The organism is Rickettsia sp. MEAM1 (Bemisia tabaci) (assembly GCF_002285905.1).
Lineage (GTDB): Bacteria > Pseudomonadota > Alphaproteobacteria > Rickettsiales > Rickettsiaceae > Rickettsia.
The window spans coordinates 1,207,953-1,323,295 of the sequence record NZ_CP016305.1 but is presented as its reverse complement, the minus strand read 5'-3'; the positions used below and the strand labels follow the sequence as shown (position 1 = coordinate 1,323,295).

The window sequence follows — 115,343 nt, the reverse complement described above, 5'->3', positions numbered from 1 at the left end:
TAATAACATGAATAAAATCTAAGAATGACAACTAAAGCAAGTTTAGGCAGTTTATGATGATTTTTAATGTCCCCCTTCGGGGATCAAAAATCCCTCGCCTTTAGGCGAAGGGAAGATATAATGAAATTGCTTTAGCAATGAATTTATATCAAGAAATATGAGAAGTTATAGAAAGAATAGTCATAGTCAGTATGATTTAAAAGTGCATCTTATATGGATACCAAAATATAGGACGAGAATATTGATAGGCAAAGTATCGGAAAGGACTAGAGATTTACTGAGGCAGATTTGTATGGAACATGAAGTACATATAATTTCAAGGAAAATATCATGTGATCACGTACATATGTTTATCTCATATAAGCCGCAAATATCTCTTAGCAAGTTAGTACAGTATTTAAAAGGGCACCGTCAAGTTAAGGGAGGTATAAATTAAGTATTGAGCAATTACAGGGAATGATTTATAGAATAGCAGTAACAATTTATCCTAGATTTTACCGCTATGCATATTACTCAAGCCCCGAATAGACATCGTTTTCCAGCAAGCATTATTAGCCATACAGTATGGTTATATCATCGCTTTAATAATAGTTACCGAGATGTTCAAGAGCAGATGGCTTATCGAGGTATTATATTAAGTCATGAGACTGTAAGGTTTTGGTGTTATAAGTTTGTAGTTTATTTTCAAGATGTTATTAGTAAGAGAGAGCGAAAGCCAACTGATAAATGGCATTTGGATGAGATGAATATCAAGATCAAAGGTGAAGTATTCATATTATGGAGAGCTGTTGACTCTGAGGGACATGAATTAGAAGTATTACTGCAGAAGCGTCGTAACAAGAAATCAGCTATTCGCTTTTTATCAAGATTATTGGGTCATTATCCATGTCCAAGGGTTATTGTGACTGATAAGCTAAAAAGCTACATTAAACCAGTTAGGTATATGTGTCCTAGGACTAAGCATCGTACCGATAAAAGACTAAATAATCGGATTGAGAATGCCCATCAGCCAACTAGGAGAAAAGAGAAGATACTGATTAAATTTAAGCATCCTAATTCAGCACAATGTACATTATCACTGATGGGAAAAGTCAGAAATATATTTGCTGTAAATGTTGGAAGATATACTAAAACAGCATCTGAGCAAAGAATTGCATTTGCGTCCGCTAAATCCATTTGGGATGAAGCTACTCAAAGACTTCTTGCTGTCTGAAATCTAAAAATATAGTACTTTGTGACACTAATTTACTTAACTTGACGGTGCCAGTAAATACTGTAAATTATTAGGAGAAGACTTTTATGCTTAAAAAAATATACAAATGAAAAAATAACTCTGGAAATTCTTTTAATTAGCTGATATAAAATAGTTCTGCATAAATGGAGAGATGGCCGAGTGGCCGAAGGCGGCGGTTTGCTAAACCGTTATACGGGTCATACCGTATCGAGGGTTCGAATCCCTCTCTCTCCGCCAACTTAGCTATTTATTATAATGCTCAGTATATTTGTCTAGCAAAGCTCTAATCATTTTTTGATAAGGAACATGCAAATGAGCTGCCTCTGATTTAAAAAATTCTATACTTTCTTTACTTAATGAGATAGTTATTTTTACTGAATCATCTTTTAAGGCACCGTCAAGTTAAGTAAATTAGTGTCACAAAGTACTATATTTTTAGATTTCAGACAGCAAGAAGTCTTTGAGTAGCTTCATCCCAAATGGATTTAGCGGACGCAAATGCAATTCTTTGCTCAGATGCTGTTTTAGTATATCTTCCAACATTTACAGCAAATATATTTCTGACTTTTCCCATCAGTGATAATGTACATTGTGCTGAATTAGGATGCTTAAATTTAATCAGTATCTTCTCTTTTCTCCTAGTTGGCTGATGGGCATTCTCAATCCGATTATTTAGTCTTTTATCGGTACGATGCTTAGTCCTAGGACACATATACCTAACTGGTTTAATGTAGCTTTTTAGCTTATCAGTCACAATAACCCTTGGACATGGATAATGACCCAATAATCTTGATAAAAAGCGAATAGCTGATTTCTTGTTACGACGCTTCTGCAGTAATACTTCTAATTCATGTCCCTCAGAGTCAACAGCTCTCCATAATATGAATACTTCACCTTTGATCTTGATATTCATCTCATCCAAATGCCATTTATCAGTTGGCTTTCGCTCTCTCTTACTAATAACATCTTGAAAATAAACTACAAACTTATAACACCAAAACCTTACAGTCTCATGACTTAATATAATACCTCGATAAGCCATCTGCTCTTGAACATCTCGGTAACTATTATTAAAGCGATGATATAACCATACTGTATGGCTAATAATGCTTGCTGGAAAACGATGTCTATTCGGGGCTTGAGTAATATGCATAGCGGTAAAATCTAGGATAAATTGTTACTGCTATTCTATAAATCATTCCCTGTAATTGCTCAATACTTAATTTATACCTCCCTTAACTTGACGGTGCCTACAAACATATAGAGAAAATAGAAAAACTAAAAGCAAAAATAAAGGCTTAAGTTACTCTAATTATATGATTACTTTTCATCAATTCTTTTCTTAACTATGTTATAATTCTTCATTAGATAATTAAATTCTGCACCATAAATAAATATCATATTGATAATATAGAAAAATATTAGTGTAACTATTATACTACCAAGAGATCCATACATTAAATTTAGCTGGTTATAATAAACTATATAAGTTGAAAGTAAGTAACCGCTTATTACCCATAATATTACTGTTAATAAAGCTCCTGGAAATACATCTATGAAGTTTAGTTTTACATTAGGTAGTATATAATATAAAGAGGAGGCTCCTAGAAATAGTAAAACTAAGATTAAAACATATCTTATAAAATTTAAAATATTTTTATATTGTTCTATAGTTTCTAATAATACTGGAATTTTTGTGAAAACTATTGGAATAAATACTAAAAGAAACATAGTGAAAGTAATTAAAATACTAATTACAAGGAATTGTAAAATACTAAGTAATCGTCTTCTTATATAAGGGGGAGGGGACTTAATTTCATATACACGGTTTAAAATAGTTCTTAGGCATTCTACAAAGGAAGAAGCGGTCCAAACACTACCTACAACAGCAAGATTCATTAAACTCTGTGGCGGTACACTTAATAATTCTTTTATTCTTTTTTCGATTGATTCCGTTGCTCGCTCTGGCATACTTTCTAAAAAAATTTGTATAAAATTTTGCCCAAGTTCCGAAGCTCCTAAAAAGCTTGTTAGAGCTAGTAAAAATACTAAAAAAGGAAAAATAGATAAAAGTACCATAAATGACATATATCCGGAATGTTCGACTCCATCATGCTCTATTGTTTTAAATAATGCAACATAAAGACAATTAAATATTTTTTTCATTAAAATCAATTTCCAAAATTAGTTAAAATGTTACTTGTATAAAAAAAGATTAGAAACATTGCAATAGAAATTAAATTTATCATTGCATTTATTTTATATTTTTCTATAATATCCCAGAACTTATAACTATAGTATAGTAGTTATTGAAATAATTATATATAAAATAACCAAGGAGAATAGAATGGCTAGAAAAAATGATATAATACAAAAAATCGATAGTTTTATAGGAAAGAAAATATATTCCTTAAGGCTAGCAAAAGGATTATCTCGTCAACAACTTGCAGAAGTAATTGACGTTACCCATCAGCAATTACAAAAATACGAAAGAGCGATTAATAGAATTTCTGTAGGAAGACTTGTATTAATTGCTGAAGCATTAGATAGAAATATTGATTATTTCTTTGAAGGATTAGAAGAGGCAAATAAGCCACAACCTGTGCATACTCAACATCAACGTATGTGTATTGAAGTTTCAAGAAATTTCATGAAAATTCAAAGTACAGATGAGCAACAAGCTGTTAATAATCTAGTAAAATGTTTAGCTGGAAAAGATAAATTAAAAACTAGTACCAATAACGCATAAAAATAGGGTCTGTCAGATTTTTTGTGTTGTTATCTTAGTATTTCTCATTTTTAGAATGTTTCTCATAACCTATATGAGATTCCATTTCTTTCTCTAAAATCTTATTTACTATCTGCTTTTTAATTCCCTGAAATATCCCTTCTTTACCAAATATTTCAGATGGATCACTTTGTGATAGTATTTCTGATACTAATTTTTCTATAGCTGGATTTGATACTTTGTTATTGTTCTTCATATTAGCTCCATTGATTTACCTTAATTACTACAGTATAAAATAAGCCATAAATATGCATTCGTAGCTCAGCTGGATAGAGTATTGCCCTCCGAAGGCAAAGGTCGTTGGTTCGAATCCAATCGAATGCACCAAATTGTAAAACAGCTAGAATTATACTTTAAATTCAGAAAAAAATTGGAGTAATATGTAGCTAAATACAACGAAGGCAAGTTCTCTTCTGATAAACAAAAAGCTGCGGCTTTTAAAAAACTTTTTGAAGTCATCCATGTAAATAAGTAATTTAGAAATTAGTTGGCTGGGACGGGAGGATTCGAACCTCCGGATGACGATACCAAAAACCGTTGCCTTACCACTTGGCGACGTCCCAATGTATGAATTTGAATTAAAAAATACTAATGCTAGTATAATTTTACTGGATCCCGTGGACAAGCCACGGGATGACAAAGAAATAAGTTATAGACTTTATACCAATAAATAGTAGTAACGTCAATTACAATAATAGCTATAAAAATAAATTTATTTCATTATTAAGCCACTTCTGAGCAGCTGGGGATAATAAATGATGAATTTGTGTTTTAATTTTCTGATAATAATGTTTTATATAATTTATTTCATCATTGTTAAGCAATTTAACATCAATCAATTCCTTAGCATAAGGCACTAAGCTTAGAGTTTCGAACTCTAGCCAGCCTTTATTTTCTTTTATATATATTAAATTTTCAATCCTGATACCATATTCCCCAGGAATATAAAACCCTGGTTCATTGGATAAAATCATACCAGCTTGCAAAATCGTTTTATTACGGAGATTTATACTTTGTGGTCCCTCATGAACGCTTAAGAAACTTCCAACACCATGCCCTGTGCCATGAGGATAATCCAGTTCGTCTTGCCATAAATATTGCCGTGCTAAGATATCAAGATTTGCTCCCGTAATGATATTTTTAGGAAATTTGGCTTTAGTTAAAGCAATATGCCCTTTAAGCACCTGCGTATAACGCTTTTTCTGCTCATCGGTAGCGATGCCTATCGTAATTGTTCTTGTTATATCAGTAGTAGCACCCTTATATTGACCGCCTGAATCTATAAGCAATATCCCCTGCCCTTCAATCTTCTTAGCGGTTTTAACATCAGCTCTATAATGAATAATTGCACTATTCTCTCTAAAGCCACAAATAGCCAGAAAACTATCCGAAACATACCCCTCCTGCTTGGCTCTATATTCGGTAAGCTTCAGACCAAGAGTATATTCGTTTATGTCATTCCCGCGGAGGCGGGAATCCATATCCAAATGAGTAAAAAACTCGCATAAAGCCACTGCATCTTTAATATGAAAATCTATTGCATGCTTAATTTCTACTTCATTTTTACAGGCTTTAAGCATTAAGCAAGGATCTTTAATTTTATGTACTTTTTTATCCGCTATCAAATCCATTATATGAATGGATGATATGCTATCATCGATAAAAATATTATCCTGATCTTTTAAAATATTCTCAAATCCTTCTTCAGGTAAAATCGTTATTTCAGGGCGTTCTTCAATAATTTCAAGGCTGATTCTTGCAGGATTAATAAATAGATATAACTTTTCAGGAGTGATTATCACTTTAGCAAACATTAGAGGCGTATAAGCAACATCGCTAGCCCGCATATTTAATAACCAGCATATAGAAGAGCTATCTAGGATGACTAGAGAATACTCGTCTTTATCATTCTTGTTCTTTTTAATGTTATTCCCGCGTAGGCGGGAATCCAGAAAAATTTCACGGCATTTATTAATCTTCTCTATATGCGAGACACCTGCAAACTGAATGTCATGTAAATAAACTTGAGAATTTGGCTCTTGAGGCTGGTTTTGCCAAATTTTATCAATTAGATTACCTTTGATTTTCTGTAGATTGTCATCCCATGGTTTATCCACGGAATCCAGTAGATTAGTTATAGCAGGGTAAGTAAATAACTCTGGATCATACCATACTCTACTTAAATAATCTTTCCAAGCAAATTTAAATATGTCCTTTAAGTCAAAAATCTTAAAAAGCTGCGGGTCAAGTTCTTTACGTGCTTGTTCTAAATACCTACCATCAGTAAAGAATAACACTATATCTTTGCATATAACAGCCATGCCATTTGAGCCGGTAAAACCTGTAATATACTCAAGTCTCTTAGCATATTCAGGTACATACTCGCTCATATATTTATCATTAGACGGAACTATATAACCATCTATGCTATATTCTTCAAATAAATTTCTTAGCGAATTAATACGTTCTTTTACCATAAACTTTTTTTTATTGCCCATTATCATTTAGTTGCTTGTTCGGCTTTGTTGCATGAATCAGTTTTCCAGTTGTCATCCCGCGAGCTTGTAGCGGGACCCAGTTAAAAATACTAATAAAATTAGTATTTTTTATTATTTTTTGAATGCAGTGGTCAAGCCACGGCATGACATCGAAAGTGCTTTTCGATCCGCACAACAATGCCCCCCGTGCTGTGTAAGCATATTGTATTTAATAAAATATTAAAACTAATAAATAAGAAAATAATAAGATAAGTATTAGAGAAATATGGAAGCGGGGCGTGGATCAGTTCCCTCGGCACCGTCAAGTTAAGGGAGGTATAAATTAAGTATTGAGCAATTACAGGGAATGATTTATAGAATAGCAGTAACAATTTATCCTAGATTTTACCGCTATGCATATTACTCAAGCCCCGAATAGACATCGTTTTCCAGCAAGCATTATTAGCCATACAGTATGGTTATATCATCGCTTTAATAATAGTTACCGAGATGTTCAAGAGCAGATGGCTTATCGAGGTATTATATTAAGTCATGAGACTGTAAGGTTTTGGTGTTATAAGTTTGTAGTTTATTTTCAAGATGTTATTAGTAAGAGAGAGCGAAAGCCAACTGATAAATGGCATTTGGATGAGATGAATATCAAGATCAAAGGTGAAGTATTCATATTATGGAGAGCTGTTGACTCTGAGGGACATGAATTAGAAGTATTACTGCAGAAGCGTCGTAACAAGAAATCAGCTATTCGCTTTTTATCAAGATTATTGGGTCATTATCCATGTCCAAGGGTTATTGTGACTGATAAGCTAAAAAGCTACATTAAACCAGTTAGGTATATGTGTCCTAGGACTAAGCATCGTACCGATAAAAGACTAAATAATCGGATTGAGAATGCCCATCAGCCAACTAGGAGAAAAGAGAAGATACTGATTAAATTTAAGCATCCTAATTCAGCACAATGTACATTATCACTGATGGGAAAAGTCAGAAATATATTTGCTGTAAATGTTGGAAGATATACTAAAACAGCATCTGAGCAAAGAATTGCATTTGCGTCCGCTAAATCCATTTGGGATGAAGCTACTCAAAGACTTCTTGCTGTCTGAAATCTAAAAATATAGTACTTTGTGACACTAATTTACTTAACTTGACGGTGCCCTGAAATTATATGTACTTCATGTTCCATACAAATCTGCCTCAGTAAATCTCTAGTCCTTTCCGATACTTTGCGTATCAATATTCTCTTCCTATATTTTGGTATCCATATAAGATGCACTTTTAAATCATACTGACTATGACTATTCTTTCTATAACTTCTCATATTTCTTGATATAAATTCATTGCTAAAGCAATTTCATTATATCTTCCCTTCGCCTAAAGGCGAGGGATTTTTGATCCCCGAAGGGGGACATTAATTAAAAATTACTTGCAATATTAAATCTCAAGTAATTAAGCAAATAAATTTTAGCCTTAAACCAGTAACTAAAAAATTTTTATTTTTATCTCTTGAACTAATGAAAATAAAATATATATAGTATGTACATTTAAAATATTTATATAATTTGGAGGTTAAAATGTCTTTTAAACCATTATACGATAGAATTGCAATAAAGCCTATCGAACATGAAGAAAAAACTAAAGGTGGAATTATTATTCCGGATACTGCTAAAGAAAAACCAATGCAAGGTGAAGTCGTAGCAGTTGGCAAAGGCGTTCGTAATGAAAAAGGCGAAGTGCATCCTTTAGAGTTAAAAGTAGGTGATAAAGTTCTATACGGTAAATGGGCTGGTACTGAAATTAAAGTCAATGGTGAAGATCTTATCGTAATGAAAGAAAGCGATGTATTTGGTATTATTAATTAATTATTTGTTTTAAGGAGAATTTAAATATGGCAACAAAACTTATTAAGCACGGCTCAAAAGCACGTGAGCAAATGCTAGAAGGTATTGATATTTTAGCTGATGCAGTAAAAGTTACTTTAGGTCCAAAAGGCAGAAACGTACTTATCGAGCAATCATTTGGAGCACCAAAAATTACTAAAGATGGTGTTACTGTTGCAAAATCTATTGAATTAAAAGACAAAATTAGAAATGCTGGGGCTCAGCTGTTAAAGTCAGCCGCTACTAAAGCTGCTGAAGTTGCAGGTGATGGAACAACTACCGCAACTGTTCTTGCTAGAGCTTTAGCACGTGAGGGTAACAAGCTTGTTGCTGCTGGTTATAATCCAATGGATTTAAAACGTGGTATGGATTTAGCGGTAAATACAGTATTAGAAGAAGTTAAAAAAGCTAGTAAAAAAATCGATAGCCAAGAAGAAATAGCACAAGTTGGTACTATATCCTCAAATGGTGATAAAGAAATCGGTGAGAAAATTGCTAAAGCGATGGAAGAAGTTGGCAAAGAAGGCGTAATAACTGTTGAAGAAGCAAAGAATTTCAGCTTTGATGTTGAAGTAGTTAAAGGAATGATGTTTGATAGAGGTTATTTATCACCATATTTTGTAACAAATTCTGAAAAAATGGTTGCTGAACTTGAAAATCCTTACATCTTATTATTTGAGAAAAAACTATCAAACTTACAACCAATGCTACCTATCCTTGAGGCGGTAGTGCAATCTTCTCGTCCATTATTAATTATTGCTGAAGATGTTGAGGGTGAAGCTCTTGCAACTTTAGTAGTAAATAGATTACGTGGCGGTTTAAAGGTTGCAGCTGTAAAAGCTCCAGGCTTTGGTGATAGAAGAAAAGCGATGATGGAAGATATTGCTATTCTAACTAATGGTGAGCTTATAACCGAAGATCTAGGCATGAAGCTTGAAAATGTTAGCCTTAAAAGTTTAGGTCATGCAAAAAGAGTTACAATCTCTAAAGAAAATACTGTAATTGTTGACGGTAGCGGCGATAAGAAAAATATCGAAGAGAGAGTATTACAAATTAAATCACATATCGCTGAAACTACTTCTGACTATGATAAAGAAAAATTACAAGAGCGTTTAGCTAAACTTTCTGGCGGTGTTGCTGTACTTAAAGTTGGCGGTGCTACTGAAGTTGAAGTAAAAGAGCGTAAAGATCGTGTTGAGGATGCACTTGCTGCAACACGTGCTGCTGTTGAAGAAGGCGTTGTTGCTGGTGGCGGTGTGACATTACTACATGCTTCACAAGCTTTAAAAAATCTGAAAGTAGACAATAAAGACCAACAAGCAGGTATTGAATTAGTAATCGAAGCTTTAAAAGATCCAATAAAGCAAATCGTTGAAAATGCTGGCGAAAATGGCGGCGTAGTAGTTGGTAAATTATTAGAGCATAAAGATAAGAATTTCGGCTTTAACGCTCAAGATATGCAATATGTTGATATGATTAAAGCAGGAATTATTGATCCAGCTAAAGTAGTGCGTACTGCTCTGCAAGATGCAGCTTCTGTTGCTTCGTTAATTATCACTACGGAAACATTAATCGTTGATGAGCCTGAAGATAAAGAAAACCCGATGCCAATGCGTGGCGGAATGGGTGGCATGGGCGGAATGGGAGGTATGGACTTCTAACACCTCAGTGTCAATGTCTGCGTAAATCGTTTTCCTGTCATTGCGAGGAAAAACTTTAAGTTTTGACGAAGCAATCTCATCATTATTTCCTGAGATTGCCACGCGGTCTTCGACCGCTCGCAATGACGACGTGGCATCCACACAACAATGCCTCCCGTGGCTTATTCACGGGGTCATGTTATTCCTGCGTAGGCGGGAATCCAGTAATAAAAAATATAAATAAAACAAGTTTTTAAAACTAAACAACCCTCAGCTATAAGCTGAGGGTTGTTTAGTTTATACCTCCCTTAACTTGACGGTGCCTTTTAAATACTGTACTAACTTGCTAAGAGATATTTGCGGCTTATATGAGATAAACATATGTACGTGATCACATGATATTTTCCCTGAAATTATATGTACTTCATGTTCCATACAAATCTGCCTCAGTAAATCTCTAGTCCTTTCCGATACTTTGCCTATCAATATTCTCTTCCTATATTTTGGTATCCATATAAGATGCACTTTTAAATCATACTGACTATGACTATTCTTTCTATAACTTCTCATATTTCTTGATATAAATTCATTGCTAAAGCAATTTCATTATATCTTCCCTTCGCCTAAAGGCGAGGGATTTTTGATCCCCGAAGGGGGACATTAAATACTAAGTCAAAAAATCGTAAACAAGAAAGTACTCAAAGATAAGCTATCACATAAATTGGTAATTGACTGATTGGACAAAAAAGTTTATTATCACCTCAAGTTAAATATAGTTAGGACATATATGAAAGTCGTTAGTTCATTAAAATCATTGAAAAAGCGTGATAAAGATTGTCAAATCGTTAAAAGAAGAGGCAAAATTTTTGTAATAAATAAAAAGAATAAAAGATTTAAAGCAAAACAAGGTTAAATATTTTTAAAGTATAGATAAAATGGCGGGACACTCAAAGTTTAAAAATATTCAGCATCGTAAAGGTGCTCAAGATAAGAAAAGAGCAAAAGTTTTTACAAAATTAATCCGTGAGATAGTTACCGCCATCAAAGCTGGCTCTACAAACCCTGATAATAATCCACGTCTTAGAACTGCTTTAGCCACTGCTCGCAGCCAAAATCTTCCTAAAGAAAGAATTGATAAAGCTATTAATAGTGCTAATGATTCCGCTAATAATGAAAATTATACAGAAATTAGATATGAGGGTTATGCACCAGGCGGTATTGCTATAATAGTTGAGGCTTTAACTGATAATAAAAATCGTACTGCTGCTGAGGTACGCTCTAGCTTTACTAAATATGGTGGTAATTTGGGCGAAACTGGTAGCGTTAATTTTTTATTCAAACATTGTGGAGTCATTCAATATCCTTTAGAAATTAGCTCAGCTGAAAATATTTTAGAAACTGCAATAGAAGCAGGAGCAGATGATATAGTTTCAGATGAAGTACTACATACTATATACACTGATATTGAAAATTTTTCTAAGGTCTTAGAATTTTTAACGGATAAATATGGCACCGCTGAAGAAGCTTATATAGGATGGGTTCCTTTAAATACAATAATTATTGATGATAAAGAAAAAGCTGAAAAACTTTTAAAGCTTGTTGATCTTTTAGAAGAAAGCGACGATGTACAGAGAGTTTTCGGTAATTACGAATTATCAGATGAAATTTACGAGATTTTACAAGGCAGTGATGAATAATATGCAAATAATTATTTTAGCAGCCGGCAAAGGCAGCAGAATGGAGTCTGATTTACCAAAAGTAATGCATGAGGTTGGCGGCGTTCCAATGCTTGAAACAGTATTAAAGAACTCGCTTAAAATAACTGATGATGTAGTTATAGTTTATTCAGAAGATTTAAAAAAATATTTGACACCTTATGAAAATATGTGTCGTTTTGCCTTACAAAAAGAGCCTAAAGGTACAGCTCATGCTACTCATGCAGCAATAGATTTGATTGATAAAAATAAAACTATCTTAGTGTTATATGGTGATCACCCACTTATTACTCCAGAATTAATGAATGAATTAGTAGAATACCTAAATTTTAGTAATGCTTCATTAGTAACATTATGTTTTGAAAGAGACGATCCTGCTTTTTATGGTAGAATCTCCATAGATCAAAATGATGAATTTTTGGAAATAATTGAATATAAAAATGCTACTGAAGAACAAAAGAAAATAAAGCTTTGTAATTCTGGAATTATGGCATTTAATCCTGGAATTTTAAACAAATATTTACCTTTATTTGCTAATGATTTTAGAGATAATAAAGAAGTTTATTTAACAGAAATAGTAAAATTGTGCAAAGCTAAAGAAGAAAAAGTTTCTTATTTATTATCTGATAATCATGATTTGATTGTCGGTGTTAATACTAAAAATGAACTTTTGGAAGCTAACAATATTTTTTCAAATAATAAATTATAAATTAAATTTGTATTTTAGATAGAAACCGCTTTCCATTTAAAATACTCATTATTCATGGATAGATGGCCGAGCGGTTTAAGGCGCACGCCTGGAAAGCGTGTTCACGGCAACGTGTCGGGGGTTCGAATCCCCCTCTATCCGCCAACTAAAAATTAAAACTAACTTGATAAGATTGAATATATAATTAGCATTTTTTTTTCTAAAGTCTTTATTTTGTTTTCTCTCTACTGTTATATATTTCTAAAAAAATTGGTAAATAAATATACAGAACTCTTCATTATTTTGAATCTCTATTCGATTATATTATTGATCCAAATAAAAAATTTTAACCTCTGGTAAAAATTCCTATTGACTTTTATATAAAAAGGTATAAGTTCTTTACAGTTTAATTTTTTGTAAAGAATTTTATGTTGGGTTATAAAAAAGAACAAGTCAGTTTAACTCGCAATCAAAAAGAAGCCATAGGTTTATTATCTATAGGCACATTTCTTGAATATTTCGATCTGATGTTATATGTTCATATGGCAGTACTTTTAAACGAATTATTTTTTCCTAAATACGATCCCTTTGTTAATTCGCTTCTTAATGCTTTTGCATTTTGTTCTACATTTGTTTTTAGACCAGTTGGTGCTATAATATTTGGCTGGATTGGTGATAACATAGGAAGAAAAGCAACCGTTATTATTACAACTGCTATTATGACAGCTACTTGTATCATTACAGCAACTTTATCCCCTTACTCAGAAATAGGTAAAGCAGCTACTATAGTTATAACATTATGTCGAGTTGCTCAAGGTATATCATCAATGGGTGAAATTATGGGAGCTCAAATATACCTAACTGAAGTTACGGAACCTCCTACTCAATATTCAGCTGTAGCTATGATAGTTACCGCTTCTACCGTAGGAGGTGTTGCAGCATTAGGCATTGCTTCTATAGCTACTAGTTATAGTTTTAGTTGGCGTATAGCTTTTTGGATGGGGGCAGTTATTGCAGTAATTGGATTAACTGCTAGAACTACTTTACGTGAAACTCCCATATTTGCAGACGCAAAACGTCAGCTTCAAGAAAGCTTGTCTGAAGCTATTGAAAAAGGATATATACATGTTAAAAACTTGAGTCTATCATATATTTTATGTAAGTTGTAAAGCAACAGAGAAAGAAATACTGTTAAAATACAACTAGAACAAAGGTAAAAAATATGGCTAAGAAAATAGAATCTGGTGTTAGAAGTGCAGGTATAAATAATAAGTTAGTAGAGGAAATATTATCCCAATCTAATCCTAAAGAGTTATTTGGAAAGGATGGATTGTTTCAGCAATTAAAGAAGAGGTTAGTAGAGAGAATACTAGAGGACGAGCTAAGTCATGAATTAGGTTATTCGAGGCATAGCAAGGCATCAAAGCAAGATAGCAATCGTCGTAATGGTACGAGCGAAAAGACAGTAATAGATGACAGTGGTCAAAAGATAGTACTTGATATTCCAAGAGATAGAGACAATAGTTTTGAGCCTCAATTAATTCCTAAGGGAGTTAGAAGATTCACTGGATTTGATGATAGCGTTATTTCACTTTATGCAAGAGGTATAACCATGAGTGAGATTCAATCCCATTTAGAGGAAATGTATCATACAGAAGTATCTAAGGAGCTTATCTCGACTATTACAGATGGAGTTATGGAAGAGGTAATAAGATGGCAAGCCCGAGCATTAGATAGAATATACCCAATTGTATATTTAGATTGCATCATGGTAAAAGCAAGAGATAATAATATAGTTATAAATAAGGCTGTTTACCTTGTTATTGGTATAAATATAGAAGGCAAGAAAGAGCTTTTGGGTATTTGGATTAGCAAGAATGAGGGTTCAAAGTTTTGGATACAGGTTGTAAGCGAATTAAAGAACCGAGGTGTAGAACAAATTTATGTAGCATGTGTTGACGGTCTTAAAGGTTTTAGAGATGCAATAAACAGTGTTTTCCCAAATACCATAGTACAACTTTGTATAGTACATATAGTACGTAATTCTTTAAAGTACGTTTCTTACAAAAATCTTAAAGAAGTAGCAGCTGACTTAAAACAAATCTATACAGCAAATAATGAGAATATGGCTAATTTAGCATTAGAAGAGTTTGCTAAAAAATGGGATAGTAAATACCCAGTTATTTCTGATATATGGATACGTAATTGGAGTGGTATAGTACCTTTCTTTGCGTTCCCTAAAGAGATTAGAAAGGTAATCTATACTACCAATACGATAGAATCGGTAAATAGACAAATCCGTAAAATTATCAAAAATAAAGGGGTTTTCCCAGATGATAAATCTATCACAAAAATTGTCTACTTAGCTCTTAAACATGCTGCAAAAAAGTGGACCATGCCTATTAAAGAATGGTCTCTTGCTTTGAATCAATTTGAGATACTATGTGGAAATTTTAAATATGAATTATTGGGTCTGTCAGATTTTTTGTGTAAGTACGATTTCTCCATTTGCCCAATTTTGTAAATTAGTATCACAAAGTATAGCAAATTGATTTAAAGCCATCGCCCAATTCTTAATAGGCATTGTCCATTTTTTAGAGGCATTTGTCAACGCCAAAAAGATTATTTTCTGAATCGATTTGTCATCTGGAAATACTCCTTTATTTTTAATAATTTTACGAATTTGACGGTTAGTGGATTCAATAGCATTAGTAGTGTAAATCGCCTTCCTAATGTCTTCCGGAAAGCTAAAAAATGGAGCTATGCCAGACCAATTTCGTTGCCATATGTCAAAAATAACTGGATATTTTTCATCCCATTTTTTGGCAAAGTTTTGTAATTCTCTTAATCCCTCTGCTTCATTTATTGCAGAATAAACTGCTTTTAAATCAGCTGTTACCGCTTTTAGATCTTTGTATGATACGTATTTTACAGAATTTCTTACCATATGAACAATACACAACTGCACTATCGTCTTTGGAAAAATGCTATTTATCGCCTCTGGAAAACCCTTAAGACCATCAACACATGCAACATATATTTGTGCAACTCCTCGATTCTTCAGTTCTGTTACTACCTGCATCCAAAATTTACACCCTTCATTCTTGCCTATCCAAATTCCTAATAGCTCTTTCTTGCCCTCCATATTCACTCCAATAGCTAGATAAACCGCTTTATTTATTATTACATGATTATCTCTTGCCTTAACATGAATACAATCTAAGTACATTATAGGATATACATTATCAAGTGCTCTATTCTGCCAAGCAGTTACTTCCTCTAAAATACCATCAGTTACCTTTGATATTAACTCAGATGATACCTTGGTGGCATATAGTTCTTCTAAGTGCCCTTGTATTTCCCTAATGGTCATTCCCCGAGCATATAAGGATATTACTTTATCATCAAATCCTTCAAATTTACGCACTCCTTTTGGAATTAGTTGAGGTTCAAATTCTCCATCCCGATCCCTTGGCACTTCTACTGTCAATTTACGACCTTCTGGATCTATTAGAGTCTTTTCATAATTACCATTACGTCTGTTATCTGAGTATTTCTCATTTTTAGAATGTTTCTCATAACCTATATGAGATTCCATTTCTTTCTCTAAAATCTTATTTACTATCTGCTTTTTAATGTCCCCCTTCGGGGATCAAAAATCCCTCGCCTTTAGGCGAAGGGAAGATATAATGAAATTGCTTTAGCAATGAATTTATATCAAGAAATGAGAAGTTATAGAAAGAATAGTCATAGTCAGTATGATTTAAAAGTGCATCTTATATGGATACCAAAATATAGGAAGAGAATATTGATAGGCAAAGTATCGGAAAGGACTAGAGATTTACTGAGGCAGATTTGTATGGAACATGAAGTACATATAATTTCAGGGAAAATATCATGTGATCACGTACATATGTTTATCTCATATAAGCCGCAAATATCTCTTAGCAAGTTAGTGGTGAACCTGTGAATGATGATCGATTTCTAATCGATTCCACTTTATAACCCCTCAGCTTATAGCTGAGGGTTGTTTAGTTCCCTGAAATATCCCTTCTTTACCAAATATTTCAGATGGATCACTTTGTGATAGTATTTCTGATACTAATTTTTCTATAGCTGGATTTGATACTTTGTTATTGTTCTTCATATTAGCTCCATGTAAGTTGTTTATGTTATTTTTATTCTTAACTATTTTTACAACTTACACAAACTTCCTGACACCCTCCGATTCCACTTTATAACCCCTCAGCTTATAGCTGAGGTTTGTTTAGTTTTGGTTGTACATCTAATTTTATATTCATTTTATTAAGTCTTGCGGTTTGAATTCCTTCTTTTCCGCTTCTATTATTCATTAATACTGCTCTTATATCTGAGGTAATATTTTGTACATTTTCAAATTTATTGATTTTGTTTAATGTTTCAGGATCGATTTTTGCTTTAAGGTCATTTGCTATCCCTTTAAAACCAACTTTTTTACAAAACCTTGCTAATTTATAATAGACTTTATCCGTTCTTGATATATCAAATTTGTTTTCATTATTTATAAATTCTGTAGTATTTTTAATTCTCTCTTTAAATCTTTTATCATTTTTAATAGTTGCTATATCTTGATCTGTCAGCAGTTTTTTATCTTTCATTATCTGAAGCGTATCATCATATAATTTTTCCATTGCTTCCGTTGTTATAGTATTTTTTGAATTATTTTTTACAAATTTCTGAGCTAATTTTTCAATTTCACTAGTAATAGTTTTATCTTCTTTATTGAGGTTTTTAACTATACTATCATCTTTAAAGCGTGTATTTTCTTTATAAGATTCATCAAAATTGTTTTTTATACCTAAATTTATAGCTTGATTTAAAAACTCTTTTTCTGATTTTGATATTGCAACTTGATTTCTAGATAAGATATATTTTAGAGGGTCTATGGATCGGTATTCTTTTTGCTCTTTTACTACTTCTATTGGAGTTTCTTTCCATTTTCCATCTGCATTTTTACTCCATTGGCTTTCTGTTACTTTTTCAGTTTTTACTTCTGATGTTGGTATTTCAATTTTATAATTATTTTTATGTGCCCATTGCAAGGCGTTTTTACCTTCAATTTGAATATCATTATGTGCGGCATACGCTACTGGATCTTGCATAGGCGAATTAGCCATATCTTTTAACCATTTACCATTTTCAATATCTGGTGAAGGGTTACTATATTTTGCCACTATATCAACTTATTTTTGCTATTTCTTTCATATTGAAAAGATTTTCTTTAATATTATCTTTATAATATTTTCTTAGCTCTTGTTCGTTATTAAAAATAACACTTGTATCTAATCCCTTTATATCTAATTTACCTGGGCATATTCCTTTAGCATCAAATCCATTTTTTACTAACTCATCTACTTTTTGGTCAATTATATTATCGATTTGATTATTATCTAATTGATTAAGCATTTGATTTAATGATTTACTATATTCCTTAACATTGAATGTTAATTGTCCTTTTTCTATGTTTTCATTGTATCCAAAGCGTTCAAACTTTTCATTTGCATCTTTAAGCATTGAAGTAAAATCTTTATTAAAATTCATAAAAGATCTTCCGTGGTCAATCTTTACTACAGTATTATTATTTTGAACCATTAAATTTTGAGTATGATAATCCGATTCACCTAATATATGAGAGGCGGCAATAGCTTTTTCAAAGCCTCATAGTTTGGGTGTCTTAGTTTGTTCTAATACCTCTCCTAAATGTTCGCTATTCTCTAAAAATTTAGAACGTACGTATAAAATTTTAGAAACAAAATCAGGCAATTTAGAATTTGCATAACCAGTTACTAACTCTTCTTTAGGAGCACGATTATATAATAATTGCTCATACATATTACCGCCGATTAATTCACGCACTGCGTCATTTCGATCCATCCATTGTTGAGTTGTTTCTACATCTGCTCCTTTCTTATAAAACCTTTTAAGCATAAAAGTGTTATGTGTTGCCTGTTCATATGCTATATAGCCTCCTGATACTCCTTCACTTTTATCAGCCTCTTTTTTAAATTCTTGAACATTTGCAACCCTTCTATCACGTATAAGATCAGAAACAGCTTTTGGGACAACTTTTCCTCGTTTTTCAAAATTTTCTTTTTCTTGATTATATTCTTTAGATTGTTTTTTTGCGAAATATTCAATTAATGGTATATCTAAAATTTCTTTTACATCAGGGTTTTGAATAGATGGTAAAGTATCTTTTATAACCGTTAGCATTTGAGCTAGCTTTTTTTCTTTAAAGTCAGGAATTTCTTTGTTGATCTTTTCTATTTCATTTAAATAAGCTGTAGCTGTTTCTGAATTTAATTCCTTATTAATATTTATAATAGAATTAGCTAAATTGTCGCTTGAAGCTTGAATATTTGCATTTTTAGTTTGATCGGTGTCTTTAAGGATATCAAAGAATTTAGAAGATAGTTGCTCAGTTTCATTTTCTGCCATAAATGCCTTAATAAATAAATTACTATTTATTAATAATAATTGAATTTTATAGTTGATTATGAATTTTTGTTAATAATGTAGTTTAAAGTGAGTTATTTTTTTAAAAATGTGGTAAAAATACGAAATAGATTACCATGTTTTATGGTTTTTTCTTGACATATATTAATAAATTAGAATACGATATCTTTACAAAAATTAATAAAACCATATTTTATGGTTTTTGCCGCCGCGTCTTTATAAACATATGGAGTATTTAAATATGCAGCAATATTCAATTCATGACCTTGAAAAAAATTTAGATAAAATTGTTAGAGATGATAAAGAATGGAGTCTTAATGACTTTGGGAGTTTTGAAGCTCTTCAAAAGTTACCTGAGATAGTTAAAAATAGCCCATTGTTTGCTAAAGCAGTAAAAACTTTAACCCTAGAGTTGAGGGAATAGGTTTTTCTATATTTAATTCTGTAAATAGCACGATACCTTATACATTACCTATTAAATTTGCAGAAGCTGGTCTTGAATTGGAAGCAGTAGGTAAAAATGCTAATCATGTGTGGGAAACCTTGTCAGTGATATTAGAAAAAGCTCAAAGGAAAGGAGTAACTTACTTAAGTTTAGGTAGAGGCTAGGATGGTAAGCAAGACGTAGCAGGTGGTAAAAAGATATTAGATCTTATGTCGCAAAATTTACAAACTACTCGAAATGATCCGCTCAAGTCTAAAATATTTAATATGTTATTAGAAGAAGCAGATAAAAAAGAACAAGGTTTATTTGCTATTCCTGATAGCCATAAAAAATATCCAACTGTAATGAAAGCATATGCAGAATATGAAGCACTTGTTAAAGATAGTGAATTTGTAGTATTGGGAATACAATTTAACACCCTTGAAATTCAGATTGAAGCAGAACCACAACAATCAGGATTAGGAAATAACGCTCAAAATCCTCCGCTTGATGTTAAAGAGAAGATTAATAGTATCAACGAATTATTAAAAAATTATAATGAAGAGTTAAAGAATTTAACAGAGATGGGATTAGATGCAGAAGCTATAAAAACTATTTTAGAAACAGGTGACACTAAAAACTATCTTTTAACAGAAGCAAAAGAGCTTACCAAAGAATTGCTTAAATATTATGGAAATCTTTCAATTTTAGAAAAAGGTTTTTTTAAAGATTCAGAGGTTTGTAATAAATATAACAAATTAGCAACAGATATTCGTGCTATTGATATAGGCTTATCTGATGATTTAAGATATCCCTTAACTAAAATTATGTTAAATGTTCCTAAAAATCCTTTTGAGTATTTGGGGGAGTTATTTGGAGGACAATCAGCTGAAGCATCTGAGCAGATATTAAAAGATTTTATAATAGAATATGAAAATACACATACTAGTGAAGAAGTTAATTCTTTAGGTGATTTTTCTTATTTAACTTAAATCAATCTTTTAAAAGTTTAATGTCATAACTTTTTTTGTCTTATAAAGAGAGTTATGGCATTTTACTTTATGTCTTAAAAACTCCTAAATTTTTTTTAACCATCTGTTTTATTGATAAATCTTAATAATATTCATATATTGCATTTCCAAAAATTAATACCATATTTTGTGGTATTAAAACTTAAACTTAATTTAAAAAAGGATATATTCTGTGAGAGAGTCTTTAATTAGTTAAAAAAAGCAACAGCGAATAATAAAAAGCCCAAATTTACAAATTATTTAGATATAATAAATGAGATTATAGATCTTACTAATAATGAAAATAATATTGATAACAGAGAAGAAAAGTTTCAATATATTCAAATATCATTAGAGCAGATTAAAGAAAAATCAAAAGAAGATATTATAAAAGTTAAAGAAAAGTTAAGGGAAATATTAGAATATTTTGTTCAAGATTTATATACAACTAAGAATGATCTAACGAAAGCAGAAATATTTAAAATTATAGTTAATGATTATAGAATTTGTGGCGATGAAGAATATCGATTGGGTTTAGAATTTAAGGTAAGATTTGATATTGTAAAACCTACCGAATCAGGTGAAGAGATATTTTATAGGAAGCCAGAATTAGCCTTAAGCAATAATACAAAAATACTAGAAGTCGAATTAATAAATCCATTTTCTGAATTAGAACAATTAGAGCAAGTATTAAAAACCTTAGGGGAAGTAGAAAGCAACACAGGCGTCAATAATCTAGAATAATTATTTAGTCTTTTGTAATATAACTTTTCTTGCTTAATTAGAAAAGTTATGTTACGTTAATTTATCCAAAAATAATGAAATAATTTAGGGTAAATGTTTGTTAAGTTATTGATCTTCACAATTCCTTATATCTTCTTTTCATCAATAGCTATTGCTGATCCTGAAATAGCTGAGTCTTTAAAATGTTCTAAACTTTTCCCTTATTTTGAAAAAAAATTCAATATCCCGTCTAATACGCTTCATTCAATTGCTTTAAAAGAGTCAGGTAAAAAACATAAAACTCGCAATCTTAGAGTAGTATGGCCTTGGACTGTTAATGTTGAGGGTAAAGGTTATTACTTTAATACTAAAAGAGAGGCAGTAAATTTTGTAAGAAAAGAAATTATAAGAGGGCGTGAAAGCATCGATGTTGGATGTATGCAGATTAATTTAAGGCATCATTTAGGGGCTTTTAACTCTCTTGATCAGGCATTTGAGCCGAATAATAATATTCGTTATGGTGCAGAATTTCTACGTTCAAAATATGATCAACTTAAAAATTGGCATAAAGCTATAGCACATTATCACTCCGCTACTCATTCTTTGGGTTTTAAATATAAACAGGATGTAGTGAAAATAGCAAGTAATATGGCACTTTATAAAGCATCGTTGCATGGTTACTTAAATAATAGTGAGGATATTTTAGTAGATAAGGTTGTAGTCAGTAATAATAAAGTTCAGAAAAAGCCATTTTTTACTAGTAATAAAAGATATAAAAGTAGTATTATGGTCCCGATACCAGTTAAAATTAACTAAATTTATGAATATTAAATCCATAATATGTTTTGTAATATTAATAAGTGCAGTAAAAACTAAACAACCCTCAGCTATAAGCTGAGGGGTTATAAAGTGGAATCGATTAGAAATCGATCATCATTCACAGGTTCACCTTCCTGTTCATCAATATAGTGCTGTATCATTTCATCAGTTATATTACCTGAACTGACTGCCATATAGCCCCTAGCCCACAAATGATTGCCCCAAAATTGTTTTCGTAAATGAGTAAATTCTTGCAATAAAATTCTTGAGCTAATGCCTTTTAAGTACTGTACTAACTTGCTAAGAGATATTTGCGGCTTATATGAGATAAACATATGTACGTGATCACATGATATTTTCCCTGAAATTATATGTACTTCATGTTCCATACAAATCTGCCTCAGTAAATCTCTAGTCCTTTCCGATACTTTGCCTATCAATATTCTCTTCCTATATTTTGGTATCCATATAAGATGCACTTTTAAATCATACTGACTATGACTATTCTTTCTATAACTTCTCATATTTCTTGATATAAATTCATTGCTAAAGCAATTTCATTATATCTTCCCTTCGCCTAAAGGCGAGGGATTTTTGATCCCCGAAGGGGGACATTAATGCTGATTTTAACGATATTCAAGTTACAGAGACTACTCAAGAAATAGTAATAGAGCAAGAAACTATAAAATTGCCATGGAGTGATTGCACCGAAATACATAAATTATTTGAAAGAAAATTTTCTTTTTCAGAAAAACAGGTTAAAAAAGAAAATAGAATTTATGAAGAATATAGAAAATTTTATTTAGATCATAATAATCCTAGCAATTTTTCTATGCAATGTAGTGAAAGAAAAACTGATGCTCAGAGAGTAGAGACATTAATTTCAGGTTTTTTAAAATTTTGTGAAGACAATTTTCAAACTAGTAATATTAAGCCTAATTCCTTAAGCTATCAAATTAAAAAACAACAAGAACAGTTGTTTAATAATATAAGAAGTGAAAATTATAAAATATATTATAAACAAAGATATTATAATAATGCTGTGTTACCCTCACATAATAAATAATTAATTACTCATTAATACTTGCATTTTGTATTTATTAATTTATTTTAATAAACTCAATATAATAGGTAGGTATTATGTTTAGAAAATTTATATTGTTAGCATTATTATGTGTCAATAGTTATGGAACTTTAGCAGAAGATAAGAAATCAGAGAGCGTACCAACTAAAATTTTGATAAATATTTCTGAAAACTATAATTGTAGTGATAGCGATTTAGTAGAAAAACGAAAACAGCACATAAAAGAGAAAAAATTAAAACCTATCTATTCAGAACATTTTAAACAAGGTAGTGGATATTTAATATCAAACAAAGAAATTAGTTTATTTTAATTTGATTCTGAAAGGTCAAAAGAAATTTTGAGCGAAAATCCAAGTATAAAAATACAAAAAAACTTTTAGAAGATATGCAGTTGAGGCTTCCAAAACAAAGCATTAAGAATAAGGAAAAGTTTTTAAAAGATATGCAGTTAAGACACCTGAATCCAAATATCATAAGAAATCAAGGAAATTTTTTACAGAATAATAGAAATGATATAAGTAGTTTTAATGTCCCCCTTCGGGGATCAAAAATCCCTCGCCTTTAGGCGAAGGGAAGATATAATGAAATTGCTTTAGCAATGAATTTATATCAAGAAATATGAGAAGTTATAGAAAGAATAGTCATAGTCAGTATGATTTAAAAGTGCATCTTATATGGATACCAAAATATAGGAAGAGAATATTGATAGGCAAAGTATCGGAAAGGACTAGAGATTTACTGAGGCAGATTTGTATGGAACATGAAGTACATATAATTTCAGGGAAAATATCATGTGATCACGTACATATGTTTATCTCATATAAGCCGCAAATATCTCTTAGCAAGTTAGTACAGTATTTAAAAGGCATTAGCTCAAGAATTTTATTGCAAGAATTTACTCATTTACGAAAACAATTTTGGGGCAATCATTTGTGGGCTAGGGGCTATATGGCAGTCAGTTCAGGTAATATAACTGATGAAATGATACAGCACTATATTGATGAACAGGAAGGTGAACCTGTGAATGATGATCGATTTCTAATCGATTCCACTTTATAACCCCTCAGCTTATAGCTGAGGGTTGTTTAGTTATTTAATAGGCAAACCGAATTATATGAATTGAGATAACTATATCTTTAACAGAATAAAGCTAAAAAATTATCATAATAATATAGTAGTTAGAATTAAAAAGTGAAAATTATAAACTAAAGATATTATAATGATACCGTGTTACTTTCACGTAATAAATAATTAATCAGTCATTAATACTTGCATTCTAAGCTTATTAATTTATTTTAATAGAATCAATATAATCAGGTATGCCCTATGTTTAGAAAATTTATATTAGCATCATTATTATGTTTAAATAGTTATAAAATTTTAGCAGACGATAAGAAGCTAGAGGATTTACCAAATAAAATTTTGGTAAATATTTCTGAAAATTATAATTGCAGTGACTCGTTAGTAAAAAATAAAAAACAAGATACAGAAAAGAAAAAATTACAAATTTCATTACCTGATGATCAGATTCAAATTAAAGGTATTAGGGATAATTTTGAAATAGTAGAAAGAATTAGTGGTGATGATATTCATACTGCAAGAAAAAGAAAGCGTATTCAGGATCTCATAAATGGTGATACACCCGCTGTCATTAATTGGATGGTAGAAGATAAAGCGACTTTAGAAAAGAAAGTAAAAAAAAATATAAGATAAATTGAGAGAGTTATATATTCAATAGAGTAAATATAAAAAATAACCGCAATAATGCAGTAGTTGGAATTAGTAACAGCTTATTTATAAAGCAGGCAGCAGATGATCTAATTGATCGTTTGAAAATGATCGATAAAAATTTTTCTAATATTTTGGAAATATCAGCTAAGTGTGGTTATCTGACTAAATTATTAAAGACTGTTTATAGGGATACTAAAATTACTGCCATCGATATGTCGCCTTTATTGCTTGATTCATTTGAGCATGATAATAAGTTATGTATTGATGAGGAGCATTTAGAGTTTTCAGAAAATTCATTTGATTTAATAGTTTATTCTTTAGGTTTGCACTCTATAAATGACGTACAGCGTTTTTTGTTTAATATAAGAAAGTTCCTAAAAAACGATGGTGTTTTTGTTGGTAATTTTATTGGAGGTAGCAGCCTTCAAAATTTGCGTAAATCTCTAATAGAGCTTGAGATAGAAAGTAGCTCTCAACATTCTCCTCATATCTCGCCTTTTATTCATTTCGATCACGTTCCAATCTTATTATCACAAGCAGGCTTCAATGAAGTAATTGTTGATTACGAAAATATAGAGCTGAAATTTGATAATCCGTTAGAGTTAATGAGGGAGATAAAAAATATAGGCGAGTCAAACTCGTTAATTCTACGTCAAGATTACGCTATTTCTAAAGAAATGTATTCTTTGCTACAAAATTACAAAAATGGCTTTGAAGATAACATTACCTTAATTAGTTTTATTGCTTCACCTAGTAAAAATAGTATAAGATTAAAGTTGTTATAAGAACTAGAATGCTGTATTTTTAGGGTTTAAGATGGGTTTTTCCTATGTCATCCCGCACGCTTGTAGCGGGATCTTAGGACACAGTCCATAACAAAAGACCCCGAAGGTACAAGCCACGGGGTGACATTAATGAGCCATGGGATGACATACAGTTATTGATAATATTTATAAGGTATATATGCAAGAATTTGATTTAGTAGTAATAGGAAGCGGTCCTGCTGGTTATACTGGTAGTATAAGAGCCGCACAACTTGGTATGAAAGTAGCATGCATTGAAAAGAATGATACGCTCGGTGGTACATGTCTAAATATAGGGTGTATACCTTCTAAAGCACTGCTTAATTCTTCTGAAAAATATGAAGAAGCTTTAAAGCATTTTGAGAATATTGGTATTACTGCGGAAGTGAAGCTAGATTTACAAAAAATGCTCGCTAATAAAGATAAAGTGGTTTCAGACCTTACAAAAGGCATAGAGGGTTTATTTGCTAAAAACAAAATTACCAGAATAAAAGGTGAAGCTAAAATTATATCCAATAATATTATTGAAGTAGGTGGTGAACAGATTTCGGCTAAAAATATCCTAATTGCTACCGGTTCTAGTGTAATAGAAATCCCAAATATTAAGATTGATGAAGAATTTATCGTCTCTTCGACCGGTGCTTTAAAGCTTTCAAAAGTGCCTGAAAATTTAATAGTAGTTGGCGGCGGTTATATCGGTTTAGAGCTTGGCTCTGTTTGGAGGCGTTTGGGTTCTAAAGTAACAGTAATTGAATTTGCACCTAGTATTGTACCGATGCTTGATAAGGAAGTGGCTAGCCAGTTTATGAAGCTTCAACAGAAACAAGGTATAGAATTTAAGCTAAACACTAAAGTATTATCTGCAGAAGTAAAATCTGGTAAAGTTAACCTTACAATCGAGGAGGGGGGTAAAAGCTCTGTAATAACTTCGGATGTAGTACTTATGGCAGTCGGCAGAAAAGCTTACACGCAAAATTTAGGTCTTGAAGCTGTCGGCATTGCTACAGATAAACAAGGTAGAATCGAGATTAACGAGCATTTTCAAACTGTTGTACCAAATATTTACGCAGTTGGTGATGCTGTAAAAGGTACTATGCTTGCACACAAGGCTGAAGAAGAGGCGATAGCTGCCGCTGAAATTATGGCAGGGCAGGCGGGTCATGTAAATTACAACCTGATCCCAAGCGTAATATATACTTCCCCTGAAGTAGCAAGTGTTGGTGAAACTGAAGAGCAATTAAAGGAAAGAGGAGTTAGCTATAAAGTAGGTAAGTTTCCGTTTTTAGCTAATAGTAGAGCAAGGGCAGTAGGTAGAACTGAAGGGATGGTGAAGATTCTTGCCGATAGTAAAACTGATAAGGTTTTAGGGGCTCATATTATCGGGGCTGATGCAGGAACTCTAATAGCCGAGCTTACGGCTTATATGGAATTTGGTGCAGCTGCAGAAGACATAGCAAGAACTTGCCACGCCCATCCAACTTTAAGCGAGGCAATCAAAGAAGCAGCTCTTGGTGTGGATAAAAGAACTATAAATATTTAATTGTCATCTAGTTGCTTGTGGCTCCAATGTTATTCCCGCTTAAGGCTTGCCCTGCGTGGATACCAAATCGTCATTGCGAGGAAGCATTATTGCGTGGTTCCGATGTCATTCCTGCTTTCGCAGGAATGACATATAGGACATTTTTCGATCCACGCTGGCAATGCCGAATAAATCACGGGATGATAGAAAAACTGAATATATTTAAAAAATATGAAAATAATAAAAAAATTACCAATTATTATTTTACTCTCATTAGCAGCAAGTTTTAAAGTATTTGCTGAGCCTGACAATAATATTGAGCAAGCTTTTTTATATATAGACCAAAAAAATTGGTCACAGGCAGAGCAGTTATCTAAGGAGTTAAATAACAAAGCTTTAACAAAAATTGTTGTTTCGCAAAGATTTTTAGATAGCGATTATCCAAATAATAGCTTTGAGCAAGTAATTAAGTTTTTATGCGATAATCCAAATTGGCCTCAAAGTAAGCTATTAGAAGAAAAAGCAGAAATATACTTAAATAGCAATACAAATAAAAAAACCATTTTTGAATGGTTTAGTAAGCATCCGCCTCTTACTGGTAAAGGTTATAAATATTATGCGTTGGCTGCAAGTAGCTTAGTTAATGATCAAAAAATATTATTACCCATTATTAAAGATGCTTGGATATATGCAGATTTTAGCCCTGAAGAAGAAAGTGCATATTATAGCAGATGGAAGAAATATTTAACCACAAATGATCATTTAGAACGAATAGAAGAACATCTTTGGAAGTCTGATATTAGATCAGCTGAGCAATCACTAAAATATGTAGATCGTAATTATCAAAACTCCTTTAGAACCCAAATTGCTATTATAAATAAATCACCAAATGCTGAAAAGCTTTTCAGAAAAGTCCCTGAAAAATATTATACTTCTGGTTTGTTATATCGTTATTTAGATTCTAAGAAAAAGCAAAAACCAACTAGCGAAATTATTACTTTATTTAAGAAAGCAAAGAATAATCGTAAACATTTTGCTAAATGGTGTCGCTTGCAGCTCTACTATGCTCGTGAGTTTATCGATTATAAAGATTTTGCTAATAGCTACAAAATAGCATCTTTGCCTTTTGCTACCTGTCCTGAAACGATAAGAGAGCAAGAGTGGATGGCTGGATGGTTGTCTCTAAGCTTTTTAAAGAAGCCTGATCAAGCATTAGCACATTTTAATAAATTTATCAAAATTGTTAAAACTCCAATTAGCTTAGCACGTGGGTATTATTGGTTAGGACGAAGTTATGAAGCAAAAGGCAATAAACAAACTGCTAAACAATTTTATGAACAGGCTGCTAAATACTCTTTTACCTTTTATGGTCAGGTAGCAAATATTGAGTTAAATAAAACTAATTTAGTATTGCCTCCTGTACCTATAGTTAGTAATGAAGAAAGAAAAACTATTGAAAATAAAGATATTATTAAAGCAATAAGATTATTAGTTAAATATAATAAAAATAAATTAGCTGTTATATATTCTAAAGCTGCTATTAAAGAGACTAAAAACCCTGCTGAAATTTTAGTAATCACAAATATTATTAAATCAACTAATAATGCTAACTATATGGTTGATGTCGCAAAAATTGCTGCTCAAAATAATATTTTCATTCCAAATTGTGCTTTCCCAACTCCTTATAATCTAGCAGGGCTTCCTATTGATCCTCATTTAGCTTATGGGATTATTAGGCAAGAATCTGTTTTTGATCATAAAGCGGTAAGTAGTGCAAATGCTATGGGCTTAATGCAACTTATTGAAAAAACTGCTTGTGAAACCGCTAAATCTATAAGCCTAAAATGTAGTGTAGCAGATTTAACTAGAAATCCTGCATATAATATTAAACTTGGTACTCATCATTTTAAACAATTACTGGGTGATCATCGTGGATCTTATATTTTATCGATTGCCTCTTATAATGCTGGTAGTCATAATGTTGCAAAATGGATAGATAGATTTGGTGATCCAAGGAATATCAAAGATATGAGAAAAGTTATCGACTGGATGGAACTTATACCTTACCGAGAAACAAGAGATTATGTTCAAAGAGTTCTTGAGAATATTCAGATTTATCGCACGATTTTAAATAAAAATAATACATTCAAGTTTAAACAGGATTTGCACGCTTGCGATATATCAAAAAGTTAATTTATGTTAATGTTTTGTTTGACATAATCATAAAATATGACTATGGTGTGGGTATGTAATTAGTAAATTAAGGAGAAAGTTATGCCAAAATTCTTAAAAAAATAGAAAGAGAAGTAATAAAGAGTTAGGGATCAAGCAACAGAAGTGGTTAAGGAAGCCCGTAATGAATTAAGCAAGGATATAGCTTTTTATAAAGGGAAACTTTCAGCAATTGGAATAGGGTATGATGATGAACACGCTAACCTTAAAGTTCCATCTAGTGGGGAGAGTACTCAACCTTTTAAATGGAATTGGTTGACAAGCACTACTGGCAGCAATTCAGATCAAGTTGAGGCATTTAAGAAAATAATAGAAGTTTTGGAAGCTAAAAATAATCCAGATTTATATCAAAAGTTAGTATCTGAACTTAATGCTAATACTAAAAATGCACTTGATGATAATATTAAGCAATATAATATTACTGTACCGACACAGCAAACAAATGATCAAAAAGTAACGCTTATTAATGGTAAAGAAGTTGAATTTAAAAAATTCTTAGAGCTACTATATAAAGAAAATACAAAAGAATTCGATCTTCTTTTAAAAATGTTACCATCTGAAACTAGTGAAGTTATGAAAAAAGAAGTAACATTGAAGTTAGCTTATGATTATTTTAAAGGTTCTAAAAACTTTGATGATATAAATACAATATCCGAAAGAATAGGAACAACTGATATATTTGAAGAGTATCTTGGTTTTAATATTGATCAATTTAAAAGTGAAGAAATGAATATTATGGGTGGTGATCAGTATTCTTATTTAGATTTTTCAGCTTAAAATTCTATCATAAGCCTTGCCTTACGTCGTCATTCCAGCGGCGTATCAGTTCTTCCTGTCATCCTGTGATTTATTCACAGGATCCAGTTAAAAATACTAATAAAATTAGTATTTTTATTATTTTCTAGATCTAGTTTCCAAACAACTAGATGATATCGAGTGCCTTTTTAAAGCCATACAAAAGAGCAAGCTCTAGCTAGGTATGACATAATAGTAAAACTCTAATAATAAATATCATGAAACTTAAAAATCTAATTTCATTAATGTTACTATTTTCTTCATTATCAGTTTTTTCACAAGCTACAGTACCCCAACCATTAAAAAATATTCCAATTAATGTTGTTGCACCGGCTTCAGGTGCTGATAGCAAAACTTTATCTGATTTAAAAAATATCAAAACTCTTAACTTAAATATGCCGGCTAAATGTTTTAGCAAAGGTGATTTGCCATTTTTAGCAAGTACTGATGAGATAAGATTTAATTGTTTGAAAGATGCCTTATATAATGAATCTAGCAATATAGTATGGAGTTTAAGAGGTGGTTACGGGTCAGCAAGATTAATTCCTGATTTATTAAAACTTCCAAAACCAAATAAGGAAAAATTTTTTATAGGATATAGTGATATAACGGCTTTGCATCTTTTCCTATCACAAGAATGGGGATGGAAAACAATACATGGTACTAATGTAGCTGGTTTGCTAAAACCTGAACAAGATCAAGGTAACTTGATAAAACTTGCTGAAATATTGCAAGGTAAAGTAAAACAAGCGGTCATAAATGATTTAGCAGCTCTTAACAATGTAGCCAAACCAACCGAACTTGTTAGCGGCAAGCTAACCGGTGGTAACCTAACTATGGTGTTAAGTAGTATAGGGACTAGATGGCAAATAAAAACCGCTGGTAAAATTCTTTTTTTAGAAGATATAAATGTAGCTCCTTATCAGTTAGATCGTGCTTTAATCCAATTAAAACAAGCTGGATTACTTGAAAATATTAAGGCTATAATATTTGGCACGTTTGATAAAGATTCTAAACTCACAATGTTAGTGCTGCGTAATTTTGCAAATAATTTAAAAGTACTGGTATTTAAAACTGATAGATTCGGTCATGAGAAAATTAATGATCCAATTATTTATAACACAGATAGTAAAATTATCGGTAATGGTGAAAAATTTAAGTTGATAATGGATTTGTGATAACTCCTATTGCTTTATACACACAAATATACTAAAATAGGAAAATAGGAATTTTGTAAATAAAATATTATGATAGCAGAAAGTCACATAGAAACAATAAAGCAAGTTGGAGCTAACGGGCAGGTATCACTTGGGAAAAAATATGCTGGTAAGCAAATCCAAGTTTTAACGTTAATAGATGGTACTATAATAATTAAACCTGGTAAATTTATTCCTGATAATGAAATGTGGCTTTATAATAAAAATAACAATGAGATAATTGATAGAGCTATAAAATGGGCAGAAACAAATAAAAGGCATGAAAATTTTGATGAAATAGTAGATTTGGTACAAAATGACTAAAATATTACTAGATATGAATTATCCTGTTTTTCAAGAACAATTATTTAGTATAGAAAAGCAAGAGCAACGTGCTTTACTTACTACTTTAAAGAAAATCAAACAATTAGAATGGGAAGAATTATATAAAGATAAAGGTATAAGGTGGGAATTAATTACCTCAAAAACAACATCAAAAGGTAATAATATATATTCATTTAGATTTTCACAAAAATATCGTGGCACAGTATATAGAGATGGTAATTATCTTGTATTGCTCGCACTATTTCCTGATCATGATGGTGCTTATATCTAGTTAAATAGTGTGAAGTCATTATAAGGATAGGCACGTGTTGTTGCATGGATGCGATGTCATTCCCGCTTAAGGCTTGCTTGCGTGAATCAATTTTTCCTCTGTCATCCCGCGTGCTTGTAGCGGGATCCAGCTTAAAATACTAAAATTATTAGTATTAAAAGTTGCTTTTCTGGATACCGTGGTCAAGCCACGGGGTGACACTAAAGTTACTGGATTCCCGCCGCAGCTAGAATGACATAAAACAAAAACTGTGCGGTGCTATTGATCAAGTCGTGGGATGACAGAGTTTGATTTATATAATAACGCTTTCATCATAATAACAAATACTACCCCCTCAAATGCAAATAATCATTATATTTTGACATATTCAAATCATAAACAAAGGACTTGTTTTTAACATAATATTCAAGCAGTCTTATTAATCCTTGTTTATGTTTTTCTAGTGTTTCCATGCTTAAACTTATTTCTGTTGTTTGTACATAAGGCTCGGTGCTGGTTATTTTTACATAGGCAATTGTTATACTCTTCTGCTTTAAAGAATTGGCTCTGCAAAACTTCGGGGAACTCACATGCTTACCTATTAAGTATAGGCTGTGCGTGTTTGCCCCTTGTTTTACATTCCAATTCTCCAAATCATTTGAGTATATATCATTCATAAATGGATTCCCGCTTTCGTGGGAATGAAATAGTATATTAAAGCCGTTTTCGAGTATCATTAAACTTTCTATAATAAGCTGTGGTGAAAGTCCTAGCTCTATTTCTTTTTTAGTTGGGATAGTACCAGTTTTATAATCTAATATAGTTATGCGGTTTGATTTACTGATTTCAATTCGGTCAGCTATACCAATTATTTTTATAGTCTGTCCTGATATATTTAAGTTCAGCTCTCCCTTAATTTCAAAATAAATTTTTTGACAATTTTTTCTGCGTTCCATATCAAATAGAATAAAAGCTTTACTCAGTAGTGTTAGTTTTGTTTGCCAAGTTTTCTTTGTATATGTAGGGAGAATAGTGCTATGTAAAATATTATTGCCAATATTTAGCAAAGCTTGCTGTTTATCAAGCATATTTTGCTGGTCATAATTTTTAGAATATTCTTCTAAAACTTTATGAATAAAGTTTCCAAAATCTGATATTTTTGGCTCTTCCCATATCTTATCTTGAGTCCGTAGCTTCAGGATGTTCTTAGCATAAAAACCATATGGATTCCTGATTAAGGTTTCTATATCCGTTACAGATAATATATTTGGGAAAAAAGTACTGTGTGCTGCTTTTTTTCTATTGTCATCCCGTGGTGTGTCCACGGGATCCAGAAATATACTTTCAAAGATACCGCGATCAAGTCGCGGTATGACACTTTTATTCTGAGTGACATTTTGCAGCTTTAAAAATAAATTACAAGGAGTGGATAATTTTCTGGCATATTTTTTTGCATTTAATATGATTACTTCTTCATTTTGTAATAATAAATCAAAATAATTTGAGTATATTTGGGGGTTAATTTCATCATAATCTATATTCAATATTTGCTTTGCTTCCTTGCTTAAATAAGGGTGAGTAGTAGCGGCAGCATCCCAATTATCGCTATTGAAATGTGGTAATATAACTAGATCGAAACGAGATAAAGCAAGTTCTTCAGGTGAGCCAATAACTATCTTAGATTCAATATTTTTATAATATTTAATACTAGAAAGTAATAGAGTAAAAATTTTAGGAAAATCTTTTTTACTGGTGTTTATACTACCGCTAAACTCTATTAAATTATTTAAAAATTCTAATAGCTCAGCTCCTCCCTCTTTTCCCCAAATTTCTGGTAAAAGCTTTTCAGCTATTTCTTTAGAAACTACTAATATATCATTGATATTATAAGGTTTTGTAGCAAATAAAATATCTACTAAATTATGACAATAAATTTTTAGTTCCTCACTATCAAATTGTAATTGTAGTAAATATTTTGGTGAAGATATAAAACGATTTTTACCTGACAATAATAACTCAAGTTTTTGAACATTAGTGCAGTTTATTAAAGGGTTTTTAAGTAGTAAAAATAAGAGTTTCAAATCAAAATTATTACATAATATATTAATGATAGATATTAGTAAGCTACTTACATTTGTTAGTTTTAGATCATTACCGATCAAATCTTCAAACACTAACTCATATTTATCTAAATAGTTACAATATATCCTTTTCAATTTATCGTTATTTGTAACAATAGCTATTTTTTTATCCGCATTCAGCTTACATATGTGAGCTATCTGCTCAGCTTCTTCATAAATATCCGTAGGCTCATAATAATATATATTATTGTGAGCTAGTTTTATCTCATTATATTTAATTATTTGCAGTTCTTCTTCATATTTTTTTAAGAAAGAATCAGGCTTAAATATGCCGGCTAATATTACCTTTTTACTGCTGTTTTTGGTTCTTGTTATCTCTTCCAAAAGCAATTTTAATTTATAATTATTACTGCTTTGTTTTTCATTTTTTTGCCATTTTAAAAAGCTATGTTCTAAGAATTTATAAATATTCTGCCAATATTCTGAATTATTGTAAGTCTCAATTAATTTTATATCGACATTATTATTTACTAAATCAGCAAATAGCTTATTTAAAATTCCGGCAGTTTTTAATGCTTCCTCAGGAGTAAAATCTAATTTTTTATATTCGGTAATTATTTTTGACAAAGTAAATAATTCTTCCATTTTAGACATATAATCTTCCGAAGAATCTTTTTTTGAAATAATACCATTGAATGGGATAATAATAGGTAAATCCTGCACATTATAATTATCAGTCAAAAGTCCCTTTAACTCGGTGCAAGAACGACTATTTGGTAATATTATCTTGAGTTCTTTACGCAAATTATCCTTACCAAATTTACTTATAATAAATTCAGCAAAATCCTGTAAAAAAGAAATATTAGAAATCATAAATATCGTTTTTTATATCGAATATAGCATATTTAAAATCCAAGACAAATTTTATTAAAGCTTATATTTTATGGTAATTAGTTCTTGATTATTAATTTTTGTTAGCTATAATTATTTGTTAGCTATAATTAATTTAAGTTAAGGATGATAGTATGACTAAAATACCAGATAATATAAGACAAGATGCTTTTAAATATGTAATGGAAAATAAACCAAGTGAATTATTGGAATTAATAGCTATGAATCCAGGTTTGATTAATGAAAGATCACAAGCAAATCAAGATACATTATTTATGAGAGCTTGCAGATATCTTCATAAAGATATCATAGAAATATTATTAAATGAAGGAGCTAGCACTGCCGATGTAAACACGCATGGAAATAATGTTATAATGTATCTTTTCTATGGAGAAGATCAGCATAAGAAGCCAGAAGATATAAATGAGCATGATAAAAAAGCCATTGCCATATTAGAATTATTTAAAGAAAAAAATATTCCAATTAACTGCTTTACTTGTCAAGATGCGGATAAAGATACGCCATTAATTGAAGCTGCAAGAGCTGCTTTGCCTCAATCTGTAAGTTTTATGCTTGATTATTTAGAAGAAAAAAGTTTGCTGAGAGATCAATTATTACATACAAATAAAGATAAAAAAAATGTGTTACAAATAGCACTAAAAGCAAAATTCTTTAACCATGAATTAATTCAAAAAACTTTAGTATTACTTAAGCCAGAAGAAATTATTAAAATTTTTATAGATGTTATAATTAAAATTGATAGCCCAACATTAGAAGAGAAAAAGGAATTATTATCTGTAGTAGAAGAATATTTACCTAAACTAGACACGAAGCAGGTAAAAAGTTTAGCAAAGAAAATCTTTCAAAAAAATTTATACAATGTATCTTCTGGCATTGATGGTATGTTTCACCAAAAAAGTTTACAAAAAGAATATCCCAGCGGAAATTTTGGAGTAAAAATTTTCAATAGTATCGATGTAGAGCTTATTGAATTACTTTATGTAGCGGGAGGAATTAATTTAAATGAATATAAAGAATTTATTGAATCTTTATATTCTACACAAGATCCTTATAAAAATGGATCTTGTAGTGCAGTAACCTTAGAATCTAATAAACAAAAGATGTTGAAAGTAATTAATGGCAGTCATACTTTATCTATATTAGTACAAAACCCACAAAAATTAGAATATGAAGCAAGAAGTGTGGTAGATACAAAAGATTTAGCTTTAAAAAGATTTTGTTTTTTAATAGCAAATAACGATAAAATTGAAATATCCCAAAAATCCGAAGCAGGAATTTTATTAGACTTTGTTAATATTGCAAATAATTTTAAAGAATATCATTATGATAATTTTGAAAAATATCTATTAGCTGAATGTAAAACCCCTGAAAAATTAAAAAAAGTTTTGAATAATTACGGCAATAAAATAACTAAATTTATCAAGTTTGAACCTTTAGTAAATAAGCTTAATAATATAATAAGTTCTTTTGAAGAAGATACAGATATATTAACTAATGAAATTAAAAAATTATTAAATCCGGATCTTATAAATGTATTATCGCGTAAGGTATTTTTAAATTTTATTGATAATAAAGTAGAAAAAGAAATTGATCAAAAAGTTCAAGAATTTATTCAGGGAAATCTAAAGTTCTTCACTGTTCCGCATAAAATTGAAGTCCCTAACTATGAAAAATTAAACCAAGAGCAATTTAAATCTTCTATTGAGCATTATAAAAATAATCCAGAAAGTGTAATTCCGTATTTACCATTAATACTAATAGCAAATGATGAAAGAAATATTTCTAAACTAAGAAAGTTTTTAGATAATAAATACGTAAAGGTTAAATCAACTGTAGACACTTGTTTAAATGTTATTATAGATGGTCAAAAATATCTTAAAAGCTTAGAAGCAGCAGAATTTGATACAAGTGCAATAGTACAAGATTTACAAAATAATTTACCTATACTAACTGATAAAATACAAAAAGTATTAAATGATCCTGAAGTAGAAAAAGTTAAGTATACTAATACCTTATGTAAGAATGTAAATAAATTTTTAAATATTTCTCCTTTAACTTCATTATTTGAAGAATATAATAATAATTATCAAGCAATAAAGTCAGAAGTTAATGAAGCTGAAAAAGTTTTAGGGGATATTGGAATAGAATGGAGTTTTGATATTTAATTAATATAAAACTAGTACGAAATATAAAATTTATCTCGTACTAGCTTTAACAAATTCTTTAAATAAGGTCAAATCTATATTGCAATAAAATTGTAAATATTAAGTCGCAGGTGCTACATCGCCTCCCATAGTTTCAATATTTTCTTCTTCATGAATAGCAGTTGTAGTATCTTTATGAGTAGGTTGTTGATTGGCTCCTACATATTCTTTCAAATAACTTTTTATTTCTTCATTGCTGAGTAATTTCACAGCATTAGTCATGTTATATTTATCTATAAACTCTTTCGGCATAGTTTCTTTAAGAGCTTCAGAAGCGTTATCTAATAAATAAGATGATAAAAAATCTAATATTTTATTACCTTTTTTAAATGACAAAAAACTTAATATAGATTTATTAACACTTTCAGCTAATAAACAAGTAACAATAATGCCATAATCATTTAATGTCCCCCTTCGGGGATCAAAAATCCTTCGCCTTTAGGCGAAGGGAAGATATAATGAAATTGCTTTATCAATGAATTTATATCAAGAAATATGAGAAGTTATAGAAAGAATAGTCATAGTCAGTATGATTTAAAAGTGCATCTTATATGGATACCAAAATATAGGAAGAGAATATTGATAGGCAAAGTATCGGAAAGGACTAGAGATTTACTGAGGCAGATTTGTATGGAACATGAAGTACATATAATTTCAGGGAAAATATCATGTGATCACGTACATATGTTTATCTCATATAAGCCGCAAATATCTCTTAGCAAGTTAGTACAGTATTTAAAAGGCATTAGCGGCACCGTCAAGTTAAGTAAATTAGTGTCACAAAGTACTATATTTTTAGATTTCAGACAGCAAGAAGTCTTTGAGTAGCTTCATCCCAAATGGATTTAGCGGACGCAAAGAGGGTGTCAGGAAGTTTGTGTAAGTTGTAAAAATAGTTAAGAATAAAAATAACATAAACAACTTACATGGAGCTAATATGAAGAACAATAACAAAGTATCAAATCCAGCTATAGAAAAATTAGTATCAGAAATACTATCACAAAGTGATCCATCTGAAATATTTGGTAAAGAAGGGATATTTCAGGGAATTAAAAAGCAGATAGTAAATAAGATTTTAGAGAAAGAAATGGAATCTCATATAGGTTATGAGAAACATTCTAAAAATGAGAAATACTCAGATAACAGACGTAATGGTAATTATGAAAAGACTCTAATAGATCCAGAAGGTCGTAAATTGACAGTAGAAGTGCCAAGGGATCGGGATGGAGAATTTGAACCTCAACTAATTCCAAAAGGAGTGAGTAAATTTGAAGGATTTGATGATAAAGTAATATCCTTATATGCTCGGGGAATGACCATTAGGGAAATACAAGGGCACTTAGAAGAACTATATGCCACCAAGGTATCATCTGAGTTAATATCAAAGGTAACTGATGGTATTTTAGAGGAAGTAACTGCTTGGCAGAATAGAGCACTTGATAATGTATATCCTATAATGTACTTAGATTGTATTCATGTTAAGGCAAGAGATAATCATGTAATAATAAATAAAGCGGTTTATCTAGCTATTGGAGTGAATATGGAGGGCAAGAAAGAGCTATTAGGAATTTGGATAGGCAAGAATGAAGGGTGTAAATTTTGGATGCAGGTAGTAACAGAACTGAAGAATCGAGGAGTTGCACAAATATATGTTGCATGTGTTGATGGTCTTAAGGGTTTTCCAGAGGCGATAAATAGCATTTTTCCAAAGACGATAGTGCAGTTGTGTATTGTTCATATGGTAAGAAATTCTGTAAAATACGTATCATACAAAGATCTAAAAGCGGTAACAGCTGATTTAAAAGCAGTTTATTCTGCAATAAATGAAGCAGAGGGATTAAGAGAATTACAAAACTTTGCCAAAAAATGGGATGAAAAATATCCAGTTATTTTTGACATATGGCAACGAAATTGGTCTGGCATAGCTCCATTTTTTAGCTTTCCGGAAGACATTAGGAAGGCGATTTACACTACTAATGCTATTGAATCCACTAACCGTCAAATTCGTAAAATTATTAAAAATAAAGGAGTATTTCCAGATGACAAATCGATTCAGAAAATAATCTTTTTGGCGTTGACAAATGCCTCTAAAAAATGGACAATGCCTATTAAGAATTGGGCGATGGCTTTAAATCAATTTGCTATACTTTGTGATACTAATTTACAAAATTGGGCAAATGGAGAAATCGTACTTACACAAAAAATCTGACAGACCCTAAATATAGGAAATCTAGCACAAGCAGGCTTAACTACTTTGGTAACTATTAATACTATTTCATCTATTTACGTTAGTTTTCCTGTACCGGAAGAGCATCTAAATAAAATCAATAAATCTCAAAAGAATTCTGATTTATCATTAATAGTTAAAACTTCGAGTGGTCAAGAAATTACAGACGGAGAGATTGTATTCATTGACAATACAATTGACTCTAATAGCGGTACTATCAAACTTAAAGCAACCCTACCTAATAAAGATGAAACATTATGCCCTGGTCAATTTGTCCGTGTTTCCTTAAGTGTCTATACGGAAAAAGATGCTTTGGTAGTTCCATCTAAAGCAATACAAACCAATGATCAAGGACCGTATGTATTTATTGTTGATAAAAATAATAAAGCAGTAATTAAAAATGTAGAAATAGCTTTTGCTAACGATGATTTTGTTGTTATCAAAAGTGGTGTAGAAGAGGGATAGATAGTAGTCACCAATGGATAGTTAAGATTAAATAACAATACGGAAGTCGTAATTAAAGAAAGCGATTAGGTACTTTATGTCATTCCTGCGAAAGCAGGAATCCAGTAACTAAAAGTACAAATAAACTATACAGTAAAAAGCTCGATTTATCTCGCTTTATACTGGATTCCCGCTTTTGCGGGAATGACACAAAACAGGAGAAAAATAATTGGGTATTTCAGAAATATTTATTAAACGTCCGGGAGTCAATCATAATTTTTGTGTAAATTGTTAAAAATCATTTTCTAATAATTCATATTTAAAATTTCCGGGTCTGTCAGATTTTTTGTGTAAGTACGATTTCTCCATTTGCCCAATTTTGTAAATTAGTATCACAAAGTATAGCAAATTGATTTAAAGCCATCGCCCAATTCTTAATAGGCATTGTCCATTTTTTAGAGGCATTTGTCAACGCCAAAAAGATTATTTTCTGAATCGATTTGTCATCTGGAAATACTCCTTTATTTTTAATAATTTTACGAATTTGACGGTTAGTGGATTCAATAGCATTAGTAGTGTAAATCGCCTTCCTAATGTCTTCCGGAAAGCTAAAAAATGGAGCTATGCCAGACCAATTTCGTTGCCATATGTCAAAAATAACTGGATATTTTTCATCCCATTTTTTGGCAAAGTTTTGTAATTCTCTTAATCCCTCTGCTTCATTTATTGCAGAATAAACTGCTTTTAAATCAGCTGTTACCGCTTTTAGATCTTTGTATGATACGTATTTTACAGAATTTCTTACCATATGAACAATACACAACTGCACTATCGTCTTTGGAAAAATGCTATTTATCGCCTCTGGAAAACCCTTAAGACCATCAACACATGCAACATATATTTGTGCAACTCCTCGATTCTTCAGTTCTGTTACTACCTGCATCCAAAATTTACACCCTTCATTCTTGCCTATCCAAATTCCTAATAGCTCTTTCTTGCCCTCCATATTCACTCCAATAGCTAGATAAACCGCTTTATTTATTATTACATGATTATCTCTTGCCTTAACATGAATACAATCTAAGTACATTATAGGATATACATTATCAAGTGCTCTATTCTGCCAAGCAGTTACTTCCTCTAAAATACCATCAGTTACCTTTGATATTAACTCAGATGATACCTTGGTGGCATATAGTTCTTCTAAGTGCCCTTGTATTTCCCTAATGGTCATTCCCCGAGCATATAAGGATATTACTTTATCATCAAATCCTTCAAATTTACGCACTCCTTTTGGAATTAGTTGAGGTTCAAATTCTCCATCCCGATCCCTTGGCACTTCTACTGTCAATTTACGACCTTCTGGATCTATTAGAGTCTTTTCATAATTACCATTACGTCTGTTATCTGAGTATTTCTCATTTTTAGAATGTTTCTCATAACCTATATGAGATTCCATTTCTTTCTCTAAAATCTTATTTACTATCTGCTTTTTAATTCCCTGAAATATCCCTTCTTTACCAAATATTTCAGATGGATCACTTTGTGATAGTATTTCTGATACTAATTTTTCTATAGCTGGATTTGATACTTTGTTATTGTTCTTCATATTAGCTCCATGTAAGTTGTTTATGTTATTTTTATTCTTAACTATTTTTACAACTTACACAAACTTTCTGACACCCTCTATATTTACATTACTTTCGCTAAGTTTGCCGTCAAAAGGTGCTACTATTTTTGAATATTCAATTTGTAAATTTGCATCAGCAATAACAGCTTTATCACGTTCAACAGCAGCTTTAAGCACGTTCATATTAGTAAGCATCTGTAAATATTGCTCTTCAGAAACAGCATTTTCTTTATATAAATTTCTATATCGTGCTTCTTCTTTAATAGCGTTTTCAAGGTTATATGTATCGCTTAATAAACTTGCTTCTGCTTGTTGTAATTGATTTTGAAATGGACGAGGATCAATTTCATATAATAAATCATCTGCTTTTATTTCCTGCCCATCATCAAAATTTACACTTAATATTTGTCCAGTAACTTGTGACTTAATATCTGCAGTTTGATAAGTTTCAGCATTACCCGCAAGCTCTATAATATATGGTGCATCTTTCCTAATAACTTTTGTTACTTCAACCGGTGCTGCGATATTGCTTAAGTTATTTTTTTTGTTCCGATGTATTACTAACCAAATTAATAATATTCAAGTAGTACTACTAATATCGTTAATACCAAATTCCGCATTATTATTTTAAGCATTGTTTTTATTATTTGTTTGTTTTATTTTTATTGTCATTCCCGCGGAGGCGGGAATCCAGCATAAAGCGAGATAAATCGAGCTTTTAGTTTTAAAAGTTTACTGTATTTATGTTTTTTTTCTGGATTCCCGCCTCCGCGGGAATGACATCAGGTGACAGAGTTTTACCAGTTCCCACCCAACGCATGGAATACATTAACCATACTACTTAACTGTGAAAGCTTGATAGAAACTCCATCTATTTCGTTCTGTAACATATTCTGTTTAGCGGTAAGTACTGTTAAATAATCTATATTACCATGTTTATAACGCTGATTTGCCAATTTAAAAACGGATGTTAAAGCTGTTTCATTTTGTCGCCAGATACGAAAATTATCACTCGCTGTTTGCTGAGCTGATAAAGCATCTATAACCTCTCCAAAGGCTGTACGTACTGTTGCCTTATACATAGCTATATATTGTTGTTTAGTACTTTCCGCAATCTCTACATTAGCCTTAGTTTTACCAAAATCAAAAATAGGACCAGCTATAGTACCATCTACTTGCCAAGTCTCAGCTGAGCTACCAAATAGAGTATTTAACTTATTACTGCTAAAACCTAATAAACCTGTTAAAGAAATTTGTGGAAAATAAGTGGCTTTCACTGCTCTTAAATTACTATCAGCTGCAAATAAATTCTGTTCTGCTGCCTTAATATCCGGTCTTTGCTCTAAAAGTTCTGATGGTAATATTGATGGTAATACAGGCGTAGTAGGGAAATAATCTATAGGTTTATCACGATAAACTAAGCCGTTCACTATATTTTCAGGGGAACAACCTAGTAAAATCTTTAAAGCTGTTTCTTGCCCTTGTCTCTCTTGCACTAAGGGCGGAAGCGAAGAGTTGGTAAGAGCAAGCTCGGAAGCAGCTTCACTAACTGATATTAAATCACCTACACCAAGGTCGTATAATTTTTGAGTCAAATTATAGATTTCGGTTTGAGTTTCTATTAGTCGCTTGGTTAGATATATTTGTTTATCTAGTGCTAGAATATTAAAATAGCTGATAGCAACATTACTTATAACGGTTAGCCGTACTGCTTCCTTGCTATATTCGCTTGCTAGTAAAGTTCTACGGGCTGATTCACTAGCATTGGCAGCTAGCCCCCATAAATCTATTTCGTAATTAAGTACGCTACCAAGCCCAAAATTATTAGAAATTTTTGGCTGGTTTGGTTGTTTTAATTGTTTACTGGTTTTTGTGCGGTTTACGCTACCTTGTAAATTAATCTATGGAAATCTATAAGAATTAACAAGGTTATATTGAGCTGTTGCTATCGCTATATTACTCATTGCAAGTTCAATATCAGAGTTATTAGCTAAAGATTCCTCAACTAAACAACCCTCAGCTATAAGCTGAGGGGTTATAAAGTGGAATCGATTAGAAATCGATCATCATTCACAGGTTCACCTTCCTGTTCATCAATATAGTGCTGTATCATTTCATCAGTTATATTACCTGAACTGACTGCCATATAGCCCCTAGCCCACAAATGATTGCCCCAAAATTGTTTTCGTAAATGAGTAAATTCTTGCAATAAAATTCTTGAGCTAATGCCTTTTAAATACTGTACTAACTTGCTAAGAGATATTTGCGGCTTATATGAGATAAACATATGTACGTGATCACATGATATTTTACCTGAAATTATATGTACTTCATGTTCCATACAAATCTGCCTCAGTAAATCTCTAGTCCTTTCCGATACTTTGCCTATCAATATTCTCTTCCTATATTTTGGTATCCATATAAGATGCACTTTTAAATCATACTGACTATGACTATTCTTTCTATAACTTCTCATATTTCTTGATATAAATTCATTGCTAAAGCAATTTCATTATATCTTCCCTTCGCCTAAAGGCGAGGGATTTTTGATCCCCGAAGGGGGACATTAAGTTATTAAGTACCGGATCGTTAAATTGTAACCACCATTTAGAAGTTTGGTTATTTTGAGGTGTTAATGAATAATTATTCCAACTATTAGGTAATGGTAGGTTAGGGGGGGTATCATGTGTTGCTTTACAGCTGCATAGTAGTAAAAGTGATAGAATTATAATATTCTTGTAAAATGACGTAGCCAATTTTTGAAGTTTAACGAGTATATACATTAAAATAAATTAATATTACTTTAATTTTAATTATGATTCTTTAAACTATTATGTCAATATACTGCAATCTTTTTTCAACTAACTATTTTTAAACCATGTAATAATGTTACTAACTTGTCTGAAATAACTTTAATATTATAGGTTTGAGTTAGTTTTAGATAAGCTTTTTGGGAAAGTTCTTTTGCTTTTTGTGGGTGGTCTATTAGATACGCAATTTTTTCGGCTAAATCTTCTGCTGATCCGGCTTTGCAAATTAGCCCGTCTTGCATATGTTTTAAGATTTCGCTAGGACCTTCGGTACCTGTACTAACTATAGGTAGGCTGTTTTCCATTGCTTCAAGTAATATGATCCCAAACGGTTCATGTAGTGATGGAAGGCAAAAAATATCAATTTGCTCAAAGAATTTATCTTTGTCATTAACCCATCCTGCAAATGATATTTTATTTTGTAAATTAAGTTTATTTACTAAAGCAGTTATGTTATCTTGTTCCTCTCCATTACCACCTATAACTGCTTGAATTTCATAATTTTTATCCTGTAAAATTTTGATAGCATTAATAAAAACATCAACACCTTTTTTAGCTACGAACCTTGCTAATATGCCAATTACCACTGGTTTTTTATATGATTTATTAGGAGTAAATTTTTTGGTGATATTTATCATATTTGGCAGGATAAATATTTTAGATTCAGAAAATTTATTTTTTAATAAATGCTCTTTCATATGATGCGTTAGGGCAATAACAAAATCGCATTTAAGTAGTCCCTTTAGGCTATAGTTATGAGCAATTCCAATTAATCTAATATTAGATGTTTTAGCAAGTTTACTAAAATTTATTGCTCTATTGCCATGAGCTATAATAATATCAGGCTTAGTTTTATAGATTATATATTTCAAAATAAGAATTGAAATAAGATCAAAAGGTAATAAATTAGGAAGCTTAAAGCTTTTAGATATAAACGAATTTATTTTTGCTTTGTAGGAGGTAATATTTATTACCTCAATATTCTGCATTTTAAGAGCTGTGTTATAATCTAAAAAAGCTTGTTGTATACCGCCAAGGTCACGACTTAGCATAATATTTATTATCTTCATTTTTACTTTAATTTCTCAATTTAATTTATATATTTAATGATTGAGATTATTATACAGTAACTTATTTTAACCTTTCAATCTCTTCTTTGGTTAAACCTGTAAACTCCATTATTTGCTCAATAGTTTTACCTTGTTTCATCATCATTTGTATTAATTTAGCCTTACCTCTAGCTTCGGCATCCATAATTTTCTGCTCTTCTACAGCTAAATTATCCATTTCGGTTTTTACCATTTTCTCATAGGTGTTGAGATCTTCTTCCGACCAACTAGCTTGATCTAAAGCGTAAAAAGCTTTTTTCATAATAAGATCATGACCTATTAAATGCTCCATTTCTTCTAATGTACTTTCGTGTGCATGTTTAAAGAAATATGCCCATTTTTCTTGAAGATTCTCTAATTGGTCTAGCTCTTTATTAAACTTTTCTAGCTCTATGAAAATAAAGTAAAAATCTTGTAAGTCATTCTCGTAAGTTTTAGTATCAAGCAGCCTATGGTTTGATCTCCAATCCTTTTTATTTGGGAATAGGATAAAATCAGCAATAGCAAGGAATATGACGCCTTTTAGCTTAGCATATACTGCCATTTTTTTATGATTCTCATCTTCTTTAATTATTTGCCTTGAATAGGCTTTTGCAGCATAAAGTTGAGCTCTTTTTTCAAAGCCTGGATGTTTACTTACCTGCATTTCTACAATAAATTGCGTACCGTTTTCATCTTTGCACAATACATCAAGGATAGATTGTCTATAAGCTGCAATATCTGGATCTTGATTAGTTTTTAAAAAAGTAACTTCTTTAATTTTTTCTTCCCCTGTATAACCTAAAATGTCATTTAAGAAATGGATAAGTATGTCCTTATTCTTTTCAGTGCCGAAAATTTTTAAAAAGGCATAATTATTTTTAGGATCTAAGAAACGTGAAAGTAGCATTTGAAATCTATTTTTATATATAATAACTTCATTATAGCAAATTCCAAGAAATTTGCTATAATACAATCTTAAATATTAGAATTACATTATGAGTAGTAAGATTAACTTTGTAAAAATGCATGGTCTTGGTAATGATTTCGTTGTTATTAACAAGAAAGATTTAACTGGTACATACGATTTATCACAACTGGCAAAGAGTATGGCAGAACGTCATTTAGGTATTGGATGCGATCAATTTATTATCTACGAAGAGCAAAATGATTCTTATGAAATGATTATCTATAATATTGATGGTTCTAGTGCTAAATTATGCGGTAATGCTACAAGATGTTTAGCAAAATTGATCTATCTTGATACAGGTAAAAAAGATATTACTGTAGTAGTGGGTAATAAGAAATTACTGTGTAATATTATCGATGAAAATAATATTAGTGTTAATGTAGGCGGGGTTAGTTTTAATGAATCTTGGATGCCAAGTCGTGATAAGATTTGGGAGTTTGCTGAGCGTTATATGATTGATTTAAAGGAAACTATTTGTGTTGATGTCGGTAATCCGCATTTGGTTATTTTTAGTAAGCTAGAGCTGCAAGATCAAAAAATTGTCGGTGAGAAATTACAGGATAAAGAGTTATTTGTCGATGGTGTTAATGTTAATTTTGCTGAGGTTAAAGATAATAAAATTTACTTGTCGGTTTGGGAGCGTGGAGCAGGGCTAACTCTTGCTTGCGGCAGCGGTGCTTGTGGTAGCTTTGCTGCTGGTTTAAAGCTCGGTTTTATTCACTCACCATGTGAGGTGGTATTTAAACATGGTAGCCTTATTATGAAAGAGGAAAATGGTAATATAATAATGCAAGGACCTGCTAGTTTAGTAGCATTTGGGGAATATTATTGTGAATAATCTTAAGCAAGACATAATAACGTTCGGTTGTCGCCTTAATATATATGAAAGTGAGATAATAAGAAAAAATCTTGCAGCTTCAGGGCTTGATAATGTTGCAGTATTTAATACTTGTGCAGTAACTAAATCTGCTGAAAAACAAGCACGAGGGGCTATTCGTGCAGCTAAAAAAAATAACCCCGATTTAAAAATTATCGTCACTGGTTGTAGCGCTCAAACTAATCCTAAAATGTATGGCGATATGCCAGAAGTTGACAAGGTTATAGGTAATGAGGAAAAGCTGCTGCCAAGTCACTACCAAATTAATGATAATGATGAAAAAATAGTCGTTAACGATATAATGTCAGTGAAAGAGACCGCAAACCATTTAATTAGTAGTTTTGATGGCAAATCTCGTGCTTTTATTCAAGTGCAAAATGGTTGCGATCATAATTGTACTTTTTGCATAATTCCCTATGGTAGAGGTAGAAGCAGGTCAACAGCGATTGGAGCTATAGCTGAGCAGGTGAAACATTTAGTATTAAATGGCTTTAAGGAAGTTGTTTTTACCGGTGTTGATGCTACAGCTTATGGTGGTGATTTGCCTGGAAGCCCAACTTTTGCCCAGATGATTAAGCGTGTTTTGAATCTAGTGCCTGAGTTAAAAAGGCTGCGGCTATCTTCGATAGATGTAGCCGAAATAGATGATGAGCTTTTTGAACTTTTAGCCTATAATGAAAGGATAATGCCGCATTTTCATATTAGTTTGCAAGCAGGCGACGATATGATACTAAAGCGGATGAAAAGACGGCATAATAGAGCTGAAATAATCGAGTTTTGTAACAGGCTGCGAGCAATTAGACCTGAAGTATCTTTTGGAGCTGATATTATAGCAGGCTTCCCGACGGAAACACCTGAAATGTTTGAAAATACTAGAAAGTTAATTCCGGAAGCTAAGCTGCAATATTTACATGTTTTCCCATATTCGGAGCGTGAGGGAACACCGGCGACACGTATGCCCCAAGTACCGAAAGCTATAAGAAAAGAAAGAGCAGAAATTTTAAGACAAGAAGGGCAGAAGCAATTAGCTGAGTTTTTCAAGAAGCATATAGGGCAGAAAGTGAAATTGTTAGTAGAGAATAATAATATAGCTCACACAGAGAATTTTATACCAGTAAAGCTCGATGAACCACTAGAAATAGGGCAGATATTTAAAGCAAAGCTGGTGGGTGTGGAAGATGGGTGTATGAAATGTGTGTTAGTTTAAGATTTGTGTCATACCGTTACCCGTATGTCATTCCCGCGTAGGCGGGAATCCAGCATAAAGCGAGATAAAATCGAGCTTTTAGCTCTAAAAATTTACTGTAATTTATGTTTTTTTCTGGATTCCCGCCTACGCGGGAATGACATAAGAAACTCATGCAAAAAATTAAAAAGCAAGTAAGAAAATCATGGATAATATAGAAACAATATTAAGGCTGGCTGAAGAGAAGATTTTGTTAGTTCAAAGTCTAAAAGTTTTACAAGAATATAAAGTAGAGTTTTTAGGTAAAAATGGCATAGTTACTAATGAGCTTAAAAAATTAGGTTCTTTAAATGAGCAAGATCGCAAAGAATTTGGCTTAAAAATCAATAAGCTAAAAGAAGAAATACAGAGTATAATAAAAGCTAAAGAAGAAATTCTGGAAGAAGAGGAATTAAATCTTAAACTCTCTAGTGATAAAATTGATTTAACTATTCCTGCTCGTAAATATAAGCAAGGTTCAATTCACCCAATAACTCAGTGTATGGAGGAATTAATCCAAGTATTCGCTAAATTTGGTTTTTCGATAGAAAGCGGTCCGAATATTGATAATGATTTTCATAATTTTACTGCTCTTAATTTTGAGGATGACCATCCTGCAAGGCAAATGCATGATACTTTCTATTTAAAAGGTCAAGAAAATGATAAGCCTATGTTACTTCGTACTCATACCTCCACAGTACAAATTAGAGCAATGGAAAACGGCAAGCCGCCTTTTAGATTTATAGCACCAGGTAGGACTTATAGATCGGATTCTGACATGACTCATACGCCGATGTTTCACCAAATAGAGGGGCTTGTTATTAATAAAGATATTAATATGGGACATTTAAAATATGTCATCACGGAATTTATAAGATGCTTTTTTGAAAACTCGAATATTGAACTACGTTTTAGACCAAGCTTTTTCCCATTTACTGAACCTTCAGCCGAAGTTGATATCCGGATGAGTAAAAACGATAGATGGCTTGAGGTCTTAGGATGCGGAATGGTTCACCCAAACGTACTTAAAAATGTCGGCATTGATAGTAGCCAGTACCAAGGCTTTGCTTTTGGTCTTGGGGTAGAGCGTTTTGCGATGTTGAAATATAATATTAAAGATTTAAGACAATTTTTTGAAGGTGATGTGCGTTGGCTAAAACATTATAGCTTCTCAAGCTTTGATATACCAAATTTAGCAGGAGGGCTTACGAAATGAAATTTACCTTATCATGGTTAAAACAGTTTTTAGATACATCAGCTTCAGTTACTGAAATTGCCCAAAGCTTAACTGCTATTGGGCTTGAAGTAGAAGAAATAATTGATAAAGCAGCAGATCTACAAAAGTTTGAAGTAGCATATATAGTGAGCACTAAACCCCACCCGTCAGCTGATAAATTAAAGATTTGTGAAGTGGAAACCAAGAACGGCAATTTGCAAATAGTTTGCGGTGCTAGCAACGCTAGAGCCGGTATTAAAGTAGTGCTAGCTAATATCGGTGTAGAAATCCCAAACGGTAAGTTTAAGATTAAGGAATCTAACATTAGAGGGGAAAAAAGTGGCGGTATGCTTTGTTCTGAAGAGGAATTATTGCTTGCCTCTGAATCCGAAGGCATTATGGAGTTACCTAAAGATGCCGTAATCGGTGAGTCTTTTACCAAATGTTATGGCTTAGATGATCCAGTATTTGTTATTAACGTCACTCCTAATCGTGGGGATGCTTTAGGGATTTACGGCATCGCAAGAGATTTGGCAGCTAAGGGAATAGGAACACTTAAAGAGTTAGAAATTCCAAAAGTGAAAAGTACATTTAGCTCTAAAATAAAGCTTAATATTAAAGATAAAGAAGCTTGCCCGTTATTTACGTTCAGAGAAATACGAAATTTAAAAAATAAACCAAGTCCTGACTGGCTTCAGAAATTGCTTAAAAATATCGGTGTAAAGCCTATATCAAGCATAGTTGATGTGACAAATTATATGTCCTATAGCTTCGGTCAACCAATGCATGCTTACGATGCGGATAAGTTAAGGGGGGATGTTGTGGTAGAATGTGCGATGTCATTCCCGCGTAGGCGAGAATCCATTATTCCTAACAATGAAAAAATTACAGAAGAAAATAATAATAAGGTTATTCTGGATTCCCGTCTACGCGGGAATGACATTGGGGAGTGGAGTGAACTCCACGCCCTGAACGATAAAAAATATCTACTTAATGAAAGCGATCTAGTTGTAAAAGATGAAAATGGTGTGCAAGCTTTAGCTGGTATCATTGGCGGAAATAGTAGTAGCTGCGATAGTAATACGACGAATATCTTACTAGAAGCTGCTTGTTTTAATGCTAAGATGGTTGCAGCAAGTGGTAGGCGACTACAAATTGATACTGACTCTAGATATCGTTTTGAGCGTAATATTGATAGAAACTTTACTGAAAAAGTTTTAAATATAGCAACTGATCTTATTTTATCAATATGTGATGGTGGTGAAGTATCAGAAATAGTAATATCTGGTGAAAAAGAACCAGCAAAGAAAACGTTGGATTTTCCAGTAGATTATCTAGAAAAAATCACCGGAATTAAGTTAACCCTTTTACTACATAACGAAGCTAATAAAGGAGAATTTGTAGGAAACACGGAACACAGCACCGCAGCGTACAAAGAAGTACGTGAGGATGCGAGTACCAGATTGACGCCCAAATTACCTTTAGAAGCAAGTTATGTCAAAGGGTTAAATATCAAAGGGATAGAAGCTATATTAAATAAACTTGGATTTGTTACTGATGTTAAAAATGAGGTGATAAAAGTAACTCCTCCGTCTTGGCGTCATGATATAAATATTTTAGAAGATTTAGTAGAAGAAATAACCCGTATTTATGGTTATGATAAGATAGAAAGCATAAAACTACCGGAATTAGAGCAGGATAATAACCGCTTAAGAGATCATAAAAGGATATCTAGTTTTAAAAGGATACTTGCGAGTAAAGGTTATGATGAGGTAGTTACCAACTCGTTTATGAATAGCAGAGATGCTAAATTATTTACTGAGCTAAAAGATGAGCTATTTTTGCTGAATCCTATAAGCGTTGAGGATGATTATATGCGTCCTACTATCGTGCCGAATTTACTTGATATAGTTCGAAAAAATCTTGCACGTTCTATAAAAGATATGGCTTTTTTTGAAGTCGGTCCAAATTTCTTAGATTTGAATAACGAAGCGACTTATTTAGCAGCAATTTTAACCGGTTCATATAATAATAAAAACCCTCATTCGATGGGGCGTAGCTATGATATTTTTGACCTTAAAAGTGATCTAGAAACTGTTTTTGATTATGCCGGTTTATCTATAGAGAAGTGTATTGTATCAAATCAGGCTACACCTTTATATTATCATCCGACTAGATCGGTAAATTTAGCCTTGGGGAAAAATTTATTAGGTCACTTTGGGCAGATACATCCTAAAATATTAAAGCATTATGATATTAAAGAAGAAGTATTTGCGTTTGAATTAAATATAACGAATTTACCTATATCTAAAGCTAAATTCGGCAAGAGGGATGAATTTATAATATCCGATTATCAAGCTAATTTTAGAGATTATGCATTTATTATAGCTTATGATCAACCAGTTGGTGAAATAATATCATACATAAATAATTTTAACAAAAAGCTTATCAAATCAGTTATATTATTTGATATTTATAGCGGTGATAAATTACCTGAAGGTAAAAAATCTATTGCAATTAGAGTAGGGCTTCAAGCTGATGATCGCACTTTAAATGAAGATGATTTAAATTCATTCAGCAAAGATTTAATTGCTGTAATAGAGCAGAAATTTCAAGGAACATTAAGAGTGTATACTCGATGAACTTCAAAAATTGGCTACGTCGTATTATAAGATCTGCGGTGCTCACGTATTATATATACGCTCCGCTCCTCGCCTTATATACTTCTTGCTCTTTTTGAAGTTGATCTTCGTCTACCAATTCTTTTATTTATTCGGAGTATAATAATATGTTAAAGGTAATAGTTGAGACAAAAACATTAGTTCAAGCACTCGGTTTTGCAAGTGCAGTTGTTGAAAAACGTAATGTAATATCCGAGCTTGCAAATATTAAACTATCGGCAAAGAATGGTCTGTTAGAGCTTAGCTCTACCAATATGGACTTATATTTAAGCCAAAAAATAGGGGTGCAGGTAGTAAGTGAGGGGGAGCTTACTGTCTCCACTAAAACTTTAAATGATATAGTTAGAAAGCTTCCTGATTCAGAGCTTACCTTAACTGATTTAGGTACTACAGGGCTTGAAATAACAGGAAAAAATTGTCGTTTTAATCTATTTACTCTGCCGGTAGAGTCTTTTCCTGTGATGGATAATATTAATCCGGAAGCTAGCTTTAAAATTTCTTGTGCTAATTTTGCTAAAATAATCGAATCAACGAAATTTTCGGTTTCTTTAGATGAGACTCGCTATAATCTAAACGGCATTTATTTGCATGTAAAAGATAGCGAGTTTTATGCTGCAAGTACCGATGCGCATAGACTTTCTGTTTCATCTGTAGCGTTAGCTGAAAAAATAGAGGATTTTGGTGTTATATTACCGCAGAAGAGTGCTGAAGAGATTTTAAAGATAGTAAAAGATTCTAAAAATGCAAATGCAGATATAGAAATACTTTTAAGTAGTAACAAAATTAAGTTCATATGCAATGAAAATGTTATTATGCTATCAAAACTAATTGATGGTACTTTCCCTGATTACAGTAGCTTTATTCCAGAAAATAGCAGCTCAAAACTAGTAATTAACCGCAAAATATTTGCCGATACTATCGAGCGAATAGCAATAATAACAGTTGAAAAATTTAGGGCTGTGAAATTTTCACTATCTGGTGAAGCTTTAGAGATTAGTGCAATAGGGGAAGCACGAGGAAATGCAAAAGAAGTTATTAATTCTTCAAAAGAGATAGAAAATTTTTACGAGTATAGCGGTGAAACTAATTTAGATATAGGCTTCAATCCGCAATATTTAGAAGACGTTCTAAAAGCTATAAAATCAGATTTAGTAGAGCTATATTTCTCAAGCGTTTCAGCACCAGTACTTATTAAATTCCCTGAAAGCCCTAAGGATATATTTGTAGTCATGCCCGTCAAGGTATAGTATACTCGTTTTATTTGAAAAATTGGCTTCAGCTATTTTATAAAGCCCTATACAAGCGAATTTTGCAGGATTCGCCTTTGCTCACGTACTAAGATGTACGTTGTGCAGGCTCACCTTAAAATTCATCTTGTCTAGAACTTTTAAAATACGCTGATCATTTTCTTTTGCTGATAATCGTCACGTACTAGTATATACGCTGCAGTTATCAACTTCAAGACCGATTACTCTTTTCTAAATTAAACTTTATTACATATAATTTAGTAATGAAATTATTATTGTAAAAAATATGCTACTTAAAGAATTATCTAGATACAATATTAAAGGTAAAATTTTAATAAACTATATTGAGATAAAATAGTATTTCCCCCTTCTGATATCGAAATATATGAAAGTCAATTATTTAAATCATTAGGTAAAGAAAAGGTATATCAGATATATAATGAAAGGAAAACTCTTAGCTATTTCCAAAGTAAAGAAGAAGAGATGTGCCTATTAAGTACGGTTATAAATGGAGATAAAAAACACCTAATGCTTGAATTTTTTAAACTTGAGGAACGTGAATTTCTTAAAGTAAATATATACGAAGAAAATATTATAAATATAGAATTTTGGCACAAAATAGATAGTATAAAGCTTAATTTAGATCTAAAAGAAGCTAACATCCCGTCATTAAATAAAAGAAGCTAACATCCCGTCATTAAATTTAAATAAACTACGAGAAAGATGTGCCAATATTACAGCAAAATATGAGATACTTATAGATGAAAATAATCCGTAGATTTTTTAGTAAAAATCAAGCGATGAAAATTGATGAAGCGTTTGGTTTAGCATTAATAAATGGAGAAGATTCAAATTTATATGACCAAAATAATATTAGTTAAAAACCGAGCTTAAAAAGTTTTATATAAGAAAAATCTTATATTACTTAAGCTGCGATAGAAAAGTAATCGCTGGCACTATCCATAAACCTGGTTTATCAAAACAAGAGGAGGGTGTCAGGAAGTTTGTGTAAGTTGTAAAAATAGTTAAGAATAAAAATAACATAAACAACTTACATGGAGCTAATATGAAGAACAATAACAAAGTATCAAATCCAGCTATAGAAAAATTAGTATCAGAAATACTATCACAAAGTGATCCATCTGAAATATTTGGTAAAGAAGGGATATTTCAGGGAATTAAAAAGCAGATAGTAAATAAGATTTTAGAGAAAGAAATGGAATCTCATATAGGTTATGAGAAACATTCTAAAAATGAGAAATACTCAGATAACAGACGTAATGGTAATTATGAAAAGACTCTAATAGATCCAGAAGGTCGTAAATTGACAGTAGAAGTGCCAAGGGATCGGGATGGAGAATTTGAACCTCAACTAATTCCAAAAGGAGTGCGTAAATTTGAAGGATTTGATGATAAAGTAATATCCTTATATGCTCGGGGAATGACCATTAGGGAAATACAAGGGCACTTAGAAGAACTATATGCCACCAAGGTATCATCTGAGTTAATATCAAAGGTAACTGATGGTATTTTAGAGGAAGTAACTGCTTGGCAGAATAGAGCACTTGATAATGTATATCCTATAATGTACTTAGATTGTATTCATGTTAAGGCAAGAGATAATCATGTAATAATAAATAAAGCGGTTTATCTAGCTATTGGAGTGAATATGGAGGGCAAGAAAGAGCTATTAGGAATTTGGATAGGCAAGAATGAAGGGTGTAAATTTTGGATGCAGGTAGTAACAGAACTGAAGAATCGAGGAGTTGCACAAATATATGTTGCATGTGTTGATGGTCTTAAGGGTTTTCCAGAGGCGATAAATAGCATTTTTCCAAAGACGATAGTGCAGTTGTGTATTGTTCATATGGTAAGAAATTCTGTAAAATACGTATCATACAAAGATCTAAAAGCGGTAACAGCTGATTTAAAAGCAGTTTATTCTGCAATAAATGAAGCAGAGGGATTAAGAGAATTACAAAACTTTGCCAAAAAATGGGATGAAAAATATCCAGTTATTTTTGACATATGGCAACGAAATTGGTCTGGCATAGCTCCATTTTTTAGCTTTCCGGAAGACATTAGGAAGGCGATTTACACTACTAATGCTATTGAATCCACTAACCGTCAAATTCGTAAAATTATTAAAAATAAAGGAGTATTTCCAGATGACAAATCGATTCAGAAAATAATCTTTTTGGCGTTGACAAATGCCTCTAAAAAATGGACAATGCCTATTAAGAATTGGGCGATGGCTTTAAATCAATTTGCTATACTTTGTGATACTAATTTACAAAATTGGGCAAATGGAGAAATCGTACTTACACAAAAAATCTGACAGACCCAACAAGAGCTATTAATAGCTTGTTTATTTTTAATTATCTAATTTGGCTAGATCTTTTCAACTGGGTTTTTGTTAAGGATTGTTGTGGTAAAATATTGTTGCCGTCTCTTGAGTTTATACTAATAATTTTTACTGGAATTGCTTTTGCAATAGCTAAAGCTTTTTGTAATACTTCGTTAGGTATAGTTTCTTGGTTTAGTTTTCTAGGTATATTGCTAAATCCTATATTGTCTTTTTGATGATTTTCTAAGGCTTTTTTTAGACTTTCTTCATGGCTAGAACCAACATTAGCAATTACATTATATCCTTTACTACGAACCTCATTAATGACATTCGTCATATATTGTTCTCGGTTTTCATTTTGAAGTTCAGAAGCCTTACCATACTATAGGTTTTTCCCCTCTAGGCTTATAACCTTAACACCATGTTCTTTAGCTGTTTTATATAAAATTGCATCTTGGAGTATTGGGGTATTTTCTAGCTCTTTAGGTAATGTTATAGGATTATTAGGATTCTTTTCATTATGTTCTAATATACTTGCTAATTTTATTACATCTTTCATGCTCAGATTATCACCATACTGCTTACGCTCAATCGCTATAACAGTGTTTTTATCAATTACACCTTTTTGAATTTCATCAATTAATGTTTGAGTATTATCGTTGTGATCCGTTAAATGATTTTTCTCACCTCTTATTTCTACTTTACTGGCTTCTGCTGATTTTTGAGCATCTATTGCTTTAAAATCTATATTAGCTGTAATTACTGCTTCTCTATCAAATTTGTTTAACAGTTCTTGGTTACTATTTTCAGCAGCTAAACGCTCGGTTAAATTGTATTTATTGCCATTATTAAGCTCTGCTTGTAATAAATTAGCAAGGTGTTTTTTCTCAGCTTGAGTAAGATTAGTAGCAGAATTATTAAATCCTGATTGAGTACTAGGGGAGGATAAAGGGGAAAACTCATCAATTTGTGCTGCACTAGGTGAAATTGGACCTTTTGTATGGGGTACTTCACTTTCATAACCTAAATCTTCTTCATCATTTTTAGAAGTAGTAATTTTATTAGCATTTTTATTTAAGCTTTGTAAATATTTGATTGGATTAAAATCCAGTATTTGTTGAGTACTAGCATCAGGACCTGGAATAACCATTTCCTCATTATCTTGTTGAGGTGAATTATATGGACTTAATTCAGGCGAAATTTTTAAATTTTGTGTTTGTGTCTTACTCTGATTATCTAATAATGGTGATCCAACGTCAATATCTGAACCTTGATCTAGTAAATCACTAGTTCTAGGTTTTTTATTTGTTGTGTCGTTGTTATTAACATCTATATCAATATTCTTTCTCTTATTTTCAGAAATTGTAAGTTTACCTTGTAAATCCTCAATTTCTTGGTCTTTAATCTGAAGTTGAGCATTTAGTTCTGCTAATTTTTTCTCGAGTTCTTCATACGCTGCTGTAGTTGGTGCTTTAGGAATAAGCGAGGAAGTAAGATTTTTATTTTTTTTAGTTAAGTTATTTCTTTTTGGATTATCTTCTGCTTCACTTGCAGAATTATATGCGTATTGCAAGGCAAATTTTGGTTTTTCATGAAAAGGTGCGGTTGGATCTTCTTTTTGTATTAATTCTATTTTTGCACCATTCACTTTTAACTTATTCTCAGCTATATGTCTTACTATACCATAAAGTGCTATATTTGCCTCTTCTGGCTTTAGTGATTTATAAATTTCATATGCATCCTTACCAAGAAAAGCTTCTAATTTGATTTCATCATCTTTTATGGTATTTACTATAGACCATTCAAATCCTTCCCCATGTCCTCCTCTAGTAGGATCAATATTAATGCTATGTTCTTTACCATCACTTCCCTTAATTTTAAATTCTAAATTTGATTTATTTATTGCTACATCACAACTCGTACAACAGAGCTTAGATAATCCTATATATATGTTTTCATTTAATTTGTTATTAGGTTCAAGGCTTCTTTTTCTTAAATAATCGACAATTCGCATTTCAGCGTGTCCCTTATTGTCTAATGGACCATCATATACTAATTTGTAAGGCGGTTCTTTTTCAAATGCTTTAGTAATTGCTGAATTAAATTTTCTTTTCTCAGGAGTATCAGGAGTTAAAGCATCTTCTAATTTCATTAAATCTTGTTTAGCTCTAAAAGCTGCTGCAATTGCTGGATTATCCTTTATATTATCTTTTATCTTTTTAAGATCTTCTTCGTTTGCATTATAAATGTATTTAAATGTATCTGTTTGATCACTATTATTTTCATAATAATGCTGTGCAGCTTTAAGAAATAATTTTTCTCTTTTTCCAGCTAAATTATGTGCCTCAGCAAAATCATCTTGTTTTTCTGGGGGTAAATTTGCATATTCAGCATAGGTTTTTAAATAGTTAAAGACTTTTCTTTCGTATGATCTAAAGTCTCATTAATTGCTTGGTTATTTGCCTTTTTACTACTATAATTTAGTTCATTAAAAGCTACTAAAATTTAGCTACTAAAATTTGTTCACCATCATAACATACTGCGGCACATTGGCTATTAAGTAAAATGAACCTACTTAAAGAATCAAAACGACGATTTTGCCAATTTTTATCATCAGCTTTATTTTCCTTTCTAGTTGTTGTATTAACATGATATTCAAAAGCTTTAGTAAATTTTTGTAATTTATCATTGCCATCTATCTTTTGCTGAACTTCTAATCGTTTGATTCCCTCTTCATAAATTGCCACACAAGATTTAAGTTTATCATGAGTATGTAATCCCTTGGTTACAGCAGTCAAAGCAGCTAATTTGTCTAAACTTTCTTCTAAAGCAACCTTATTACCTTTATGCTTATCAGTATAATGAGCTATAAGGTGATTTATAGTATTTTTATCTATTTTATTTGATGTAATATTTTTAATGGAATCTGAATCAGCTATGATTTCTTCAGAAGTTTTTTTATCTAAAAAATCCTCAGCAAATTTTATTGCTTCAATTTTTTTAGGGTCACTTTTTGTAGTTTTTCCTTTCGACATATAAGTAATATTTTTTAATTGCTTGAATTTTTAAGCGAGGAAATTTACTTAACTAGGAGTTTAAACTAGGTGAGTATTTATTAATAAAAATAAATTGAATAGATACTTAAAAATTAAATCAAAAATACAAATTTGTAAATATTAATCTAAATAAAAAGTAATATTATTTAATAAATCGTAACTTTTAAGTTACTGAATATTAAATATGCTAGGAAGTGTGGTATAAGAATTAATAATTTTAGTTTTATAGTAAGTATTGTTGCCTAAATAACAAAAAAATATCCTTATTCATTGCTTTACTGAATTTTATTTATATATAATTGAATTAACTATAAATCATAAACTACAAATATGAAAAATATTTTTTGTAAATTTACATTTACCATCTTGTTATATTTAATAAATTTTCAGGTGATTGCAGCAAGTTTTAATGAGAAAATACCATTATATTTTAAGCCTACTAATGAAGATTTTCTTGCCGGTCAGAATTCTTTAAATATTAGTTTATGCGATACTAGAATTAAAGATTGGTGTGCCAAGCCACAAAGAAATACAGGAGTTGAGGGACAAAAAATAAATGAGTTTTTAACGATTACCCCTGAAATTAAAGGGGAATGGCGATTTGACTCATGGTATAATATAAGCTTTATTCCTGAAAGCAACTTTTTTGCTAATCAAACTTATAAAGTTAATGTTAATACTAAAGATTTCTTCCCAAGTTTTATCGATTTTAAAAGCAATATCATAAACTTCACAACTTTGCCGTTACTTCCTACTATTAAAGAGATGAATTATCTACAAGATAATATCGATATTTCCAAAAGATTTGTTCAAGCTAGAATAGCATTTAATTATCCTATAGATTCTAAAACTCTAGAAGAAAGAATTGAACTTATAAAAACCTCAACGAAAGAAAAACTACCTTTTTCTATTACTTTCAATCAAAATAAAACTGAAGCTACTATTATTGCTAATATACAAGCTCTTACTGATAAGGAAGATATAGTATCTATTGAATTAAAAGATGGCGTTAAGCCATTATATGGTGGTGTAGATTTCGCTCATAAAAATGTTGATTTACAAAATAATAAACCATCAAATAACATAAAATATTCTTACAAAGAGCAGGTATTAATTCCTAGCTTATCATCATATTCAAAAGTGACTAATGTTATTGCTACAATTGTCAAAGATAAAAAATTAAAGCCTCAGCAAATAATTGTAATTACTACAAACACACCTATTTTAGGTGAAGAACTTAAAAAACATTTAGAGCTGTTTTTATTACCAAAAGATAAGCCAGCTTTCTTAGGAGTAACAAATAAAAAAGATTATAGATGGCAAATTCCAAAAGAAGTAACTGAATACATTCTTAAAGCTAGTGAGAAAGTAGATTTTGAGCTGCTGCCATCGGTGCCAGAAGTTAGTACCATGCATAGTTTCAAGGTCAATACTATTTCTGCAAGATCCCTACTTGTTAAGGTAAATAGTGGCATTAAAGCATCAGGAGGTTTAATGCTTGGTAGTGATTATGCTCAAATAGTGCAAATACCTGAAAATCTTAGAGAAGTTAAATTAATGTCTGACGGCTCTATTCTCTCATTATCAGGTGAAAAAATACTGCCTGTTTATTCTCTGGGGATAGATAAATTATATTTAGAGATCGATAAAATTAATCAGCAAGAAATAAATCACTTAATTAGTCAAACAAATAGATATAATAGTTTTGGGAATCCAACTTTTATAAATGAATATTCTTTCAATGAATATAATATTTCAGAGGTGTTTCAAGAAGAGGTAACAATTAACTCTGAAAATTTAAATCTACCTTATTATACTGATTTAGACTTTAGTAAATATTTTAATCTAGAAGCTAAAGGCAGTTATTCTAAAGGTTTATTTTTGACAAAAGTTTTTGCTAAAGATAATCAAGGTAATATAATTTCTCAAGATAAAAGGTTAATTCTAGTAACTGATCTTGGTCTAATAGTGAAAACCGATAAAGATGGAACACATAATATATTCGTTTCATATATTAGTAGCGGTAAACCAGCAAGCGGGGTTAAAGTTGATATTATAGGGCTTAACGGTGAGCTAATAGAAAGTCAAGAGACAGATAGCAATGGGCATGCCATTTTATCTAACGTTAAAGATTCTAGTAAAGAAAAAACACCTGTAGCTTACATATTAACTACAAGCGATGATTTCTCATTTATGCCCTATGGAAGAGTTGATCGCCAAGTTAATTATTCTCGGTTTGACGTATCAGGAGTAGTTAGTTCTGATCAAGGACTAAAGGCTTATCTGTTTTCTGATCGTGGAATTTATAGACCAGGAGAACAGGGACATATAGGTATTATCCTAAAACAAAATGATTGGCAGGGAAAATTTGACGGGCTACCTCTAGCGGTAGAGGTAACTAATCCTCGTGGGCAAATAATAGATAAAGGTAAGATAACATTAAATCCAGACGGATTTACCGAATATTTATTTAATACATATGAGGAATCTTTAAGTGGTACATATAATGTAAGTCTATATTTAGTAAGTGATAAGGGTGATAATAGTTATCTCAATAGCATAAGTTTAAGAGTTGAAGATTTTCAGCCTGATCGCATGAAAATAAACATAAACTTCAATAACTTAAAGGATGAATTATGGACAAATCCTAAGGACCTTAAAGCAAATGTTAATCTTATAAATCTTTATGGTACGCCGGCAGAGAATAGAAAAGTTAGCGGTTATATCGATATTAGACCAACACAATTCTTTGTACCTGCTTTTAAAGATTATAAATTTTACAGCAGTAAAGAAAATAAAGAATTTTTTAGTGAACGCTTAGGCGATATTACTACCGATTCTAAAGGGGATGCTAGTTTTGCACTGAATCTTGAGAAATATTATAATGCTACTTTTAATTTAACACTTTCAGTAGATGGATTTGAGCCTGATTCAGGAAGAAGTGTAAATGCAAATAAATCAATCATAATTTCATCGCTGGATTACATAATAGGCTTCAAAAGTGATAGTGATTTAAAATATATCAAAAGAGGCACTACTCCAAAAATAGAGTTCATTGCTATATCAAACAGAGCAAATAAAGTAGCAGTTCCTGACTTGAGTCTTAATTTAAAGAAAATTAATCATGTAAATAATTTAGTTGCTGATGGTGGGGGTAATTATTCCTATAAATCAGTTCCTATTGAGACGAATATATCTTCTGATAAAATCGATATTACAGCAGAAGACGGCTTTGTTTATAATATACCTACTAAAGAAGCGGGCGACTACGTTATTTATTTAACAGATAAAGAAGGAACTATATTTGCTCAAAGCGAGTTTTCGGTAATAGGTGAGGGCAATGTTACCGCTAACCTAACTGAAAAGGCTAATTTAACAGTTAAGCTTGATCATGATGCCTATGAAGCTGGTGATACGATTCTTTTAAATATTATCACTCCTTATACAGGATATGGGTTAATTACTATTGAAACTGATAAGATGCATAATTTTACTTGGTTTAAAACAGATAAAAATAACACTATTCAGGAAATCAAAATACCTAATGACTTTGAAGGCAAAGGATATGTAAACGTACAATTCGTTAGGGATCTAGACGCTAAAGAAATCTTTATGTCGCCGTTCAGTTATGCGGTAGTACCTTTTACCTCTGATGTACATAAACATAATCAAGAAATTGAACTAGCACTTCCTACAAAGATAAAATCAGGTGAAAAACTAACAATTAATTATAGCACCACAAATCCAGGTAAAATTGTAATATTTGCTATTGATGAGGGAATATTATCATTTGCGGGTTATCAAACACCTGATCCACTTAATTATTTTATAGGGAATAGAGCCCTTGAGGTAACTACATCACAAATTATGGATTTAATATTGCCAGAAAAATCATTTTTAATGAGAGCTATGGCAGCACCTCCAGGTGATTATGCTATGAGTATGAGCAGAAACCTTAACCCATTTAAAAGAAAAGATCAGCCCCCTGTAGTATTCTGGTCAGGAATTTTAGATGCAGATCCTGATAAAAGAGAAATTACATTTAATATTCCAAGCTACTTTAACGGCACTTTAAGAGTTATGGCAGTATCAGCAAGTCTTGAAGCTGCTGGAGCTTTCAAATCTGATGTTTTAGTACAATCAGATATTATTATTACTCCAAACTTACCTTTATTTGTAGCTCCAGATGATGAGTTTACAGTACCGGTAACAATATTTAATAATTTAAAAGATTCAGGAAACGCTCAAGTTTTTGTAAATATTGAGACAAGTAACGGGCTTAAAATCCTAGAATATCCTAATGAAATACAGATTGATGAAAATAAAGAAGCTACTATTAATGTTAAATTAAAAGCAACCGATAAGCTCGGCTCGGCTGACTTCAAGGTTATAGCTTCTATAAATCACCTTAAACCTGATATTATCTCTTTGGCTGTAGTACATAGCTCTGAAATTACCACAACAACTAGCGTACGTCCGCCTATGCCTAATGTTACAACAGTTGATACTGGCTTTGCTGCTGGTAATAACATTACTTTAAAAATCGCAAGAGATTTATATCTGGAATTTGCTAAATTACAAATTTCTGCTTCTAAATCACCGCTTGCTATTATTTCTGGTTTTAGAGATTTCTTAAATAATTATCCTTATGGCTGCACTGAACAATTAATAAGCCAAAATTTTGCTAATGTTTTACTATATGATCAGCAAAATCTAGTTACCATACTCCGAACAGATCGTAAGAAAATGGATGAGTCATTATCTAAAGCTTTCCAAACCTTATCAGAACGTCAAAATTATGATGGCGGGTTTAAATATTGGAATAATGTTAGCGATAGTTCTGATCCATTCATTTCTGTTTATGCTATGCATTTTCTAACCGAAGCAGCTAGTAAATATTTAGCCGTTCCAAGTGATACATTTAATCAAGGTATATATTATTTGGAAAATATGGCAAATAGGTCTATTAGTTCCTTAAATGAAGCTAGAGAAAAAGCCTATGCCGTTTATATTTTGACTAGAAATAATGTGATTACCACAAGCTATATCGCAAATATCTTAAAATATTTAGAAGAATATCAACAAGATAAATGGCATAATGATTTAACCGCCGTTTATTTAGCTGCTAGCTATAAAATGCTACAAATGAATGAAGAAGCAGATAAATTATTAGATAAGTTTACGTTAGATAAATCTACAATATTAAAAACAGATTATCTATATTATAGTCCGCTAATAAAATATAGTGAGTATTTATATCTGATCTCTTTACATTTCCCTGAAAGACTAAAAAGCTTTGATCAGAAAATTGTAGAAGATATAGCAAATTTTGCTAAAGATAATTACAACACTCTATCAGCAAGCTATGCAATTATGGCAAGTATTACCTATGCTGATAAAATAAATAACGCCGATGAAAATACTATTAAAGTAAATTATTCTAACCAAGAAGTTGTTTTAGAAAATAATAAAATAATGCAAGCTAATTTCATTATAAATGAAGCCAAAGAAATTGCTTTAACTTCAACAAATAATGGCTTTTTCTATCAGCTTTTAACATCAGGTTATGATAAAGTTTTAAAAGAAAATAAAGAAATTGTAAAAGGTATAGAGATAACTAAAAAATATCTGGATGAAAATAATAAGGAAATACATCAAGTAAAATTAGGGGATAATGTTATAGTAAAAATTACTATGCGTTCTAATAGTACTAATGCCTTAAATAATATGGTGATCCTTGATTTATTGCCAGCAGGATTTGAGCTTTTACCAAATAATAATATAAATATTTTAGAACTTGATAAACAGGCAATGATTTGGAGACCGATATATATAAATCGTCGTGACGATAGAATAATGATTTTTGGCACTATTCCTAACCATGAAATGATTTATCAATATAAAATTAAAGCTATCAATAAAGGAGTCTTTACACTTCCTGCTATTTATAGTGAATCTATGTATGACCCTAGAACTTACTATAGAGGAGTTATAGGTAGTATTATTGTAGAATAACTAAACAACCCTCAGCTATAAGCTGAGGGGTTATAAAGTGGAATCGATTAGAAATCGATCATCATTCACAGGTTCACCTTCCTGTTCATCAATATAGTGCTGTATCATTTCATCAGTTATATTACCTGAACTGACTGCCATATAGCCCCTAGCCCACAAATGATTGCCCCAAAATTGTTTTCGTAAATGAGTAAATTCTTGCAATAAAATTCTTGAGCTAATGCCTTTTAAATACTGTACTAACTTGCTAAGAGATATTTGCGGCTTATATGAGATAAACATATGTACGTGATCACATGATATTTTCCCTGAAATTATATGTACTTCATGTTCCATACAAATCTGCCTCAGTAAATCTCTAGTCCTTTCCGATACTTTGCCTATCAATATTCTCTTCCTATATTTTGGTATCCATATAAGATGCACTTTTAAATCATACTGACTATGACTATTCTTTCTATAACTTCTCATATTTCTTGATATAAATTCATTGCTAAAGCAATTTTATTATATCTTCCCTTCGCCTAAAGGCGAGGGATTTTTGATCCCCGAATGGGGACATTAAAATAGAGAATTAAAAATGTTGGTTACATTTGAAAATATAGAACAAATTTATAAATTACTAACTACTACCCAGTTAAACACTTTAACAATAAGTACAGAAAACCTTAAAATTTTATTAGCATACAACCAGTTATTAGATGATACAGAATATAATGAAGAAAACCGAAAGCAACTAAAGAAACTACTACAAGATAATTTTAATGAAATAAACTCTGAGGAGAAATAGCTGAAACAGTAAATGACCACAGAGCCAAATTCACAGGTAATATAGATGAACACTTGCACGAAGCAAGGCTGGATTGCATTAATTATTTACTTCCTAAAATATATGAATTGTCTGAAGCCCCTGAAATAAAAGCAGCATTAAAGGATAGATCTCTACCTTTAGATAGTATAGATGAAAAATTATATGAGGAAATACTACCGCACATTAATGAGTTACTTCCTAAAATATGTAATTCGCATGAAATATCTCAAATAAAAAAATTATTTAATAATGAGCCTTTACCTTTAAAGGGCATAGATCAAAGCTTACACGAGGAAATACTGCCATATACTAAGTTACTTTCTAAAATGTACAATATAGATGAGGTAGTATTAGCTAAACGACTAACAACTTATTTTTCAAATATAGAAGAAGTTAAAGGATATTTAGAAACAGTAAATTATACAAATTCTGACACTATATTATGGAGTTTTCAAAACGAGCAAAAACTAGATTCTTCTGATAATACTAAACCTATTATTGCTTTAAGTTATAATGCAGAAGTAGGAGGGAGTACAGCAGAGGAAGCTAAAGAACGTATAATGGAACAAGACGGAAATGTTATATATATATACTATAGAAAGATTGTTCCATTAAACACTAAAACTCAATCCATAGAAAAGATTTTAGAAGCTGGAAAAGCAAAAGAAATGCTCCAGAACGTTGATGGTCTGATAATTCCTGGTAATGAAGTAGCAGTTTATCCTGAATTATTTGACAAACTGATAAAGAACGTTCAATAGCAGAAAGTATATTGATAGATGTTGCTATACAAAAAGGTATACCAATAACAGGAATATGCGGTGGGCATCAACTTATAAATGTATATTTTGGAGGTAAATTAGCTAATGTTGATGAGCTAGATTATTCTAAAGTTAGGATAATGAAATAGAGTTAGAACGAAATAAAAAAATATTTAAAATATTTGTTGAGACTTGTAATAATTACCGAAATAAAAAAATAAATTTAGGAGAAATAAAGCAAGACATAGAAATAATTACTGAACCCCAAAATGATAACCATGAAAATGAAATATCAGTTGAAAACCTTAAGGATTTTAGAAATTCTATCAAGGAAATTTCTTCTAAAATTTCTACTACTAAATATTCTACTTTCGAAGAAATAGAAACAAATAATAAACGATTACAGCAAATTATCATCAGTAAAAAAATTAATCGTGATTTAAATGAAAAGGAAATAGCATTAATTAATTTAGGTGTAACTGCTAAACAATTTATAGAGCAAGATGATGATTTAATCTCAACATTATGTAATAATTTTTATGGGTTAAAAAGCTTAGTAAGATTAGGATTTACCTTAGAAAAAATATTTAATAAGGATATTGAAGAACAAAAGTTCCTGGTTCAAAATGGCTACAATGTAAAAACCTTAGTAGAATTAGGAATTTCTTTAGAAACATTACTTAGTAAGGATACTGAAGAGCAAAAGTTTTTGATTCAGTATACCTCAGGTGTTAAATATTCAATCGAAACAAAATTTCCTACATCTGAGCAAAAGTTAATTATAGAAGCTATATTAATCAAAAAATTAGTTTCGTTAAGTGAGTTTCATAACATGGGTCTCAATCAACAAAAATCCTTTGTTGAAAATATAGATTTCAAAAAATGCGATGCTCCTGTATTAGATCAAGAAATAACTGAGATGCCTGTAATAGGCGTAGCGGCACCGTCAAGTTAAGTAAATTAGTGTCACAAAGTACTATATTTTTAGATTTCAGACAGCAAGAAGTCTTTGAGTAGCTTCATCCCAAATGTATTTAGCGGACGCAAATGCAATTCTTTGCTCAGATGCTGTTTTAGTATATCTTCCAACATTTACAGCAAATATATTTCTGACTTTTCCCATCAGTGATAATGTACATTGTGCTGAATTAGGATGCTTAAATTTAATCAGTATCTTCTCTTTTCTCCTAGTTGGCTGATGGGCATTCTCAATCCGATTATTTAGTCTTTTATCGGTACGATGCTTAGTCCTAGGACACATATACCTAACTGGTTTAATGTAGCTTTTTAGCTTATCAGTCACAATAACCCTTGGACATGGATAATGACCCAATAATCTTGATAAAAAGCGAATAGCTGATTTCTTGTTACGACGCTTCTGCAGTAATACTTCTAATTCATGTCCCTCAGAGTCAACAGCTCTCCATAATATGAATACTTCACCTTTGATCTTGATATTCATCTCATCCAAATGCCATTTATCAGTTGGCTTTCGCTCTCTCTTACTAATAACATCTTGAAAATAAACTACAAACTTATAACACCAAAACCTTACAGTCTCATGACTTAATATAATACCTCGATAAGCCATCTGCTCTTGAACATCTCGGTAACTATTATTAAAGCGATGATATAACCATACTGTATGGCTAATAATGCTTGCTGGAAAACGATGTCTATTCGGGGCTTGAGTAATATGCATAGCGGTAAAATCTAGGATAAATTGTTACTGCTATTCTATAAATCATTCCCTGTAATTGCTCAATACTTAATTTATACCTCCCTTAACTTGACGGTGCCGTTAATAATAATACTTTAAATAAGTTGCATAAAATCGTTTTTTTAAGTATACTTTTCTTCTTTTAATGTCCCCCTTCGGGGATCAAAAATCCCTCGCCTTTAGGCGAAGGGAAGATATAATGAAATTGCTTTAGCAATGAATTTATATCAAGAAATATGAGAAGTTATAGAAAGAATAGTCATAGTCAGTATGATTTAAAAGTGCATCTTATATGGATACCAAAATATAGGAAGAGAATATTGATAGGCAAAGTATCGGAAAGGACTAGAGATTTACTGAGGCAGATTTGTATGGAACATGAAGTACATATTTACGAAAACAATTTTGGGGCAATCATTTGTGGGCTAGGGGCTATATGGCAGTCAGTTCAGGTAATATAACTGATGAAATGATACAGCACTATATTGATGAACAGGAAGGTGAACCTGTGAATGATGATCGATTTCTAATCGATTCCACTTTATAACCCCTCAGCTATAAGCTGAGGGTTGTTTAGTTTAAACTTTTTTTATGTCGCAAAAATTAGGATTTTGGGCAGTTTTTGCATTAGTTACCGGTAGCCAAATCGGTACTAGTGTTTTTATACTTCCTTTGAGTTTAGCACCTTACGGTATATATAGCATATGGGGATGGGTGCTTTCGCTATTCGGTGCTATGAGCATCGCACTCGTATTTTCATATCTATGTGCAAAATTTCCTAAAACAGGTGGTCCGCATGTTTATATTCGTGAAAGCTTTGGCGAAAAAGCCGCCTTTTTTGTTGGCTGGACTTATTGGGTTATATCATTTATTAGCACTAGTATAGTTGTAATCTCTGCTATAGGTTATCTCACTCCTTTTTTCAAATCACAAGCAATATTAGATTTAATATTACAAATAGTATTACTAACCGCCATTATGATCTTGAATTTAAAAGGTCCTGAAGTGGCAGGTAAAGCAGAATTTTATTTAACATTATTAAAATTCGTACCTCTATTGATAGTAGGATTATGTGCGTTATCACATTTTAACATAGATAATATAGCTATTGCTGAGGAAGTAGAGAATTTAAGCGTTCCAACCATTATGGGTAGGGTAGCACTGCTTACTTTCTGGGGATTTATTGGGGTAGAGTGTGCAACAACTACGGCAGGCTCGGTAAAAAATCCTTCTAAGACTATCCCAAGGGCTATAATGCTCGGAACTTTCTGTGTTGCCGTGCTATATCTTATTAATAGTATTGGGATAATGGGTTTAATTCCTGCCTCAGAGCTAATTGTTTCAAAAGCTCCTTATGCTGATGCAGCAGCGAAATTATTCGGCGGTAAATGGTCAAATATAATTGCCGTTATAGCATCTATTATTTGTATCGGCACACTTAATGCCTGGGTACTAACTAGCGGACAAATTGCTTTAGGGCTTGCTGAAGATGGTTTATTGCCAAAATTTTTTGCTAAGAAAAATAGTAATAATGCACCGGTGTGGGGGATTATTGTAAGTTGCATTGGTATTGTGCCGTTATTAGTATTTACAGCGAATGATAATTTTGCTGAGCAGATTACTCAAATAATAGATTTCTCGGTTATTGCTTTCTTATATGTTTATTTAATTTGCAGCTTAGCGTTTTTAAAAGTAATTCTTAGTTCAAAGAAAAATTTCTCTTATTATTATTTATTGATTGCTATAATATCAATCGTTTTTTGTGCATGGGTTATTTATGAAACACCTATTAAAACATTAATCATAGCTAGTGCTTTTACTATAGCCAGCATTCCTTTATATTATTTATGGTATAAAGGGCACCGTCAAGTTAAGTAAATTAGTGTCACAAAGTACTATATTTTTAGATTTCAGACAGCAAGAAGTCTTTGAGTAGCTTCATCCCAAATGGATTTAGCGGACGCAAATGCAATTCTTTGCTCAGATGCTGTTTTAGTATATCTTCCAACATTTACAGCAAATATATTTCTGACTTTTCCCATCAGTGATAATGTACATTGTGCTGAATTAGGATGCTTAAATTTAATCAGTATCTTCTCTTTTCTCCTAGTTGGCTGATGGGCATTCTCAATCCGATTATTTAGTCTTTTATCGGTACGATGCTTAGTCCTAGGACACATATACCTAACTGGTTTAATGTAGCTTTTTAGCTTATCAGTCACAATAACCCTTGGACATGGATAATTACCCAATAATCTTGATAAAAAGCGAATAGCTGATTTCTTGTTACGACGCTTCTGCAGTAATACTTCTAATTCATGTCCCTCAGAGTCAACAGCTCTCCATAATATGAATACTTCACCTTTGATCTTGATATTCATCTCATCCAAATGCCATTTATCAGTTGGCTTTCGCTCTCTCTTACTAATAACATCTTGAAAATAAACTACAAACTTATAACACCAAAACCTTACAGTCTCATGACTTAATATAATACCTCGATAAGCCATCTGCTCTTGAACATCTCGGTAACTATTATTAAAGCGATGATATAACCATACTGTATGGCTAATAATGCTTGCTGGAAAACGATGTCTATTCGGGGCTTGAGTAATATGCATAGCGGTAAAATCTAGGATAAATTGTTACTGCTATTCTATAAATCATTCCCTGTAATTGCTCAATACTTAATTTATACCTCCCTTAACTTGACGGTGCCATATGAATTATTAGAAAATGATTTTTAACAATTTACACAAAAATTATGATTGACTCGATTTCAATGATTGGAAAGGCGTTATTTGTCTTTCATATCCGCTATTTCTTTCTTTAATTTTATTACTAGGGTTTGTAATTTTTCAAATTCTTCCCTAGTAACATAATTACCTTTAAGTATTTTATCTTCAATCACATCGCAACTTTTATCTTTTATATTATTTATTGCTTTATGTAAGACGCTGCTAGCACCTGTCGCTACTTTTAATAAATCATTTGTTTTCATTTTAAAATACCTCAAGTGATAGAGCATGCAAGCCATTTTGGAATTCATCGGCAAGTAGGTTATTAATAGTGCGATGATTGGCAATTAGGCTTTTGCCTTGTAAAATTTCTGCCGAAATTTTTATTTTAATATGACTGTGATTTCCATCATAATGACTAGCATGTTTATGACTTTCGTCTATTATTTCACAAAAATGTGGTTTTAAGACACTTAAGCTTTTAGTTATCCTGTCTATTCTGCTCATATTTTTATTTTATTTATAGAAAAAATACCTTAGTATTTGTTAGAATATATAATTTTATTATCAAAATGGCAATGTCAGAATTAATCGTAGAATATAAAGTTTTACAAGCTGAAATGGATGAAGTAGGGAGGGGAGTATGTTTTGCCTGTAAATTATTGAATTATGATGAAATCGTATTCATAGAACCAAATAAGAATTTCATAATTCAGGATTTAGAAAAAATTATTGAAAATGTAAGCAAGGAGCTTGATATTCCTCTAAAATTTAGAAAAACAAAAAAAGACATAATATTATTTGTACTAGATATTACCGATTCTGATCTAATTAAAAGTTTTGCTAGAAAATTATATTTATCTTCTCAGCTATATATAAATGATGAGCGGCCAGAAATCTATATAAATTGTTGTATTGCGAGTAGTGAGTTCCCAAAAGTAAGTGCTAATGCAGAAGAGATTGAGAAAATACTAAATATGTTACTTTCACAGAATAATAATTATTATTATCGTGAATATAACTCTGATGATCATGATTTAGAGAATATAAAAAAGTCTAATTTACAACTCAATTTGCTTAGACAAGCTTTAGCTAAAAAAACTATGCGATTTGCTTATCAGCCTATAATTGATCGTAAGACTTTGAAAGTATATTATTATGAATGTCTGCTTCGGATACCAGATGAGAATGGTGCTTATATTTCTGTTGGTCCTATAATTCCTATTGCTGAAAATAAAGGATTAACTTTTGTAATTGATCAGATCGTTTTAGAAATGAGTATTCACGAGCTTGTAGCTAATCCTAATTTAATGCTATCTGTTAATATTTCAAATATTGGTACAACCGATGAAGCTTTATGGGAAATAGCAGAAAATTTATTAAGAACTTATGATGTTCGAGATCGTTTAATTATCGAAATTACCGAAACTTCTTTTAATGAAAACTATGATAAGATAAACGTATTTATCAATAAGTTACGTAAGTTTGGTTGTAAATTTGCTTTAGATGATTTCGGCTCAGGCTTTACTTCCTTTAAACAACTTCAAAGCTTGCCTATTGATATTATAAAAATTGATGGCAAATATGTCCGTAGTATTACAAGTGATGTACAAAGTAGATATTTTGTCGAAAGACTAATAAAGATCTCAGAAGATTTAAATATTGAAACAGTAGCTGAATTTGTCGAAAATGGCGAAATAGCTAAGTTTTTAATAGATTTAAAAGTAGGCGGCTTGCAAGGCAATTACTACTCCGAAGCAAAATTTGATAGGGCGGAGTAGTGTCATTACGAGGAGAAACGCAGTTTCGACGCGGCAATCTAGTATTAACATTCTGAAATTGCTTCGGCGATGCTATGCATCTTCTCGCAATGACGTTTTATAGTACTTGACAAAACCCCTAAAACCATATATGCACAACTCAATTTTAAAAATTAACTTAAATGCTGTTACTTGAATTAAAAAAAACTAATCAAACTTTAGAAACTATACATTTTATTGGTATTGGCGGCGTTGGAATGAGCGGTATCGCTGAAATATTACATAATCTTGGTTATAAGGTGCAAGGTTCTGATTTATCAGAAAATTATAATACCAAACGTTTAGAGGCATATGGTATTAAAATATTTATTGGTCATGCACCACAAAATATTACAAATGTCTCGTATGTTGTTGTTTCTTCAGCAATTAATCGAAATAATCCAGAAGTAAAAGAAGCTTTGGAGCGTAAAATCCCAATTATCAGACGTGCAGAAATGCTTGCTGAACTTATGAGGTTAAAATGCTCGGTAGCGGTATCTGGTTCACATGGTAAGACTACTACCACTTCTTTAGTTGCTTGCTTATTTGAGGCAGCTGGTTTACATCCTACAGTCATTAATGGTGGTATTATTAATAATAGGTCAACAAATGCCTATCTTGGTTCAAGTAATTATTTAATTGCTGAAGCAGATGAGTCAGATGCAACTTTTATCAGTATTCCGTCGACCATTGCAATAATAACTAATATTGATCCAGAACATTTAGATTATTACAAAGATTTTGATACGCTAATTAATGCCTTTAGGAGTTTTATCACAAATTTACCTTTTTATGGTTTTGCTGTTTGTTGTATTGATCATAAAATAGTACGTGAGTTAGTAAATAATATTACCGAGCGGAAAGTTATCACTTATGGTATTGATTCTGATGATGCTCATATTACCGCATTTAATATTAGTACAGATATTACTTCATCTACCTTTGATGTAAAAATTAGTTTGCCAAATGTAAGTGGTGTTACAATTATAGAAAAAATTACTATCCCCACTCCAGGAAGGCATAATATTTTAAATAGCCTTGCTGCAATCAGTGTAGGGGTGGAGTTAGATTTCGGTATTAAGGCTATTAAAAACGGCTTTAATAGCTTTAAAGGAGTAAAAAGAAGATTTACTAAAGTAGCTGAATATAATCAAGCTTCGGTTATTGACGACTATGCTCATCACCCTGAAGAAATTAAGGCAACATTATCTACTGCTAAAAACATAGCAAACAAACAGCATGGTAAGGTTATTGCTATTTTCCAGCCACATAGATATTCGAGAATGCAGCATTTATTTGATGATTTTATGCATTGCTTTGATGATGCGGATTTACTTTATATTACAGATGTATATGCGGCAGGTGAAAGCCCCATAGAGGGTATTAGTGGGCAAAGTTTAATTGATAGCATTATTAAGCTCAAATATCATAATCAAGCGAATTTCTTAGCAAAATTAGAGGACACTGTAGAAGTTATAATGAATAAAGCATCCCCTGGTGATATGATTATTATGATGGGAGCAGGTAATATTTCAAACTTTGCTAATGAATTACCACAAAAATTTGGTAATTTGTCATGAATCTCCCTATAGTAAAAGGTGAATATAGGAAAGATTATAACTTAAAACATTTAACATGGTTTAAAGTAGGCGGTAATGCTGAAATATTTTTTAAGCCTATAGATAACGAAGATTTAGCAAGCTTCTTAGTACAAAATAAACAAAAATTACCCATAACTACTTTTGGTGCTGGTTCGAATATTATTATACGAGACGGAGGTATAGAGGGCGTCACCATAAAGCTTGGTCAAAATTTTAGCAATATCGATTTTACGGATGATGGTCATTTAATAGTCGGCAGCAGTTGCCTTAATTTTAGTTTAGCTAAATTTTGTCAGGTAAATGCTATTAGCGGCTTTGAGTTTTTAGTAGGAATTCCTGGCACTATTGGCGGTGGTGTTGCGATGAATGCCGGAGCTTATGGTTGTGAGTTTAAAGATATTTTAGTTAGGATTGAAGCAATCGACTTTGCAGGAAACTTTCTAACATTTACAAATAAAGAAATAGGCTTTAAATATCGTGGTAATAATTTGCCAAAAGATTTAATTATTCTCAAAGCCGTTTTTAAAGTTACTAAAGGTAATAGTGAAGATATATTAGTGCGGATGAATGAAATAAATGCTGCAAGGTCACAGACTCAGCCTATCAAGGAGCGTACTGGCGGCAGTACTTTTGCAAATCCGGAAGGATTTAAATCGTGGCAACTTATTGACAAAGCAGGACTTAGAGGTTATAGAATAGGCGATGCTTCTATCTCAGAACTTCATTGTAACTTTATGATAAACAATGGAAATGCTACCGCTAAAGAATTAGAGGATCTAGGTAACTTCGTCCAACAGAAAGTATTTGAAGATAGTGGGATTAAGTTAAATTGGGAGATAAAACGGGTAGGAAGGTATGTTTTATGTTATTCCCGCGAAGGCGGGAATAACATAAAGAGGTGCAGAGAATGATATAATCAACATATGACTTCTTAACAAAAAATAAAATATGCATAAATACCAAACACATTGGGTTGAAAGCTCAGAAATCAAAATATTAAGCGATAGAGGCAAGAAGCATATAGCGTTAGTAGCGGGCGGTATGTCTGCTGAACGTGAAGTGTCGCTAATATCAGCTAAAGGGGTAGGCAAAGCTTTAATAGAAGCAGGATATAAAGTTACTTTTATAGATATGGGAGCCGATATTGCCGTTAAGTTGCATGAAATAAAACCTGATATTGTTTTTAATTGTCTGCATGGCACATATGGTGAAGATGGTTGCCTGCCTGGACTTCTTAATATTATGCGAATTCCTTATACTCATAGCGGGGTTTTAGCATCAAGCCTTGCTTTTGATAAGGTACATTCCAGAAGTTGGTTTTTAACTAATAACATTAATATGGCAGAAAGTATTGTCATAAATAAAAACGATAATGTTAAAGCTGATCCTATAAAACGCCCATACGTGATTAAGCCACTTACACAAGGCTCAAGTATTGGTGTTGAGGTAATATTTGAGGAAGATGATTTTAGCTTTGCTAATTATGATTTTCCTTATGGTGATGAGGTAATAATAGAGAAATATATAAAAGGGCGTGAATTACAAGTAGCAATATTAAACGGCAAAGCCTTGGGAGCTTTAGAAATTAAGCTATTAAAAAACCGTTTCTATGATTATGAAACTAAATATACTGAAGGATTTGCTGAACATTTATGTCCTGCTCCTTTGCCTACCTATATATATGATAAATTGCTTAAAGAGTCGGAAAAGATTTATAACACGATGAATTGTAAAGGGGCGGCTAGAGCTGAATTTATTTTAGAAGACGGCACAAATAAATTATACGCTTTAGAAATAAATACCCATCCTGGAATGACTCCTTTATCGATAGTACCAGAAATTGCAGCTCATGTAGGTATAAATTTTGTTAATTTAATTGAAGAAATTTTAAAGACGGCAAGCTTTGAATCATGAGAAAAAAAACAAGCTCAAATAAAAAAAATACAGCTAAAAAAAACAATAACATTTCATTGCGTCGAAAGTTAGGACTAATCTATAAGAAAACAATATTAATACTTAAAATCTTTTTAATTATCTTTATATGTTTGTTTGCTTTCACAAAATATTTTGCTTCGTTAAAAAGCTATTTAACAACAAATATATATCAAACAACTACAGAACTTGGCTTTAAACTTGAGAATGTAATAATTGAGGGACAACAAAATGTTGATGAACCTACAATATTAAAAGTTTTAAATGCTAAAAAAGGTAGTTCTATTTTTGCTCTTAATTTAGATGAAATTAGGAATAATTTAAAGAATAATAGATGGATTAAGGAAGTATATGTTTCAAGAAGATTACCAAACACGATATATATAAAACTGTTTGAAAGAGAACCTATTGCCATTTGGCAGATCAATAACCAACTCTTCTTAATTGATGAAGAGGGTTATGAAATCAGTAAGAATATAGAGCCTTTTCCTCATTTATTACATGTTGTAGGGGAGGGGGCAAATATATATGCTAGTAAGCTAGTAAATGAGCTACAAAAATATCCAGCATTAATAAATAAAACCTCATCTGCTATTAGATGTGGCGATAGAAGATGGGATTTGAATCTTAAAGGCGGAATAAATATTAAATTACCGGCAAAGAATTTTGAAGAAGCCTTAAAATATATAGATGCACTCAATAAAGCAAATAAACTATTTAATCAAAACTACAAACAGTTAGATTTGAGAGATAAGAATAAATATTATATAGAGAAGTATTAACTTTTTGTCATTCCCGCGGAGGCGGGAATCCAGCATAAAGCGAGATAACCTAAGCTTTTAATTTTAAAAACTTGCTGCTTTCATGTTTATTTTTCTGGATTCCAGCTTTTGCGGGAATGACATATAATTCGAACGTTACAACAAACATAAAAAATGAAAGAGAAAATATCGAATTTTGTAGCACTTGACTTTGGTAGTAGTAAAATTGCTGCCATTGCTGCCTATATTAATAAAAAAGGTGAGATTAAGGTAGCAAGTCAAAATTTACATCACTCTAAAGGTATAAAATCAGGGGTTATAACAGATTTAAAGAATGCTGAAAGTAGTATTGTTTCAGCAATTTATGCGTTAGAAAAAGATTGTAATAAAAATATCAAGAAAGTTATATTATCGCTATCAGGAGCTGCTACTAAATCTTATTATATAAATTATACTATTAAAATTAGTACAGCAACTATAACCGAGCAAGATATAAAAAAGCTTTTACAAAAAGCATTACAGGAGTTTAAATTTAAGGATCAAGAAATTATTCATTACTTTCCTCTTGAGTTTATTCTTGATAATAATAGGGTTGAAAACCCTGTAGGTATGTATGGAAAAGAACTTGGTTGTGAATTACATATTATTGCAGCTGAGTCAAATATGCTATCAAATATCGTGCAGTGTTTTGCCAAATGCCATATTGAAGTTACCAATATTACTCTAGCGATTTATGCTTCTGCGATTAGTTGTCTTACAAATGATGAAAAAAACCTCGGCTCATTGATTATAGATATAGGTGATAAAACTACTTCTTTTGGTATTTTCTTTGCTGGTAAATTAATATATACAGGACACGTAAATATAGGTAGTTTTCATATTAGCTCTGATATTGCAAAAGTTTTCGGTACTGATCTTGCTACGGCTGAAAAATTAAAGATTTTATATGGTAATGCAATTTTATCCTCTTTTGATAAAGACAGTATTATTAATATGGAGGATTTTAATGTTGATGCTCACCATAGTCCTGCAGGAGCAGTAACGATCTATAAACTTGCTGAAGTAATAAAAGCAAGAGCGGAAGAAATATTGTTAATGGTAAAGTCTGAATATGATAAGGCAATAAAAGGACAAATATCAGTGTACCGCACTGTTATTACTGGAGGCGGATCGCAGCTTAGAGGTTTAAAGGAGCTTTCAAGTAAGGTTTTTGAGAAGCAAACTAGAATAGGTAAGCCAGAGCTTATTGATGGCTTTACTGAAGACTATAATCCTGCTGCTTATTCGGCAGTTATAGGTATGCTAAAAATTCACGCTCTAAAACAGCAAAAAGAATTTGCCCATATGAAACTTGATGAAAATAGCAGCTGGATTAACAAGGTTTTCGATTGGCTAAGAGAGAATATTTAACTAAACAACCCTCAGCTATAAGCTGAGGGGTTATAAAGTGGAATCGATTAGAAATTGATCATCATTCACAGGTTCACCTTCCTGTTCATCAATATAGTGCTGTATCATTTCATCAGTTATATTACCTGAACTGACTGCCATATAGCCCCTAGCCCACAAATGATTGCCCCAAAATTGTTTTCGTAAATGAGTAAATTCTTGCAATAAAATTCTTGAGCTAATGCCTTTTAAATACTGTACTAACTTGCTAAGAGATATTTGCGGCTTATATGAGATAAACATATGTACGTGATCACATGATATTTTCCCTGAAATTATATGTACTTCATGTTCCATACAAATCTGCCTCAGTAAATCTCTAGTCCTTTCCGATACTTTGCCTATCAATATTCTCTTCCTATATTTTGGTATCCATATAAGATGCACTTTTAAATCATACTGACTATGACTATTCTTTCTATAACTTCTCATATTTCTTGATATAAATTCATTGCTAAAGCAATTTCATTATATCTTGCCTTCGCCTAAAGGCGAGGGATTTTTGATCCCCGAAGGGGGACATTAAAACTATAAGTTTATTTTATATCAACTTTTGATCTATTAATTTGCTTAAATTATTCAATATCGTATTAATTTCACTAGTTTCTTCATAAGTCAGTGAGAGGTCTTGAGTGCTATATTTCATTGCACTAATCATTTCTAAGTCAAACCACAGCGTTCTAACTTCTTCTTCCCAAACTTCATCTAAATCTACTAGTAAATCAATTAAAGATTCTATATCGCTAATTAAGTTATTTAAATTTTTATTTTGGTTATAATTTTGTATAACTTTTTTTAACAACAATAATTGTCTTATTTGATATTCATTCGGCATTTATTACATTATATGAATCAAAATTTTTAATAATCTAATCGATGTTGTAAAGCTATTTTAGTATTAGTTGAGGTTATAATATATTACTTTGCATAAGTCCAAAATTTTCACCGATTCGTTTAACAAAATCTTTTTTCTGCTCTTTATTCATTAAATTTAACTCAGCCGCAATATTTTCCATAATTTACACTGCATAATTCTGATCTATCATATCATCACTACAAAATTCTAAAGATATAAAGAAAGAGTATTTAATTTTTAGGTCTGTGTTTAGAGCAGATTAATATATTACCTTTAACCTTGGTAATAAATACTTTATCTCCTGATTTAGCTTTCTCGTTCGGTACAAGGTAAGCATTCATAATGACCCCAGACCATTTTACTTGTCCAAGGTTTTCTTCTGAAATTAACTCGCTATAAACTTCAGCTTCTTTACCTATCATATCGGAATAGTTTTCATTAGAAGTAGTTTTGCTATATACATATTTTTTGAGAGGATAATATAATATACAAAACCATATGAGAGATAATAAACCAAAAAGCGTTATTTGATTTGTTAAGTTAATTAGAGGATAATGATAAATTATAAGAGCATTTGACAATGCCCCAAATCCAAAAAATAAGAACCCAATATTTGGAATTGCAAAAAATTCTGCAATTATACAAATTACTCCAATTATTAACCAAATTTCAGTTAAGTACTCATTTATCATGAACATAAGTTTTTAAAAATAATATAACATCAGCGATATCTTGTGGTTTTGATATACCGGCAAAAGACATTTTAGTACCAGGAGCATAGCTACTTGGTTTATGTAAGAAAGCAAATAAACTATCATCATCCCAACTACCTCCAAGAGCTGATAGAGCAGGGGAATATTTATAGTCCGTTATGCTTGCTTTAGGACGACCTGCTACATCCCATAAATGAGGTCCTATCTTATTTGGTCCATCTTTATCAAGAGAGTGGCACATTAAACATTTTTTAGCTATTTCACGACCATTATCAGCATTTGCTGTTTTCATCAATTCCGGTATGTTGATTGGGGCTTGTGCTTGCGTAGTAGGTGCTTCTGAAACTTCTTGCACTGCAATACTATAACCTCGATGTTTTGGTTCTAAAACTGGTTTATATAATATATTTGCAATAAACCCAACCATCATGGCAATTAAACTTGCAAACAATATAGCTGCAACAATTTTATTTATTTCTTTTACGTTCATATAAAATGTTATAATATGATAATGAAATCTTTTAATTTTTTATAATTTAAACTATAGAGTCGATTAATTCAATGAATAAAGAAAAAAATATTAAAAAAAAATTTTCTTTTGATGATTTGGAAATAGAAAAACTAAAAAGTAATTTTGATAAAACTTATCAACAAGAATCTGAAAAGAAAATTTTAGAAAAGCCTTTGGAAAAAAAATCTAAAATAGCTCAGTTTTTTGGAAATGTATGGGGTAAATTTAACAATAGCAAAGTCGGTAAAATATTACTTAGTAATTCCTTAAATTATGCTATTTCGTTAACAGGTGCAGTAATTGCGGTTTCAGGGCTTTTTACACCTGTGTCGCCTATAGTTATAACAGTAGCTGCTGTTACTGCGGTAGGGGTAGGAATTCAGGCTATAAATGAAACTATTAAAATACGAAATTTACGTAAACTTCATAAAGAAAATAATTTATTAGTACAAAATAGAAATGCTAAAGCCCAGCAAGATTATATATTATCGTTAGAACCTAGGTTAAAAGATAGTCTAAAAAGTGAATTATTTACACCACCTAAAAAAGAAAAAGATTTTAATAGTGATAAATATAAAATAAGTAGCAAAAATCTTAAAAGTATTGGTATAGTATTTTCAAATAATATAGCTGGTATAATTTCTGCTATATCTACTGCTATTATTAAAGGAGCAAGCGGTAATGTACTTGGAATTTTAAAAGCAACAGGTTATGGCATAATGACTTCTGTTTCGTTAATTACTGGTGGACTTAGTGAAAAAGAAAAAAAAGGAATAAACACAATATTTAAGTTAAACATAAATGAAGAATGTAAAAAGCACGACACGCCAGATTATAAAAATTTAGATCAACTAGAAAAATACACTAAAGAACAAATTCTGCAAACAGCGGTGTTAAAGAAGTTAATCACCGATAAGAATTATTGGAAGATGAAAGATAATGATAAGAGAGAGAAATTTCAGGAGATAAGAAATAATTTTATTTATGAAATAAGAAATAATGGGTTCAATGATTTTTGTAGTAAAAATAAGATATCATTAAATATTGAAAAAGAAAGTTATGCCAAAGATATTGGAAGAGTAATGAATCCATTCTATGAGAAGCCTAATAAAGCTCAAGAATATAGTAACTTAGCAAATGTTATGAATAAAAGAAGAAGATCTGCTATATCTCGCTAGCAGTAACAAATTTATGTGAGGTATTATCACTAAATATTCGTTGTAATAACTCGTTATTAAGAGCATGACTAGTTTTATAGCCATTAATCGAGCTTATAATGTTATTACCAGAAGTATATAAATCGCCACATAGGTCTAATAATTTATGACGCACAAATTCATCTTGATAACGTAATCCATCAGGATTTAAGACTTTATCTTGATCATCTATAGCTATTGTATTCTCGAATGAAACACCTAGAGCAAGTCCCTTACTCTGTAAATAATCACCATCTTTTGTAAAGCCAAAAGTACGAGCATCAGCAATATTATTATTAAAAGATTCTTGCTTTGAAAAGACTAAATTTTGTCTTCCTATAGCTTTACTATTAAAATCAATAGTCAAATCTATTTTCATATGATCAGAAGGTGTACAAGTTAACTCGCAATCTTTATGAGTAGCTGTTACTTCTTTCAGAATTTTTAAATATTTTTTAGGAGCATTTTGTAGCTTTTTCCCAGCACATTCAATCATAAAGACGAAAGGCTTACTACTGCCATCCATTATAGGAACTTCAGGACCATCTATTTTGATAACAGCATTGTCAATTCCACATCCCCATAATGCAGCCATTATATGTTCAATTGTTGAGACTTGTATTTTGTTGCTATTGCTTATAGTAGTAGAAAGTAAAGTGTCAGAAACGTTAAAATATTTTGCTTCAATATAATTATTTTCTGAAGATATATCCGTTCTTATGAAAATAATACCGGTATTTTCTTTAGCAGGCTCAATAGTTAACTGAGTACGTTTCCCAGAATGAACACCTATTCCGTAACAGCTTACGGGCTTTGATAATGTAACTTGCTGCATTTATAAATACTAATAATATATACTTAAAATATTAATATTCAATGCTGAATGGTGCAAGTTATATTATATTACAAATTATTACATATTCAAATTATATATCTTAAGGGTACGGCAAGGAATTTGTCAGAAAAGCTGATTATTTCGTCGCCGTTATAAAGTATAATGCCATGCATAATTCGCGAGGTTAGTGCTTCGGATAAATCTTTCAGTCCTGCAAAATGTTGACTTTGAATAGTTTCTGTACTTTTACACTCTAAACCATAAAATATATCACCTTTATGTAGAAGAAAATCAACTTCTTTTCCTAAATGTGTACGATAAAACGTTTGTTCTATTCCAGTAGTTAAAGTTAATAACTTCCTTAATTCTGCCCATAACCATGTTTCAAATATTGCTCCGTAATAAGGACTTTTTGCTAATAGATCAGGAGTTGTTATGCCATGTAAATATGATGCATAACCTGAATCATTCATATAAATCTTGGAAGTTTTAATGTCCCCCTTCGGGGATCAAAAATCCCTCGCCTTTAGGCTAAGGGAAGATATAATGAAATTGATTTAGCAATGAATTTATATCAAGAAATATGAGAAGTTATAGAAAGAATAGTCATAGTCAGTATGATTTAAAAGTGCATCTTATATGGATACCAAAATATAGGAAGAGAATATTGATAGGCAAAGTATCGGAAAGGACTAGAGATTTACTGAGGCAGATTTGTATGGAACATGAAGTACATATAATTTCAGGGAAAATATCATGTGATCACGTACATATGTTTATCTCATATAAGCCGCAAATATCTCTTAGCAAGTTAGTACAGTATTTAAAAGGCATTAGCTCAAGAATTTTATTGCAAGAATTTACTCATTTACGAAAACAATTTTGGGGCAATCATTTGTGGGCTAGGGGCTATATGGCAGTCAGTTCAGGTAATATAACTGATGAAATGATACAGCACTATATTGATGAACAGGAAGGTGAACCTGTGAATGATGATCGATTTCTAATCGATTCCACTTTATAACCCCTCAGCTTATAGCTGAGGGTTGTTTAGTTAATCTTTTACGGGTATTACTAAACCAAGGTGTTAACTGATTTACCTGAAAAGTTGTTTCTAAAATCTCTAAATATCTTGATATTGTTCTCTGATCTAATCCTATTTCGTTACCTAAATTCTTTTGATTTAATAAATTACTGCTTTGTAAACCAATCAGACGAAAAAGCTTAGCAAAAGAAACGACATCCAAAAATTTATTTATATTTCGTACATCTCGTTCAATATAAGCTGATTGATAAGAAGAGAACCAACGTTCACGAAATCTTTCTTGCTTTTTTAGTGCGATTTCTGGAAATCCACCATAAAAAATATATTCATTGAGAAATTGAGTATTTATTTCTGGTTTATGTTTTAGCTCTTCAGTCCATTTATCCTTTAATTCATGGATAGTGCTGCCAGAAAAAATATCTGATATAAAAGAAGAGGGATTATTTTGATTTAAAATTTCTCCTAAACTTAACCCCTCAAGATGTATTACATCAATGCGTCCCGCTAGACTTTCAGATATTCTGGGGTAAGAAAAAATATTAGCTGATCCGGTTAAAAGAAAACGCCCTGGTTTCTTATCTTCATCTATTGATTTTTTTATAGCTTTTAAAAGATCGGGAGCTCTTTGAATTTCATCAATAGCAAGAGGATAGCTTGCGTTTTTTATAAATCCGTGAGGGTCTGCAGTGATATAGGATTTAAAAATTCCCTCATCACACAACTGCTTTACTGGTTGCTGCTTCTAATTGCGAAATATCATCTAAAATGTAGACTTACCAACTTGCATAGCTCCAATGATAAGAACGGCAGAAAAATCTTTTAAAGATTGTTTTACAAATGATGTTATATGTCTATTTATCATGTTGTAAATTATAACATACCAATGCTATTATTTACAATGATTATTTTTTATAACCCTTAACCAAGCATCCCAGTCACGTTTGCCTAGATCTTCTTCAAACGATAATAAATCTTTTACAGTTTGTTTACATATTTCTTCGGATGGTATTATAAGATCTTGTTTATTAGCTGAATTTAGTAAACATTGTTTTTACAAGCTTGTTCCAAATGATAAGCATAAAACATAGCTTCATGTATTGTTTTCCCGCAAGTAATAGCACCATGGTTACGAAGTAACATCACATAATTTTGTTTGAGGTCATCAACTAGCCTATCACTTTGTTTATCGGCGTCTAATATCAAAGAATTATATTCATGATAAGAAATTCTGTTGTAAAAATGTAACGCCCATTGGCTGATCGGCAGTAATCCGCATTTTAAAGCAGAGACTGCAATACTTGCTGGAGTGTGATAATGAAAAATAGCTGAAATATCAGGACGTGTTCGATAAATACTTCCGTGAATAAAGTAGCCAGTCTTATTATATTGATATTCCTCTCCCTCTAAAATTCTGCCATCTAAACTAACTTTTAGGATATTATGTTCTGTTACTTCTTCAAACCTAAGTCCGAAAGGGTAAATATAATAAAAATCAGCATCTTTAGGTCTTGCGGATAGATGGGTATAGGTATGGTCATCCATCGACAAATATGCCATTATTTTATAAGCAGCTGCTAGGTTGTACTTTATGTTATTCATGAGTTAGTATTTTTTATTATTTTCTGGATGCCTTAGGTACAAGCAACTAGATGACACAGAGGCTATTTATAAAAAAGGTATATATATATTTTCTCTTTCCATATCTATAACCGCTCCTTTAGGAGTTTTTAAACATTCTTGTAAATGTTTTTTATTTAAATATGGTGCTAAATTATAATTCAATATATGGCATTGTAGATTATCTTTTTTATTACTAAAATTAAATGCGATTTCATTTCCTTGCTCTAACGATTTTTTAATATTTATTGCTTGCTCTATAAAACTCTTTTGTTCTAAACTTAAATGTTTGATTCTTAGAATATTTTTTATTACTGAGAATGAAAAAACAGCAAATAATAACATAAGAACAAATAATTCTTTTCTACTCTGTTTTTCATTTAAGAAAATACTACTTTTTATATATGCAGCAGCAATCATATCTATAGCTAGAACGTAACAACCAAGATATCGAAGTAATGAGGCTGCTCTAATTGCTTCTTCATAGCTAAAAGTAAAGAAATATAGATATAGCCGCCATAAAGCAAAAATTATACCACAAATAAATGTGGATATTAGAAAAAATTTATATGCCCTTAATAGTTCCAGTTTATATTTACGAATTTCATACCAAGCAATAAAACAAATAATATATACAACTAAACTTCCTTCTTTTACTAAAAATTTTAAAAGAAACTTACCATAATTTAGTAATAATAATTTATGCTGTTCATTAAAATTTTCTACAATATATATTAAATTACTAAAACTATGCTCTTTTCTATCTAAGAAATCGTGAGTATTCCTAAAATAACCCATTAAGATAAAATTGCATAATATTGGTAGAATTAATAAAATTACATAGGTAGTATAATCATGTGATGTTTTAGGTTTTTTATCAAAAAATGTATAATGTAATATAAGAATTATCGAAGCAAAACTTGCTAACCACGCTCCAATTTCTCTAAACAAAGGAAGCAATATAGCAATAGGTATAATCAGCTTTAAAGCTTTTTTCTTATCTTCTTCAAGGATATAAATAGCAAAGATAGTTCCGAACATTAGCCCTATAGTACTATCATTATATATAGAGCGAAGCCCTGTTGTATATAATACTACTGCACAAAGTATAGCAGAAAATAGTAAACCGGTTTGCCAAATTTTCTTATTGGAGGCTAAAGGAGCTAAGAACATTAAATGTAGTAAGAAATGAGCAAATAGCACATTTCCGTCCGAGTAACCTGAAAGCATTAACATAAAATAATGATAAACAGCGGCACCTCTTGGATAATGTGCATGCGTAGAAATAATAGAGGTAAGTGAAGTTTGGTTTTCAAAAACTCCTGAATATAATAGTTCTTTAGTAAATATTCCCCAATGAGAAAAATCATCATAAGCGTGCAGTGATGCTTCTCTGGTATAGAGAAAAAAAACAAAGATTACTAAAGTAAAAAAGAGAGATTCATAAGAAAATTTATGCCGATTTATAAAAGCTAATAATATACCGATGAAGTAAAGTAAATAGGTAGCGACCATTAACAGATTTAGTATAGTACAGCAATATAGAATCGTGATTAATATGCTAATTGTTATAGGTATCGCATGGTTTAATTTTACTTTGAAATATTTTGAGAAAAAGCATGAAAAGCCAAGAAAACTTAATATTGGTATAATAATCATTTTATTTCTAGCATTAATTGTAATTTAGATGTCATATAATAAAGATCAAAAGTTTAAATGTAAACTTTTCTATTGTTTTTAGCATGCAATTGACTATATTTAATAGACATTAGTAATTTATTTTAATAAAGAATAATTATTTATATGGCAACAGCAGATACATCGAAGCGTAGCGATAAGTTACGGAAAAGTTTAGAAAAAACTTTATCTTCCTCTAAGGCTAACAAGTTAGTTAATAGTGCAATTAAAGATTTATCCTCTTCAAATGGGTTAAGTTTTAAAACAATCTTACTTGGAGCAAAATTTGCTTTAACTAACCCTGTAAATACTTATAACCTTGTTAAACTTGCAAGATCTTCTGATACGTATCTTGATCCAGAATTTCAAAAATCACTTCTCGAGGAAAAACCAATATGGGAGTTTTTAAAAAAGAATGCCAGTAATTTACCTAAAATAGGGCAAATACTTGCTAAAGCTGGATTTAAAGAATTTCAAGAAGGTAATTTCTTAGATCAGAAAGGTTTGGATATATTAAAAGAAAGTTTTAAAAATGATAATGTGCTTCATCAGCTCAAAGAAGTTGCAATTGAAGTAAAAAAAGAAGAACCTGATTGGAACAAAGTAACTTCTAACACTTTAGATATGCTTACTAAAGATAAAAACTTCGAAAAGTTTTTTAATGAAAAAGGAAAGGATATTGCAAGCTATATAAAAATCGGGGCAACTGAAATATTACCAAGCGATTATGTCAAAAGTTTTGATGATATATTACAAAAACCGGAAAGTAAGCAAAGCTATGCAGAAGTGCAAAAAATCTTTAATAAAAATCCTGCTTTAAAGCAAGAATTCGCTGAAAATATAGATAATTTGAGGTCTTTAAAGGAATTTAATAAGCTAAGTCCTGAAAAACAGACAGTATTAAATAGCTTTGTAGCAGATGCTAAACAGCAAGCTAAACCTGAATTAAAAGAGTATTTTGAGAGTTATAGAATTGACCCCGAAGTTTTAAGTACTCTACCTAGTTTGCTAAACCAAATCCCCAAAATGAAAGAAGTGTTTGATACTCTTAATGATCCAAATCAAGGAGTAATGATAGCTATTGAAAAAACTTTAGAAATGACTAAAGACAATAAAGAATTAAGAGATTTTTTTGCCAATAATAAAGAATTTTTACCAAATGCAGCTTTAGGCATTATTGAAAATAATCCTGATTTGCAAAAAATGACCAAAGACTATAATTTTGATAAGCAAATGCTTAATATAGTCGGGGAAATGATGTCAAAGCCTGAAATGGCACATGATATTATGTTAGATGTAAATAAAGGCGATTATATGAGCGTGACAAATAGTTTAATCTCAGCTCTTAATGATCCATCATTTAAGTTAAAAGATACATTAGTGCAGCAAAGTAAAGATGGCTTATTTGATAATTTATTTAAAGGTATAGTTGATGTAGATACAAAAGGTAGCGGTGATATCAAAAAGCAACTTGAAAATTATGGTCTACAAACAGAAGATGTTGTAAATCTTAGCAAAGTGATGCCTTTATTGCTTGATAAGCCTGAGTCATTACAAAAAGTTTTTGGTAGTTTTATTAAAGGTGATTATACGGGAATTGCAAAAGAGCTATTTACTTTAACTAAAGATAGTCCTGAAATTCAGCAATATTTAAATGATAATAAAGGAATATTTGCAAAAGTAGAAGTTAAGGTAGGGTTAGATTATATAACTCAAGCAGTAACAAATATGTTTAGTGGTGTAACACAACCGGTAGAAGATAAAATTACAGACAAAAATATTCTTATTGATCAAGCAGTTGATAAAATATTTTTACAAGCCAAATCAGAAAGTAAGCAAAACTTGCCTAATAAAAAAGAATTTGCCAACGAAGTAAAAACATTATGTAAAGAAAATCTGGAATTTGAGAATTATATTGTAGAAAAATTAAGTTCAAAACCTATTAGTAGTGTAGGCGATGTTTCTACCCCTAAAACAAATCAATACAAACATGCTTCAGATTATACAAATTCTCCTTTGCAAGTTCTAAATTCTTTATATGAAAATTTAGTAAATAAACAAGATATAAAGGCAGGACTATTACCAAATATGCTAAGTGAACAAGTTTCACAAAAGCTATTTGATAAAGGGGATAATAGGGGAGAAGATTTTCATATGATTAATCAGACCTTAAAACAAGTAATTTCTGAGCATATTAAAGAAAATCCAAACATTGTAGATCATTTGTCAAAACCTAAAAATCAAGAAAAGCTGATAAACAATATTGCAAATACTTTAAACGCTAAATCTAAATATACGTGGGCTGGTCTTGCTACTGGTGGGATTTATCTCCCAAAAGAGATTTTCAATAACGAATTAAAAGATAATTTAAAAGCTGAATTTAAAAATAATTTTCATTCAAATACTTTAGCTGAAGCAAAGAATATGACTTCAAATTTAACTGAACAAATAGTTATAAACACTAGTCATAAATTAAGTCCTCCCTCCAATACTCCAATTATACATAATAAAAATACGCAAGAAAAACAAAGATAATAATATCTATATAATACTTGACTAATTTACTAGGATATTCTATTGTACTGCCAATATTTATTGGTAAATAATCCTATGATGCTAACGACAAAAGGTAGGTATGCCGTAATGGCGATATTAGAGATGGCTTCAAATGTAGGCGATGAGCCTATAACTTTGAATAAAATTTCTTTAAAACAAAATATATCACTTAATTATTTAGAGCAAATATTTTCTAAACTTAAAAAAGCCAATTTAGTTAAGGCTATTAGAGGACCAAACGGAGGATATATTTTAATAGGAAAATTAGAAGAAATAAAAATTTCTAATATTATGGATGCTGTAAATGAAAACTTCATAATGACCGGTTGTTACAAAAAATCGATAAAAAATTGTGCCTCAAGTACAATGAAATGTAATTCACATAAATTATGGAAAGGGCTTGGTAAGCATATCAGAGATTATTTTGAAAATATTTCAGTTAAAGATGCTTTAAACCTGAATTTAAATATATGATATATTTAGATCATAATTCTACTACTCCTATTGCACCAAAGGTTAAGGAATATGTCATAAGCTTGATGGATAAGGAACTTAATCCTTCATCTGCTCATAGTTCAGGTAGATTTGCTAAAAATATTATAGAAACAGCACGTTCTCAAATAGCAACAGCTTTAGCTATATCAACGTCATCTAGGGAATATGATATTACTTTTACTTCTTCAGGAACTGAAAGTAATAATTTAATAATGAAAAATTTTTATGATGGTGATATTTTCATTTCTGCTATTGAACATTTATCGATCTATAACCATATAAAGCATGCTCCGAATATTAAAATTATTAGAGTTGACAAGCAAGGGGTAGTTGATCTTGAACATTTGGAGAAGCTATTAGCCCAAAGTATGGCTTCTAAGAAGTTAGTTTCTATAATGATGGCTAATAATGAAAGCGGAGTACTACAAGATATAGCTAAAATAAGTGAAATAGCTAAAAAATATGAGGCAAAATTTCATAGCGATTTAGTACAAAGTTTTGGTAAAATACCAACAAATATCAAAGAGTTAGGGTTAGATTTTGCTACAATTTCAGGGCATAAAATAGGAGGTGGACTAGGTGGTGCTGCTTTAATCTCTACTTCTCGCTTTCCGCTTACTCCAATAATTATAGGAGGTGGACAGGAAAAGTCAGTACGTTCAGGCACTGAAAATGTTTTAGCAATTGCAGGATTCGGCTTAGCAGCTGAATTAATGAAAGAAAATATCGTAGAGAGCCATGTAAAACTCAAAAGCTTACAAGAAGTTTTAGAGAAAAAACTAAAGAAGTATCAAGGCGTAAATATTATTAGCGAAAACGCAAAGAGATTACCTAATACTACCTTGTTTACTGTGCCAGGTACAGACGCTCAGACAAAACTGATCGGTTTTGATTTGCGTTATATTTGTATTAGTTCTGGCTCTGCCTGCTCATCAGGTAAAATATCTAAATCGCATGTGCTAACTAATATGGGGCTAGATGAAGAAGAAGTAAAATCATCTATTAGAGTGTCTTTAGGCTGTAATAATACGGTTGATGATATAAAGGTATTTATGATGGCTTTTAAAGAAGTGTATAATGTTGCATAGCGTCATTGCGAGGAAATTATGAAATAATTGACGAAGCAATCTCAGGAGTTAAGCTTATTATTTCATGAGATTGCAACAAAGCTTCGCTTCTCGCAAGGCATTGTTGTGTGGATCACTTATGTCATTCCTGCGAAAGCGGGAATCCAGAAAAAAAAGCATAAATACAGTAAATTTTTAGGACTAAAAGCTCGATTTATCTCGCTTTATCTGGATCCCCGCCTATGCGGGGATGACATGGTACACGTTTTTCGATCCACGCAACAATGCCTCCTCGCAATGACGATTAAAAAGCCACGGTATGACACAAAAATAAAAAACAAATTTTTAATACTCACAATTATATGAACACACAATTAAACAATTTAATCCTACCAATATATATGGATTATCAGGCAACGACGCCGTTAGATCCACGTGTGATGGAAGCAATGCTGCCATATTTTACTACCAAGTTTGGCAATCCTCATTCACGTAGTCATTCTTTTGGTTGGGAAGCTGAAAACGCTGTAGAAGAGGCAAGAGGTAATATTGCAAAGCTAATAGGGGCTGAGGCTAAGGAAATAATCTTTACATCTGGTGCGACTGAGTCCAATAACCTTGCTATAAAAGGTATAGCAAAATTCTATGGCAATAAAAAGAACCATATTATTACAGTAGTTAGTGAACATAAATGTGTTCTTGATGCTTGCAGGCATTTAGAGCAGGAAGGGGTAAAAGTCACCTACTTACCAATCAAACCTAACGGAATAATCGATTTAGAGGTTTTAAAAAATGCTATAACCGATCAGACTATGCTTGTATCAGTTATGGCGGTGAATAACGAAATAGGTGTGATTCAGCCCTTAAAGGAAATTGGAAAAATTTGTCGTGAGAAAGGTGTTTTCTTTCATTCTGATATTGCTCAAGGGTTTGGTAAAGTTCCAATTGATGTTAATGAGTGCAATATTGACCTTGCAAGTATCTCAGGGCATAAAATTTATGGTCCAAAAGGCATAGGTGCTTTGTATGTTAGAAAAAAACCTCGTGTGCGTATCACTCCGCTAATAAGTGGTGGTGGTCAAGAGCGTGGTATGCGTTCTGGTACGCTACCAACCCCACTAATAGTAGGGCTTGGCACAGCTGCTAATATCGCTTATAATGAGATGGAAAAAGATACCAAGCATGTAAATCAATTATTTGATAAGTTTTTAGGTGCTATAAATAGTCAAATTTCGGAAGTTTACCTAAATGGTGATAAAGATCAAAGATATAAAGGCAACTTGAATTTAAGCTTTGCAGGTGTCGAGGGAGAATCAATTATCCTTGCTATTAAAGATTTAGCTGTTTCTTCTGGTTCAGCCTGTACTTCAGCCTCGCTTGAACCATCATATGTATTGCGTTCTATGGGAGTTGATGAGGAACTTGCCCATACTTCGATTAGATTCGGCATAGGTAGATTTACTAGTGAGCAAGAAGTTGATTATGCAGTAAAGTTAATATGCTCAAAAATCAATAAGCTACGGGACTTAAGCCCACTTTGGGAAATGATGCAAGAGGGGATTGATCTAAAGAAAATTAAATGGGCTACTCACTGATGCTCGCATGATTTTAAGAATTGCTCTTTCATTTTATCAGGGATTCGTGTGCTCACGTACTACTTGTACGCTTCGCTCACTCACCCATCAAAATAAAATTCAATTCTCAAAATCATGCGAGCATCTATATAAAAATAGAATCATGAATTAAGGAATAACAATGGCTTATAGTAAAAAAGTAATAGATCATTATGAGAATCCACGTAATGTGGGGTCGCTTGATAAAGAGAAAAAAAACGTTGGTACTGGCTTAGTCGGAGCTCCAGCATGCGGTGACGTGATGAAGTTACAAATCGAGGTTGACGATAACGGCATTATTACGGATGCAAAATTTAAAACATTTGGCTGTGGTTCAGCTATTGCCTCAAGTTCTTTAGTAACAGAATGGGTAAAAGGTAGATCAATAGACGATGCTGAAGAAATTAAAAACACCGAAATAGCAAAAGAATTATCTCTGCCTCCGGTAAAACTTCATTGTTCACTTCTTGCTGAAGATGCCATAAAAGCAGCTATAGCCGATTACAAGCTTAAAAAAGAAAATAAAAAAGACTCTTAACATATGAAGAAAAGCGTTATTTCATTAACTGATTCGGCTGCAAAACAAGTGCAATTGCTGATAGAAAAACGTAATAAACCTACATATGGAATTAGAGTAGGGGTTAAGTCAGGCGGTTGTGCTGGTCAAACTTATTATGTTGAATATGCCGATAATAAAAACCAATTTGATGAAGTAGTCGAAGAAAAAGGCGTGCGAATCCTAATCGATCCGAAAGCATTGATGTATATATTAGGCTCTGAAATGGATTATGTAGAAACGAAATTCAAATCCCAATTCACTTTTACCAATCCCAACGAAAAAGCTAATTGCGGCTGCGGTAAGTCTTTTAGCGTATAATCCCACTTGATTAATTACCCACTATGTATTATCATATAAGTTATAATATAAAATATTAAGCTATATGACACAAGCATGTGTATTAAAACCTGATGCGAAAGGAAGAATAACACTTGGTAAACTAGCTAAAGGAGTGAGTAGTTTCCATGTTATGATTAATAGTAAAAAAGGACAAATTATTTTAGAGCCTTATACAGAAATTCCTTTAAAAGAAAGTTGGCTATTTAATAATAAAAAAGCTTTAGAGCAGCTAAATAATGGTATTAAAGAGTCAGCTAAGGGGCAAGTAAAATACATAGAAGACTTCCATACTCGATCAACTTGAAAAATTGGCTACGTCGCCTTTGTAAGTCCTCAGATGCTCACGTATTAAGTATACGCTCCGCTCTTCGGCTTACAGTCTCCTTGCTCTTTTCCAAGTTGATCTTCGTCTATTTCTCTTCCAAATCCACGTCATCCTAGTTTAAATACTCATAAATATAAGTCTATTAAAGGAAATAACTGAGAAGAAATATTTGAAGATTATGCTGAAAATAATACTCCTGCGGCTTATAGAGTTTTTTGGCATTATGGACCTAAGAAAGATAATATTACCATTTTAATAATTACAGCACATCCATAACTATAGTAATTTCTTGGAAAGAACAATTGCGTTGCAGCAAATCCTTTAGTGTCTAGCATCTCAAGCTATATTATTTTTAGTTTTAAAAATTTCTTTATTTTCTATTAAAAAATTAATAAGCTTCTAAAATTGTTCAAAATATAACCCTTTTGATACTATGTTTTACGGCTTTTAATAAAATTAACTTAGGAGTAACTAATGAAAACAAAAATTGAAAAATTACCAGTACCAAAATATATCGGTATCCTGGAGGAAAATTATTTGTCACTAGAATTTATAATTTTACAGACATTCAATCCACAAAAATTCTTTGTTGAAAATTTGGATAGCAATTTTGCTATAGACAAATCTAATAATACGTTCAACGAGATTGCTTTATTAAATGAAGACATGCCTGCGATAGGTGAAGTTCCTAAACTACTTACTGTGATCAAATCTAAAAATAATATATATAATACTATCGGCTTTTAGCCGATAGTAACCCAGCTACTTCCACGTAGCAAGTCCTTGTTTTACGTAAAACCAACACTGCAATAGTCAGTATTATAAGTAGGAAAGTAAAGAAGCTAAATGTTACCCATAATGATTTGAAGTTTTGCCATAGTAGCATACTGAAGAAAGGCGTGCTTGAGGATAATATAATACCACCAAGTGAGTGGGATAAGCTATAAAGCCTCATTCTAACAGCTGTTTTAAATAAAGATTGGACGATAATTTGTAGCGGAACAGCGTAAAATGCGGCAAGCCCAATTAATATAATAGGACATATAACAGTAAATATTTGCTGATATAGTAAAGTTTGCATAGTAAAAGCTGTTACAAGACTAAGTAGCAGGGCAAATATAATTTGTTTTAAAGGATTTATTTTATCAGCAAGCATTCCTGCGAAAATAGCCGCTATCCCGTAAGTAATAATTAGGCTTATGTTCATAAACTCAGTTTCTATAGGGTTTATAAAAGCTATTTTTGCTAAAAATACTCCTAAAAAATATACTAAAAAATGGTATATACCGCCGATTGTACCATTTATTAGTAATGCCAAAATAAAAGACTTTTTAGAGTTTTTTAGAGATTGTAATATAGGAATATTATCAGATTGTTTATTTTTGTTATGTAAAAATTCGTTGCTTTCTTTGAAATAATCTCTCATTAAAATAGCAAATAATCCAAATATAGCACCGATCAGGAAATTAATTCGCCATAAATAATAAATATTAAGGTTAGTCGCACAATAATAAGCCATAGCAGCAAGTAACGCTCCTATTTGGGTGCAGCTGGCAACTATTCCTAGCCCTAAATTTTTTCGGTTATTTTTTGTTTTTTCTGCTACATAAACTTTTATGCCGTCAACTTCACCAGCTAAACTTGCAAGAAAAATCATCCGGCAAAATGTAAGTATAATTGTAGCAAGAATACCTATTTTATCAAAGGAAGGGGTAACAGCGATTAGCAAGGTAGAAATGCTGCTGATAAACATTGATATTTTGATGGATTTAGTGCGTCCATATCTATCCCCTATATAGCCAAAAATTATAGAGCCTAAAGGACGGATCACAACAGCCGTACTAAGTAAGGCAAAAAAGCCAAGTAGCTGTGTTTCATGCGTACTTCTAGGTAAAAAATTTTGTGCTAAAATGTGAGCTGATAAGCCGAATAATGCATAATCGTAGTAACGAATTATAGATACAAAAAACGCAATTAAAAAAGCTGAATTGGACATAAAATATATTTCTTTCTATACCATGATAGTATCATATGATACTATTATAATGTAATTTGTCGATAAAATATCTATGGTATACTCAGTATAATATTATTTATAAAGGATCAATATGAAAAAATTTATGAAATACTTATTTTATGCTTTTCTATATATAGCAGTAACGATAATAGTTGCCTATATAGTTTTGGCTCAGACGATTCCAGATGATGGGCAGTGTCATATGGTAGATAGACCGCTTGTTATTCATTATATTTTAGCTGCTATTATTACTGCTTTACCAACATTAGTTTTAATATATAGTAAGAAAAAAAAGAAAAAATAATATGATTGGTAAATTAAGCGGTAGAGTCGACTCAAGCTATGATGATTACGTTATAATCGATGTAAGCGGAGTAGGGTATAGGGTTTTTGCTTCCGCTAAAACTTTAAGCAAACTTTCAGAAGGAGAATCTTATAAACTATTTATTGAAACCCATGTTAGAGAAGATCATATTAATTTATACGGCTTTTTGAGTTTGGAAGAAAAGAGCTTTTTTAACTTGCTGCAATCCGTAAATGGTATAGGAACAAGGATGGCTTTGTCTATTTTGTCAGCCCTTACGCCTACTGATATACAAATTGCCATAAATAATGAAGATAAGAATATTTTTAAAGCGATCTCAGGAGTAGGAGCTAAACTAGCCGAGCCTATAGTACGAGAATTAAGCGATAAAGTGGCAAAAATATCAAGCTCATCTGCTGCTATTAAAGACAGTTTAAACATTAAAGGCATCACCCCAGTAGCTAGCAACGAAGTAATAAAAGCCTTAATAAATATGGGATTCTCAAGATTTGAAGCACAAAATACCGTACAAGAAATTATCACTAAAAACCCTGAAATCTCTATCGATGAACTAATCAGAACCGCACTAAAGAATCGTAATAATAATTTTTAAATAAATCGTATAGCAAAAAACTATTTTTTCGCTATTATTGGTTAGTATATGTAAATCGTCATTGTGAGAAGGCATTGCCTGCATAGATCAAAAAACGCCCTAAGGTAGTCATCTAGTTGCTTGGGAACTAGATCCAGAAAATAATAAAAAATACTAATTTTATTAGTATTTTTAACTGGCTCTAGTTCATAAATTACGGGATAACAGGGGGGGAATGATCCACGCAACAACGCCTTGCGAGAAGAAATTGCAAGTTTCGACGAAGCAGTCTCAGGAATATTATACTACTTCATGAGATTACCTCCGCCCTCTGCTACGCATCTCCTCGCAATGACATTTTCCGATCTACAAAACCGTCTAAAAAAGTTAATGACTAATATATTATATCCTGAAAAAAGTCAAAATGATCAAGAATTGCCGCTAAGGCCGTCATATTTACAAGAATTTGTTGGACAACAACAGATTAAGGAAAACCTTTCTGTATTTATTAGGGCAGCTAAATCTCGTGGTGAACATCTCGATCATACTTTATTTTATGGTCCGCCTGGGCTTGGTAAGACTACGCTTGCCAAGATTATTTCTAATGAGATAGGTGGTAATTTCAAATCTACCTCCGGTCCTGCTATACTTAAAGCAGCAGATTTAGCCGCTATTCTCACCAACCTTGAAAAAAATGATGTATTATTTATTGATGAAATTCATCGTTTAAATACTTCGGTTGAAGAGGTTTTATATCCGGCTATGGAAGATTTTGAGCTTGATATAATTATTGGTGAAGGTCCTGGCTGCAAGATCGGTAAAAATAAACCTGCCACAATTTACGCTTATAGGGGCTACTACTCGTCTTGGATTGCTTAGTAATCCTCTGCGTGATAGGTTTGGTATTCCTATGCGTTTGAATTTTTATAATACTGAAGAGCTGAAAAAAGTTTTAAACAGAGCAAGTAAATTGCTTGATATTGATTTGACTGATTCAGGTTCAGAAGAAATAGCAAGAAGAAGTAGAGGAACGCCAAGAATTGCCTTAAGGTTGCTACGCCGTATAAGAGATTTTGCAGCGGTTAACAATCAGTTAGAAATAGATAAAGAAATAGCCAATTTTGGTTTAAACCGCTTAGAAGTTGATATTATCGGGCTTGATAGCAACGATTATCGTTATTTAAAATTTATAGCAGATAATTATAATGGCGGACCTGTCGGAATTGAGACGATTGCCGCCGCTCTTTCCGAGCAGCGTGATGCACTTGAGGAAACCATAGAGCCTTATCTAATACAGATAGGTTTACTACAAAGAACACCACGGGGCAGGGTGATAACAGCTGCTGCTTTTGAGCATTTAAAAATTCCACTGCCAACTAGCTCTACTTACCAATTTAATATTTTTAACGACAATGAATAATAATTTAGATAATGACTATAAAGCTTTTTATATAATTAAAAGGCTGATAAAAAATCATGTTAAACCTTATGCAACTAGGATATATGTAGCAATATTTTGTATGGCTGTCGCAGCAATTTGTACGGCAATTATAGTACATGCGGTTAGACCTATTATTGATAAGATTTTTTTAACGCATGATAGAAGAATGCTTGTTATAATGCCGATAGTGCTTATCGTGACTTTCTTTGTCAAAGGAATTTCGGAATATTATCAGAATTATCTAATAAAATTTGTCGGGCAGAGAGTATTAAACGATTTGCAGATAAAAATGTATGAGCATTTGTTATTTGCCGATATTTCTTTTATTCAAAAGCAATCTTCAGGGCGTCTTATATCCCGCTTTACTAACGATATTTCTTTAATGCGTGGTGCTGTTTCTAATTTACTCGTCGGATGTGCTAAACATTTCCTAACTGTAGTGTGTTTAATAATAACGATGTTTAATTTAGAACCGCTACTATCTTGTGTGGTTTTTCTTGTTTTTCCGCTTGCTGTTTATCCGGTACAAAAGATGGGTAGAAGGATAAGAAGAATATTTGCACGATCACAAGAGGAGCTTGGGCATTATACCTCTAAGCTTGATGAAGCCTTTCAGTCAATTAAAATTATTAAATCTTTTGTCGGTGAAAAAATAGAAAGTAAAAGAGCAGCATTAATTATCAATAATATTTTAGAATATTATAAAAAAACATCTAAATTAGATGCGTTAGTTTCGCCGATTATGGAGGGGTTAAGCGGTCTTGCAGTTGGTGGTATGGTATGGTATGGAGGTAACTTGGTACTTGACGGAAAAACTACCCCAGGTGCATTATTTGCTTTTTTAGCTTCTTTTGCCGCAGCTTATAGACCATTTAAAAGTTTAGTATCGTTGAATATTAACCTCCAAGAGGGGATAGCAGCAGCTAAAAGGGTGTTTAGTATTTTAGATACCGAACCTATTATCAAAGATCGTAGTGATTCTAAGGAAGTAGATTTATCTGATGCACAAATTACTTTTGAGAAATTAGCTTTAGGTTTTGAAAGTAAAGTAGCCATAAAGCATATAGATTTAAAGCTAAAATCTAATAAGATGCTTGCCTTTGTCGGGCGTTCTGGTAGTGGTAAAACTTCGCTTAGTAATTTGCTAGTACGTTTTTATGATCCCACAGAAGGAAGAATTTTAATTAATACTCATGATATTAAAGATATTAAGCTTATTTCTCTACGTAAGCAGATTGCTTTGGTTACTCAAGATACGCATTTATTTGATACTAGCGTTGCCGAGAATATAGCATATAGTCAACCTAATGCTACACGAGAAGAAATAATTAAGGCAGCACAATATGCTGATGCACATGAGTTTATCATGCAGCTACCAAATGGTTATGATACACAAATAGGTGTGCAAGGGACAACTCTTTCAGGGGGTCAGCGTCAACGTTTATCGATTGCCAGAGCTTTCTTAAAAGATGCACCTATTCTAATTTGGGATGAAGCAACAAGCAGCTTAGATCAATCTTCTGAGCAGAAAATTCTAGAATCTCTAAAGAAATTACGTAAAGGAAAAACTACTTTAATTATTACCCATCGCTTAAGTAGCATTACTGACCTTGATAATATAATTGTGATGAAAAATGGTGCGGTTTGTGAACAAGGAAACCATAAGCAGCTGCTTAATAATAAGGGTGAATATTATGCTTTGTATAATAAGGAATTGAGGGAAGAAACTGTTTCTAATGTTATTCCGTGAGCTTGTAGCGGGATCTCAGGAGACAGTTTATAATAAATAGATACCTTAGGTACAAGCCGCGGTATGACACTACTGTACTAACCATAAATAAAAACAACTAACATGTTTATTACCAGAATATTTAAAGACTACCGCTTATTCGAAATATTAATCTTAGGAATAGTTAGTGGGATGCCGCTAGCTATAATTTTTAGTACTATTTCGGTTTGATTAAAAGAGTCTGGTATAGATATTGCAGTTATCACTACTTTTGGAATAGCAAAACTATCGAGGGTGTCAGGAAGTTTGTGTAAGTTGTAAAAATAGTTAAGAATAAAAATAACATAAACAACTTACATGGAGCTAATATGAAGAACAATAACAAAGTATCAAATCCAGCTATAGAAAAATTAGTATCAGAAATACTATCACAAAGTGATCCATCTGAAATATTTGGTAAAGAAGGGATATTTCAGGGAATTAAAAAGCAGATAGTAAATAAGATTTTAGAGAAAGAAATGGAATCTCATATAGGTTATGAGAAACATTCTAAAAATGAGAAATACTCAGATAACAGACGTAATGGTAATTATGAAAAGACTCTAATAGATCCAGAAGGTCGTAAATTGACAGTAGAAGTGCCAAGGGATCGGGATGGAGAATTTGAACCTCAACTAATTCCAAAAGGAGTGCGTAAATTTGAAGGATTTGATGATAAAGTAATATCCTTATATGCTCGGGGAATGACCATTAGGGAAATACAAGGGCACTTAGAAGAACTATATGCCACCAAGGTATCATCTGAGTTAATATCAAAGGTAACTGATGGTATTTTAGAGGAAGTAACTGCTTGGCAGAATAGAGCACTTAATAATGTATATCCTATAATGTACTTAGATTGTATTCATGTTAAGGCAAGAGATAATCATGTAATAATAAATAAAGCGGTTTATCTAGCTATTGGAGTGAATATGGAGGGCAAGAAAGAGCTATTAGGAATTTGGATAGGCAAGAATGAAGGGTGTAAATTTTGGATGCAGGTAGTAACAGAACTGAAGAATCGAGGAGTTGCACAAATATATGTTGCATGTGTTGATGGTCTTAAGGGTTTTCCAGAGGCGATAAATAGCATTTTTCCAAAGACGATAGTGCAGTTGTGTATTGTTCATATGGTAAGAAATTCTGTAAAATACGTATCATACAAAGATCTAAAAGCGGTAACAGCTGATTTAAAAGCAGTTTATTATGCAATAAATGAAGCAGAGGGATTAAGAGAATTACAAAACTTTGCCAAAAAATGGGATGAAAAATATCCAGTTATTTTTGACATATGGCAACGAAATTGGTCTGGCATAGCTCCATTTTTTAGCTTTCCGGAAGACATTAGGAAGGCGATTTACACTACTAATGCTATTGAATCCACTAACCGTCAAATTCGTAAAATTATTAAAAATAAAGGAGTATTTCCAGATGACAAATCGATTCAGAAAATAATCTTTTTGGCGTTGACAAATGCCTCTAAAAAATGGACAATGCCTATTAAGAATTGGGCGATGGCTTTAAATCAATTTGCTATACTTTGTGATACTAATTTACAAAATTGGGCAAATGGAGAAATCGTACTTACACAAAAAATCTGACAGACCCAAACTATCTTATTCTCTAAAAGTATTTTGGACTCCTCTGATTGATAGTTTTAAAGTACCTTTCCTAAGTAGATGGGGACATAGAAAAGGCTGGCTTATATTATGCAGCAGTTTAATGGCTTTAGTATTAATCGCTATGGGAAGAGAAAATCCTGCTGTTTCTTTAACCGCTTTATATTTTCTAACCATAGCTTTAGGGTTTTTATCAAGTACATTTGATATTGCTGTTGATGCTCTTCGTATTGATAAGTTTGAAGAAGAAACCCAAGGCATAGCTAGTGCAACAGCGGTATTAGGTTATAGAATTGGTATGTTGATTACAGGTGGCTGGGCTTTATATTTTGCTGAAATAACTAACGATAACTGGCAATTAACTTTCTTTGTTATAGGTATAATATTTGCCGTCTCTACTATTTTTATAATAACAGTAAAGGAAAAAGAATTAGTAAGAGAAAAGATAAAATTTACTTCTATCGCTTCTTGGATTCATACAGTAATTAGTCCTTTTAAAGATTTTTTTAAAAGAGAATTTGCCGTAACTATTCTATTTGCTGTAATATTTTTTAAACTTGGTGATTCGATGCTTTTATCTATTACATCGCCTTTTTATATAGAACTTGGTTATACTAAATCAGAAATAGTAGTAATTGTTAAGCTATATGGCTTGATTGCAACCTTAGTCGGTGGGTTTGTCGGTGGTATGGTAATGTATAGGTTTAATAATTTTAAAGGTTTGATTATTACCAGTATCATCCAAAGCATAACACATTTTGCGTTTATTTGGCTTAATGGTCAACCTCCTTCTTTTGGAGCTTTATTAATTACTATTACTATAGAAAATTTTGCTGCCGCTATGGGTACTACTGCTTTGGTTGGATATATAAGCTATTTATGTAATAAAAAATACTCAGCAACGCAATATGCACTTTTTACCGCTGCGAGCAGTTTATGTAACAATACTGTCACTATTTATGCTGGTAAACTTGTAAATATGCTAGCCTGGAATGGCTTTTTCATCTTCAATATCATTTTAGCCTTGCCTGCTTTATTTATATTAATGTATCTTAATAAAAAGGTTAACGTGTAGTAAGTTTTAGTTCTGTCTGTGTCATCCTGTGGCGGCATTGTTACGTGATTCCGATGTCATTCCGTTGATCGCAGGAATCCAGTTAACTATACTGTCACCCCGTGACTTGTGAACTAGGTCTTTTATCGCAGGCTGTGTCCTGAGATACCGCGGTCGAGCCGCAGTATGACATAGGGACTTTACCCTGGATCCCCGCCTACGCGGGGATGAAATTATAGTGCTATGCACTATAATTTCATCTTGACCAAACTCTAATAATATTTTATCTATATAAGATGTTTAGAAAAATTTTATTGCCTTACATTTTTGTTATCATTTCTTTACTTACCCAAGTAAGTGAAGCAAAAAAGTCTGTAAAAAATTCTTCTAAAGTTCCTATTCCCGTTCAAACTAGTTTAGTAATTAATGAAAAAAATGGTGAGGTTTTGCATGCCCATAATTCACAAGTTCGGATGTATCCCGCCTCTTTAACTAAATTAATGACGCTATATTTAATGTTTGAGTCAATTGAGACAGGTAAACTATCATTAAATAAAAAGCTAACCGTATCAGAAAAAGCGGCAAAAATGCCTCCTTGTAAGCTAGGTTTAAAAGCAGGTGAAACTATAACAGTCAGAGATGCTATTAATGGGTTAATTATAACTTCTGCTAATGATGCTGCTGTGGTTGCTGCTGAAAACCTTAAAGGCTCAGAAAAAGCTTTTGCTCATGCAATGAATGTCAAAGCTAAACAACTTGGGATGAAAAATACTTATTTCAAAAATGCTTCAGGTTTGCATGATCCGTTGCAGCAAACCACCGCAAGAGATATGGCTAAGCTTGCTTTAGCAATTAAGAAAAACTATCCTAAATATTATTCATTATTTTCTAAAACAAGCTTTGTATTTCGTGGTAACACAAGAAATGGACATAATAATGTTACCAAAAACTATCAAGGAGCTGAAGGTCTAAAAACAGGTTTTACTAATCCATCTGGTTATAATTTAGTTACTACTGCCTCAAGAAACGGTAAGTCATTAATCGCAGTTGTTACAGGCGGTAGAAGTGCTGGATCTCGTGATCAGAAAATGATCGGATTATTAGATCAGCACTTTAACGTAGCATCTACTAAGCCTAAAGTCACACTTGCTTCTAACAATAAAGTAAAAGCAAAACCTAAGCCAAAAATAGTGATAAAAAAAGGAGTCATGCGTAGTTAGTCTTCAAAATCGTCATTACAAGAAAATTACGTAGTAATTAACGAAGCAATCTCAGAAATTTTTGTATTGAATTATGAGATTGTCACGCAGTCTTCGCTTGTTTTAGTACTATAAAAGCCATCTATGAGAGTCAATCATAATTTTTGTGTAAATTGTTAAAAATCATTTTCTAATAATTCATATTTAAAATTTCCACATAGTATCTCAAATTGATTCAAAGCAAGAGACCATTCTTTAATAGGCATGGTCCACTTTTTTGCAGCATGTTTAAGAGCTAAGTAGACAATTTTTGTGATAGATTTATCATCTGGGAAAACCCCTTTATTTTTGATAATTTTACGGATTTGTCTATTTACCGATTCTATCGTATTGGTAGTATAGATTACCTTTCTAATCTCTTTAGGGAACGCAAAGAAAGGTACTATACCACTCCAATTACGTATCCATATATCAGAAATAACTGGGTATTTACTATCCCATTTTTTAGCAAACTCTTCTAATGCTAAATTAGCCATATTCTCATTATTTGCTGTATAGATTTGTTTTAAGTCAGCTGCTACTTCTTTAAGATTTTTGTAAGAAACGTACTTTAAAGAATTACGTACCATATGTACTATACAAAGTTGTACTATGGTATTTGGGAAAACACTGTTTATTGCATCTCTAAAACCTTTAAGACCGTCAACACATGCTACATAAATTTGTTCTACACCTCGGTTCTTTAATTCGCTTACAACCTGCATCCAAAACTTTGAACCCTCATTCTTGCTAATCCAAATACCCAAAAGCTCTTTCTTGCCTTCTATATTTATACCAATAACAAGGTAAACAGCCTTATTTATAACTATATTATTATCTCTTGCTTTTACCATGATGCAATCTAAATATACAATTGGGTATATTCTATCTAATGCTCGGGCTTGCCATCTTATTACCTCTTCCATAACTCCATCTGTAATAGTCGAGATAAGCTCCTTAGATACTTCTGTATGATACATTTCCTCTAAATGGGATTGAATCTCACTCATGGTCATACCTCTTGCATAAAGTGAAATAACGCTATCATCAAATCCAGTGAATCTTCTAACTCCCTTAGGAATTAATTGAGGCTCAAAACTATTGTCTCTATCTCTTGGAATATCAAGTACTATCTTTTGACCACTGTCATCTATTACTGTCTTTTCGCTCGTACCATTACGACGATTGCTATCTTGCTTTGATGCCTTGCTATGCCTCGAATAACCTAATTCATGACTTAGCTCGTCCTCTAGTATTCTCTCTACTAACCTCTTCTTTAATTGCTGAAACAATCCATCCTTTCCAAATAACTCTTTAGGATTAGATTGGGATAATATTTCCTCTACTAACTTATTATTTATACCTGCACTTCTAACACCAGCTTCTATTTTCTTAGCCATATTTTTTACCTTTGTTCTAGTTGTATTTTAACAGTATTTCTTTCTCTGTTGCTTTACAACTTACACAAAATATATGATAGACTCTTGAAATCTGAATTATAACATAGATATTGTTTAAATATTATTGATTTTGGCTTTTAGTTTTTCAATTTCTTCTTTTGGTAATCTGGTTGATGTATATATAACTTGTATGTCTACACCTGCAATTAATAAATTTTTTGCTATTTCTGTGTTTCTTGCAGTTCTACCTTTTTCAAAATGTTCTTCTAAGGTAATTTCTTCAGTTTGCTCAGCAAGTTTAGTTCTAATATATAAATCATAGCTTTCATGAGTCATATTATGCATTTCAATAACATGATAAGCTTCTTTGACCTTATCGCTAGTGATATCTTCCGGTATATCTTTTTCCTCTACTGCACATTTAAATAAATGTAGCCACTCATCTGCGACGCTGACTGACATAAGCATGAGCAGAATAATATTGAGCTCGTTTTAAATAATCCGACTCATTCTTCTTTTGCATCTCGATTATATACCAATTACCAGTTTCATCTTTTACTTTTAGGTCAAATATAACTCTTTTTCCTAAATTTATCAAAGGTAGCTGCTCTATCGGAATATATTCGATTTCTTTTATTCTATACCCTTCAGGTAAATCAAGTATACTATTGATAAACTCTTTTAAGCGTTCTATATCACTAAAAATTTTCTTAAACAAACTATCATTTGTTGGGTCTAAATAATCTTTGCATATAAATATAAACTACTTATAGTTGTATTTTGTTTTGCCTCATAGCATAAAAATTTAATTTAGACAACACTTTCCTTAAAAAATTAAACTTTCTGATCAGTTCTAATATATACAACTACTGACATACCTGGGATTAAATTAGCAACAGGGGCATCAAAATCTATTAACACAGGTACACGCTGCACTATCTTAGTAAAATTACCGGTGGCATTATCGGGTGGGATTAAGGTAAATTTAGAACCAGTAGCAGGGGAAATATTACGGATTTTGCCATAAAATGTTTTCTTAGGAATAGCATCAAATTGGATTTCTACTTTCATACCTGGTTGAAATTTCTTAATTTGAGTTTCCTTAAAATTAGCCTGAATATACATTGAATTATCTTGTACTATGGAAAATAAGGCTCTACCAGGCGTTATATAATTTCCCACTTCTAAACTACTATTACCAAATACACCAGATACCGCAGCAATAAGCTTAGTGTTCTGCAAGCTCCGTAAGGTAATTTTTTTATTTGCTTCTAATTCTTTTAGCTTTTCTTGTTCTGCTGCTTTTTCGAGCCCAAGGAGCTGTAAGTTTTGCCTAGAGATATCTATATCTAGCTGAGCTTGTTTGTAATCGGTTTTTGCTTTTTGATAAGCATTTTTAGAATCGTCCAACGCTTTAATACTGGCAAATTTTGCCTTATTTAACTCTTGTACTCTAGTAAAATCAGTTGAAACAATATTAAAACTTGTTGCGGCAAGTTTTAGTTTTTCACCTGCCTGTTCTAATTGATTCTGCCCTATAGATATTTTTTGATCAATAATCTCTATATTTTTTTCTGAAGCTCCAATAGACGCCTCAAGTGCTGCAAGCTTGGCTTTATAGTCTCTATCATCGATTTCGCCGATTAAATCGCCTTTACTAACTTTTGTATTATTAGTCACTAATAAACTAGTTAAAACCCCATTAATTTCAGCACTAACATCTGAAATATCAGCATCAATATAAGCATTATCTGTTGATTCTGTGTTTACCCAAACATAAATTTTATAACCTAAATAAGTTATTATTATAAGGGCTATAATGAGGATATATTTAGCAAATGGATGATTTTTATATTTTTGAATATTTTGTTGTAATACATCAAGCATAATTAATTGTTATTAAATTTATGTTTTAAGAAATAACAAAACGGGATAGAAAGAATATATATAACTGCAATAAATGGCAGTGCATACCATGGATATATTATAAGATTTATAATAACAACGGCAAATAAAATCATTGCAAGCGATAAATATTCAGGCTTAATACTTAAATTTTTTGTTGAAATTGTAGGAAGTCTGCTAGCAAGCAGAAAAGCTATAATAGCTAGATAGATGTTAATTGTTATAGTATGAATACGAACATTTATATTTAATAATGTACCGATTTCAAAATCTATCATTACAGGAACTAAGGCAAGTAAAGCACCGCAAGGGGCAGGTACACCTGTAAAGAAATGCTCAGGTTTTTTATTTTGTTTTGGCTGATAAATACCAACATTAAACCTAGCAAGACGTAGAGCCATACATACTATAAATAGTAACATTACTGCTGAAGAAAATACTTTATACTCATATTGCTGGAAAGACCATAAATATATTAAATAAGCGGGTGCTATACCAAAATTAGCAAAATCACATAAAGAATCAAGTTCAGCACCAAAGGGGCTAGTAGCATTTAGCATCCTTGCAATTCTTCCATCAATGCCATCAATAATTGCTGCTACTATAATGCAATATACGGCAATTTCCCATTTACTATCTAATGCAAATTTCACTGAACTCATACCAGTTACTAAGCCAAGCAGAGTTACAAAGTTTGGTATTAATTTTATTATAGGTACAGGTTTAGATATTATAGTTTTACGAATTTTTAACAATGCAGATACTCAAGAAAATATGGTTTATGATATTATAATGTGCATGCCCACCATGTCATTCCTAGCTAAAAGCAGGAATCTAGTAAAAAAGTATAAATACAATAAACTTTTAAAATTAAAAGCTTAGGTTACCTCGCTTTAGCCTGGATTCCCGCCTACGCGGGAATGACATATAAATGAAAGTTGCTTCTATTTTCTTTCAAATTGTAATTCAGCTGTCTTTTTGCGTCCGAAATCAGCAATAATAGTTTCACCACCAATAGCAGTTTGTCCTTTACTTACTAATAAAGCAGTTTTTAGTGGCAGATATACATCAACTCTACTACCGAAACGAATTATACCATATCGCTCGCCTGCTTTAACTTCATTACTTTCCTCTAGATCACAAACTATACGTCTTGCTATTAATCCTGCAATTTGAACAAAAGCAATTTTTTGCCCTTGCTCTGTTTCCATTAATACAGATTGACGTTCATTATAAACACTTGCTTTATCAAGAGAAGCATTAAAAAACTTTCCAGGATTATAATGTAATGCTAAAATTTTACCATTTGCTGGAATTCTATTCACATGCACGTTAAAGATATTTAGGAAAATACTAACTCTAATCATTTCGACATCACCAAGCCCTAGCTCTGCCAGTGGTAAGGCCTCTTTGATTTCTTGAATTACCCCGTCCGCAGGGCTTATTACCAAATCATTACCTATCGGTACGAAACGATCGGGATTCCGGAAAAAATAAATACACCAAGCAGTAGCAATAAATCCCATACAACCAAGCTTCTCGTTGAAAGAAGCAAGTAAGAAGCTTACTAATGCAAAACTAGCAATAAATATGTAACCTTCACGGTGAATAATTTTAAATAAGTCGTTATATTGTTTCATTTTAATCTCTATAGTTATTATTTTTTCTGAATTGCCACGCTCATTTCATTTGCGTAGCTCAGATAACTTGGTATCACACAAGCAATGCTGCCACGGGATGACACCGAGTACCCACAAGCTGATAATTTATGCTTGTTCTGCTTTATTATCTTCATCATCATTATCCTCTCTTTCTGTCTCATCTTCATCGTTACTTGTGGTTTGAGCTTCTTGAGCAGTACCAAGAGCATAAACACACAAATCTTCAAACGATACATTATTTTTTTTCGAAAGATCATATAGCTGTTTTACTGCATCCATAACAGCATCGGGAATAGTACCGCCTCTCTCATCTGATAACCATTTTGATTGGAACTGCAATGGGTGATGTCCATCTTGCGGTGTACCTATATAAATGGTAAATTTAGACTTTTGTCCTCCAAAATCGCAATCAATGTCAAACTTTTTCATAATACACTTACAGATACAATTAACATGCTTAATTATTATATCTTAATGCTAAAAATGCAAATTTAAAATAATGTTTTGCTTAAAATTTTTTTAATTCTCTAGTAATGTAACGATTTGAATATATAAATTTATCACTAGAATCTACAACTATACCACCTGCTTCTTTAATAAAAAGATCAAAAGAATAATATAGCGTAAAATTTAATAATGGTAAATATATTAAGTCAGCCTTACCTGATGCTAAAAGCATCGCTGCATAGCAAGAAGAACCGAAAGTTCTACTGTTATTAATCTCTTGAAAATTATTGTTTTTTAAATCTTCAATAATTGTTAGACAATTTTCCAAATTAGCATTATCAGAAACCCTTAACCTTAAACCTTTATGATTAGAGCCTAAATCATTTTTTTCTACCCAAGCCCCTCTACCCCTTTCAGCGTAATATACCTCATTAAGAACCGGAAAATATATAACAGTAGAAACAGGCGTTAGAACATCTTGATTTTGCTTCAAACAAGTTATTGATACAGCAAAAAAAGGAAGACTTCTAGCAAAATTATTTGGACTATCTATAGGATTGACTAAAAAAACAGTTTCATAATTATTGTTGGGATCAAATTGATCTTCAGGAAAAAATAAATATTTCGTATGTTTTTGTAATTCTTCACATAATAAAGTTTTTAATCTTAAATAAGATCGCTTACAAAACTCTTCATTTCTAATAGGATTTTTTTGAAGCATTTCAAGCTCTAAAAAATCTCTATGTACAAACTTAACTGCTTTACGCAGTGAATTAATTAACAAATTAGTTATAGGTTGCATTTAATTTTAATAATTAACAAATAAATAAGAACAGTATACGAAGATCAACTTCAAAAAGAGCAAGGCGTCCACAAGACGAGGAGCGGAGCGTATACTTAATACGTGAGCACCACAGTACTTGTAGGACGACGTAGCCAATTTTTGAAGTTCTATCTTAGTAGACTACTTAGACCTTTCAACATAGGTTAAATCCTCAGTCTTAACAACAATTTTTTCGCCTATCTCTAAATATTGAGGTACTTTTACCTTAACCCCGTTTGCAAGAGTTGCTGGCTTGTACGAAGCGGTTGCGGTTGCTCCTTTTATTACTGGATCAGTTTCAATAATTTCTAGTATAACTGTTGCAGGGAGTTCAATACTTAAAGGTTTTTTATTATAAAACTCAACTTTAACAATCATATTTTCAGTTAAAAAAGGCAATTTTTCATCTAAAATTTCTTTGTTTACACTTATTTGCTCAAAAGTCTGATTATCCATCAACACTATATTATTATTTTCAAAATATAAAAATTGATAATCTTTTTGTTCAAGTTCAGTTTTTTCTAAATGATCTGAAGAACTAAATCTTTCGTTACGCTTTGTACCAGTTTTTAGATTTTTCATCTCAACTTGCACATAAGCACCGCCTTTTCCAGGCTGAGTATGCTCAGGTTGTTTGCTTACCACCCATAAATCGTTATTATAAACTAATATATTACCTGTTCTAATTGAATTCGCTGAAATTTTCATATATTATTACACTTAAACTTACTTTAAAAAAATATAAATATACAAATTATTTCCTTTAAAAACAAGAATTTAATCTTATGAGTGCAAACATATTAATAGTAGACGATATAGAAACGAATATTAAATTACTAGAAGCAAAGCTTTTAAATGAGTATTATACTGTTTTTAAAGCAAATAGCGGCAAAGAGGCATTAAATATTTTAAAAAAAGAAAAAGTAGATATAGTACTACTTGATGTTATGATGCCTGAGATGGATGGATTTGAAGTATGTAAAAAAATTAAATCTGATCCTAAAACTACCCATATTCCGGTAGTAATGGTAACTGCTCTTTCTGATGTTGATGATCGTGTTAAAGGGTTAGAGGCTGGTGCAGATGAGTTTTTGACAAAGCCAATTAATGATAATGCTCTTTTTATAAGAATTAAATCATTATCAAGAATGAAAAGCTTAATTGATGAGTTAAAAATTCGTAATAGTACTAATGCATTACTTGGTGGTATTAATGTTGAAATACATGATGATTTTGCAGATAAGAAAATATTGCTAATTAACGATGATGTAGTACAAGCTAAAAACATAAAACAAATGTTGCTTAAAATTACATCTAACGTAAAAGTAATAAGTAATTCTGAAGAGACAGATACTATAAATGAATATAAACCTGATCTTATAGTAATTAGTAGTACTCTTGAAAATGAAGATCCTTTAAGAGTAGGAGCTATTTTAAGAGGCAAACCGGAAATAAGTGGAGTAATATTAATTTTACAAATTTATGAAGATGAAAACGGAAACGAAAATCAAATGCAATTAGTTATGAAAGGATTTGAGCTTGGCATTAATGATTATTTTGTTTATCCTATTGATGAAAGTGAGCTAGCTGCAAGAATTAAAACCCAGCTAAGACGCAAACAATATCAAGATAATTTACGTAACGATTTAGAACAAAGCGTAAATTTAGCAGCTAAAGACGGATTAACAGGTTTATTTAATCGCCGTTATTTTGATGTACACATTAAGCAAATGGTCGAAAAGGCTAATAAAGAAGGCATGAAATTATATTTGCTTATGTGTGATATCGATAATTTTAAACATGTAAATGATACTTATGGGCATCAAGCAGGAGATAAAGTTTTAATAACCACTTCTCGTATTTTAAAAAATACCTTTAGAGTAACTGATTTAATAGCAAGACTTGGTGGCGAAGAATTTACTATACTTTTAAATGATATAAATATTGACCAAGCAGTATATACAGCAGAACGAGTTAGAGTTAAAATAGAAAGCATGAACTTTCAAATAGACGAGCAAGAAGAACCTTTAAAAAAGACTGTGTCTATAGGAGTTACAGAGTATAAAAAAGGTGAATCAATTGAAGATTTTATTGAACGCTCGGATAAAGCTATGTATGAAGCTAAAACAACTGGTAAAAATAAAGTTGTAAAACTATAATTATGAATAAAACTTCTAAAAAACATCTAGCATTACCTTATAGACCAGGCGTTGGTATGATGATATTAAACGCCGATAATAAAATATTTGTTGGTAAGCGAATAGATACTAAAATCTCTGCATGGCAAATGCCACAAGGTGGAATAGTACCTGGCGAAACCCCAAGTATTGCAGCTATGCGTGAAATGTTAGAAGAAATAGGAAGCAGCAAAGGATATATAATTGCCGAAAGTAAATGCTGGTATAGTTACGATGTACCAAGTTTTTTAATTCCTAAATTATGGGACGGTAATTTTCGCGGACAGAAACAACGCTGGTTTTTAATTAGATTTACCGGCACTAATGAAGATATTAATATAAACACTCTTAATCCAGAATTTGACGAATGGCGTTGGGCATCACTTGATGAATTACTATCAATTATTATTCCATTCAAACGTAAGCTCTATCAAGCAGTAGTTAAAGAATTTGAATCATTAATACCATAGTGAAATGAGCGTGGCAATCTAGAAATAAAAAATACTAAATAATATTAGTATTTTTTAGCTAGATTGCATACGTACAATTACTTCGTAATTTCCTCGCAATGACGATTAGTATCTATGCAACAACGCCAGTTTTTCCTCACAATGACTTTCAAAATTATGGTTGGGTTAAAGTTACAGTAATAGTATCTTGATAATTACCCACATAAGCAAGAGGTTGAGCCGGCAAGCTTGCATATATAGTATAATTTCTAGTAACCGGTCCAAGGGCAAGCAAGTAGCTATCTTGAATCGTTACTGTACTGCTTGTACCATTACCAAGTATTTGACTATGGGCAGCATCTTTATATAAATTATAAGTTAGTATATTACTGTTACTGTTTTTCATATTTCTCGGGTTATAAATATTTGCTGAACCGGTACTAAATTTTAAGGTATAACTCACAATTAATGAAATTAAAGCACTACAAGTGACTGAAGCCGTAACTGAAGTAGTTTTGCTAGACGACGTACTAACATTACCAAATCCCACAGTTGGTACGGCACCGTCAAGTTAAGTAAATTAGTGTCACAAAGTACTATATTTTTAGATTTCAGACAGCAAGAAGTCTTTGAGTAGCTTCATCCCAAATGGATTTAGCGGACGCAAATGCAATTCTTTGCTCAGATGCTGTTTTAGTATATCTTCCAACATTTACAGCAAATATATTTCTGACTTTTCCCATCAGTGATAATGTACATTGTGCTGAATTAGGATGCTTAAATTTAATCAGTATCTTCTCTTTTCTCCTAGTTGGCTGATGGGCATTCTCAATCCGATTATTTAGTCTTTTATCGGTACGATGCTTAGTCCTAGGACACATATACCTAACTGGTTTAATGTAGCTTTTTAGCTTATCAGTCACAATAACCCTTGGACATGGATAATGACCCAATAATCTTGATAAAAAGCGAATAGCTGATTTCTTGTTACGACGCTTCTGCAGTAATACTTCTAATTCATGTCCCTCAGAGTCAACAGCTCTCCATAATATGAATACTTCACCTTTGATCTTGATATTCATCTCATCCAAATGCCATTTATCAGTTGGCTTTCGCTCTCTCTTACTAATAACATCTTGAAAATAAACTACAAACTTATAACACCAAAACCTTACAGTCTCATGACTTAATATAATACCTCGATAAGCCATCTGCTCTTGAACATCTCGGTAACTATTATTAAAGCGATGATATAACCATACTGTATGGCTAATAATGCTTGCTGGAAAACGATGTCTATTCGGGGCTTGAGTAATATGCATAGCGGTAAAATCTAGGATAAATTGTTACTGCTATTCTATAAATCATTCCCTGTAATTGCTCAATACTTAATTTATACCTCCCTTAACTTGACGGTGCCTTTAAAATTAATTTGGCATTTTTTCTATTATGTTTATTATTATTTAAAATAAATTAAAAAAGGAATAATATGATAGAGAATTTAAAATCTGATGATAGAGTTCAGGAAATGGAAGATATAATTGATATTCAACAAAAGGACTTAAATATTGATGATCCAGCTCAGCAATTACCAAAAAAAGACTTAGCTGATAAAAAAATTAATGAGATTGAAGAAGCAAAAAATTTAAAAATTGATGATCAGAACCAGCAATCATCAAATAGAAATGTAGTAAATAACAAAATCAACGATATTACAGGAGTAATTAGAAAGTTTGATCAATATCAGTCATTAGTACCTAAGGATCTTTCTTTTTTTGATCAACCACTTCAATATATACAAAATTTTGGTGGAGCGTTAGATTTAGGTTATGATCTTATAAGATCCTATCTTAAAGAAGAAAAAATTCAAGATTTTGTTGATAGCATAAATGAAAATGCAAAACAAAATGCTGCAATAACTACAAAGCAAAATAGAGATAAGATTAAACTGTATGCTGCAAAAATTGAAGGTAACTTGAAAGGATTTAGGGTACGTTTAGATTTAGAATCAATGAAACCTGTACTAAATGAATTTGATAATCAAGATATAAATACCTTAACAAATGCAATTAATGAATCATTAGTTGAAGTGAGTAATAATAAGATTCCCGCAGAGATATATACTGAAAAACTACTAGAAGCAGTTATAGAAAAATTACCTAATTCTTTATCACAGCAAAAATTGCAACAATGTAAGGAATTTATTCATAGTGGGAAAAAAAATAAAAAAACATATACAGAATCGGAAATGGATAGAAAAGAAATTTCTAAAGCAGCAGAAGATTCAGTAAATCAACTGACAGAAAGATTAGATAAAAATACTCAAGAAAGTAAAATGTTAGAGCCTATGGTTAGGCTTTTTGCTCCTTTATATGAGAGTACCAATGAAAAACTTATTGAAAAAACAGGAGCAATTTTAAAGAATTTAGATTCTGCTTATCTAACTGAAAATAGTCCTAGAATAGTCTCGGAGTTAAAAGAAATTAATGACAAAGGTACTTCTCTATGGGAAAAGTTTAAGTCAATTTTTACAGGTAAAGATTACTTGGAGGAAAGACTAGAACAATCAGTAAATA

At 31.6% G+C, this 115,343-nt stretch carries 119 protein-coding genes, 4 tRNA genes and 6 pseudogenes (1 of these 129 only partly in view); 76 read left to right on the top strand and 53 right to left on the bottom strand.

The annotated features are described in order from the left end of the window. Positions 1 to 157: 157 nt before the first annotated feature. The 3 genes from tnpA (BA173_RS07235) (at position 158) to BA173_RS07225 (ending at position 1,471) form a co-directional block, all read left to right on the top strand. The gene (tnpA, locus tag BA173_RS07235; RefSeq protein WP_232505933.1) at positions 158 to 436 is read left to right on the top strand and encodes an IS200/IS605 family transposase; all 279 of its coding nucleotides are present in this window, start codon (positions 158 to 160) and stop codon (positions 434 to 436) included. A gap of 66 nt (positions 437 to 502) precedes the next feature. Continuing rightward, positions 503 to 1,213 (top strand): IS6 family transposase, encoded by a 711-nt coding sequence (locus BA173_RS07230; RefSeq protein WP_095568327.1) that lies wholly within the window; start codon positions 503 to 505, stop codon positions 1,211 to 1,213. Positions 1,214 to 1,379: 166 nt separating this feature from the next. Further along, positions 1,380 to 1,471, top strand: a tRNA-Ser gene (locus BA173_RS07225). Between the two features lie 6 nt (positions 1,472 to 1,477). Here BA173_RS07225 and BA173_RS08695 read toward each other — a convergent pair. From BA173_RS08695 to BA173_RS07210, 3 genes and pseudogenes are all read right to left on the bottom strand, one after another. Then, a pseudogene (locus tag BA173_RS08695) lies at positions 1,478 to 1,624 on the bottom strand (CopG family transcriptional regulator); the annotation flags it as partial. A gap of 52 nt (positions 1,625 to 1,676) precedes the next feature. Continuing rightward, positions 1,677 to 2,387 carry an IS6 family transposase gene (locus tag BA173_RS07215; protein ID WP_095568327.1) on the bottom strand — a complete coding sequence of 237 codons (711 nt, stop codon included), beginning with the start codon at positions 2,385 to 2,387 and terminating at the stop codon, positions 1,677 to 1,679. Between the two features lie 167 nt (positions 2,388 to 2,554). Beyond that, positions 2,555 to 3,400: a YihY/virulence factor BrkB family protein gene (locus BA173_RS07210; RefSeq protein WP_068042189.1), complete on the bottom strand. Its 846-nt coding sequence runs from the start codon at positions 3,398 to 3,400 to the stop codon at positions 2,555 to 2,557. A 181-nt stretch (positions 3,401 to 3,581) separates the two neighbouring features. Here BA173_RS07210 and BA173_RS07205 point away from each other — a divergent pair, with 181 nt between their 5' ends. Further along, the gene (locus BA173_RS07205; protein ID WP_016948668.1) at positions 3,582 to 3,983 is read left to right on the top strand and encodes a helix-turn-helix domain-containing protein; all 402 of its coding nucleotides are present in this window, start codon (positions 3,582 to 3,584) and stop codon (positions 3,981 to 3,983) included. Between the two features lie 34 nt (positions 3,984 to 4,017). On the opposite strand, the gene BA173_RS08690 is transcribed toward BA173_RS07205, so the two are convergent. Then, positions 4,018 to 4,218, bottom strand: coding sequence for a transposase (locus tag BA173_RS08690; RefSeq protein ID WP_157738104.1), 201 nt, complete (start codon positions 4,216 to 4,218; stop codon positions 4,018 to 4,020). A 54-nt stretch (positions 4,219 to 4,272) separates the two neighbouring features. Here BA173_RS08690 and BA173_RS07195 point away from each other — a divergent pair. Further along, positions 4,273 to 4,349, top strand: a tRNA-Arg gene (locus tag BA173_RS07195). Between the two features lie 161 nt (positions 4,350 to 4,510). On the opposite strand, the gene BA173_RS07190 is transcribed toward BA173_RS07195, so the two are convergent. The 3 genes from BA173_RS07190 to BA173_RS08060 all read right to left on the bottom strand — a co-directional run bounded on the left by BA173_RS07190 (position 4,511) and on the right by BA173_RS08060 (position 6,891). After that, positions 4,511 to 4,585: transfer RNA gene (locus tag BA173_RS07190), tRNA-Gln, on the bottom strand. A gap of 135 nt (positions 4,586 to 4,720) precedes the next feature. Continuing rightward, positions 4,721 to 6,499: an aminopeptidase P family protein gene (locus BA173_RS07185; RefSeq protein WP_068042125.1), complete on the bottom strand. Its 1,779-nt coding sequence runs from the start codon at positions 6,497 to 6,499 to the stop codon at positions 4,721 to 4,723. A 152-nt stretch (positions 6,500 to 6,651) separates the two neighbouring features. Beyond that, a complete protein-coding gene (locus tag BA173_RS08060; protein ID WP_157738102.1) occupies positions 6,652 to 6,891 on the bottom strand; it encodes a hypothetical protein in 240 nt (79 codons plus the stop codon). Between the two features lie 21 nt (positions 6,892 to 6,912). On the opposite strand from BA173_RS08060, the gene BA173_RS07175 reads away from it, so the two are divergent. Continuing rightward, a complete protein-coding gene (locus BA173_RS07175; protein ID WP_095568327.1) occupies positions 6,913 to 7,623 on the top strand; it encodes an IS6 family transposase in 711 nt (236 codons plus the stop codon). Between the two features lie 32 nt (positions 7,624 to 7,655). Here BA173_RS07175 and BA173_RS07170 read toward each other — a convergent pair whose 3' ends face one another. Continuing rightward, positions 7,656 to 7,838, bottom strand: a complete 183-nt coding sequence (locus BA173_RS07170) for a transposase (protein WP_232505932.1) — start codon at positions 7,836 to 7,838, stop codon at positions 7,656 to 7,658. A gap of 253 nt (positions 7,839 to 8,091) precedes the next feature. Here BA173_RS07170 and BA173_RS07165 point away from each other — a divergent pair, with 253 nt between their 5' ends. Together BA173_RS07165 and groL are read left to right on the top strand one after the other, a co-directional pair. Then, the gene (locus BA173_RS07165) at positions 8,092 to 8,379 is read left to right on the top strand and encodes a co-chaperone GroES (RefSeq protein WP_068042139.1); all 288 of its coding nucleotides are present in this window, start codon (positions 8,092 to 8,094) and stop codon (positions 8,377 to 8,379) included. Between the two features lie 26 nt (positions 8,380 to 8,405). Further along, positions 8,406 to 10,058, top strand: coding sequence for a chaperonin GroEL (groL, locus tag BA173_RS07160; RefSeq protein WP_068042136.1), 1,653 nt, complete (start codon positions 8,406 to 8,408; stop codon positions 10,056 to 10,058). A gap of 276 nt (positions 10,059 to 10,334) precedes the next feature. On the opposite strand, the gene tnpA (BA173_RS07150) is transcribed toward groL, so the two are convergent. Beyond that, complete coding sequence (gene tnpA / locus BA173_RS07150; RefSeq protein ID WP_232505931.1) at positions 10,335 to 10,607, bottom strand: IS200/IS605 family transposase; 273 nt, start codon at positions 10,605 to 10,607, stop codon at positions 10,335 to 10,337. Between the two features lie 217 nt (positions 10,608 to 10,824). On the opposite strand from tnpA (BA173_RS07150), the gene ykgO reads away from it, so the two are divergent. The 6 genes from ykgO to BA173_RS07120 all read left to right on the top strand — a co-directional run bounded on the left by ykgO (position 10,825) and on the right by BA173_RS07120 (position 14,964). Next, positions 10,825 to 10,950: a type B 50S ribosomal protein L36 gene (ykgO, locus tag BA173_RS07145; protein WP_004998227.1), complete on the top strand. Its 126-nt coding sequence runs from the start codon at positions 10,825 to 10,827 to the stop codon at positions 10,948 to 10,950. A gap of 22 nt (positions 10,951 to 10,972) precedes the next feature. Then, positions 10,973 to 11,734, top strand: a complete 762-nt coding sequence (locus BA173_RS07140) for a YebC/PmpR family DNA-binding transcriptional regulator (protein ID WP_016948537.1) — start codon at positions 10,973 to 10,975, stop codon at positions 11,732 to 11,734. Continuing rightward, entirely contained in the window at positions 11,727 to 12,461 is a 735-nt protein-coding gene (locus BA173_RS07135) for a sugar phosphate nucleotidyltransferase (protein WP_016948538.1), read from the top strand. Before BA173_RS07140 ends, BA173_RS07135 begins: the two co-directional genes overlap by 8 nt. A gap of 56 nt (positions 12,462 to 12,517) precedes the next feature. Then, positions 12,518 to 12,605 (top strand) — tRNA-Ser (locus BA173_RS07130). Between the two features lie 263 nt (positions 12,606 to 12,868). Beyond that, positions 12,869 to 13,609 (top strand): MFS transporter, encoded by a 741-nt coding sequence (locus tag BA173_RS07125; RefSeq protein WP_016948539.1) that lies wholly within the window; start codon positions 12,869 to 12,871, stop codon positions 13,607 to 13,609. A 53-nt stretch (positions 13,610 to 13,662) separates the two neighbouring features. Further along, the gene (locus BA173_RS07120) at positions 13,663 to 14,964 is read left to right on the top strand and encodes an IS256 family transposase (RefSeq protein WP_232505930.1); all 1,302 of its coding nucleotides are present in this window, start codon (positions 13,663 to 13,665) and stop codon (positions 14,962 to 14,964) included. Here the strand turns inward: BA173_RS07120 and BA173_RS07115 are convergent. Beyond that, entirely contained in the window at positions 14,917 to 16,038 is a 1,122-nt protein-coding gene (locus BA173_RS07115; RefSeq protein WP_095568334.1) for an IS256 family transposase, read from the bottom strand. The genes BA173_RS07120 and BA173_RS07115 overlap by 48 nt on opposite strands. A gap of 126 nt (positions 16,039 to 16,164) precedes the next feature. Between BA173_RS07115 and tnpA (BA173_RS07110) the strand changes: the two genes are divergently transcribed. Beyond that, positions 16,165 to 16,410: an IS200/IS605 family transposase gene (gene tnpA / locus BA173_RS07110; protein ID WP_232505910.1), complete on the top strand. Its 246-nt coding sequence runs from the start codon at positions 16,165 to 16,167 to the stop codon at positions 16,408 to 16,410. A 39-nt stretch (positions 16,411 to 16,449) separates the two neighbouring features. On the opposite strand, the gene BA173_RS08270 is transcribed toward tnpA (BA173_RS07110), so the two are convergent. The 4 genes from BA173_RS08270 to BA173_RS08675 all read right to left on the bottom strand — a co-directional run bounded on the left by BA173_RS08270 (position 16,450) and on the right by BA173_RS08675 (position 18,917). Further along, positions 16,450 to 16,587, bottom strand: coding sequence for a hypothetical protein (locus BA173_RS08270; RefSeq protein ID WP_198387184.1), 138 nt, complete (start codon positions 16,585 to 16,587; stop codon positions 16,450 to 16,452). A 103-nt stretch (positions 16,588 to 16,690) separates the two neighbouring features. Further along, positions 16,691 to 17,653: a hypothetical protein gene (locus BA173_RS08685; RefSeq protein ID WP_232505929.1), complete on the bottom strand. Its 963-nt coding sequence runs from the start codon at positions 17,651 to 17,653 to the stop codon at positions 16,691 to 16,693. Between the two features lie 4 nt (positions 17,654 to 17,657). Then, positions 17,658 to 18,071 (bottom strand): hypothetical protein, encoded by a 414-nt coding sequence (locus BA173_RS08680; RefSeq protein WP_016947762.1) that lies wholly within the window; start codon positions 18,069 to 18,071, stop codon positions 17,658 to 17,660. A 66-nt stretch (positions 18,072 to 18,137) separates the two neighbouring features. After that, a complete protein-coding gene (locus BA173_RS08675; protein ID WP_232505928.1) occupies positions 18,138 to 18,917 on the bottom strand; it encodes a hypothetical protein in 780 nt (259 codons plus the stop codon). 259 nt (positions 18,918 to 19,176) lie between these two features. On the opposite strand from BA173_RS08675, the gene BA173_RS08265 reads away from it, so the two are divergent. The 4 genes from BA173_RS08265 to BA173_RS07090 all read left to right on the top strand — a co-directional run bounded on the left by BA173_RS08265 (position 19,177) and on the right by BA173_RS07090 (position 21,908). Beyond that, entirely contained in the window at positions 19,177 to 19,359 is a 183-nt protein-coding gene (locus BA173_RS08265) for a hypothetical protein (protein WP_179852189.1), read from the top strand. Positions 19,360 to 19,646: 287 nt separating this feature from the next. Next, complete coding sequence (locus BA173_RS08260) at positions 19,647 to 20,351, top strand: hypothetical protein (RefSeq protein WP_198387202.1); 705 nt, start codon at positions 19,647 to 19,649, stop codon at positions 20,349 to 20,351. Between the two features lie 546 nt (positions 20,352 to 20,897). Continuing rightward, positions 20,898 to 21,113, top strand: coding sequence for a hypothetical protein (locus BA173_RS07095; protein WP_016948570.1), 216 nt, complete (start codon positions 20,898 to 20,900; stop codon positions 21,111 to 21,113). A gap of 93 nt (positions 21,114 to 21,206) precedes the next feature. Beyond that, positions 21,207 to 21,908 carry a lytic transglycosylase domain-containing protein gene (locus BA173_RS07090; RefSeq protein ID WP_016948571.1) on the top strand — a complete coding sequence of 234 codons (702 nt, stop codon included), beginning with the start codon at positions 21,207 to 21,209 and terminating at the stop codon, positions 21,906 to 21,908. Positions 21,909 to 21,994: 86 nt separating this feature from the next. Here the strand turns inward: BA173_RS07090 and tnpA (BA173_RS07085) are convergent, their stop codons facing one another. Next, entirely contained in the window at positions 21,995 to 22,435 is a 441-nt protein-coding gene (gene tnpA / locus BA173_RS07085; RefSeq protein WP_095568239.1) for an IS200/IS605 family transposase, read from the bottom strand. A gap of 89 nt (positions 22,436 to 22,524) precedes the next feature. On the opposite strand from tnpA (BA173_RS07085), the gene BA173_RS07080 reads away from it, so the two are divergent. The 11 genes from BA173_RS07080 to BA173_RS07030 all read left to right on the top strand — a co-directional run bounded on the left by BA173_RS07080 (position 22,525) and on the right by BA173_RS07030 (position 31,887). Then, on the top strand, positions 22,525 to 22,977 hold the full coding sequence (locus BA173_RS07080; RefSeq protein ID WP_068042202.1) for a DUF2532 domain-containing protein: 453 nt from the start codon (positions 22,525 to 22,527) through the stop codon (positions 22,975 to 22,977). A gap of 74 nt (positions 22,978 to 23,051) precedes the next feature. Then, on the top strand, positions 23,052 to 23,306 hold the full coding sequence (locus tag BA173_RS07075) for a hypothetical protein (protein ID WP_068042205.1): 255 nt from the start codon (positions 23,052 to 23,054) through the stop codon (positions 23,304 to 23,306). Between the two features lie 307 nt (positions 23,307 to 23,613). Continuing rightward, the gene (gene tnpA / locus BA173_RS07070; protein ID WP_095568239.1) at positions 23,614 to 24,054 is read left to right on the top strand and encodes an IS200/IS605 family transposase; all 441 of its coding nucleotides are present in this window, start codon (positions 23,614 to 23,616) and stop codon (positions 24,052 to 24,054) included. 267 nt (positions 24,055 to 24,321) lie between these two features. Continuing rightward, on the top strand, positions 24,322 to 24,708 hold the full coding sequence (locus BA173_RS07065) for a hypothetical protein (RefSeq protein WP_068041450.1): 387 nt from the start codon (positions 24,322 to 24,324) through the stop codon (positions 24,706 to 24,708). 14 nt (positions 24,709 to 24,722) lie between these two features. Next, a complete protein-coding gene (locus tag BA173_RS07060; protein WP_083198517.1) occupies positions 24,723 to 25,511 on the top strand; it encodes a methyltransferase domain-containing protein in 789 nt (262 codons plus the stop codon). A 178-nt stretch (positions 25,512 to 25,689) separates the two neighbouring features. Next, entirely contained in the window at positions 25,690 to 27,069 is a 1,380-nt protein-coding gene (gene lpdA, locus BA173_RS07055; protein ID WP_016948235.1) for a dihydrolipoyl dehydrogenase, read from the top strand. Positions 27,070 to 27,279: 210 nt separating this feature from the next. After that, positions 27,280 to 29,241, top strand: coding sequence for a lytic transglycosylase domain-containing protein (locus tag BA173_RS07050; RefSeq protein WP_068041453.1), 1,962 nt, complete (start codon positions 27,280 to 27,282; stop codon positions 29,239 to 29,241). A gap of 144 nt (positions 29,242 to 29,385) precedes the next feature. Next, complete coding sequence (locus BA173_RS07045; protein ID WP_016948233.1) at positions 29,386 to 30,057, top strand: hypothetical protein; 672 nt, start codon at positions 29,386 to 29,388, stop codon at positions 30,055 to 30,057. A 236-nt stretch (positions 30,058 to 30,293) separates the two neighbouring features. Then, entirely contained in the window at positions 30,294 to 31,253 is a 960-nt protein-coding gene (locus tag BA173_RS07040; protein WP_016948232.1) for an LD-carboxypeptidase, read from the top strand. A 69-nt stretch (positions 31,254 to 31,322) separates the two neighbouring features. Continuing rightward, positions 31,323 to 31,595, top strand: a complete 273-nt coding sequence (locus BA173_RS07035) for a hypothetical protein (RefSeq protein WP_011477251.1) — start codon at positions 31,323 to 31,325, stop codon at positions 31,593 to 31,595. After that, the gene (locus tag BA173_RS07030; protein WP_016948231.1) at positions 31,588 to 31,887 is read left to right on the top strand and encodes a hypothetical protein; all 300 of its coding nucleotides are present in this window, start codon (positions 31,588 to 31,590) and stop codon (positions 31,885 to 31,887) included. The genes BA173_RS07035 and BA173_RS07030 overlap by 8 nt, the downstream gene beginning before the upstream one ends. Positions 31,888 to 32,213: 326 nt before the next feature. Here BA173_RS07030 and BA173_RS07020 read toward each other — a convergent pair whose 3' ends face one another. Beyond that, positions 32,214 to 34,820, bottom strand: coding sequence for a PD-(D/E)XK nuclease family protein (locus BA173_RS07020; RefSeq protein ID WP_016948230.1), 2,607 nt, complete (start codon positions 34,818 to 34,820; stop codon positions 32,214 to 32,216). A 152-nt stretch (positions 34,821 to 34,972) separates the two neighbouring features. On the opposite strand from BA173_RS07020, the gene BA173_RS07015 reads away from it, so the two are divergent. Further along, the gene (locus BA173_RS07015; protein ID WP_016948229.1) at positions 34,973 to 37,024 is read left to right on the top strand and encodes an ankyrin repeat domain-containing protein; all 2,052 of its coding nucleotides are present in this window, start codon (positions 34,973 to 34,975) and stop codon (positions 37,022 to 37,024) included. Positions 37,025 to 37,123: 99 nt separating this feature from the next. Here the strand turns inward: BA173_RS07015 and BA173_RS07010 are convergent, their stop codons facing one another. Beyond that, a complete protein-coding gene (locus tag BA173_RS07010) occupies positions 37,124 to 37,399 on the bottom strand; it encodes a hypothetical protein (RefSeq protein ID WP_016948228.1) in 276 nt (91 codons plus the stop codon). A gap of 159 nt (positions 37,400 to 37,558) precedes the next feature. Between BA173_RS07010 and tnpA (BA173_RS07005) the strand changes: the two genes are divergently transcribed. The 3 genes from tnpA (BA173_RS07005) to BA173_RS06995 all read left to right on the top strand — a co-directional run bounded on the left by tnpA (BA173_RS07005) (position 37,559) and on the right by BA173_RS06995 (position 39,755). Beyond that, on the top strand, positions 37,559 to 37,891 hold the full coding sequence (tnpA, locus tag BA173_RS07005) for an IS200/IS605 family transposase (RefSeq protein WP_232505927.1): 333 nt from the start codon (positions 37,559 to 37,561) through the stop codon (positions 37,889 to 37,891). A 109-nt stretch (positions 37,892 to 38,000) separates the two neighbouring features. Continuing rightward, complete coding sequence (locus tag BA173_RS07000; protein ID WP_157738101.1) at positions 38,001 to 39,272, top strand: IS256 family transposase; 1,272 nt, start codon at positions 38,001 to 38,003, stop codon at positions 39,270 to 39,272. A gap of 12 nt (positions 39,273 to 39,284) precedes the next feature. Then, positions 39,285 to 39,755 (top strand): efflux RND transporter periplasmic adaptor subunit, encoded by a 471-nt coding sequence (locus tag BA173_RS06995; RefSeq protein ID WP_095568333.1) that lies wholly within the window; start codon positions 39,285 to 39,287, stop codon positions 39,753 to 39,755. Between the two features lie 316 nt (positions 39,756 to 40,071). On the opposite strand, the gene BA173_RS06990 is transcribed toward BA173_RS06995, so the two are convergent. From BA173_RS06990 to BA173_RS06960, 7 genes are all read right to left on the bottom strand, one after another. Continuing rightward, entirely contained in the window at positions 40,072 to 41,343 is a 1,272-nt protein-coding gene (locus BA173_RS06990) for an IS256 family transposase (RefSeq protein ID WP_068042377.1), read from the bottom strand. Positions 41,344 to 41,397: 54 nt separating this feature from the next. Then, positions 41,398 to 41,835: an efflux RND transporter periplasmic adaptor subunit gene (locus BA173_RS06985; RefSeq protein ID WP_232505999.1), complete on the bottom strand. Its 438-nt coding sequence runs from the start codon at positions 41,833 to 41,835 to the stop codon at positions 41,398 to 41,400. Between the two features lie 326 nt (positions 41,836 to 42,161). After that, the gene (locus tag BA173_RS06980; RefSeq protein WP_232505998.1) at positions 42,162 to 43,265 is read right to left on the bottom strand and encodes a TolC family protein; all 1,104 of its coding nucleotides are present in this window, start codon (positions 43,263 to 43,265) and stop codon (positions 42,162 to 42,164) included. Positions 43,266 to 43,399: 134 nt separating this feature from the next. Next, positions 43,400 to 43,840 carry an IS200/IS605 family transposase gene (gene tnpA / locus BA173_RS06975; protein ID WP_095568239.1) on the bottom strand — a complete coding sequence of 147 codons (441 nt, stop codon included), beginning with the start codon at positions 43,838 to 43,840 and terminating at the stop codon, positions 43,400 to 43,402. A 22-nt stretch (positions 43,841 to 43,862) separates the two neighbouring features. Beyond that, entirely contained in the window at positions 43,863 to 44,120 is a 258-nt protein-coding gene (locus BA173_RS08255; RefSeq protein WP_198387183.1) for a hypothetical protein, read from the bottom strand. A 101-nt stretch (positions 44,121 to 44,221) separates the two neighbouring features. Next, positions 44,222 to 45,244, bottom strand: coding sequence for a glycosyltransferase family 4 protein (locus tag BA173_RS06965; protein ID WP_016948223.1), 1,023 nt, complete (start codon positions 45,242 to 45,244; stop codon positions 44,222 to 44,224). 61 nt (positions 45,245 to 45,305) lie between these two features. Next, on the bottom strand, positions 45,306 to 46,172 hold the full coding sequence (locus tag BA173_RS06960) for an Rpn family recombination-promoting nuclease/putative transposase (RefSeq protein ID WP_068041504.1): 867 nt from the start codon (positions 46,170 to 46,172) through the stop codon (positions 45,306 to 45,308). 88 nt (positions 46,173 to 46,260) lie between these two features. Here BA173_RS06960 and dapF point away from each other — a divergent pair, with 88 nt between their 5' ends. The 7 genes from dapF (at position 46,261) to BA173_RS06920 (ending at position 55,816) form a co-directional block, all read left to right on the top strand. After that, positions 46,261 to 47,070 carry a diaminopimelate epimerase gene (gene dapF, locus BA173_RS06955; protein ID WP_016948221.1) on the top strand — a complete coding sequence of 270 codons (810 nt, stop codon included), beginning with the start codon at positions 46,261 to 46,263 and terminating at the stop codon, positions 47,068 to 47,070. After that, on the top strand, positions 47,048 to 48,316 hold the full coding sequence (mtaB, locus tag BA173_RS06950; RefSeq protein ID WP_068041506.1) for a tRNA (N(6)-L-threonylcarbamoyladenosine(37)-C(2))-methylthiotransferase MtaB: 1,269 nt from the start codon (positions 47,048 to 47,050) through the stop codon (positions 48,314 to 48,316). The genes dapF and mtaB overlap by 23 nt, the downstream gene beginning before the upstream one ends. Before the next feature lie 184 nt (positions 48,317 to 48,500). Further along, entirely contained in the window at positions 48,501 to 49,550 is a 1,050-nt protein-coding gene (gene pheS / locus BA173_RS06945; RefSeq protein ID WP_016947766.1) for a phenylalanine--tRNA ligase subunit alpha, read from the top strand. After that, positions 49,547 to 52,192, top strand: a complete 2,646-nt coding sequence (gene ytpR / locus BA173_RS06940) for a YtpR family tRNA-binding protein (protein ID WP_068041509.1) — start codon at positions 49,547 to 49,549, stop codon at positions 52,190 to 52,192. The genes pheS and ytpR overlap by 4 nt, the downstream gene beginning before the upstream one ends. Before the next feature lie 146 nt (positions 52,193 to 52,338). Then, positions 52,339 to 53,478, top strand: coding sequence for a DNA polymerase III subunit beta (gene dnaN / locus BA173_RS06930; protein ID WP_068041512.1), 1,140 nt, complete (start codon positions 52,339 to 52,341; stop codon positions 53,476 to 53,478). 528 nt (positions 53,479 to 54,006) lie between these two features. Beyond that, positions 54,007 to 54,165 carry a hypothetical protein gene (locus BA173_RS08250; protein WP_157064465.1) on the top strand — a complete coding sequence of 53 codons (159 nt, stop codon included), beginning with the start codon at positions 54,007 to 54,009 and terminating at the stop codon, positions 54,163 to 54,165. A gap of 379 nt (positions 54,166 to 54,544) precedes the next feature. Continuing rightward, entirely contained in the window at positions 54,545 to 55,816 is a 1,272-nt protein-coding gene (locus BA173_RS06920) for an IS256 family transposase (RefSeq protein ID WP_068042377.1), read from the top strand. Positions 55,817 to 55,856: 40 nt separating this feature from the next. Here BA173_RS06920 and BA173_RS08670 read toward each other — a convergent pair whose 3' ends face one another. The 3 genes from BA173_RS08670 to BA173_RS06910 form a co-directional block, all read right to left on the bottom strand. Further along, positions 55,857 to 56,162: a hypothetical protein gene (locus BA173_RS08670; protein WP_232505926.1), complete on the bottom strand. Its 306-nt coding sequence runs from the start codon at positions 56,160 to 56,162 to the stop codon at positions 55,857 to 55,859. Positions 56,163 to 56,207: 45 nt separating this feature from the next. Next, entirely contained in the window at positions 56,208 to 57,977 is a 1,770-nt protein-coding gene (locus BA173_RS08665) for a hypothetical protein (protein ID WP_232505925.1), read from the bottom strand. Between the two features lie 346 nt (positions 57,978 to 58,323). After that, a complete protein-coding gene (locus tag BA173_RS06910) occupies positions 58,324 to 58,860 on the bottom strand; it encodes a hypothetical protein (protein WP_232505924.1) in 537 nt (178 codons plus the stop codon). Between the two features lie 351 nt (positions 58,861 to 59,211). Between BA173_RS06910 and BA173_RS06905 the strand changes: the two genes are divergently transcribed. Next, positions 59,212 to 64,896, top strand: coding sequence for an alpha-2-macroglobulin family protein (locus BA173_RS06905; RefSeq protein ID WP_068041599.1), 5,685 nt, complete (start codon positions 59,212 to 59,214; stop codon positions 64,894 to 64,896). Between the two features lie 30 nt (positions 64,897 to 64,926). Here the strand turns inward: BA173_RS06905 and tnpA (BA173_RS06900) are convergent, their stop codons facing one another. After that, positions 64,927 to 65,367, bottom strand: a complete 441-nt coding sequence (gene tnpA, locus BA173_RS06900; protein WP_095568239.1) for an IS200/IS605 family transposase — start codon at positions 65,365 to 65,367, stop codon at positions 64,927 to 64,929. Between the two features lie 109 nt (positions 65,368 to 65,476). Between tnpA (BA173_RS06900) and BA173_RS06895 the strand changes: the two genes are divergently transcribed. From BA173_RS06895 to BA173_RS06880, 4 genes are all read left to right on the top strand, one after another. Beyond that, a complete protein-coding gene (locus tag BA173_RS06895; protein ID WP_016948444.1) occupies positions 65,477 to 65,686 on the top strand; it encodes a hypothetical protein in 210 nt (69 codons plus the stop codon). A gap of 53 nt (positions 65,687 to 65,739) precedes the next feature. Next, positions 65,740 to 66,468, top strand: a complete 729-nt coding sequence (locus tag BA173_RS08660) for a hypothetical protein (RefSeq protein ID WP_016948443.1) — start codon at positions 65,740 to 65,742, stop codon at positions 66,466 to 66,468. Positions 66,469 to 66,479: 11 nt separating this feature from the next. Further along, entirely contained in the window at positions 66,480 to 66,617 is a 138-nt protein-coding gene (locus tag BA173_RS08655) for a gamma-glutamyl-gamma-aminobutyrate hydrolase family protein (RefSeq protein ID WP_016948442.1), read from the top strand. A 560-nt stretch (positions 66,618 to 67,177) separates the two neighbouring features. Further along, positions 67,178 to 67,423, top strand: coding sequence for a hypothetical protein (locus BA173_RS06880; RefSeq protein ID WP_016948441.1), 246 nt, complete (start codon positions 67,178 to 67,180; stop codon positions 67,421 to 67,423). Positions 67,424 to 67,459: 36 nt separating this feature from the next. On the opposite strand, the gene BA173_RS06875 is transcribed toward BA173_RS06880, so the two are convergent. Then, entirely contained in the window at positions 67,460 to 68,170 is a 711-nt protein-coding gene (locus BA173_RS06875) for an IS6 family transposase (protein WP_095568332.1), read from the bottom strand. A gap of 254 nt (positions 68,171 to 68,424) precedes the next feature. Between BA173_RS06875 and BA173_RS08650 the strand changes: the two are divergent. Next, positions 68,425 to 68,624, top strand: a pseudogene (locus tag BA173_RS08650) (transposase); the annotation flags it as partial. A gap of 155 nt (positions 68,625 to 68,779) precedes the next feature. Further along, positions 68,780 to 70,066, top strand: coding sequence for an APC family permease (locus tag BA173_RS06865; protein WP_068042199.1), 1,287 nt, complete (start codon positions 68,780 to 68,782; stop codon positions 70,064 to 70,066). Between the two features lie 32 nt (positions 70,067 to 70,098). On the opposite strand, the gene BA173_RS06860 is transcribed toward BA173_RS06865, so the two are convergent. From BA173_RS06860 to BA173_RS06850, 3 genes are all read right to left on the bottom strand, one after another. After that, positions 70,099 to 70,809 carry an IS6 family transposase gene (locus BA173_RS06860; protein ID WP_095568243.1) on the bottom strand — a complete coding sequence of 237 codons (711 nt, stop codon included), beginning with the start codon at positions 70,807 to 70,809 and terminating at the stop codon, positions 70,099 to 70,101. Between the two features lie 176 nt (positions 70,810 to 70,985). Further along, complete coding sequence (locus tag BA173_RS06855) at positions 70,986 to 71,189, bottom strand: hypothetical protein (RefSeq protein ID WP_016948438.1); 204 nt, start codon at positions 71,187 to 71,189, stop codon at positions 70,986 to 70,988. A 1-nt stretch (position 71,190) separates the two neighbouring features. Further along, on the bottom strand, positions 71,191 to 71,433 hold the full coding sequence (locus BA173_RS06850; RefSeq protein ID WP_016948437.1) for a BolA family protein: 243 nt from the start codon (positions 71,431 to 71,433) through the stop codon (positions 71,191 to 71,193). Between the two features lie 56 nt (positions 71,434 to 71,489). Here BA173_RS06850 and BA173_RS06845 point away from each other — a divergent pair, with 56 nt between their 5' ends. The 6 genes from BA173_RS06845 to ftsA all read left to right on the top strand — a co-directional run bounded on the left by BA173_RS06845 (position 71,490) and on the right by ftsA (position 78,429). Beyond that, complete coding sequence (locus BA173_RS06845) at positions 71,490 to 72,707, top strand: EAL domain-containing protein (protein ID WP_068041733.1); 1,218 nt, start codon at positions 71,490 to 71,492, stop codon at positions 72,705 to 72,707. 161 nt (positions 72,708 to 72,868) lie between these two features. Continuing rightward, the gene (gene murC, locus BA173_RS06840; protein WP_016947720.1) at positions 72,869 to 74,305 is read left to right on the top strand and encodes a UDP-N-acetylmuramate--L-alanine ligase; all 1,437 of its coding nucleotides are present in this window, start codon (positions 72,869 to 72,871) and stop codon (positions 74,303 to 74,305) included. Further along, positions 74,302 to 75,237, top strand: a complete 936-nt coding sequence (gene murB, locus BA173_RS06835; protein ID WP_068041737.1) for a UDP-N-acetylmuramate dehydrogenase — start codon at positions 74,302 to 74,304, stop codon at positions 75,235 to 75,237. The genes murC and murB overlap by 4 nt, the downstream gene beginning before the upstream one ends. Before the next feature lie 37 nt (positions 75,238 to 75,274). Beyond that, the gene (locus BA173_RS06830) at positions 75,275 to 76,240 is read left to right on the top strand and encodes a D-alanine--D-alanine ligase (RefSeq protein ID WP_016947750.1); all 966 of its coding nucleotides are present in this window, start codon (positions 75,275 to 75,277) and stop codon (positions 76,238 to 76,240) included. Beyond that, on the top strand, positions 76,237 to 77,040 hold the full coding sequence (locus tag BA173_RS06825) for a cell division protein FtsQ/DivIB (protein ID WP_016947751.1): 804 nt from the start codon (positions 76,237 to 76,239) through the stop codon (positions 77,038 to 77,040). Before BA173_RS06830 ends, BA173_RS06825 begins: the two co-directional genes overlap by 4 nt. A 153-nt stretch (positions 77,041 to 77,193) precedes the next feature. Beyond that, positions 77,194 to 78,429, top strand: coding sequence for a cell division protein FtsA (ftsA, locus tag BA173_RS06820; RefSeq protein ID WP_016947806.1), 1,236 nt, complete (start codon positions 77,194 to 77,196; stop codon positions 78,427 to 78,429). 30 nt (positions 78,430 to 78,459) lie between these two features. Here the strand turns inward: ftsA and tnpA (BA173_RS06815) are convergent, their stop codons facing one another. The 4 genes from tnpA (BA173_RS06815) to BA173_RS06800 all read right to left on the bottom strand — a co-directional run bounded on the left by tnpA (BA173_RS06815) (position 78,460) and on the right by BA173_RS06800 (position 80,527). Then, complete coding sequence (gene tnpA, locus BA173_RS06815; RefSeq protein WP_095568331.1) at positions 78,460 to 78,900, bottom strand: IS200/IS605 family transposase; 441 nt, start codon at positions 78,898 to 78,900, stop codon at positions 78,460 to 78,462. A gap of 109 nt (positions 78,901 to 79,009) precedes the next feature. Beyond that, the gene (locus BA173_RS06810) at positions 79,010 to 79,303 is read right to left on the bottom strand and encodes a hypothetical protein (protein ID WP_068041992.1); all 294 of its coding nucleotides are present in this window, start codon (positions 79,301 to 79,303) and stop codon (positions 79,010 to 79,012) included. A 251-nt stretch (positions 79,304 to 79,554) separates the two neighbouring features. Next, positions 79,555 to 80,022, bottom strand: a complete 468-nt coding sequence (locus tag BA173_RS06805) for an NfeD family protein (protein WP_068041995.1) — start codon at positions 80,020 to 80,022, stop codon at positions 79,555 to 79,557. Next, entirely contained in the window at positions 80,006 to 80,527 is a 522-nt protein-coding gene (locus BA173_RS06800; protein WP_068041998.1) for a c-type cytochrome, read from the bottom strand. The genes BA173_RS06805 and BA173_RS06800 overlap by 17 nt, the downstream gene beginning before the upstream one ends. Positions 80,528 to 80,598: 71 nt before the next feature. On the opposite strand from BA173_RS06800, the gene BA173_RS06795 reads away from it, so the two are divergent. After that, the gene (locus BA173_RS06795) at positions 80,599 to 81,726 is read left to right on the top strand and encodes a hypothetical protein (RefSeq protein WP_232505923.1); all 1,128 of its coding nucleotides are present in this window, start codon (positions 80,599 to 80,601) and stop codon (positions 81,724 to 81,726) included. Here BA173_RS06795 and lpxC read toward each other — a convergent pair. Next, positions 81,713 to 82,579, bottom strand: coding sequence for a UDP-3-O-acyl-N-acetylglucosamine deacetylase (gene lpxC / locus BA173_RS06790; protein ID WP_016947797.1), 867 nt, complete (start codon positions 82,577 to 82,579; stop codon positions 81,713 to 81,715). The genes BA173_RS06795 and lpxC overlap by 14 nt on opposite strands. Positions 82,580 to 82,665: 86 nt before the next feature. Beyond that, positions 82,666 to 83,073: a DUF4143 domain-containing protein gene (locus BA173_RS06785; RefSeq protein ID WP_257008685.1), complete on the bottom strand. Its 408-nt coding sequence runs from the start codon at positions 83,071 to 83,073 to the stop codon at positions 82,666 to 82,668. An 89-nt stretch (positions 83,074 to 83,162) separates the two neighbouring features. Between BA173_RS06785 and tnpA (BA173_RS06780) the strand changes: the two genes are divergently transcribed. Continuing rightward, a complete protein-coding gene (gene tnpA, locus BA173_RS06780; RefSeq protein ID WP_095568239.1) occupies positions 83,163 to 83,603 on the top strand; it encodes an IS200/IS605 family transposase in 441 nt (146 codons plus the stop codon). Positions 83,604 to 83,607: 4 nt separating this feature from the next. Here the strand turns inward: tnpA (BA173_RS06780) and BA173_RS06775 are convergent, their stop codons facing one another. The 3 genes and pseudogenes from BA173_RS06775 to BA173_RS06765 form a co-directional block, all read right to left on the bottom strand. Next, the gene (locus BA173_RS06775) at positions 83,608 to 84,345 is read right to left on the bottom strand and encodes an ATP-binding protein (RefSeq protein WP_016948494.1); all 738 of its coding nucleotides are present in this window, start codon (positions 84,343 to 84,345) and stop codon (positions 83,608 to 83,610) included. A gap of 168 nt (positions 84,346 to 84,513) precedes the next feature. Beyond that, a pseudogene (locus BA173_RS06770) lies at positions 84,514 to 85,223 on the bottom strand (class II aldolase/adducin family protein). Positions 85,224 to 85,289: 66 nt separating this feature from the next. Next, positions 85,290 to 86,900, bottom strand: coding sequence for a hypothetical protein (locus BA173_RS06765; protein ID WP_068041378.1), 1,611 nt, complete (start codon positions 86,898 to 86,900; stop codon positions 85,290 to 85,292). A gap of 144 nt (positions 86,901 to 87,044) precedes the next feature. On the opposite strand from BA173_RS06765, the gene BA173_RS06760 reads away from it, so the two are divergent. From BA173_RS06760 to BA173_RS06715, 8 genes are all read left to right on the top strand, one after another. After that, a complete protein-coding gene (locus BA173_RS06760) occupies positions 87,045 to 89,453 on the top strand; it encodes a hypothetical protein (protein WP_016948497.1) in 2,409 nt (802 codons plus the stop codon). A gap of 75 nt (positions 89,454 to 89,528) precedes the next feature. Then, positions 89,529 to 89,948: an Rrf2 family transcriptional regulator gene (locus BA173_RS06755; protein ID WP_068041377.1), complete on the top strand. Its 420-nt coding sequence runs from the start codon at positions 89,529 to 89,531 to the stop codon at positions 89,946 to 89,948. Beyond that, on the top strand, positions 89,945 to 91,057 hold the full coding sequence (locus BA173_RS06750; protein ID WP_068041373.1) for a cysteine desulfurase family protein: 1,113 nt from the start codon (positions 89,945 to 89,947) through the stop codon (positions 91,055 to 91,057). Before BA173_RS06755 ends, BA173_RS06750 begins: the two co-directional genes overlap by 4 nt. Before the next feature lie 341 nt (positions 91,058 to 91,398). Beyond that, positions 91,399 to 92,631, top strand: a complete 1,233-nt coding sequence (locus BA173_RS06740; RefSeq protein ID WP_068041367.1) for an IscS subfamily cysteine desulfurase — start codon at positions 91,399 to 91,401, stop codon at positions 92,629 to 92,631. Between the two features lie 160 nt (positions 92,632 to 92,791). Further along, positions 92,792 to 93,187 (top strand): Fe-S cluster assembly scaffold IscU, encoded by a 396-nt coding sequence (gene iscU, locus BA173_RS06735; RefSeq protein ID WP_011477608.1) that lies wholly within the window; start codon positions 92,792 to 92,794, stop codon positions 93,185 to 93,187. Between the two features lie 3 nt (positions 93,188 to 93,190). Continuing rightward, positions 93,191 to 93,526 (top strand): iron-sulfur cluster assembly accessory protein, encoded by a 336-nt coding sequence (locus tag BA173_RS06730; RefSeq protein WP_011477607.1) that lies wholly within the window; start codon positions 93,191 to 93,193, stop codon positions 93,524 to 93,526. 64 nt (positions 93,527 to 93,590) lie between these two features. Beyond that, positions 93,591 to 93,851, top strand: coding sequence for a hypothetical protein (locus BA173_RS06725; protein WP_016947764.1), 261 nt, complete (start codon positions 93,591 to 93,593; stop codon positions 93,849 to 93,851). Between the two features lie 495 nt (positions 93,852 to 94,346). Beyond that, positions 94,347 to 94,619 carry a hypothetical protein gene (locus tag BA173_RS06715; protein WP_068041364.1) on the top strand — a complete coding sequence of 91 codons (273 nt, stop codon included), beginning with the start codon at positions 94,347 to 94,349 and terminating at the stop codon, positions 94,617 to 94,619. On the opposite strand, the gene BA173_RS06710 is transcribed toward BA173_RS06715, so the two are convergent. Further along, on the bottom strand, positions 94,606 to 95,868 hold the full coding sequence (locus BA173_RS06710; RefSeq protein WP_068041363.1) for an MFS transporter: 1,263 nt from the start codon (positions 95,866 to 95,868) through the stop codon (positions 94,606 to 94,608). The two genes, BA173_RS06715 and BA173_RS06710, sit on opposite strands and share 14 nt — an antisense overlap. Before the next feature lie 112 nt (positions 95,869 to 95,980). Here BA173_RS06710 and BA173_RS06705 point away from each other — a divergent pair, with 112 nt between their 5' ends. From BA173_RS06705 to BA173_RS06675, 8 genes and pseudogenes are all read left to right on the top strand, one after another. Next, complete coding sequence (locus BA173_RS06705; protein WP_016947891.1) at positions 95,981 to 96,193, top strand: hypothetical protein; 213 nt, start codon at positions 95,981 to 95,983, stop codon at positions 96,191 to 96,193. Position 96,194: 1 nt separating this feature from the next. Next, positions 96,195 to 96,806, top strand: a complete 612-nt coding sequence (gene ruvA / locus BA173_RS06700) for a Holliday junction branch migration protein RuvA (RefSeq protein ID WP_068041362.1) — start codon at positions 96,195 to 96,197, stop codon at positions 96,804 to 96,806. 369 nt (positions 96,807 to 97,175) lie between these two features. Next, positions 97,176 to 98,205, top strand: a pseudogene (gene ruvB, locus BA173_RS09045) (Holliday junction branch migration DNA helicase RuvB). Further along, positions 98,198 to 99,976, top strand: a complete 1,779-nt coding sequence (locus BA173_RS06690) for an ABC transporter ATP-binding protein (protein ID WP_016948358.1) — start codon at positions 98,198 to 98,200, stop codon at positions 99,974 to 99,976. The pseudogene ruvB and the gene BA173_RS06690 overlap by 8 nt, the downstream one beginning before the upstream one ends. A 102-nt stretch (positions 99,977 to 100,078) precedes the next feature. Beyond that, positions 100,079 to 100,246 (top strand): annotated as a pseudogene (locus BA173_RS08035) (MFS transporter); the annotation flags it as partial. Between the two features lie 77 nt (positions 100,247 to 100,323). Next, entirely contained in the window at positions 100,324 to 101,595 is a 1,272-nt protein-coding gene (locus BA173_RS06685; RefSeq protein WP_157738100.1) for an IS256 family transposase, read from the top strand. Positions 101,596 to 101,602: 7 nt separating this feature from the next. Then, positions 101,603 to 102,688: pseudogene (locus tag BA173_RS06680) on the top strand (MFS transporter); the annotation flags it as partial. A gap of 275 nt (positions 102,689 to 102,963) precedes the next feature. Next, positions 102,964 to 103,887 carry a D-alanyl-D-alanine carboxypeptidase family protein gene (locus BA173_RS06675; RefSeq protein ID WP_068042127.1) on the top strand — a complete coding sequence of 308 codons (924 nt, stop codon included), beginning with the start codon at positions 102,964 to 102,966 and terminating at the stop codon, positions 103,885 to 103,887. A gap of 155 nt (positions 103,888 to 104,042) precedes the next feature. Here BA173_RS06675 and BA173_RS06670 read toward each other — a convergent pair whose 3' ends face one another. The 9 genes from BA173_RS06670 to efp all read right to left on the bottom strand — a co-directional run bounded on the left by BA173_RS06670 (position 104,043) and on the right by efp (position 110,849). Then, on the bottom strand, positions 104,043 to 105,305 hold the full coding sequence (locus tag BA173_RS06670) for an IS256 family transposase (protein WP_095568330.1): 1,263 nt from the start codon (positions 105,303 to 105,305) through the stop codon (positions 104,043 to 104,045). Positions 105,306 to 105,419: 114 nt separating this feature from the next. Further along, positions 105,420 to 105,767, bottom strand: coding sequence for a hypothetical protein (locus BA173_RS06665; RefSeq protein ID WP_232505920.1), 348 nt, complete (start codon positions 105,765 to 105,767; stop codon positions 105,420 to 105,422). Then, positions 105,745 to 106,023 carry a PD-(D/E)XK nuclease family transposase gene (locus tag BA173_RS06660; RefSeq protein WP_068041709.1) on the bottom strand — a complete coding sequence of 93 codons (279 nt, stop codon included), beginning with the start codon at positions 106,021 to 106,023 and terminating at the stop codon, positions 105,745 to 105,747. The genes BA173_RS06665 and BA173_RS06660 overlap by 23 nt, the downstream gene beginning before the upstream one ends. A gap of 116 nt (positions 106,024 to 106,139) precedes the next feature. After that, positions 106,140 to 107,192, bottom strand: coding sequence for an HlyD family secretion protein (locus tag BA173_RS06655; RefSeq protein ID WP_068041712.1), 1,053 nt, complete (start codon positions 107,190 to 107,192; stop codon positions 106,140 to 106,142). A gap of 2 nt (positions 107,193 to 107,194) precedes the next feature. Beyond that, positions 107,195 to 107,965: a CDP-diacylglycerol--serine O-phosphatidyltransferase gene (pssA, locus tag BA173_RS06650; RefSeq protein WP_016948353.1), complete on the bottom strand. Its 771-nt coding sequence runs from the start codon at positions 107,963 to 107,965 to the stop codon at positions 107,195 to 107,197. Positions 107,966 to 108,154: 189 nt separating this feature from the next. Continuing rightward, positions 108,155 to 108,850: a phosphatidylserine decarboxylase gene (locus BA173_RS06645; protein ID WP_016948352.1), complete on the bottom strand. Its 696-nt coding sequence runs from the start codon at positions 108,848 to 108,850 to the stop codon at positions 108,155 to 108,157. A 126-nt stretch (positions 108,851 to 108,976) separates the two neighbouring features. Continuing rightward, on the bottom strand, positions 108,977 to 109,300 hold the full coding sequence (locus BA173_RS06640) for a DUF2610 domain-containing protein (protein ID WP_016948351.1): 324 nt from the start codon (positions 109,298 to 109,300) through the stop codon (positions 108,977 to 108,979). A gap of 79 nt (positions 109,301 to 109,379) precedes the next feature. After that, positions 109,380 to 110,120 carry an inositol monophosphatase family protein gene (locus tag BA173_RS06635; RefSeq protein WP_016948350.1) on the bottom strand — a complete coding sequence of 247 codons (741 nt, stop codon included), beginning with the start codon at positions 110,118 to 110,120 and terminating at the stop codon, positions 109,380 to 109,382. 162 nt (positions 110,121 to 110,282) lie between these two features. Next, positions 110,283 to 110,849 carry an elongation factor P gene (gene efp / locus BA173_RS06630; protein ID WP_016948349.1) on the bottom strand — a complete coding sequence of 189 codons (567 nt, stop codon included), beginning with the start codon at positions 110,847 to 110,849 and terminating at the stop codon, positions 110,283 to 110,285. 77 nt (positions 110,850 to 110,926) lie between these two features. Between efp and BA173_RS06625 the strand changes: the two genes are divergently transcribed. Both BA173_RS06625 and BA173_RS06620 read left to right on the top strand, forming a co-directional pair. Next, positions 110,927 to 112,300, top strand: a complete 1,374-nt coding sequence (locus tag BA173_RS06625; RefSeq protein WP_016948348.1) for a PleD family two-component system response regulator — start codon at positions 110,927 to 110,929, stop codon at positions 112,298 to 112,300. Positions 112,301 to 112,302: 2 nt separating this feature from the next. After that, a complete protein-coding gene (locus BA173_RS06620) occupies positions 112,303 to 112,788 on the top strand; it encodes an RNA pyrophosphohydrolase (RefSeq protein WP_016948347.1) in 486 nt (161 codons plus the stop codon). 154 nt (positions 112,789 to 112,942) lie between these two features. Here BA173_RS06620 and BA173_RS06615 read toward each other — a convergent pair whose 3' ends face one another. Then, positions 112,943 to 113,317, bottom strand: coding sequence for a spore coat protein U domain-containing protein (locus tag BA173_RS06615; protein ID WP_068041715.1), 375 nt, complete (start codon positions 113,315 to 113,317; stop codon positions 112,943 to 112,945). A 61-nt stretch (positions 113,318 to 113,378) separates the two neighbouring features. Continuing rightward, entirely contained in the window at positions 113,379 to 114,089 is a 711-nt protein-coding gene (locus BA173_RS06610) for an IS6 family transposase (protein ID WP_095568327.1), read from the bottom strand. Between the two features lie 21 nt (positions 114,090 to 114,110). On the opposite strand from BA173_RS06610, the gene BA173_RS08860 reads away from it, so the two are divergent. Together BA173_RS08860 and BA173_RS06605 are read left to right on the top strand one after the other, a co-directional pair. Beyond that, a complete protein-coding gene (locus BA173_RS08860; RefSeq protein WP_257789547.1) occupies positions 114,111 to 114,239 on the top strand; it encodes a hypothetical protein in 129 nt (42 codons plus the stop codon). Between the two features lie 17 nt (positions 114,240 to 114,256). After that, positions 114,257 to 115,343, top strand: partial view of a hypothetical protein gene (locus tag BA173_RS06605; protein WP_016948345.1) — the 5' portion only. The gene runs 290 nt beyond the window's last position; the window shows 1,087 of its 1,377 coding nt (coding positions 1-1,087); its start codon is at positions 114,257 to 114,259; the stop codon falls past the right edge of the window.

Excerpts from the sequence above, each read along its gene's own strand:
- tnpA (WP_232505933.1), top strand. The coding sequence starts at position 158 with ATGAGAAGTTATAGAAAGAATAGTCATAGTCAGTATGATTTAAAAGTG.
- BA173_RS07230 (WP_095568327.1), top strand. The coding sequence starts at position 503 with ATGCATATTACTCAAGCCCCGAATAGACATCGTTTTCCAGCAAGCATT.
- BA173_RS07215 (WP_095568327.1), bottom strand. The coding sequence starts at position 2,387 with ATGCATATTACTCAAGCCCCGAATAGACATCGTTTTCCAGCAAGCATT.
- BA173_RS07210 (WP_068042189.1), bottom strand. The coding sequence starts at position 3,400 with ATGAAAAAAATATTTAATTGTCTTTATGTTGCATTATTTAAAACAATA.
- BA173_RS07205 (WP_016948668.1), top strand. The coding sequence starts at position 3,582 with ATGGCTAGAAAAAATGATATAATACAAAAAATCGATAGTTTTATAGGA.
- BA173_RS08690 (WP_157738104.1), bottom strand. The coding sequence starts at position 4,218 with ATGAAGAACAATAACAAAGTATCAAATCCAGCTATAGAAAAATTAGTA.
- BA173_RS07185 (WP_068042125.1), bottom strand. The coding sequence starts at position 6,499 with ATGGTAAAAGAACGTATTAATTCGCTAAGAAATTTATTTGAAGAATAT.
- BA173_RS07175 (WP_095568327.1), top strand. The coding sequence starts at position 6,913 with ATGCATATTACTCAAGCCCCGAATAGACATCGTTTTCCAGCAAGCATT.
- BA173_RS07170 (WP_232505932.1), bottom strand. The coding sequence starts at position 7,838 with ATGAGAAGTTATAGAAAGAATAGTCATAGTCAGTATGATTTAAAAGTG.
- BA173_RS07165 (WP_068042139.1), top strand. The coding sequence starts at position 8,092 with ATGTCTTTTAAACCATTATACGATAGAATTGCAATAAAGCCTATCGAA.
- groL (WP_068042136.1), top strand. The coding sequence starts at position 8,406 with ATGGCAACAAAACTTATTAAGCACGGCTCAAAAGCACGTGAGCAAATG.
- tnpA (WP_232505931.1), bottom strand. The coding sequence starts at position 10,607 with ATGAGAAGTTATAGAAAGAATAGTCATAGTCAGTATGATTTAAAAGTG.
- ykgO (WP_004998227.1), top strand. The coding sequence starts at position 10,825 with ATGAAAGTCGTTAGTTCATTAAAATCATTGAAAAAGCGTGATAAAGAT.
- BA173_RS07140 (WP_016948537.1), top strand. The coding sequence starts at position 10,973 with ATGGCGGGACACTCAAAGTTTAAAAATATTCAGCATCGTAAAGGTGCT.
- BA173_RS07135 (WP_016948538.1), top strand. The coding sequence starts at position 11,727 with ATGAATAATATGCAAATAATTATTTTAGCAGCCGGCAAAGGCAGCAGA.
- BA173_RS07125 (WP_016948539.1), top strand. The coding sequence starts at position 12,869 with ATGTTGGGTTATAAAAAAGAACAAGTCAGTTTAACTCGCAATCAAAAA.
- BA173_RS07120 (WP_232505930.1), top strand. The coding sequence starts at position 13,663 with ATGGCTAAGAAAATAGAATCTGGTGTTAGAAGTGCAGGTATAAATAAT.
- BA173_RS07115 (WP_095568334.1), bottom strand. The coding sequence starts at position 16,038 with ATGGAATCTCATATAGGTTATGAGAAACATTCTAAAAATGAGAAATAC.
- tnpA (WP_232505910.1), top strand. The coding sequence starts at position 16,165 with ATGAGAAGTTATAGAAAGAATAGTCATAGTCAGTATGATTTAAAAGTG.
- BA173_RS08270 (WP_198387184.1), bottom strand. The coding sequence starts at position 16,587 with ATGAAGAACAATAACAAAGTATCAAATCCAGCTATAGAAAAATTAGTA.
- BA173_RS08680 (WP_016947762.1), bottom strand. The coding sequence starts at position 18,071 with ATGGTTCAAAATAATAATACTGTAGTAAAGATTGACCACGGAAGATCT.
- BA173_RS08675 (WP_232505928.1), bottom strand. The coding sequence starts at position 18,917 with ATGGCAGAAAATGAAACTGAGCAACTATCTTCTAAATTCTTTGATATC.
- BA173_RS08265 (WP_179852189.1), top strand. The coding sequence starts at position 19,177 with ATGCAGCAATATTCAATTCATGACCTTGAAAAAAATTTAGATAAAATT.
- BA173_RS08260 (WP_198387202.1), top strand. The coding sequence starts at position 19,647 with ATGTTATTAGAAGAAGCAGATAAAAAAGAACAAGGTTTATTTGCTATT.
- BA173_RS07090 (WP_016948571.1), top strand. The coding sequence starts at position 21,207 with ATGTTTGTTAAGTTATTGATCTTCACAATTCCTTATATCTTCTTTTCA.
- tnpA (WP_095568239.1), bottom strand. The coding sequence starts at position 22,435 with ATGAGAAGTTATAGAAAGAATAGTCATAGTCAGTATGATTTAAAAGTG.
- BA173_RS07075 (WP_068042205.1), top strand. The coding sequence starts at position 23,052 with ATGTTTAGAAAATTTATATTGTTAGCATTATTATGTGTCAATAGTTAT.
- tnpA (WP_095568239.1), top strand. The coding sequence starts at position 23,614 with ATGAGAAGTTATAGAAAGAATAGTCATAGTCAGTATGATTTAAAAGTG.
- BA173_RS07065 (WP_068041450.1), top strand. The coding sequence starts at position 24,322 with ATGTTTAGAAAATTTATATTAGCATCATTATTATGTTTAAATAGTTAT.
- lpdA (WP_016948235.1), top strand. The coding sequence starts at position 25,690 with ATGCAAGAATTTGATTTAGTAGTAATAGGAAGCGGTCCTGCTGGTTAT.
- BA173_RS07050 (WP_068041453.1), top strand. The coding sequence starts at position 27,280 with ATGAAAATAATAAAAAAATTACCAATTATTATTTTACTCTCATTAGCA.
- BA173_RS07040 (WP_016948232.1), top strand. The coding sequence starts at position 30,294 with ATGAAACTTAAAAATCTAATTTCATTAATGTTACTATTTTCTTCATTA.
- BA173_RS07035 (WP_011477251.1), top strand. The coding sequence starts at position 31,323 with ATGATAGCAGAAAGTCACATAGAAACAATAAAGCAAGTTGGAGCTAAC.
- BA173_RS07030 (WP_016948231.1), top strand. The coding sequence starts at position 31,588 with ATGACTAAAATATTACTAGATATGAATTATCCTGTTTTTCAAGAACAA.
- BA173_RS07020 (WP_016948230.1), bottom strand. The coding sequence starts at position 34,820 with ATGATTTCTAATATTTCTTTTTTACAGGATTTTGCTGAATTTATTATA.
- BA173_RS07015 (WP_016948229.1), top strand. The coding sequence starts at position 34,973 with ATGACTAAAATACCAGATAATATAAGACAAGATGCTTTTAAATATGTA.
- tnpA (WP_232505927.1), top strand. The coding sequence starts at position 37,559 with ATGAGAAGTTATAGAAAGAATAGTCATAGTCAGTATGATTTAAAAGTG.
- BA173_RS07000 (WP_157738101.1), top strand. The coding sequence starts at position 38,001 with ATGAAGAACAATAACAAAGTATCAAATCCAGCTATAGAAAAATTAGTA.
- BA173_RS06990 (WP_068042377.1), bottom strand. The coding sequence starts at position 41,343 with ATGAAGAACAATAACAAAGTATCAAATCCAGCTATAGAAAAATTAGTA.
- tnpA (WP_095568239.1), bottom strand. The coding sequence starts at position 43,840 with ATGAGAAGTTATAGAAAGAATAGTCATAGTCAGTATGATTTAAAAGTG.
- BA173_RS06965 (WP_016948223.1), bottom strand. The coding sequence starts at position 45,244 with ATGAAGATAATAAATATTATGCTAAGTCGTGACCTTGGCGGTATACAA.
- BA173_RS06960 (WP_068041504.1), bottom strand. The coding sequence starts at position 46,172 with ATGCTACTTTCACGTTTCTTAGATCCTAAAAATAATTATGCCTTTTTA.
- dapF (WP_016948221.1), top strand. The coding sequence starts at position 46,261 with ATGAGTAGTAAGATTAACTTTGTAAAAATGCATGGTCTTGGTAATGAT.
- pheS (WP_016947766.1), top strand. The coding sequence starts at position 48,501 with ATGGATAATATAGAAACAATATTAAGGCTGGCTGAAGAGAAGATTTTG.
- ytpR (WP_068041509.1), top strand. The coding sequence starts at position 49,547 with ATGAAATTTACCTTATCATGGTTAAAACAGTTTTTAGATACATCAGCT.
- dnaN (WP_068041512.1), top strand. The coding sequence starts at position 52,339 with ATGTTAAAGGTAATAGTTGAGACAAAAACATTAGTTCAAGCACTCGGT.
- BA173_RS08250 (WP_157064465.1), top strand. The coding sequence starts at position 54,007 with ATGCTTGAATTTTTTAAACTTGAGGAACGTGAATTTCTTAAAGTAAAT.
- BA173_RS06920 (WP_068042377.1), top strand. The coding sequence starts at position 54,545 with ATGAAGAACAATAACAAAGTATCAAATCCAGCTATAGAAAAATTAGTA.
- BA173_RS08670 (WP_232505926.1), bottom strand. The coding sequence starts at position 56,162 with ATGACGAATGTCATTAATGAGGTTCGTAGTAAAGGATATAATGTAATT.
- BA173_RS08665 (WP_232505925.1), bottom strand. The coding sequence starts at position 57,977 with ATGAAATTAGAAGATGCTTTAACTCCTGATACTCCTGAGAAAAGAAAA.
- BA173_RS06910 (WP_232505924.1), bottom strand. The coding sequence starts at position 58,860 with ATGTCGAAAGGAAAAACTACAAAAAGTGACCCTAAAAAAATTGAAGCA.
- BA173_RS06905 (WP_068041599.1), top strand. The coding sequence starts at position 59,212 with ATGAAAAATATTTTTTGTAAATTTACATTTACCATCTTGTTATATTTA.
- tnpA (WP_095568239.1), bottom strand. The coding sequence starts at position 65,367 with ATGAGAAGTTATAGAAAGAATAGTCATAGTCAGTATGATTTAAAAGTG.
- BA173_RS06895 (WP_016948444.1), top strand. The coding sequence starts at position 65,477 with ATGTTGGTTACATTTGAAAATATAGAACAAATTTATAAATTACTAACT.
- BA173_RS06875 (WP_095568332.1), bottom strand. The coding sequence starts at position 68,170 with ATGCATATTACTCAAGCCCCGAATAGACATCGTTTTCCAGCAAGCATT.
- BA173_RS06865 (WP_068042199.1), top strand. The coding sequence starts at position 68,780 with ATGTCGCAAAAATTAGGATTTTGGGCAGTTTTTGCATTAGTTACCGGT.
- BA173_RS06860 (WP_095568243.1), bottom strand. The coding sequence starts at position 70,809 with ATGCATATTACTCAAGCCCCGAATAGACATCGTTTTCCAGCAAGCATT.
- BA173_RS06855 (WP_016948438.1), bottom strand. The coding sequence starts at position 71,189 with ATGAAAACAAATGATTTATTAAAAGTAGCGACAGGTGCTAGCAGCGTC.
- BA173_RS06850 (WP_016948437.1), bottom strand. The coding sequence starts at position 71,433 with ATGAGCAGAATAGACAGGATAACTAAAAGCTTAAGTGTCTTAAAACCA.
- murC (WP_016947720.1), top strand. The coding sequence starts at position 72,869 with ATGCTGTTACTTGAATTAAAAAAAACTAATCAAACTTTAGAAACTATA.
- murB (WP_068041737.1), top strand. The coding sequence starts at position 74,302 with ATGAATCTCCCTATAGTAAAAGGTGAATATAGGAAAGATTATAACTTA.
- BA173_RS06830 (WP_016947750.1), top strand. The coding sequence starts at position 75,275 with ATGCATAAATACCAAACACATTGGGTTGAAAGCTCAGAAATCAAAATA.
- BA173_RS06825 (WP_016947751.1), top strand. The coding sequence starts at position 76,237 with ATGAGAAAAAAAACAAGCTCAAATAAAAAAAATACAGCTAAAAAAAAC.
- ftsA (WP_016947806.1), top strand. The coding sequence starts at position 77,194 with ATGAAAGAGAAAATATCGAATTTTGTAGCACTTGACTTTGGTAGTAGT.
- tnpA (WP_095568331.1), bottom strand. The coding sequence starts at position 78,900 with ATGAGAAGTTATAGAAAGAATAGTCATAGTCAGTATGATTTAAAAGTG.
- BA173_RS06810 (WP_068041992.1), bottom strand. The coding sequence starts at position 79,303 with ATGCCGAATGAATATCAAATAAGACAATTATTGTTGTTAAAAAAAGTT.
- BA173_RS06805 (WP_068041995.1), bottom strand. The coding sequence starts at position 80,022 with ATGTTCATGATAAATGAGTACTTAACTGAAATTTGGTTAATAATTGGA.
- BA173_RS06800 (WP_068041998.1), bottom strand. The coding sequence starts at position 80,527 with ATGAACGTAAAAGAAATAAATAAAATTGTTGCAGCTATATTGTTTGCA.
- BA173_RS06795 (WP_232505923.1), top strand. The coding sequence starts at position 80,599 with ATGAATAAAGAAAAAAATATTAAAAAAAAATTTTCTTTTGATGATTTG.
- lpxC (WP_016947797.1), bottom strand. The coding sequence starts at position 82,579 with ATGCAGCAAGTTACATTATCAAAGCCCGTAAGCTGTTACGGAATAGGT.
- tnpA (WP_095568239.1), top strand. The coding sequence starts at position 83,163 with ATGAGAAGTTATAGAAAGAATAGTCATAGTCAGTATGATTTAAAAGTG.
- BA173_RS06765 (WP_068041378.1), bottom strand. The coding sequence starts at position 86,900 with ATGATTATTATACCAATATTAAGTTTTCTTGGCTTTTCATGCTTTTTC.
- BA173_RS06760 (WP_016948497.1), top strand. The coding sequence starts at position 87,045 with ATGGCAACAGCAGATACATCGAAGCGTAGCGATAAGTTACGGAAAAGT.
- BA173_RS06755 (WP_068041377.1), top strand. The coding sequence starts at position 89,529 with ATGATGCTAACGACAAAAGGTAGGTATGCCGTAATGGCGATATTAGAG.
- BA173_RS06750 (WP_068041373.1), top strand. The coding sequence starts at position 89,945 with ATGATATATTTAGATCATAATTCTACTACTCCTATTGCACCAAAGGTT.
- BA173_RS06740 (WP_068041367.1), top strand. The coding sequence starts at position 91,399 with ATGAACACACAATTAAACAATTTAATCCTACCAATATATATGGATTAT.
- iscU (WP_011477608.1), top strand. The coding sequence starts at position 92,792 with ATGGCTTATAGTAAAAAAGTAATAGATCATTATGAGAATCCACGTAAT.
- BA173_RS06730 (WP_011477607.1), top strand. The coding sequence starts at position 93,191 with ATGAAGAAAAGCGTTATTTCATTAACTGATTCGGCTGCAAAACAAGTG.
- BA173_RS06725 (WP_016947764.1), top strand. The coding sequence starts at position 93,591 with ATGACACAAGCATGTGTATTAAAACCTGATGCGAAAGGAAGAATAACA.
- BA173_RS06715 (WP_068041364.1), top strand. The coding sequence starts at position 94,347 with ATGAAAACAAAAATTGAAAAATTACCAGTACCAAAATATATCGGTATC.
- BA173_RS06710 (WP_068041363.1), bottom strand. The coding sequence starts at position 95,868 with ATGTCCAATTCAGCTTTTTTAATTGCGTTTTTTGTATCTATAATTCGT.
- BA173_RS06705 (WP_016947891.1), top strand. The coding sequence starts at position 95,981 with ATGAAAAAATTTATGAAATACTTATTTTATGCTTTTCTATATATAGCA.
- ruvA (WP_068041362.1), top strand. The coding sequence starts at position 96,195 with ATGATTGGTAAATTAAGCGGTAGAGTCGACTCAAGCTATGATGATTAC.
- BA173_RS06690 (WP_016948358.1), top strand. The coding sequence starts at position 98,198 with ATGAATAATAATTTAGATAATGACTATAAAGCTTTTTATATAATTAAA.
- BA173_RS06685 (WP_157738100.1), top strand. The coding sequence starts at position 100,324 with ATGAAGAACAATAACAAAGTATCAAATCCAGCTATAGAAAAATTAGTA.
- BA173_RS06675 (WP_068042127.1), top strand. The coding sequence starts at position 102,964 with ATGTTTAGAAAAATTTTATTGCCTTACATTTTTGTTATCATTTCTTTA.
- BA173_RS06670 (WP_095568330.1), bottom strand. The coding sequence starts at position 105,305 with ATGGCTAAGAAAATAGAAGCTGGTGTTAGAAGTGCAGGTATAAATAAT.
- BA173_RS06665 (WP_232505920.1), bottom strand. The coding sequence starts at position 105,767 with ATGTCAGTCAGCGTCGCAGATGAGTGGCTACATTTATTTAAATGTGCA.
- BA173_RS06655 (WP_068041712.1), bottom strand. The coding sequence starts at position 107,192 with ATGCTTGATGTATTACAACAAAATATTCAAAAATATAAAAATCATCCA.
- BA173_RS06645 (WP_016948352.1), bottom strand. The coding sequence starts at position 108,850 with ATGAAACAATATAACGACTTATTTAAAATTATTCACCGTGAAGGTTAC.
- BA173_RS06640 (WP_016948351.1), bottom strand. The coding sequence starts at position 109,300 with ATGAAAAAGTTTGACATTGATTGCGATTTTGGAGGACAAAAGTCTAAA.
- BA173_RS06635 (WP_016948350.1), bottom strand. The coding sequence starts at position 110,120 with ATGCAACCTATAACTAATTTGTTAATTAATTCACTGCGTAAAGCAGTT.
- efp (WP_016948349.1), bottom strand. The coding sequence starts at position 110,849 with ATGAAAATTTCAGCGAATTCAATTAGAACAGGTAATATATTAGTTTAT.
- BA173_RS06625 (WP_016948348.1), top strand. The coding sequence starts at position 110,927 with ATGAGTGCAAACATATTAATAGTAGACGATATAGAAACGAATATTAAA.
- BA173_RS06620 (WP_016948347.1), top strand. The coding sequence starts at position 112,303 with ATGAATAAAACTTCTAAAAAACATCTAGCATTACCTTATAGACCAGGC.
- BA173_RS06610 (WP_095568327.1), bottom strand. The coding sequence starts at position 114,089 with ATGCATATTACTCAAGCCCCGAATAGACATCGTTTTCCAGCAAGCATT.